110 protein-coding genes and 3 tRNA genes (2 of these 113 only partly in view) are annotated in these 113,814 nt (G+C 58.2%); 93 read left to right on the forward strand and 20 right to left on the reverse strand.

Features of this window, described 5'->3' with window-relative positions; all coding sequences use genetic code 11:
* The 9 genes in view from priA to J3352_RS01395 are tightly spaced (at most 39 nt apart) and all read left to right on the forward strand, a layout consistent with a single transcriptional unit that may run on beyond the window.
* Positions 1-1,413: the 3' portion of a primosomal protein N' gene (gene priA, locus J3352_RS01355; protein ID WP_154276289.1), read on the forward strand. The gene continues 849 nt to the left of window position 1, outside the view; the window shows 1,413 of its 2,262 coding nt (coding positions 850-2,262); its start codon lies beyond the left edge, outside the window; it ends in the stop codon at positions 1,411-1,413.
* A 30-nt stretch (positions 1,414-1,443) separates the two neighbouring features.
* Positions 1,444-1,980: a peptide deformylase gene (def, locus tag J3352_RS01360; protein ID WP_098922518.1), complete on the forward strand. Its 537-nt coding sequence runs from the start codon at positions 1,444-1,446 to the stop codon at positions 1,978-1,980.
* The gene (gene fmt, locus J3352_RS01365) at positions 1,980-2,900 is read left to right on the forward strand and encodes a methionyl-tRNA formyltransferase (protein WP_156066123.1); all 921 of its coding nucleotides are present in this window, start codon (positions 1,980-1,982) and stop codon (positions 2,898-2,900) included. The genes def and fmt overlap by 1 nt, the downstream gene beginning before the upstream one ends.
* Complete coding sequence (gene rsmB, locus J3352_RS01370) at positions 2,900-4,222, forward strand: 16S rRNA (cytosine(967)-C(5))-methyltransferase RsmB (protein ID WP_156068724.1); 1,323 nt, start codon at positions 2,900-2,902, stop codon at positions 4,220-4,222. The genes fmt and rsmB overlap by 1 nt, the downstream gene beginning before the upstream one ends.
* A gap of 39 nt (positions 4,223-4,261) precedes the next feature.
* A complete protein-coding gene (gene rlmN, locus J3352_RS01375; RefSeq protein WP_097772229.1) occupies positions 4,262-5,302 on the forward strand; it encodes a 23S rRNA (adenine(2503)-C(2))-methyltransferase RlmN in 1,041 nt (346 codons plus the stop codon).
* Positions 5,303-5,321: 19 nt separating this feature from the next.
* Positions 5,322-6,071 (forward strand): Stp1/IreP family PP2C-type Ser/Thr phosphatase, encoded by a 750-nt coding sequence (locus tag J3352_RS01380; protein WP_156066119.1) that lies wholly within the window; start codon positions 5,322-5,324, stop codon positions 6,069-6,071.
* A complete protein-coding gene (pknB, locus tag J3352_RS01385) occupies positions 6,064-7,920 on the forward strand; it encodes a Stk1 family PASTA domain-containing Ser/Thr kinase (protein ID WP_156066117.1) in 1,857 nt (618 codons plus the stop codon). Before J3352_RS01380 ends, pknB begins: the two co-directional genes overlap by 8 nt.
* A gap of 11 nt (positions 7,921-7,931) precedes the next feature.
* A complete protein-coding gene (gene rsgA / locus J3352_RS01390) occupies positions 7,932-8,810 on the forward strand; it encodes a ribosome small subunit-dependent GTPase A (RefSeq protein ID WP_098922511.1) in 879 nt (292 codons plus the stop codon).
* A complete protein-coding gene (locus J3352_RS01395; protein WP_005932705.1) occupies positions 8,810-9,469 on the forward strand; it encodes a thiamine diphosphokinase in 660 nt (219 codons plus the stop codon). Before rsgA ends, J3352_RS01395 begins: the two co-directional genes overlap by 1 nt.
* Before the next feature lie 187 nt (positions 9,470-9,656).
* Here J3352_RS01395 and J3352_RS01400 read toward each other — a convergent pair whose 3' ends face one another.
* On the reverse strand, positions 9,657-11,219 hold the full coding sequence (locus J3352_RS01400) for an ABC transporter substrate-binding protein (protein WP_242699834.1): 1,563 nt from the start codon (positions 11,217-11,219) through the stop codon (positions 9,657-9,659).
* 204 nt (positions 11,220-11,423) lie between these two features.
* On the opposite strand from J3352_RS01400, the gene murD reads away from it, so the two are divergent.
* The 4 genes from murD to J3352_RS01420 all read left to right on the forward strand — a co-directional run bounded on the left by murD (position 11,424) and on the right by J3352_RS01420 (position 16,352).
* Positions 11,424-12,827, forward strand: coding sequence for a UDP-N-acetylmuramoyl-L-alanine--D-glutamate ligase (gene murD, locus J3352_RS01405; protein WP_097772224.1), 1,404 nt, complete (start codon positions 11,424-11,426; stop codon positions 12,825-12,827).
* Positions 12,824-13,585 carry a GNAT family N-acetyltransferase gene (locus tag J3352_RS01410; RefSeq protein ID WP_156066113.1) on the forward strand — a complete coding sequence of 254 codons (762 nt, stop codon included), beginning with the start codon at positions 12,824-12,826 and terminating at the stop codon, positions 13,583-13,585. Before murD ends, J3352_RS01410 begins: the two co-directional genes overlap by 4 nt.
* Before the next feature lie 160 nt (positions 13,586-13,745).
* The gene (locus tag J3352_RS01415; RefSeq protein ID WP_156066277.1) at positions 13,746-15,008 is read left to right on the forward strand and encodes a methionine gamma-lyase family protein; all 1,263 of its coding nucleotides are present in this window, start codon (positions 13,746-13,748) and stop codon (positions 15,006-15,008) included.
* A gap of 27 nt (positions 15,009-15,035) precedes the next feature.
* Entirely contained in the window at positions 15,036-16,352 is a 1,317-nt protein-coding gene (locus tag J3352_RS01420) for an aminopeptidase C (RefSeq protein WP_156066111.1), read from the forward strand.
* A gap of 57 nt (positions 16,353-16,409) precedes the next feature.
* Here J3352_RS01420 and J3352_RS01425 read toward each other — a convergent pair whose 3' ends face one another.
* A complete protein-coding gene (locus tag J3352_RS01425) occupies positions 16,410-17,948 on the reverse strand; it encodes a sensor histidine kinase KdpD (RefSeq protein WP_156066109.1) in 1,539 nt (512 codons plus the stop codon).
* Between the two features lie 112 nt (positions 17,949-18,060).
* Here J3352_RS01425 and J3352_RS01430 point away from each other — a divergent pair, with 112 nt between their 5' ends.
* The gene (locus tag J3352_RS01430) at positions 18,061-18,762 is read left to right on the forward strand and encodes a response regulator transcription factor (protein ID WP_097772219.1); all 702 of its coding nucleotides are present in this window, start codon (positions 18,061-18,063) and stop codon (positions 18,760-18,762) included.
* Between the two features lie 298 nt (positions 18,763-19,060).
* Positions 19,061-21,079 carry an FAD-binding protein gene (locus J3352_RS01435; RefSeq protein WP_097772218.1) on the forward strand — a complete coding sequence of 673 codons (2,019 nt, stop codon included), beginning with the start codon at positions 19,061-19,063 and terminating at the stop codon, positions 21,077-21,079.
* Positions 21,080-21,199: 120 nt separating this feature from the next.
* On the opposite strand, the gene J3352_RS01440 is transcribed toward J3352_RS01435, so the two are convergent.
* The 4 genes from J3352_RS01440 to proC form a co-directional block, all read right to left on the reverse strand.
* Positions 21,200-21,640, reverse strand: a complete 441-nt coding sequence (locus J3352_RS01440) for a methylglyoxal synthase (protein WP_005932722.1) — start codon at positions 21,638-21,640, stop codon at positions 21,200-21,202.
* A gap of 398 nt (positions 21,641-22,038) precedes the next feature.
* Positions 22,039-23,301 carry a glutamate-5-semialdehyde dehydrogenase gene (locus tag J3352_RS01445; RefSeq protein ID WP_156066107.1) on the reverse strand — a complete coding sequence of 421 codons (1,263 nt, stop codon included), beginning with the start codon at positions 23,299-23,301 and terminating at the stop codon, positions 22,039-22,041.
* 3 nt (positions 23,302-23,304) lie between these two features.
* Positions 23,305-24,081 (reverse strand): glutamate 5-kinase, encoded by a 777-nt coding sequence (gene proB / locus J3352_RS01450; protein WP_156068726.1) that lies wholly within the window; start codon positions 24,079-24,081, stop codon positions 23,305-23,307.
* A gap of 4 nt (positions 24,082-24,085) precedes the next feature.
* Positions 24,086-24,892, reverse strand: a complete 807-nt coding sequence (gene proC / locus J3352_RS01455; protein ID WP_156065679.1) for a pyrroline-5-carboxylate reductase — start codon at positions 24,890-24,892, stop codon at positions 24,086-24,088.
* A 299-nt stretch (positions 24,893-25,191) separates the two neighbouring features.
* Between proC and J3352_RS01460 the strand changes: the two genes are divergently transcribed.
* The 3 genes from J3352_RS01460 (at position 25,192) to J3352_RS01470 (ending at position 29,203) form a co-directional block, all read left to right on the forward strand.
* Positions 25,192-25,782 (forward strand): TetR-like C-terminal domain-containing protein, encoded by a 591-nt coding sequence (locus J3352_RS01460; protein WP_242699835.1) that lies wholly within the window; start codon positions 25,192-25,194, stop codon positions 25,780-25,782.
* Between the two features lie 148 nt (positions 25,783-25,930).
* Entirely contained in the window at positions 25,931-27,706 is a 1,776-nt protein-coding gene (locus J3352_RS01465; RefSeq protein ID WP_156065683.1) for an oleate hydratase, read from the forward strand.
* A 72-nt stretch (positions 27,707-27,778) separates the two neighbouring features.
* Complete coding sequence (locus J3352_RS01470; protein ID WP_156065685.1) at positions 27,779-29,203, forward strand: radical SAM protein; 1,425 nt, start codon at positions 27,779-27,781, stop codon at positions 29,201-29,203.
* Positions 29,204-29,414: 211 nt separating this feature from the next.
* On the opposite strand, the gene J3352_RS01475 is transcribed toward J3352_RS01470, so the two are convergent.
* Both J3352_RS01475 and J3352_RS01480 read right to left on the reverse strand, forming a co-directional pair.
* On the reverse strand, positions 29,415-30,626 hold the full coding sequence (locus J3352_RS01475) for an AI-2E family transporter (RefSeq protein WP_156057923.1): 1,212 nt from the start codon (positions 30,624-30,626) through the stop codon (positions 29,415-29,417).
* A 51-nt stretch (positions 30,627-30,677) separates the two neighbouring features.
* Positions 30,678-32,024 carry a butyryl-CoA:acetate CoA-transferase gene (locus J3352_RS01480; RefSeq protein WP_154276266.1) on the reverse strand — a complete coding sequence of 449 codons (1,347 nt, stop codon included), beginning with the start codon at positions 32,022-32,024 and terminating at the stop codon, positions 30,678-30,680.
* Positions 32,025-32,398: 374 nt separating this feature from the next.
* Between J3352_RS01480 and coaD the strand changes: the two genes are divergently transcribed.
* The 9 genes from coaD (at position 32,399) to J3352_RS01525 (ending at position 42,481) form a co-directional block, all read left to right on the forward strand.
* A complete protein-coding gene (coaD, locus tag J3352_RS01485) occupies positions 32,399-32,902 on the forward strand; it encodes a pantetheine-phosphate adenylyltransferase (RefSeq protein WP_005932740.1) in 504 nt (167 codons plus the stop codon).
* Positions 32,903-32,989: 87 nt separating this feature from the next.
* Complete coding sequence (locus J3352_RS01490; RefSeq protein WP_005932742.1) at positions 32,990-34,204, forward strand: acetyl-CoA C-acetyltransferase; 1,215 nt, start codon at positions 32,990-32,992, stop codon at positions 34,202-34,204.
* Between the two features lie 116 nt (positions 34,205-34,320).
* Positions 34,321-35,106 (forward strand): enoyl-CoA hydratase-related protein, encoded by a 786-nt coding sequence (locus tag J3352_RS01495; protein ID WP_156065687.1) that lies wholly within the window; start codon positions 34,321-34,323, stop codon positions 35,104-35,106.
* Positions 35,107-35,145: 39 nt separating this feature from the next.
* A complete protein-coding gene (locus J3352_RS01500; protein ID WP_156065689.1) occupies positions 35,146-36,018 on the forward strand; it encodes a 3-hydroxyacyl-CoA dehydrogenase family protein in 873 nt (290 codons plus the stop codon).
* Positions 36,019-36,137: 119 nt separating this feature from the next.
* The gene (locus J3352_RS01505; protein ID WP_005932748.1) at positions 36,138-37,307 is read left to right on the forward strand and encodes an acyl-CoA dehydrogenase; all 1,170 of its coding nucleotides are present in this window, start codon (positions 36,138-36,140) and stop codon (positions 37,305-37,307) included.
* Between the two features lie 17 nt (positions 37,308-37,324).
* Positions 37,325-38,119, forward strand: coding sequence for an acryloyl-CoA reductase electron transfer subunit gamma (gene acrB, locus J3352_RS01510; protein ID WP_005932750.1), 795 nt, complete (start codon positions 37,325-37,327; stop codon positions 38,117-38,119).
* 21 nt (positions 38,120-38,140) lie between these two features.
* Positions 38,141-39,235 (forward strand): acryloyl-CoA reductase electron transfer subunit beta, encoded by a 1,095-nt coding sequence (gene acrA, locus J3352_RS01515; protein ID WP_005932752.1) that lies wholly within the window; start codon positions 38,141-38,143, stop codon positions 39,233-39,235.
* Between the two features lie 157 nt (positions 39,236-39,392).
* On the forward strand, positions 39,393-40,919 hold the full coding sequence (locus tag J3352_RS01520; protein ID WP_099357194.1) for an SPOCS domain-containing protein: 1,527 nt from the start codon (positions 39,393-39,395) through the stop codon (positions 40,917-40,919).
* A gap of 161 nt (positions 40,920-41,080) precedes the next feature.
* Positions 41,081-42,481 (forward strand): uracil-xanthine permease family protein, encoded by a 1,401-nt coding sequence (locus J3352_RS01525; RefSeq protein ID WP_156065691.1) that lies wholly within the window; start codon positions 41,081-41,083, stop codon positions 42,479-42,481.
* A gap of 67 nt (positions 42,482-42,548) precedes the next feature.
* On the opposite strand, the gene J3352_RS01530 is transcribed toward J3352_RS01525, so the two are convergent.
* A complete protein-coding gene (locus J3352_RS01530; RefSeq protein WP_035394055.1) occupies positions 42,549-43,211 on the reverse strand; it encodes an NTP transferase domain-containing protein in 663 nt (220 codons plus the stop codon).
* Between the two features lie 109 nt (positions 43,212-43,320).
* Between J3352_RS01530 and J3352_RS01535 the strand changes: the two genes are divergently transcribed.
* The 10 genes from J3352_RS01535 to yqeB are packed head-to-tail and all read left to right on the forward strand — an operon-like array spanning position 43,321 to position 52,494.
* Positions 43,321-44,106: a xanthine dehydrogenase family protein subunit M gene (locus tag J3352_RS01535; RefSeq protein ID WP_099357193.1), complete on the forward strand. Its 786-nt coding sequence runs from the start codon at positions 43,321-43,323 to the stop codon at positions 44,104-44,106.
* Between the two features lie 6 nt (positions 44,107-44,112).
* Complete coding sequence (locus tag J3352_RS01540) at positions 44,113-44,586, forward strand: (2Fe-2S)-binding protein (protein WP_097771056.1); 474 nt, start codon at positions 44,113-44,115, stop codon at positions 44,584-44,586.
* Positions 44,583-46,871: a xanthine dehydrogenase family protein molybdopterin-binding subunit gene (locus J3352_RS01545; RefSeq protein WP_156065693.1), complete on the forward strand. Its 2,289-nt coding sequence runs from the start codon at positions 44,583-44,585 to the stop codon at positions 46,869-46,871. The genes J3352_RS01540 and J3352_RS01545 overlap by 4 nt, the downstream gene beginning before the upstream one ends.
* On the forward strand, positions 46,871-47,575 hold the full coding sequence (yqeC, locus tag J3352_RS01550; protein WP_156065695.1) for a selenium cofactor biosynthesis protein YqeC: 705 nt from the start codon (positions 46,871-46,873) through the stop codon (positions 47,573-47,575). The genes J3352_RS01545 and yqeC overlap by 1 nt, the downstream gene beginning before the upstream one ends.
* A 1-nt stretch (position 47,576) precedes the next feature.
* Complete coding sequence (gene selD, locus J3352_RS01555) at positions 47,577-48,614, forward strand: selenide, water dikinase SelD (RefSeq protein WP_156065697.1); 1,038 nt, start codon at positions 47,577-47,579, stop codon at positions 48,612-48,614.
* 14 nt (positions 48,615-48,628) lie between these two features.
* The gene (gene yedF / locus J3352_RS01560) at positions 48,629-49,261 is read left to right on the forward strand and encodes a sulfurtransferase-like selenium metabolism protein YedF (RefSeq protein ID WP_035394061.1); all 633 of its coding nucleotides are present in this window, start codon (positions 48,629-48,631) and stop codon (positions 49,259-49,261) included.
* Positions 49,258-50,391 (forward strand): aminotransferase class V-fold PLP-dependent enzyme, encoded by a 1,134-nt coding sequence (locus tag J3352_RS01565; protein ID WP_099357192.1) that lies wholly within the window; start codon positions 49,258-49,260, stop codon positions 50,389-50,391. Before yedF ends, J3352_RS01565 begins: the two co-directional genes overlap by 4 nt.
* A 3-nt stretch (positions 50,392-50,394) precedes the next feature.
* On the forward strand, positions 50,395-50,625 hold the full coding sequence (locus J3352_RS01570) for a DUF3343 domain-containing protein (RefSeq protein WP_005932773.1): 231 nt from the start codon (positions 50,395-50,397) through the stop codon (positions 50,623-50,625).
* A gap of 18 nt (positions 50,626-50,643) precedes the next feature.
* Positions 50,644-51,675 carry an XdhC family protein gene (locus J3352_RS01575; protein WP_156065699.1) on the forward strand — a complete coding sequence of 344 codons (1,032 nt, stop codon included), beginning with the start codon at positions 50,644-50,646 and terminating at the stop codon, positions 51,673-51,675.
* A 3-nt stretch (positions 51,676-51,678) separates the two neighbouring features.
* Positions 51,679-52,494, forward strand: coding sequence for a selenium-dependent molybdenum cofactor biosynthesis protein YqeB (gene yqeB / locus J3352_RS01580; protein ID WP_005932776.1), 816 nt, complete (start codon positions 51,679-51,681; stop codon positions 52,492-52,494).
* Between the two features lie 39 nt (positions 52,495-52,533).
* On the opposite strand, the gene J3352_RS01585 is transcribed toward yqeB, so the two are convergent.
* Positions 52,534-53,088, reverse strand: a complete 555-nt coding sequence (locus J3352_RS01585; protein WP_242651572.1) for a DUF4364 family protein — start codon at positions 53,086-53,088, stop codon at positions 52,534-52,536.
* A gap of 80 nt (positions 53,089-53,168) precedes the next feature.
* Positions 53,169-54,104, reverse strand: coding sequence for a S1 RNA-binding domain-containing protein (locus tag J3352_RS01590; RefSeq protein WP_005932778.1), 936 nt, complete (start codon positions 54,102-54,104; stop codon positions 53,169-53,171).
* A 196-nt stretch (positions 54,105-54,300) separates the two neighbouring features.
* Between J3352_RS01590 and J3352_RS01595 the strand changes: the two genes are divergently transcribed.
* From J3352_RS01595 to J3352_RS01625, 7 genes are all read left to right on the forward strand, one after another.
* Entirely contained in the window at positions 54,301-54,492 is a 192-nt protein-coding gene (locus J3352_RS01595; protein WP_005932779.1) for a DUF951 domain-containing protein, read from the forward strand.
* 31 nt (positions 54,493-54,523) lie between these two features.
* Positions 54,524-55,615: a peptide chain release factor 1 gene (prfA, locus tag J3352_RS01600; protein WP_035394063.1), complete on the forward strand. Its 1,092-nt coding sequence runs from the start codon at positions 54,524-54,526 to the stop codon at positions 55,613-55,615.
* 85 nt (positions 55,616-55,700) lie between these two features.
* Complete coding sequence (locus J3352_RS01605) at positions 55,701-56,726, forward strand: L-threonylcarbamoyladenylate synthase (protein ID WP_223454101.1); 1,026 nt, start codon at positions 55,701-55,703, stop codon at positions 56,724-56,726.
* Positions 56,723-57,352 carry a dephospho-CoA kinase gene (gene coaE, locus J3352_RS01610; protein WP_005932782.1) on the forward strand — a complete coding sequence of 210 codons (630 nt, stop codon included), beginning with the start codon at positions 56,723-56,725 and terminating at the stop codon, positions 57,350-57,352. The genes J3352_RS01605 and coaE overlap by 4 nt, the downstream gene beginning before the upstream one ends.
* Positions 57,349-57,912 (forward strand): lytic transglycosylase domain-containing protein, encoded by a 564-nt coding sequence (locus J3352_RS01615; RefSeq protein WP_005932783.1) that lies wholly within the window; start codon positions 57,349-57,351, stop codon positions 57,910-57,912. Before coaE ends, J3352_RS01615 begins: the two co-directional genes overlap by 4 nt.
* An 82-nt stretch (positions 57,913-57,994) precedes the next feature.
* Positions 57,995-59,395: an aminopeptidase gene (locus tag J3352_RS01620; protein WP_005932785.1), complete on the forward strand. Its 1,401-nt coding sequence runs from the start codon at positions 57,995-57,997 to the stop codon at positions 59,393-59,395.
* A gap of 124 nt (positions 59,396-59,519) precedes the next feature.
* Positions 59,520-60,290: a MerR family transcriptional regulator gene (locus tag J3352_RS01625; RefSeq protein WP_242699836.1), complete on the forward strand. Its 771-nt coding sequence runs from the start codon at positions 59,520-59,522 to the stop codon at positions 60,288-60,290.
* Here J3352_RS01625 and J3352_RS01630 read toward each other — a convergent pair.
* Positions 60,250-61,098 (reverse strand): polysaccharide deacetylase family protein, encoded by an 849-nt coding sequence (locus J3352_RS01630; RefSeq protein WP_156065701.1) that lies wholly within the window; start codon positions 61,096-61,098, stop codon positions 60,250-60,252. The genes J3352_RS01625 and J3352_RS01630 overlap by 41 nt on opposite strands.
* Positions 61,099-61,239: 141 nt before the next feature.
* Here J3352_RS01630 and J3352_RS01635 point away from each other — a divergent pair.
* Positions 61,240-61,319 (forward strand) — tRNA-Leu (locus J3352_RS01635).
* Between the two features lie 115 nt (positions 61,320-61,434).
* Here the strand turns inward: J3352_RS01635 and J3352_RS01640 are convergent.
* Positions 61,435-61,515 (reverse strand) — tRNA-Leu (locus tag J3352_RS01640).
* Positions 61,516-61,696: 181 nt separating this feature from the next.
* On the opposite strand from J3352_RS01640, the gene spoIVB reads away from it, so the two are divergent.
* From spoIVB to J3352_RS01675, 7 genes are all read left to right on the forward strand, one after another.
* A complete protein-coding gene (gene spoIVB / locus J3352_RS01645; protein WP_035394068.1) occupies positions 61,697-62,920 on the forward strand; it encodes a SpoIVB peptidase in 1,224 nt (407 codons plus the stop codon).
* Between the two features lie 135 nt (positions 62,921-63,055).
* The gene (gene spo0A / locus J3352_RS01650; RefSeq protein ID WP_005932794.1) at positions 63,056-63,814 is read left to right on the forward strand and encodes a sporulation transcription factor Spo0A; all 759 of its coding nucleotides are present in this window, start codon (positions 63,056-63,058) and stop codon (positions 63,812-63,814) included.
* Between the two features lie 178 nt (positions 63,815-63,992).
* Positions 63,993-64,175: a site-specific integrase gene (locus tag J3352_RS01655; protein ID WP_035394070.1), complete on the forward strand. Its 183-nt coding sequence runs from the start codon at positions 63,993-63,995 to the stop codon at positions 64,173-64,175.
* Between the two features lie 175 nt (positions 64,176-64,350).
* Entirely contained in the window at positions 64,351-64,866 is a 516-nt protein-coding gene (locus J3352_RS01660) for a hypothetical protein (RefSeq protein ID WP_335341486.1), read from the forward strand.
* Positions 64,867-64,883: 17 nt separating this feature from the next.
* A complete protein-coding gene (locus J3352_RS01665) occupies positions 64,884-65,036 on the forward strand; it encodes a hypothetical protein (protein WP_156065703.1) in 153 nt (50 codons plus the stop codon).
* A 146-nt stretch (positions 65,037-65,182) separates the two neighbouring features.
* Complete coding sequence (locus J3352_RS01670; protein WP_035394072.1) at positions 65,183-65,662, forward strand: NUDIX hydrolase; 480 nt, start codon at positions 65,183-65,185, stop codon at positions 65,660-65,662.
* A 112-nt stretch (positions 65,663-65,774) separates the two neighbouring features.
* Positions 65,775-66,947, forward strand: coding sequence for a sugar MFS transporter (locus J3352_RS01675; protein ID WP_156065705.1), 1,173 nt, complete (start codon positions 65,775-65,777; stop codon positions 66,945-66,947).
* Between the two features lie 149 nt (positions 66,948-67,096).
* Here J3352_RS01675 and J3352_RS01680 read toward each other — a convergent pair whose 3' ends face one another.
* Positions 67,097-68,236 carry an AI-2E family transporter gene (locus tag J3352_RS01680; RefSeq protein ID WP_156065707.1) on the reverse strand — a complete coding sequence of 380 codons (1,140 nt, stop codon included), beginning with the start codon at positions 68,234-68,236 and terminating at the stop codon, positions 67,097-67,099.
* A 467-nt stretch (positions 68,237-68,703) separates the two neighbouring features.
* Here J3352_RS01680 and rpmE point away from each other — a divergent pair, with 467 nt between their 5' ends.
* The 13 genes from rpmE to J3352_RS01745 all read left to right on the forward strand — a co-directional run bounded on the left by rpmE (position 68,704) and on the right by J3352_RS01745 (position 82,207).
* Positions 68,704-68,904 (forward strand): 50S ribosomal protein L31, encoded by a 201-nt coding sequence (rpmE, locus tag J3352_RS01685; RefSeq protein ID WP_005926533.1) that lies wholly within the window; start codon positions 68,704-68,706, stop codon positions 68,902-68,904.
* A gap of 180 nt (positions 68,905-69,084) precedes the next feature.
* Positions 69,085-69,828 carry an ABC transporter ATP-binding protein gene (locus J3352_RS01690; RefSeq protein WP_370569097.1) on the forward strand — a complete coding sequence of 248 codons (744 nt, stop codon included), beginning with the start codon at positions 69,085-69,087 and terminating at the stop codon, positions 69,826-69,828.
* Positions 69,825-70,697, forward strand: a complete 873-nt coding sequence (locus tag J3352_RS01695) for an ABC transporter permease (protein WP_097771997.1) — start codon at positions 69,825-69,827, stop codon at positions 70,695-70,697. The genes J3352_RS01690 and J3352_RS01695 overlap by 4 nt, the downstream gene beginning before the upstream one ends.
* 15 nt (positions 70,698-70,712) lie before the next feature.
* The gene (locus tag J3352_RS01700; protein ID WP_097771996.1) at positions 70,713-72,158 is read left to right on the forward strand and encodes a GldG family protein; all 1,446 of its coding nucleotides are present in this window, start codon (positions 70,713-70,715) and stop codon (positions 72,156-72,158) included.
* A gap of 10 nt (positions 72,159-72,168) precedes the next feature.
* Positions 72,169-73,131 (forward strand): DUF4340 domain-containing protein, encoded by a 963-nt coding sequence (locus tag J3352_RS01705; protein WP_097771995.1) that lies wholly within the window; start codon positions 72,169-72,171, stop codon positions 73,129-73,131.
* Between the two features lie 258 nt (positions 73,132-73,389).
* Positions 73,390-74,436, forward strand: a complete 1,047-nt coding sequence (gene potA / locus J3352_RS01710) for a spermidine/putrescine ABC transporter ATP-binding protein (RefSeq protein WP_097771994.1) — start codon at positions 73,390-73,392, stop codon at positions 74,434-74,436.
* Between the two features lie 10 nt (positions 74,437-74,446).
* Positions 74,447-75,262, forward strand: coding sequence for an ABC transporter permease (locus J3352_RS01715; protein ID WP_097772322.1), 816 nt, complete (start codon positions 74,447-74,449; stop codon positions 75,260-75,262).
* Positions 75,262-76,110 (forward strand): ABC transporter permease, encoded by an 849-nt coding sequence (locus J3352_RS01720; protein ID WP_097771993.1) that lies wholly within the window; start codon positions 75,262-75,264, stop codon positions 76,108-76,110. The genes J3352_RS01715 and J3352_RS01720 overlap by 1 nt, the downstream gene beginning before the upstream one ends.
* A complete protein-coding gene (locus J3352_RS01725) occupies positions 76,107-77,339 on the forward strand; it encodes a PotD/PotF family extracellular solute-binding protein (RefSeq protein WP_156065708.1) in 1,233 nt (410 codons plus the stop codon). Before J3352_RS01720 ends, J3352_RS01725 begins: the two co-directional genes overlap by 4 nt.
* Positions 77,340-77,418: 79 nt before the next feature.
* Positions 77,419-78,138 (forward strand): acyl-[acyl-carrier-protein] thioesterase, encoded by a 720-nt coding sequence (locus tag J3352_RS01730; protein WP_242699247.1) that lies wholly within the window; start codon positions 77,419-77,421, stop codon positions 78,136-78,138.
* Positions 78,139-78,641: 503 nt separating this feature from the next.
* Positions 78,642-80,156, forward strand: a complete 1,515-nt coding sequence (locus J3352_RS01735) for an IMP dehydrogenase (RefSeq protein WP_156065713.1) — start codon at positions 78,642-78,644, stop codon at positions 80,154-80,156.
* A 269-nt stretch (positions 80,157-80,425) separates the two neighbouring features.
* Positions 80,426-81,943 carry a nicotinate phosphoribosyltransferase gene (locus J3352_RS01740; protein WP_156065715.1) on the forward strand — a complete coding sequence of 506 codons (1,518 nt, stop codon included), beginning with the start codon at positions 80,426-80,428 and terminating at the stop codon, positions 81,941-81,943.
* Positions 81,944-82,123: 180 nt separating this feature from the next.
* Positions 82,124-82,207, forward strand: a tRNA-Leu gene (locus J3352_RS01745).
* 94 nt (positions 82,208-82,301) lie between these two features.
* Here the strand turns inward: J3352_RS01745 and J3352_RS01750 are convergent.
* Positions 82,302-83,156, reverse strand: a complete 855-nt coding sequence (locus tag J3352_RS01750; protein WP_156058009.1) for an ATP-binding protein — start codon at positions 83,154-83,156, stop codon at positions 82,302-82,304.
* Between the two features lie 18 nt (positions 83,157-83,174).
* Positions 83,175-84,302, reverse strand: coding sequence for a cysteine desulfurase family protein (locus J3352_RS01755; RefSeq protein WP_156065717.1), 1,128 nt, complete (start codon positions 84,300-84,302; stop codon positions 83,175-83,177).
* 306 nt (positions 84,303-84,608) lie between these two features.
* Here J3352_RS01755 and J3352_RS01760 point away from each other — a divergent pair, with 306 nt between their 5' ends.
* The 6 genes from J3352_RS01760 to J3352_RS01785 all read left to right on the forward strand — a co-directional run bounded on the left by J3352_RS01760 (position 84,609) and on the right by J3352_RS01785 (position 88,997).
* Positions 84,609-85,970, forward strand: a complete 1,362-nt coding sequence (locus tag J3352_RS01760; protein WP_097771088.1) for a uracil-xanthine permease family protein — start codon at positions 84,609-84,611, stop codon at positions 85,968-85,970.
* Between the two features lie 134 nt (positions 85,971-86,104).
* Positions 86,105-86,656 (forward strand): ferritin family protein, encoded by a 552-nt coding sequence (locus J3352_RS01765; RefSeq protein WP_035394078.1) that lies wholly within the window; start codon positions 86,105-86,107, stop codon positions 86,654-86,656.
* Between the two features lie 132 nt (positions 86,657-86,788).
* On the forward strand, positions 86,789-87,559 hold the full coding sequence (locus J3352_RS01770; RefSeq protein WP_242699837.1) for a heparan-alpha-glucosaminide N-acetyltransferase domain-containing protein: 771 nt from the start codon (positions 86,789-86,791) through the stop codon (positions 87,557-87,559).
* A 161-nt stretch (positions 87,560-87,720) separates the two neighbouring features.
* A complete protein-coding gene (locus J3352_RS01775) occupies positions 87,721-88,137 on the forward strand; it encodes a flavodoxin (protein WP_097771090.1) in 417 nt (138 codons plus the stop codon).
* Between the two features lie 284 nt (positions 88,138-88,421).
* Complete coding sequence (locus J3352_RS01780; RefSeq protein WP_097771985.1) at positions 88,422-88,781, forward strand: nitrous oxide-stimulated promoter family protein; 360 nt, start codon at positions 88,422-88,424, stop codon at positions 88,779-88,781.
* 57 nt (positions 88,782-88,838) lie between these two features.
* The gene (locus tag J3352_RS01785; protein WP_097771984.1) at positions 88,839-88,997 is read left to right on the forward strand and encodes a DUF1540 domain-containing protein; all 159 of its coding nucleotides are present in this window, start codon (positions 88,839-88,841) and stop codon (positions 88,995-88,997) included.
* A 70-nt stretch (positions 88,998-89,067) separates the two neighbouring features.
* On the opposite strand, the gene J3352_RS01790 is transcribed toward J3352_RS01785, so the two are convergent.
* On the reverse strand, positions 89,068-89,682 hold the full coding sequence (locus J3352_RS01790; RefSeq protein WP_097771983.1) for an HAD family phosphatase: 615 nt from the start codon (positions 89,680-89,682) through the stop codon (positions 89,068-89,070).
* A gap of 135 nt (positions 89,683-89,817) precedes the next feature.
* On the opposite strand from J3352_RS01790, the gene J3352_RS01795 reads away from it, so the two are divergent.
* The 6 genes from J3352_RS01795 (at position 89,818) to J3352_RS01820 (ending at position 95,547) form a co-directional block, all read left to right on the forward strand.
* Positions 89,818-90,111: a PRC-barrel domain-containing protein gene (locus tag J3352_RS01795; protein WP_035394085.1), complete on the forward strand. Its 294-nt coding sequence runs from the start codon at positions 89,818-89,820 to the stop codon at positions 90,109-90,111.
* A 134-nt stretch (positions 90,112-90,245) separates the two neighbouring features.
* Positions 90,246-92,198, forward strand: coding sequence for an LTA synthase family protein (locus J3352_RS01800; RefSeq protein WP_005932847.1), 1,953 nt, complete (start codon positions 90,246-90,248; stop codon positions 92,196-92,198).
* A gap of 202 nt (positions 92,199-92,400) precedes the next feature.
* Positions 92,401-93,120 carry a 30S ribosomal protein S2 gene (rpsB, locus tag J3352_RS01805; protein ID WP_035394088.1) on the forward strand — a complete coding sequence of 240 codons (720 nt, stop codon included), beginning with the start codon at positions 92,401-92,403 and terminating at the stop codon, positions 93,118-93,120.
* 54 nt (positions 93,121-93,174) lie between these two features.
* Positions 93,175-94,098 carry a translation elongation factor Ts gene (gene tsf / locus J3352_RS01810; RefSeq protein ID WP_005932850.1) on the forward strand — a complete coding sequence of 308 codons (924 nt, stop codon included), beginning with the start codon at positions 93,175-93,177 and terminating at the stop codon, positions 94,096-94,098.
* A gap of 191 nt (positions 94,099-94,289) precedes the next feature.
* Positions 94,290-94,982 carry a carboxylesterase gene (locus J3352_RS01815; RefSeq protein WP_035394239.1) on the forward strand — a complete coding sequence of 231 codons (693 nt, stop codon included), beginning with the start codon at positions 94,290-94,292 and terminating at the stop codon, positions 94,980-94,982.
* Positions 94,983-95,001: 19 nt separating this feature from the next.
* The gene (locus tag J3352_RS01820) at positions 95,002-95,547 is read left to right on the forward strand and encodes a GNAT family N-acetyltransferase (RefSeq protein WP_005932854.1); all 546 of its coding nucleotides are present in this window, start codon (positions 95,002-95,004) and stop codon (positions 95,545-95,547) included.
* A 91-nt stretch (positions 95,548-95,638) separates the two neighbouring features.
* Here J3352_RS01820 and J3352_RS01825 read toward each other — a convergent pair whose 3' ends face one another.
* Positions 95,639-97,366, reverse strand: coding sequence for a carbon starvation protein A (locus J3352_RS01825; protein ID WP_005932856.1), 1,728 nt, complete (start codon positions 97,364-97,366; stop codon positions 95,639-95,641).
* A 328-nt stretch (positions 97,367-97,694) separates the two neighbouring features.
* On the opposite strand from J3352_RS01825, the gene J3352_RS01830 reads away from it, so the two are divergent.
* The 12 genes from J3352_RS01830 to hslO all read left to right on the forward strand — a co-directional run bounded on the left by J3352_RS01830 (position 97,695) and on the right by hslO (position 109,583).
* Positions 97,695-98,003, forward strand: coding sequence for a YerC/YecD family TrpR-related protein (locus tag J3352_RS01830; protein WP_097771978.1), 309 nt, complete (start codon positions 97,695-97,697; stop codon positions 98,001-98,003).
* A 60-nt stretch (positions 98,004-98,063) separates the two neighbouring features.
* Positions 98,064-98,387, forward strand: coding sequence for a hypothetical protein (locus J3352_RS01835; protein ID WP_035394090.1), 324 nt, complete (start codon positions 98,064-98,066; stop codon positions 98,385-98,387).
* A 172-nt stretch (positions 98,388-98,559) separates the two neighbouring features.
* Positions 98,560-99,219, forward strand: a complete 660-nt coding sequence (locus J3352_RS01840) for an HAD hydrolase-like protein (RefSeq protein WP_035394092.1) — start codon at positions 98,560-98,562, stop codon at positions 99,217-99,219.
* A 59-nt stretch (positions 99,220-99,278) separates the two neighbouring features.
* The gene (locus J3352_RS01845; protein WP_242699838.1) at positions 99,279-101,075 is read left to right on the forward strand and encodes an SGNH/GDSL hydrolase family protein; all 1,797 of its coding nucleotides are present in this window, start codon (positions 99,279-99,281) and stop codon (positions 101,073-101,075) included.
* Positions 101,076-101,123: 48 nt separating this feature from the next.
* Positions 101,124-101,345, forward strand: coding sequence for a hypothetical protein (locus J3352_RS01850; RefSeq protein WP_156065723.1), 222 nt, complete (start codon positions 101,124-101,126; stop codon positions 101,343-101,345).
* Between the two features lie 126 nt (positions 101,346-101,471).
* Complete coding sequence (locus J3352_RS01855; protein ID WP_097771976.1) at positions 101,472-102,212, forward strand: YjjG family noncanonical pyrimidine nucleotidase; 741 nt, start codon at positions 101,472-101,474, stop codon at positions 102,210-102,212.
* Positions 102,213-102,249: 37 nt separating this feature from the next.
* Positions 102,250-104,145 carry an ABC-F family ATP-binding cassette domain-containing protein gene (locus tag J3352_RS01860; RefSeq protein ID WP_156065724.1) on the forward strand — a complete coding sequence of 632 codons (1,896 nt, stop codon included), beginning with the start codon at positions 102,250-102,252 and terminating at the stop codon, positions 104,143-104,145.
* Between the two features lie 19 nt (positions 104,146-104,164).
* A complete protein-coding gene (locus J3352_RS01865) occupies positions 104,165-104,713 on the forward strand; it encodes a Gx transporter family protein (RefSeq protein ID WP_242699839.1) in 549 nt (182 codons plus the stop codon).
* 123 nt (positions 104,714-104,836) lie between these two features.
* On the forward strand, positions 104,837-107,287 hold the full coding sequence (gene lon, locus J3352_RS01870) for an endopeptidase La (protein ID WP_005932871.1): 2,451 nt from the start codon (positions 104,837-104,839) through the stop codon (positions 107,285-107,287).
* Between the two features lie 15 nt (positions 107,288-107,302).
* Positions 107,303-107,914, forward strand: coding sequence for a ribosome biogenesis GTP-binding protein YihA/YsxC (yihA, locus tag J3352_RS01875; RefSeq protein WP_005932873.1), 612 nt, complete (start codon positions 107,303-107,305; stop codon positions 107,912-107,914).
* Positions 107,915-107,917: 3 nt separating this feature from the next.
* Complete coding sequence (locus J3352_RS01880) at positions 107,918-108,679, forward strand: class I SAM-dependent methyltransferase (protein ID WP_156065729.1); 762 nt, start codon at positions 107,918-107,920, stop codon at positions 108,677-108,679.
* Entirely contained in the window at positions 108,672-109,583 is a 912-nt protein-coding gene (hslO, locus tag J3352_RS01885; protein ID WP_156065731.1) for an Hsp33 family molecular chaperone HslO, read from the forward strand. Before J3352_RS01880 ends, hslO begins: the two co-directional genes overlap by 8 nt.
* Positions 109,584-109,628: 45 nt before the next feature.
* Here the strand turns inward: hslO and J3352_RS01890 are convergent, their stop codons facing one another.
* Together J3352_RS01890 and J3352_RS01895 are read right to left on the reverse strand one after the other, a co-directional pair.
* A complete protein-coding gene (locus tag J3352_RS01890; RefSeq protein ID WP_156065732.1) occupies positions 109,629-110,867 on the reverse strand; it encodes a sporulation protein YqfD in 1,239 nt (412 codons plus the stop codon).
* The gene (locus tag J3352_RS01895) at positions 110,779-111,066 is read right to left on the reverse strand and encodes a YabP/YqfC family sporulation protein (protein WP_242651575.1); all 288 of its coding nucleotides are present in this window, start codon (positions 111,064-111,066) and stop codon (positions 110,779-110,781) included. The genes J3352_RS01890 and J3352_RS01895 overlap by 89 nt, the downstream gene beginning before the upstream one ends.
* A gap of 69 nt (positions 111,067-111,135) precedes the next feature.
* On the opposite strand from J3352_RS01895, the gene J3352_RS01900 reads away from it, so the two are divergent.
* The 4 genes from J3352_RS01900 to J3352_RS01915 all read left to right on the forward strand — a co-directional run.
* On the forward strand, positions 111,136-112,245 hold the full coding sequence (locus J3352_RS01900) for a hypothetical protein (RefSeq protein ID WP_156065734.1): 1,110 nt from the start codon (positions 111,136-111,138) through the stop codon (positions 112,243-112,245).
* A gap of 78 nt (positions 112,246-112,323) precedes the next feature.
* Positions 112,324-112,704, forward strand: a complete 381-nt coding sequence (locus tag J3352_RS01905; protein ID WP_005933700.1) for an Asp23/Gls24 family envelope stress response protein — start codon at positions 112,324-112,326, stop codon at positions 112,702-112,704.
* Positions 112,705-112,723: 19 nt separating this feature from the next.
* Positions 112,724-113,167: a transcription antitermination factor NusB gene (nusB, locus tag J3352_RS01910; RefSeq protein WP_005933702.1), complete on the forward strand. Its 444-nt coding sequence runs from the start codon at positions 112,724-112,726 to the stop codon at positions 113,165-113,167.
* On the forward strand, positions 113,164-113,814 hold the 5' portion of the coding sequence (locus tag J3352_RS01915) for a glycoprotease (RefSeq protein WP_005933703.1). 288 nt of this gene lie beyond the right edge of the window; only the first 651 of its 939 coding nucleotides appear in the window; its start codon is at positions 113,164-113,166; its stop codon lies beyond the right edge, outside the window. Before nusB ends, J3352_RS01915 begins: the two co-directional genes overlap by 4 nt.

The following is a 113,814-nucleotide window of genomic DNA, read 5'->3' on the forward strand; positions in this document are numbered from 1 at the left end:
TTTGGCAAGCGGGTGGCCGTGCAGCATTCCGCCCTCAACCACACCGAGCGCCTGCTCCAATGGCAGATGATCCAGGACGGCGGCGCGGATATCGTGGTGGGCACCCGCAGCGCGATCTTCTCCCCGCTGGAAAACATCGGCCTTGTCATCATTGATGAGGAGCAGGAGCACACCTACCGCTCCGAATCTGCGCCCCGCTACTCGGCCCACGAGGTGGCCCGGCAGCGTGCGGCGGAGAACGGGGCCCTGCTCCTGCTGGCCAGCGCCACCCCCAGCACCGAGAGCTATTATGCCGCCCAGCATGGCCGCACTCAGCTGGTGCGCCTGACCAAACGCTATGGCGGCAACCCGCTGCCCAAAGTCCAGATCGTGGATATGCGGGCCGAGCTTGCCTCCGGCAACCCCCGGGAGATCAGCCTTGCCATGGAGGATGCCATCCGGCACAACCTTGAGGCAGGCAAGCAGACCATCCTGCTGCTCAACCGCCGGGGTTACCAGACCGTGGCCCAGTGCGAGGATTGCCGCGAGGTGCTCAAATGCCAGAAGTGCAGCGTGCCCATGGTCTACCACAAATCGGCCCACAAGCTGCTCTGCCATTACTGCGGCAGCCAGCTGGACCCGCCCCCTGCCAGGTGCCCCGCCTGCGGCGGAAAACTGCAGTACCGGGGCTTTGGCACCCAGAAGGCCGAGGAGGAGCTGGCAAAGCTCTTTCCGGAGGCCCGCATCCTGCGGATGGATCAGGATACCACCGCCGCCAAGGATGCCCATGAAAAGCTGCTGGCAAAGTTTGCCCGGCATGAATATGACATTATGGTGGGCACCCAGATGGTGGCAAAGGGGCTGGATTTCGAGGATGTGACGCTGGTGGGCGTGCTGGGCATCGATTCGCTCCTGTTCGCCCAGGGCTTCCGGGCTTATGAGACCGTGTTCAGCCTCGTCACGCAGGTGGTGGGCCGGAGCGGCCGGGCAAAAGACCCCGGCTTTGCCATCATCCAGACCACCGACCCGGACAACCCGGTGCTCAACCTTGCCGCCGCGCAGGACTACGACGCGTTCTTCGAGCAGGAGATCGCCTACCGGAAGCTGGGGCTTTATCCGCCCTTCTGCGGGCTCTGCGTTGTGGGCTTTGCCGGGCCAAAGGAGAGCGAGGTGGCCCGGGCTTCCGCCCGCTTTGCGGCCCTGCTGGGCCGGCAGGCGGCCAAACAGCCCGACCTGCCCCTGCGGGTGCTGGGTCCCACCCCCGGCAGCATTGAAAAGATCAACGATTCCTACCGCTATAAACTTACCGTCAAGTGCCGCAACGACCGCCGTTTCCGGGACCTTATCCGGGAAACGCTGACCCTCTACGAGCAGGAAAAACTGCCCGGCAAGGCCACCGTTGTGGTCGATCTGCACTCGGACGGGGATATCTGATACAACACAACAAATTTTGGAGGTACCACTATGGCTATCCGCAATATCGTAAAAGAGGGCGACCCCATCCTGAACAAGGTCTGCCGCCCCGTGACCAACTTTGACGACCGTCTTGCCACCCTGCTGGATGACATGCGGGAGACGATGATCGCCGCCGACGGCGTTGGTCTGGCAGGCCCTCAGGTGGGCATGCTGCGCCGCGTGTTCGTGGTGTGGGACACCACCGATGCCCCCGAGGAGATCCCCGAGGATTATGAGTACAAGTTCATCGATTTCGTCAACCCCGAGATCCTGGCTGTTTCTGAGGATGAGGAGACCGCCTACGAGGGCTGCCTGTCCTTCCCCGGCCACAACGGTGCCGTGACCCGTCCCGTTGCCGTCAAGGTGCGTGCACAGGACCGCAACGGCAACTGGTTCGAGCTGGAGGCTGAGAACCTGCTGGCCCGCTGCATCCAGCACGAGAATGACCATCTGGACGGCATTACCATCATGGAGTCCAGCGAGTATTTCTACGAGGACACCGAGGAGGGCAAAAAGGCTGCCCGTGAAGCGAAAGGAAACAACTGATGCGCATTCTGTTCATGGGAACCCCGGATATCGCCGCGGAGTGCCTGAAGGCCCTGTATGCCGCCGGTCACGAGATCTGCGGCGTGTACACCCGGCGGGATAAGCCGGTGGGCCGCAAGCAGGTGCTCACCGCGCCCCCGGTCAAGGAAGTTGCTCTGGAGCATGGGACCCCCGTGTTCCAGCCCCGCACCCTGCGGGATGGCAGCGAGGATGCCAACATCCGGGCGCTGGCCCCTGACCTCATCGTGGTGGTGGCCTACGGCTGCATCCTGCCCAAATCCGTGCTGGAAGCTCCGAAGTATGGCTGCATCAACCTGCATGTGTCCCTGCTGCCCAAGTACCGCGGCAGCGCCCCTGTGCAGTGGGCTGTTCTGAACGGCGACACCGAGACCGGCGTTTCCATCATGCAGATGGACGAGGGGCTGGACACCGGCGATGTGCTGGTCTGCGAGAAGATCGCCATCGGCCCGGAGGAGACCAGCGGCGAGCTGTTCGACCGGGTCACCGCCGTAGGTGCCCGCGTCCTCTGTGAGGCGGTGCCCGCCATGGAAGCTGGCACCCTCCAGCCCCAGCCCCAGCAGCATGAGAACGCCACCCTGGCCCCCATGCTGGACAAGGAGCTGGCGGAGTTCAGGTTGACCGATACTGCCGCGCACATCCACAACTGGGTGCGCGGCATGAACCCCTGGCCCATGGCCTGGTTCGTGACCGCAGGCGGCAAAAAGGTCAAGGTGACCGAGTGCCGCGTGGCTGTCTCCAACGGTGAGGCTCCCGGCACGGTGCTTTCCACAAAGCCCCTGACGGTGGCCTGTGCCGATGGCGCGGTCCAGCTGCTTCATGTGGTGCCTGAGGGCAAAAAGCCGATGGATGGCACCTCCTTTGCGGCCGGTCTGCGCCTCAAAGCGGGGGATACCCTCTGATGGCGGCCAATCCACGGGCAGCGGCAGTGGCTGCACTGGTCCGGCAGGAGCAGGACGGCTTCTCAAACCTTGTGCTGGATGCCGAACTCCGCCGCCAGAAACTGGAGGGCCGGGATAAGGCCTTTTCCGGTGCCATCTTCTACACCGTGCTGGAACATCAGGGCACGCTGGATTTCATTCTGGAACAGTTCCTGCCCAAGGGCCTTGCCAGGCTGGACCCGCAGGTGCGCGAGATTCTGCGGGCCGCGCTGGCGCAGGCCCGCTATATGCAGGTGCCGGTGTCGGCGGCGGTGAACGAAGCTGTCAAGCTGACCCGCACCTTCAAAAAGGCAAGTGCGTCCGGGCTGGTCAATGCCGTCCTGCGCAAGGCCTGCAATTATGATCTGGAAACTGCCCGCTTCCGGAACGAGACCCAGCGCCTCATGGTGCTGGGCTCTGCGGGGCAGGATGTGGCAGAGTTTCTGCGCACCCATTACCCTGAGGAAGCGCTGGGCATCCTGACACACACCGCCGACGGCGGCTGCACCAGCCTGCGGGCCAACTGCCTGAAAATGGATGCCGCGGCCCTCTGTGAAAAACTGCTGGAAAGCGGCGTGAAGAGCGCACAGCCCGGCCTTGTGCCCGGCAGTGTGCTGGCAAAGTTCGAGGGCAGCCCGGCGGAGCACCCGCTCTTCAAGGAGGGCTGTTTCCATGTGGAGGGGCAGGCCAGCCAGCTGGCAGCCCTCTGTGTGGAGGCAAAGCCCGGCGATACCGTGATCGACCTCTGCGCGGCACCCGGCGGTAAAACGCTGCTGCTGGCCGAGGAGATGCAGGGGCAGGGCGCACTGTACAGCTGCGATGTGGCAGAGCACCGGGTCGGGCTCATTCGGAGCGCTGTGGAACGGATGGGCTTTGCCCATGTCACTGCCCTCTGCAATGATGCCACCCGCCCCAACCCAAAGCTGCCCGCCGCAGACCGCATTCTGGTGGATGCCCCCTGCAGCGGCCTGGGTATTCTGGCAAAAAAGCCGGATATCCGCTATAAGACGCTGGAAAAAGCACGCCACGATGAATTATTGGCCACCCAGTCGTCCATTCTGGACACAGCAGCCGCTCTGCTGAAAGCGGGCGGGCGGCTGGTCTACTCTACCTGTACCATCGACCCCGCCGAGAACGAGGAGCAGGTGGCGGCGTTCCTTGCCCGCCACCCGGAATTCCGGGTGGTCCGGCCCGCTGTGGCGTTCCCTGACGGAATGACAGTGGGGGAGCACGGGGCGCTCTCGGTGCCCACCCGCACCGGGATGGACGGCTTTTTCCTCTGCGCCATGCAGAAAACGCAATGAACCCGTCGTCCGGTTCGTATTGATTCATAGGAGAATACCATGGAACAAAAACGCTGTATCTCTTCCCTGACGCTGGCCGAGCTGACCGCTGTGCTGAAAGCCATGGGTCAGCCGGGCTTCCGGGCAAAGCAGATCTTCCACTGGGTGCACCAGAAGCTGGTCACCGAGTTTTCTGCCATGACCGACCAGCCCAAGACCCTGCTGGCAAAGCTGGAAGAGCAGTTTTACATTGCTGCCCCCAAGATCGAGCGCCGACAGGAAGCCAAGGACGGCACCGTGAAATATCTGCTGCGGATGGCCGATGGCAACTGCATCGAGACCGTTGTCATGCGCTACCACTACGGCAACACGGTCTGCGTCTCCACGCAGGTGGGCTGCCGGATGGGCTGCCGCTTCTGCGCCTCCACCCAGGCAGGCCGGGTGCGTAACCTGGAAGCCGGTGAGATCTGCTCTGAGATCTATACCGCCCAGAAGGACATCGGGGAGCGCATCTCCCACATCGTCCTCATGGGCATCGGGGAACCGCTGGATAATTTTGACGAGGTCATGCGCTTCCTTGAGAACATCTCCTCCCCGGAGGGCGTGAACATCGGAATGCGCAACATCAGCCTTTCCACCTGCGGTCTGGTGCCCAAGATCGACCAGCTGGCTGAGAAAAAGCTGCAGCTGACCCTTTCGGTCTCCCTGCACGCCCCCAACAACGAGATCCGCAGCGGCATGATGCCGGTCAATGATGCCTACCCCGTGGAGGTGCTGATGCCCGCCGTCCGCCGCTATCAGGAGACCACGGGCCGCCGTGTCAGCTTTGAGTATTCGATGGTGCGCGGTGTCAATGATTCCGATGCCTGTGCCAGACAGCTGGCCGACCTCATCCGGGGCATGGGTGCTCATGTGAACCTCATTCCCATCAACCCGGTGGACGGCAGCCCCTACTCAGCTACCGATGCCGCCAATGTTCAGCGCTTCCAGAAAAAGCTGGAGAGCCTGGGGGTCAACGCCACGGTACGCCGCCGTCTTGGCAGCGAGATCAGCGCCGCCTGCGGCCAGCTGCGCCGGGACGAAATGAATGGTAAGGCGTAAATCGCAAGAGGAGAAGCCTATGAAACTAGCAGGAAAAACGGATGTGGGCCGCGTCCGGCAGGAAAATCAGGATGATTACCGTGCCGGGGAGCTGCCCGGCGGTGCTGTCTGGGCACTGGTGTGTGATGGCATGGGCGGTGCCAAAGGCGGCCGCGAGGCCTCACAGGGGGCCTGCAATGTCATCGAGCAGGTGTTTCAGGAGCAGTACGCCCAGTGCGGAGCAGGGCAGGAGGGAGCTTTTTTGAAAAAGGCCCTCATCAGCGCCAACCGTTATGTGTTCAACAAAGCCGCTCACGAGGAAGCGCTGGCCGGTATGGGCACTACGGCGGTCTGCGCGCTGGTGCGGGGTGGAGAAGCCACCCTCTGCCACGCGGGCGATTCCCGCGCCTACCTCTGCCGGGGCGGTAAACTGACCCAGCTCACCCACGACCACTCCTATGTGCAGGAGCTGGTGGACTGCGGCACCATCACGGAGGAGGAGGCCGAGCACCATCCCCAGAAGAACATCATCACCAGGGCGCTGGGCGTGGATTACCGGCTGGAGCCGGAGGTCACTTCGGTGCAGCTGCAGGCAAAGGATCTGCTGCTGCTCTGCTCGGACGGTCTGACCAACATGGTGCCGGTGGAGCAGATGGAGCAGCTGCTGGCACAGGGCCCATTCTACGACCTGCCCGACAGGCTGGTGGATGCCGCCAACAAGAACGGCGGCTCCGACAACATCACCGCCCTGCTGCTGGCTGTGGAGCCTACGGAGGTGCATCATGGATAACCTGATCGGCAAAACGCTGGACGGTCTGTACACGGTGCGGGAGCTCATCGGCACCGGCGGCATGGCCAATGTCTACAAGGCCGTTGTGGGGCCGGGCGGCCCGGTGCCGGAGGGCACGGTCGTGGCCGTTAAGGTGCTGCGGCAGGAGCTCATGCACGACCCCGACCTTGTGCGCCGTTTCAAGAACGAGTCCAAGGCCATCTCGCTGCTCAACCACCCCAACATCGTCAAGGTGTATGATGTCTCGGTGAGCGACCATCTGCAGTATATCGTCATGGAATATGTGGACGGCATGACCCTGCGCGAGTATCTGAACGAGCGGGGCGGCAAGCTGACCTGCCGGGAGACCGTCCACTTTATCTCCCAGATCCTGAAAGCGCTGGACCATGCCCACCGCAACGGCGTGGTGCACCGGGACATCAAGCCCCAGAACATCATGCTGCTGGACAACGGCCAGCTGCGGATGATGGATTTCGGCATTGCCCGCATCTCCCGGGCCGAGAACCAGCTCTCGGGCGGCAAGGCCATGGGCAGCGTCCACTATATCAGCCCGGAGCAGGCCAAGGGCGATGAGACCGACTTCACCAGTGACCTCTATTCGGTGGGCGTGATGATGTACGAGATGCTCTCGGGTCATCTGCCCTTCGATGCCGATGACGTGGTGGAGGTGGCCATCAAGCAGATCTCGGATCAGCCCAGGAGCCTGCGGGAACTGGCTCCCTGGGTGCCAGTGGGGCTGGTGGAGATCACCGAGCGCGCCATGGCAAAGCGGCCCGAAAACCGCTATAAAAGCGCCGCTGAGATGCTGGAAGCCCTCAACGCCTATGTAGAGAACCCGGCCATCGTGTTCAACTACACCTATCTCCCCGATGAAATTCCTGAAAAGGTGGTGGAACCCCCTATGCCCAGAAAAGAATCCCGTCCGGAGCGCGGCAGTGCCCCGGCAAAAGGCAGAAAAAAGAAAAAGCGCACCGTGTTCCTGCCGGTGCTGTTTGGCATCACCGTGGCCTTTGCACTGGCCTGCGCGGCCCTGTGCTGGATGATCCTGAATGATTCCAGCTCCCTGATGGGGGAAAAGGCCGATGTGGTGCTGGCAGATTACAGCGGCATGACCCAGGATGAGGTCAACGCTTCCCAGCAGGTGGCATCCGGCCAGATCGTTATCAACTGGGAGCAGGCCTACAGCAACGATTACGCTGCCGGTTACGTCTACCGGCAGTCCCCGGTGGCGGGCCGCACCGTCCGCGAGGGCCAGAGCGTGACCCTGACCGTTAGCCTGGGCATCCAGTATGTCACCGTGCCGGATGTCTCCAATTATGTGCAGGCAGATGGTGAGCAGCAGCTCAAGGATCTGGGGGTCTCTGTTTTGATCACCCAGGCGGTGGAACCCAGCGTGGCCGCAGGCTCCATCATCCGCACCGAACCTGCTGCGGGCAGTCAGGTGGCTGCAGGCTCCACAGTGGTGGTCTATGTCAGCCGCCCGCAGGTCAACACCACGGCCAAGGTGCCTGCCCTGACCGGTCTCAAGAGCGTGAACGATGCCCGCTCCGTGCTGGTGCAGAACAAGCTGGGCCTTGGCAGCACCACCGAGCAGTACAGCGACCAGCCCGCCGGTACCATCATCGGCCAGAGCCCGGCGGCAGGCTCTACCGTCAAGGTGAACAGCCGTGTCAGCGTTACCGTGAGCGCAGGCCCCGAGCCGGTGCCTGAGACCCCGGCTGAACAGCCGGGCAGCTCCTCCAGCGATTGGTGGAGCGGCCTGATCGGGGGCAGCTCTTCCAGCAGCGGCGATTCTTCCAGCAGTGAGGGCACCGGCCTGGGCGACTGGTGGAGCGCGCTGCTGTCCTGAGGGAGGAACGGATGAAGGGATATATCGTAAAAGGAATTGGCGGATTTTACTACGTCAAGACCGAAGAGGGTGTGATCGAGTGCAAGCCCCGGGGCATCTTCCGCAAACAGAAGATCACCCCCGTGGCGGGCGATGAGGTGACGCTGGAGACCGAGAACGGCGCGGCAGTCATTGCCGAGATCGCACCCCGCAAAAACGTATTTGTCCGGCCGCCTGTGGCCAATCTGGATGTGCTGTTCCTTGTGGCCAGCACCACCCAGCCCACCCCCAGCACACTGGTGCTGGACAAGCTCTCGGCCATTGCCGTGGACAAGGGGGTGCAGCCCGTCATCGTCTGCACCAAGGCTGACCTTGGTGAGGTGGAGTTCCTGCGCAGCGCCTATGAAAGATCCACTCTGCCCTTCATTGCCATCCGCTACGACAGCGGGGAAGGGCTGGACGAGGTCAGGCAGTGGATCAGCGGGCGGCTCTGCGCCTTCTGCGGCAACTCCGGTGTAGGTAAATCGACCCTGCTCAACACCCTGCTGCCTCAGGCCGAGCGGGAGACCAGTGCCATCAGCCAGAAGCTGGGGCGCGGCCGCCATACCACCCGCGAGGTGACCATCTTTGAGGCCTTTGGAGGCCGTATTGCGGATACCCCCGGCTTTGCCAGCCTGGAAGCCAACCGCGCCGGGTTCATCCCCAAGGAGAATCTGGAGCACGCCTTCCCGGAGTTCGGGCCCTACCTTGGGCAGTGCCAGTTCACCGGCTGCTCCCACCGCACGGAAAAGGGCTGTGCCATCCGTGCCGCTTTGGCCGAGGGAAAGCTCTCCCGGACCCGGTACGATAGCTACTGTGCCATGTATGAGGAAGTCAAGGATGTCAAGGACTGGCAGAGGAGGGGAATGTGATGCGCTGCGTGATCCTCTCGGCCTGCCCGGTCTCGCCGGAGCTGAAGCGTCTGCTCCGCCCCGATGACTTCATCATCGCCTGTGATGCTGGCTACCGCAACTGTGCGCCGCTGGGCTGCAAGCCCAATATCATCCTGGGAGACTTCGATACCGCGCCCTGTCCGGTACAGCAGAACGACGATATCATCGTCCTGCCTCACGTCAAAGACGACACCGACACCGAATATGCCGCCAAGCTTGCCAGTGAGAAGGGCTTTACCGAGGTGCTTCTTCTGGGGGCGCTGGGCGGCAGGCGGATCGAGCATACCCTCTCGAATCTTGCCACCGGCCTTGGGCTGGAAGAACGGGGGGTGCGGGCAACGCTTCAGGATGAGCGCAGCCGCATCACCTTTGTCCGCTCCGGCGAGACCCGTGCCTACCCGAAGGAGGAGTTCTTCTACTTCTCCGCTTTCCCCATGGAGGGCAGGGCAGAGGGCGTGTGTGAGCGCGGTTCCTATTATGAGCTCACCGATGATGTGCTGGTGGCCGGTTATCCGCTGGGGGTCAGCAATGAGTATGCCGAAGGCTCAGACTGCATCACCATCTCCACCCGCAAGGGGGCGCTGGTGGTCGTGGAAACGGTGCCGGATACACCGATCCTGACCGGGAACAAGGCCTGAGCCGCACACTTTGCCGTCCTGCCGCTTATATTGTGGTATCACACCACGAAAGGCGGGAGAGCGATGCAGGTGGTCGTTATCAAAAGCCCGAAGTGTCTGCGCGGCGTTCTGCGCAGGCTGTTCGGCATCAAAAAAGGATAAGAAAAATACCGGGGCAGGCGGCTGCTCCGGTATTTTTTGTGGCACATCATTCTTTTGTGGTATAAGTCAGATCCAGCACCGGGCCAAAGGGGTCAAAGATGAGGTTCTGGATGCCGGGTGCGATCAGCAGGCGCTTCTGCTGGGCAAACAGAGGGACCGACACGGCATCGCTGAGCAGCTGGCGCTCACAATCGCCCAGCAGGCGGCAGCGGGAGCTTCCGGTGGCCTGGGCGCTGGCCTGCAGCTGGGTGGCATACAGGGAATCTGCATAGCCGGTCAGGCCGCCGCCCGCTGCGGTGAACTGGTTCAGCATGTTGTACACACTGCCGCCCTCGGCGCTGATGGGGGCCAAGGCAATGGTGTAGTCCCCCTCGGACAGCCGTTTCGCAAAGGTCTCCTCGTCCACTTCCTCTACGGAGAAGAAGAGGGAAAACTCCTTTTGCCACACGCCATTGATCTCCTCGGCGGCGCTGGTCACGCCGGAACCGGCAGGCACCATCAGGCTGACCTTGTTGAAGTCGGAGGTGGTCAGCGTCTGCCGCGCCGTGAGGTAGAGCGCCCGGGCATCCACCGCGGCGGGAGTCACATCCCCGGCGGTATCCCGGTAGTTCATGCCGTCCACAGTCAGGCCGTCCGGTACCAGACCGTTGGCGGCGGCATAGAGCCCGCCGTCCGGCACCTCGGCTGCACCCCGCGCGGCGAAGGCCAGTGCCTGCCGCAGCTCGGTGGAAGCAAACACGCTGCTGCAGTTGAACAGCAGGCTCCATGTGGTATCGGAGTAGGAGAGGGAAGTCAGGGTGGTGGGCGCGGCGGTGTCGTCCGGGGCGGCAGAGCACTTCTCGTTGGCAATCAGCTCTGCGGCGGACTGCCCGGCGCTGTTGGTGTTCTGCACCAGCCGCAGGCTGTCGATGAGGCTGTCCGAGGGGGCACGCCGCAGGAACAGGCCGCTGGCTGTCCAGTTGTAGATGTAAAAGCTGCCGCTGGAAAGGGTGGACGAAGCATTCAGACCGTAGGTGCCCCGGGTGGAATTGAAAAATTCCTCATCGCAGGGCATGGCACCGGGCAGGGTGAGCTTCTCGAGGAAGTTGTCGTCGGCACTGCTCAGGTGGAACACCAGCGTCAGCGGCCCGGAAGCCGTGACCCCCAGCGCGCTCTCGGGCATCTGCCCGGCCAGTACGGCGGCGCTGTTTTCAAGGGCCGCAAATTCAACCGCGTAGGGGGAGTTGGTCTCCGCCCGGAACAAGCGCCGGAAAGCGAACACAAAATCCTCGGCGGTGATGGCGTAGTCGGTGGCGTTGCCCTTGGCGGCGGTGTAAGTCAGGCCGTCCTTGAGGTAGAAGGTGTAGGTGCAGCCATCGGAGGACTTCTCCCACCGTTCGCAGAGGGCAGGCTCATATTTGCCGCTGGGATCTTTGCGGACAAGGCCGCTGTACAGGTTCTCGCAGGCGATGACATCCGCAGAAGCCGAGGCCACCTGCGGGTCAAGGTTGGCCGGGATGCTGTCCACGAACCAGGTGAAGCTGTTGGAGCCCGAACCACAGCCGGTCAGGGCAAAAACAAACGCAATGGTCAGCACCACTGCGGAAAAGCGGATCAGGGAATGTTTCAAGAAAATGCGCTCCTTGTAAAATGATACAATTAAAGTATAGCGGAAACGGTCGGAAAAGACAATCGACATTTTGTGAATTCAGATAGGATTTCGGTGCATCCGGGGCCAGAATAAGGTTTGGCGTTGCCAATTGGCTGGAAAAGGTGTAAAATGGAGCAGTGAATCAATTTCAGCCTGAATTTTCATAGAGGAGGTTCTTTCTTTATGCAGAAAGATCAGCAGAAGCTTGCAGAACTCATCCGGGGCAAAAAGGTGGCGTTCATCGGTGCCGGTGTCAGCCACAAGACCCTTATCAAGGAGTTTGTGAAACTGGGGGCCCATGTGACCCTGTGCGACCAGAAAAAAAGCGTGGAGGAGTTTGGCGATTATGCCGCTACCATCCGGGAACTGGGCATTGACCTGAGCCTGGGCGAACACTATCTGGACGGCTTCAAGGGTCAGGATATCATCATGCGCACCCCCGGCTTTGTGGGCTACTTTGAAAAGCCCCTGCAGGATGCCATGGCGGCGGGCACCATGGTCACCAGCGAGGTCGAGCTCTTCTTCGATTTCTGCCCCTGCGAGATCGTGGCCGTGACCGGCTCTGACGGTAAGACCACCACCACCACCCTCATCTCCAAGTTCTATGAGGCCGCAGGCCGCAAGGTGCATCTGGGCGGCAACATCGGTGCGGCCCTGCTGCCCATGCTGCCTGAGGTCCGGCCGGAGGATGTGGCTGTGGTGGAGCTGTCCAGCTTCCAGCTCATCAGCATGCACCAGAGCCCGAAGATCGCGGTGGTGACCAACGTCACCCCCAACCACCTCGATCACCATAAGGATATGCAGGAGTACATCGACGCAAAACGCAACATCCTGCTCTACCAGAACCCGCCCTGCCGTGCCGTGCTGGGCTACGAGAATGAGATCAGCCGCTCCATGCAGAAGGACTGCAAGGGCAGGCAGGTCTGGTTTACACGCCTGCGCGATACCGACAACGGTGCATTCCTGCGCAAAGAGGACAACATGCTCTGCATGGCCGAGGACGGCGTGGTAACGCCCTTCCTGGCCCAGAAGGACATCAAGCTGCGGGGCCTGCACAATATCGAGAATCTGCTGGCCGCTGCCGCCGCCGTCTGGGGAGAGGTGCCCGTAGAGGCCATCCAGAAGGTGGGCAGCACCTTTACCGGCGTGGAGCACCGCATTGAGCCGGTGCGCACGCTGGACGGTGTGCTCTACTACAACGATTCCATCGGCACCAGCCCCACCCGCACCATTGCGGGCCTGCGCAGCTTTGACCAGAAGGTCATCCTCATTGCGGGCGGCTACGATAAGCACATCCCCTATGAGCCGCTGGCCCCCGAGATCGTGGCTCACGTCAAGGATCTGGTGCTGATGGGTGCCACCGGCCCCCGCATTGAAAAGGCCCTGCGGGAAGACCCCGGCTTCAACGAGGCCGCACTGCCCATCCAGCACGCGGACAATATGCAGCACGCCGTGGAGCTGGCCCGTGCCGCCGCAAAGCCCGGCGATATCATCATCCTGTCTCCCGCCAGCGCCTCCTTCGACCTCTACCCCAACTTTGAGGTGCGCGGCCGCGAGTTCAAGAACATCGTCAACGCACTGAAATGATCACGCAGGTCAGAACGCCCCGCCAGAGGCAGCGGTTCCGCAGCGCCTGCCGTGGAAAGCTCTGCCTTGGGGTTACGATGCCGCAGGCGCTGGAGCTCTTCGGCAAAAGCCAGCCGGGCCGGTTCTTCGCCGGGCCAACGCTGGCGCTGGATGTGGGCGGCAGCACCGCCTGGCTGGCGGGCCACGCCAACCCGGACGAACTGGCCAGCTTCCTGCATTTCTGCGGCTGTAAGGCGGTCGTCCTGGACGAAGCCGAGTGCCCGCCGCCCATCGGCTGGGTCCGGGTAAAGTCCCTTTTTGTCTTTGGCCTGGCACCCGGAAAGCAGCTGCCGGAACCCGCTGTGGAAGAAACGCTCTGGGCTTCCCTGCATTTTGACCCGGAGCCCCCGGCGGGCCCCGTTGCACAGATGCTGTTTCCGGACCGCCCCACGCGGCAGGATGACTTTTACTCTGAGCTCTGCTCAAAGCGCGCCCGCGGCAGGGCTGTGGTCTGGGCTCTGGAGCAGGGAGGGGAGCTTGCCTGCACCGTGGGCGCTTACGCCATTGGAACGGAGCAGGCTTACATGGCCTGCGGCGAGACTGCGGAGCCATTGCGGGGGCGCGGCATCGGCGGGCGGCTTATCGTCCGGCTGGCCAACACCCTCTCGGCGCAGGGCCTGCAGCCCCTTTTCCTCTGCTCCCCGGAACGAGTGCACTTTTATACCCGCCTCGGCTTTGAAAAGCTGGGAGAGTATGCCCGGTACGAAGCCACAGTCTGACACGGCGGGAGTTTCTCTGAGGACCGTCCGCTGGGGTGGGACCCTGTTGCCGCAGGCAATAGGGCGGGCGATGGAATGGCCCGTTTCGTGTCCGAGGAGAAAGCTGCCGACGGGTCATCATAGCATAAACTTACAAAAAGATTAAGGAACCAAAATGTCAATGCTGAACCACTTTTTTGATTACAAACCCGAAGTCCTGGCGCTGGACGAAAAAGTCATGGAGCTCTGTCAGCCCTATTTCCGTCACATGGAGGAGATCCGGGACTACAACCAGCTGAAAATGCTCAAGGCCTTTGCCGATACCCAGATGTCCTCCACCGATATGCTGGGCACCACCGGCTATGGCCTGTGGGATACCGGCCGCGCCAAGCTCGAGCAGATCTTTGCCGAGGTGATGGGCGCGGAGGATGCCCTTGTGCGCAGTCAGTTCCAGAGCGGCACCCATACGCTGGCGGTGGCCCTGTTCGGCCTGCTGCGGGCAGGGGATACCCTGCTGGCTGCTACCGGCCGCCCCTACGATACGCTGGAGGGCGTGATCGGTCTGGACGGCAAGGGCAAGGGCACCGGCACCCTGATGGACTACGGTATCCGGTACGACGAAGCCCCCCTCAAAGCCGATTTCACCCCGGATTACGCGCTGATCGCTCAAAAGGCCCCGGGGGCAAAGGTCTGCCATATCCAGCGCAGCCGCGGCTACCTGCAGCGCAATGCCTTTGATCTGGATACCATTCAGAAGATCGCCGACACGGCCCGTGCCGCCAACCCCGAGATCATCATCTTTGTGGACAACTGCTATGGTGAGTTCACCCAGATGAAGGAGCCCTGCCAGGCAGGTGCGGACCTTGTGGTGGGCAGCCTCATCAAGAACCCGGGCGGCGGCATCGCCCCCACCGGTGGCTATATCGCTGGCCGGAAGGATCTGGTGGAGCTGTGTGCCTACCGCCTGAACGCCCCCGGGCTGGGCAAGGAGCTGGGCTGTACGCTGGAAACGCCCCGTGATATGTACCTTGGCTTCTACTATGCCCCCGGCGTGGTGTGTGAGGCCATCAAGACCGCCATCTATGCCCAGTGCCTGCTGGAGCTGGTGGGCAAAAAGCCCATCCCGCGCTACTGCGAGGACCACAACGATATCGTGACCTGCTTTGATGCCGATACTGCCGATGCCCTCATCGGCTTCTGCCGCGGCATTCAGGCCGCCAGCCCCGTGGACAGCTATGCCGCACCGGAACCCTCTCCGGAGCCGGGCTATACCGATGAGGTCGTCATGGCAAGCGGCAGCTTTACTCAGGGCAGCACCATTGAGCTCTCCTGCGACGGCCCCCTGCGTGAGCCTTACACCTGCTACCTGCAGGGCGGCCTGAACTTTGCCGCAAGCCGTGCCGGTGTCCTGCTGGCCGTGCAGAATGCTTATTTCAAGGATTGAACTTTTCAGAAAGAAAGCGTGAATCAAATGAATCGTGTTACTTCCATTGATGCCCGGATGCTGGAACGCTTTGAGCAGGGCTATGCTGCCCGCCCGGAGCTGAATGTGATGTCCAATGCGGTTTCCCGCACGGCTCTGCCGGACGCGGCCTTTGTGCCCGCCGCCGCTGCCAAGCTGCGGATGGACTTCTCTGTGCTGGTCAAGACCAATAACATCACCAACCAGAAGCAGAGCGGCCGCTGCTGGATGTTCTCTACCCTGAACGTCCTGCGCCAGCGGGTGATCGCCAAGTGTGATCTGGAGGATTTCTCCTTCTCTCCCACCTATCTGGCGTTCTACGATAAGCTGGAAAAGGCAAATCTCTTCCTTGAGAACATCCTCCACTTTGCGGATCAGGATCTGACCGACCGTGAGACCTACACCCTGCTGGGCAGCCCGCTGCCCGACGGCGGCCAGTGGGATATGGCCATCAGCCTGATCAAAAAGTACGGCGTGGTGCCCTCCTGGGTCATGCCGGAGACCGTCCACTCCACCGGCACGGCCAAGTATCTACCCATCCTGAACCGCAAGCTGCGGGAGGATGCGCTGGAACTGCGGGCCATGGCAAAAGAGGGAAAGGACACGGCCACCCGCCGCGAGGAGATGCTGGCGGAGATCTACAACGCCCTGTGCATCCTCTACGGCCAGCCTCCCAGGAGCTTTGACTTTGAGTATACCGACAAGGATGAGCACTACCACTGCGAACGGAACCTGACCCCGCACACCTTCCTTGAGAAATATGTGGGCAATGATCTGGATGATTACGTCGTCATCATCTCCTCGCCCATCCATGCGCTGAACCGCACTTACTGCCAGCCCTTTATGGGTGACGTGGTGGAGGAGAATATGTTCTGGCTGAACCTCTCGCAGGAGGAGCTGGAGGATCTGACCATCCGCCAGCTGCAGGCAGGGGAGGGGGTCATGTTCAGTTGCGACTGCCACCCCGACGGCGACCGCGCCAACGGCTATTGGGACCCCGACTGCTTCCAGTACGGCGAGGTGCTGGGCGGCCTGACCTTTGGCATGACCAAGGCCGAGCGGCTGCTCACCCGTGAAAGTACCATGAACCATTGCATGATGTTCTGCGGTGTCAATCTGGACGAGAATGGCAAGGCTGACCGCTGGAAGATCGAGAACAGCTGGGGCGATGCCTCCGGCCAGAAGGGCTACTACATCGGCAGCGAGAAGTGGTTCAAGGCCAATGTCTACCAGATCACCGTCCGCAAGAGCCTGCTGAGCGATGCCCAGCGCGCCCTGCTGGATCAGGAGCCCCTGCCCATGAAGCTGTGGGACCCGCTGGCTTGAATTTAAATAAGATGCTATAAAGAAATCCCCCCGCCTATGGCGGAGGGGATTTCTCTGTTAAGCGGATAATAGGGGAAGCTTCAACGTGAAGCAGCTGCCTTTGCCCACTTCGCTTTCCAATAGGATTTCTCCGTGGTGCAAGTGGGCAAGCTCCTGCGCAATGGTCAGTCCCAGACCTGTGGAGTCGTGCTTGGAAGAGGTGGTGGTGTGGAAATACCGGTCAAATACGGCGGCCTGATCCTCCGGCGCAATGCCGCAGCCCGTGTCCCGGACGCTCACCAGAGCAGCACCGGCCTCCACCCGGCTGTTGACGGTGATGCTCCCTCCTGCAGGGGTGTAGTGAATGGCATTGGTCAACAGGTTCTGCAGGATCTGCTGCAGCCGGATCTGGTCGCCCCACACCGGCAGCTCCGAAGCCGGGGGAGCCTGAAGCACCACGCCCTTCTTCTCAGCCTCCTCCCGGCAGCTGTCACAGACCGCAGTGATGACCTCCCCCAGAGATACCCGGTCCTCGTTGAGCATCACCTGTTTCTGCTCCAGCTTTGCAGCCAGAAACAGATCCTCCGTCAGGCGGCGGAGAAAGGCCGTCCGCTGCTGTAAGGCGGGCAGCAGGGCCGGCAGGGCCTCCGGTGCAGCCTCCAGCGTGTCCAGTCCACTGCTGACCGCAAACAGGGGGCTGCGCAGGTCGTGGAAAATGTTCAGCATCATGCTTTTCCGGGCCTCGGTCTCCTCCGTCAGGGCCTTTGTCCGCTGAATGACCCGAGCATCCAGCTCCCGGGCCAGCTGCTCCGCCCGGTCAAATTGCAGGGCATACCGGCGGCAGACGTAGGCCATGCAGCCCAGAGTAAAAGGCGCGTCGTAGATCCGGGCACACCGGAACAGGTAGAAAAACACGCTCTCCTGAAAAAACGGCACGTGCATGCCCGGCAGGACCACCCATACCCGGAAGCCAATGGTGATGGCACAGGGAAACAGCATCAGCAGGGCAGCGTCGGAGCCCCGGGCATACATCGCCATCAGTATGCCCAGACAGTAGCCCATGCCCAAAAGCAGCCCTACCGCCCGTACACGGCTGGGGGGAATCAGCGTCAGAACAAGATACCCCAGCGTCAGAAGCAGGGAATGGAGCCGCTGCCCGTGAGACACCGGCACAGCCCCTGTCAGGGCGGTACACAGCAGGATACCTGCCAGAACCGTGACGGTAAAGAATCCCCGGCGGAAAAAGACGCTCCAGCCGGAACTCCCCACCGGAGCCAGAATGATCACCAGAGCCCAGAGGGTCAGCACCGTCAGATACAGCAGAAAATACCCCAGTTCCTTCTGAGGCTTGTATCGGTACAGGGCCAGCACCACCGCCCCCAGAGTGCAGAATACCGCAATGGCCATCCACTGCAGCACCGTGCGGAAGGTCAGGGCAGCCACTCCTTTTTCCGGGAACAGGGCAGCCCATGCCACCAATTGGGCTTCGGAGTCCATGCCGGGGACTCCAAAATCCGCCAGCGCCGGCAGTCGCTGGTTGAACCAGATCCCTGCCAACCCAATGGCCAGTGCCAGTGCCCCGGCAGCAGCCGGAAGCAGAAATCGCTTTTTTATCATAAAAAGACCCCCTGCAAAACTTTGGAGAACCGGTTGAGAACAGCCCGGAAATACGGTATACTAGATAAAGATATTATAGCAAATTCACGCCGAAAAGGGGAGGGCAAACCGCATGATCCGCATTCTTCTGGTGGAAGATGATCCGGTGATCCGGGACACTACCAGCTATTTCTTGAAATGTCAGCAGAATTTTGAGGTGGTCTGTGCTGACACCGGCGGCGAAGCGCTGAGCCACGCCCGGGAAAAGTTCGATGTGATCCTGATGGATATCCTTCTGCCGGACACCAACGGCATGGATCTGTGCCAGCGCCTGCGCAGCTGGCACCACTGCCCCATCATTTTTACTTCCTGTCTGGACGATACAGACACAGTGGTACGAGCACTGGAATTGGGCGGCGATGATTTCCTGACCAAGCCCTACAACCACAAAGTCCTGCTGGCCCGCATCATGGCAAACATCCGCCGTGTCCAGATGGATGCCGCAGAGCCCAGCGTCAGCGGCTACCACTGTGCGGCCTTTACGCTGGATTCCAACAGCCATTGCGTGGAAAAGGATGGCCGGAGCATCCATCTGGCCGACATGGAGTACCGCATCCTGACCCTCTTCATCCGGCATCCCAACACCTTCTTTACCGCAAACGAGCTTTACCGGAAGATCTGGGGGAAGGAGAGCCTGGGGGATGTCCGCACTGTGCAGGTGCATATCCATAACCTCCGCAGTAAGATCGAGCCCGACCCCGCAAAGCCCATCTACCTCAAAAATGTCTGGGGCAAAGGCTATATTTTCCGCCCGGAAGGGGAGACGGAAGCCTGAAATGGTTTTGCTGTCTTAAATATCGTTAATCCTCAAAGCACCCGCTTCTTAAGGAAACTTAAGCCGTGGGTGCTTTTTTCTGCTCTGATTTGACCGTTATTTATCAAACAAAGTGGAAAACAGGAATTTCCCAGCGAAGAAACGGAAAAGATGTTTAAGAATTCTTAAAAGACAACAGGCGGACTTTGTGTTAATTTATTATCGAACGAAGTTTGCGCCGTATTGTGGCGGTGCGTTTCGGATAAGAAGGAAAATCGAAGAATAAGAACAGAAAAAGAGAAGAAAGGATCATCCAAGCATGAACAAGATCTCGCGTAAAGGCTTTCTGAAGATCGCCGCTGCCGCTGCCATGTCCGGTGTCACCGCCGGTGCACTGGCTGCCTGCAACGCTGCAAGCTCCTCCACCGCCGCTTCCGCCGGTGCAGCAGGCAGCTACACCCCCGGTACCTACACCGGCACTGCTGAGGGCATTTCCTCTACCGTCAAGGTCACCATGACCTTCTCTGACAGTGCTGTGACCGACGTTGTGGTCGATACCTCCGGCGAGACCGCTTCCTACGGCGCTGCTGCTGCCGAGGAGTTGAAGAACCAGCTGCTGAACGCCGGCTCTGACGAGATCGACGGCGTGTCCGGCTCCACCATCACCTCCGATGCCGTGAAGAAGGCCGCCAAGAGCTGCTTTGCACAGGCAAAGGGAGAGGCAACTGTAACTTCCGTTCAGCTGCCCACCGGCGACGAGACCGATTGGCTGGGCAAGGAGCCTGACATTGACGAGGCTGCCATCACCGAGACCGTGGACACCGATATCCTCATCGTGGGTGCCGGCAACGGTGGTATGTTCGCTGCTGCTTATGCCGCTGCCAAGGGCCTGAACTTCCGTGTCATCGAGCAGAACGGCAATGTGCAGGATACCCGTCACTGGGTGGGTGCCGTGGACGGCTTTGGCGCTCAGGAACAGGGCATCAAGATGGATCGTGCCAAGCTGCTGAGCGAGGTCTCCCGTTACGCTTCCGGCAAGTGTGATCAGCGCGTGGTCAAGACCTGGATCAACGAGTCTGCCGAGATGATCGAATTTGTCCGCTCCATCATGGAGGACAAGTACGGCGTGAAGATGATCTACACCTACGGTGACGAGGCCAAATGGCCTGCAGAAAACGCCGAGCACAACACCGATTATATGTACCCCGAGATCGAGTATACCTATGATCGCTCCAGTGGTGCCGCCCGGAACGAGCTGCTGCTTCAGTACATTCAGGAGCTGGGCTACGATGTGGACTTCAAGACCAGTCTGGCCAAGCTGGAAAAGAACAGCGATGGCCGCATTACCGGCATCATCGCCCAGAGCACCGAGGATGACCACTTCATCCGCTACAACGCCAACAAGGGCGTGCTGCTGGCCTGTGGCGGCTTCCCCGGCAACCCCTACATGATGGAGCAGCTGGATCCCCTGGGCACTTCCGTCACCACCGCATGCTCCTACTCTCCCTCCGATAAGGGCTACGGCATCCGGGCTGCAATGTGGGCCGGTGCCAATCTGGACAAGGAGGCCGCTCCCATGCTGTTTGACCGCGGCATCGTGGCCCCCGGTGTGGATGGCGGCTATGTGGACAGCGACACTGCCTTTGGCGGCAAGGCTTTCCCTGGTACCATCCGTCAGTACAACCCCGGCACCCAGCCCTTCCTGAAGGTGAACCGCAACGGCGAGCGCTTTGCCAACGAGAGCAGCCCCTACAATGACATCGTCTACGCTGCTGCTCACCAGCCGGGCCGTGTCTACGCACAGATCTGCGATGCCAACATTCTGGAGGACGCAAAGCGTTTCCACACCATCGGCTGCTCTGCCCAGACCCGTAACGGCGGTGAGAAGTACATTCAGGGTAAGATGGACGAGGCGATCGAGGCCGGTGCATTGTTCAAGTGCGATACGCTGGACGAGCTGGCTGACAAGATGGGCTTTACTGGCGCTGCCAAGGACACCTTCCTTGCCACTGTGGAGCGCTACAACGAGCTCTACGACAAGCAGAACGATGAGGACTTCGGCAAGCCGGCTTACCGCCTCAGCGCCATCCGTACCGCGCCCTTCTACGGCTGCTGGCTGGGTGCCTCTCTGCTGACCACTGAGCAGGGCATTGCCATCAACGAAAAGGGTCAGGCTCTGGACAACGATAACAAGCCCATGCCCGGCCTGTATATCACCGGCGATATGTCCGGCAGCTTCTTTGCCAACAACTATCCCTGCCTCATGGCTGGTGTTGCCATGGGCCGCACCCTGACCTTCGCCATGAAGGCCGTCAAGCAGATGGCCGGTCTGGAATGATGCCACTCCCCGGAAAATGAACTGAAAACCGCATAAAAATGCAGCGCCGCTGAAGCCCTGAAAAGCTTCGGCGGCGCTGTTTTACGTTTCCCTCTATACACAAAAAATGTCAGGCAGTCCTCAGCACACGGCGCGGCGGGGAGCGGCCAGAGGCTCGATCACCGGCGGGTGCATCCCTTCCCGGTAGTCCAGATCCCCCTGATCCATGCCGCGGAGCAGTACCTCGGCGGTGGCAATGTTGGTGGCAATGGGTACGCTGTGCATATCGCACAGGCGGAGCAGATTCTGCTCGTTGGAGCTGCCGCTGTCGGCCCGGAGCGGGTCGCGGAAGAACAGCACCAGATCCACTTCATCACAGGCAACACGGGCGGTGATCTGCTGAATGCCGCCCAGCTTTCCGGAGAGGTAACAGTGAACTGGCAAGCCGGTGGCCTGGTTCAACATCCGGCCGGTGGTACCGGTGGCAATGACAGTGTTCCGGGACAGGATACCACTGTAGGCGGTGCAGAACTGAAGTGCAAGTTCTTTGCGGGAATCATGTGCAAGGATGGCAATTGTCATAATTCGCTCTCTCCTTTGTACTAGTGTCGTCATGCGGACATCTGTTTGAAATGGATTGCAGTTGTGGGAAGGACAGTTCCGGGCGCACTTCAGAGCGCCCCGCCGAACTTGTTCCCATACTTTCCAATATAGTTTTACCGCGTCGAAATATGGGTTGTCAAGGGGAAAATGAGAATTTTTACCCTAATTTCCGATAAAAGTACGACTTTATTTTTGTACAGAATGGAGAAATGAAAAATACATCGTGATACGAACAGAAAAATAATTTTCGAAATTTTGGGGCGAAAGTGTTTCTATAACAAAAACAGTCCATCCCTGCAAAACAAAAATACAGGCCGCTGTCCTTCCACGGCGGCCTGTAAGAAAAAAACGGAAAAATGTTTTCGCAATTGAACGGTTCAGCGGATCTGGCCGCTGCCGTGAATGATGTACTTGTAGCTGCACAGCTCTTCCAGCCCCATGGGGCCCCGGGCGTGGAGCTTCTGGGTGGAAATGCCCATCTCGCACCCCAGCCCGAACTCCCCGCCATCGGTAAAGCGGGTGGAGCAGTTGACGTAGACCGCCGCGCTGTCCACCGCCGCCGTAAAGAGGGCGGCATGGGCCTCGTCCCGGGTCAGGATGGCTTCGCTGTGGCCGGTGGAGTGCGAGGCGATGTGGCCGACGGCCTCCCCCACGCTGTCCACGACCTTGACGGCCAGGATGTAGTCCAGGAACTCGGTGTCAAAATCGGCAGGGCCTGCAGGTGTGCCGGGGATGATGGCGGCGGCACGCGGGTCCAGCCGCAGCTCCACTGGGTGCAGCCCCTTTGCGGTGCGGTCAGGGCCCAGCCGCCGGGCCAGTTTGGGCAGGAATTCTGCCGCAATGTTACGGTGCACTAGGCACACCTCCTCCGCGTTGCAGACGCTGGGGCGGCTGGCCTTGGCGTTTTCGATAATGTCCAGCGCCTTATCCTGCTCGGCAGAAGCATCCACGAAGATGTGGCAGATGCCGGTACCGGTCTGGATGCAGGGGACTTTTGCATTTTCCACACAGGCGTGGATGAGCCCGGCCCCGCCGCGCGGGATGAGCAGATCCACATAGCCCACCGCCGTCATCAGGGCGTTGGCCGAGGCGTGGGTGGTGTCCTCGATCAGGCAGACCGCTGTTTCGGGCAGGCCGTTTGTCCGCAGACCCTCCCGCAGAGCCGTTACAATGGCGTTGGCACTGCGCCATGCCTCCCTGCCGCACCGCAGGATGCAGGCATTGCCGCTCTTGATGGCAAGGGCGGCGGCATCGCTGGTCACGTTGGGGCGGCTCTCGTAGATGATGGCAATCACGCCCATGGGCACGGCGGTCTTTTCGATGACCAGCCCGTTGGGGCGCTCCACCCGGCGCAGAACTTTGCCCACCGGGTCGGGCAGGTCAGCCACTTCCCGGATGCCCTTTGCCATGGCGCTGATGCGCTCCGGTGTCAGGGCCAACCGGTCCAGCATGACCTCCGAGATGTGCCCTCTGGCGGCTTCCAGATCGGCGGCATTGGCATCCAGAATGGCCTGCTGGCGGGCAGGGGAACAGAGCGCCTCTGCCATGCCCAGCAGGGCGGCGCGGCGCACCTCGCCCGAAGAAAGGCCCAGCGCGCTTCTTGCCGCGCGGGCGGCTTCCAGGATCTCCTGTGTCGTCATGGATCAGCCCTCCTTTCTGCCCGCAAAGCGGGTGCCTGCGGGTCTGCCGTCTGCAATGTCGTAGAGCAGCTCCGGGTGGGAGCCGTTGGCGATCACCATGTCCGCGCCCTCTGCCGTTACCATCTGGGCGGCACGGAGCTTGGTGGACATGCCGCCAGTGCCCAATGCGGAGCCTGCCCCGTCTGCCAGCGCCAGCACCTCCGGAGTGATGCGCTCTACCAGCGGGATGAGCTTTGCGTCCGGGTGGGTGTGGGGGTTGGCGGTGTACAGGCCGTCGATGTCGCTCAGCAGCACCAGCAGATCCGCATGGATGCAGCAGGTGACGATGGCGGCCAGCGTGTCATTGTCGCCGATGGAGGTGATCTCATCAGTGGCAACGGTGTCGTTCTCGTTGATGATGGGCAGCGCACCCAGCTCCAGCAGCCGGGTCAGGGTGTTCTGGAAATTCAACCGCCGTCCCTCGTGCTCCACATCCACGCCGGTGAGCAGGATCTGCGCCACGTTGTGGTTGTAGGCGGTGAACAGGCGGTCGTAGGTGTACATCAGCTCACACTGGCCCACAGCGGCGCAGGCCTGCTTGGTGGCCATATCACCGGGGCGGGAGGGCAGGGACAGCTTGCCCACTCCCATGCCGATGGCACCGGACGAGACGAGAATGACCTGGTGCCCTGCGTTCTTCAGGTCGCTCAGCACCTTGACCAGATCCTCTGTGTGGCGGATGTTCAGCCGCCCGGTGGAGTGTGCCAGCGTGGAGGTGCCCACTTTGACGACGATGCGCATAAACTTAACCCTTTCCCATTTCCTTTGTCTTGTCGTAGGCAGCAATCACCGCATCGGTCACCGCGCCGCGGAAGCCGTGCTCTTCCAGCACGCGCACGCCCTGAATGGTGCTGCCGCCGGGGCTGCACACCGCATCCTTGAGCTCACCGGGGTGTTTTCCGCTTTCCAGCACCAGCTTGGCGCTGCCCAATACCATCTGGGCAGCATATTCCTGTGCCTTGGCCCGGGGCAGGCCGCAGGCCACGCCGCCATCGGCCAGCGCTTCAATGAACTGGTACACCCAGGCCGGGCCGCAGCCGGAAACGCTGCTTGCCGCGTCGATCAGGGCCTCGGGCACAGCGTCCAGCCGCCCGGCGGGTGCCATCAGCTTCAGAAACTCCTGCTCCTCCTCCGCTGTCACATTGGCGGAGCAATATTGGATCATGCCTGCCCCCACCGAAGCCGGGGTGTTGGGCATGATGCGGATCACGGGGTAATCTTCCCCCGCCATCTCCTGGATGCGCGCGATGGAAAGCCCAGCTGCCATGCTGCAAAGGATGAAGCGGCTCGGACGCTCGTTCAGGGTAAACCGGAGCGGGGCCAGCAGAGCCTCCATCATCTGGGGCTTGACCGCCAGAAAGATCAGGTCGGAGCGGCCCGCCACTTCGGCGTTCGTGGTGGTGTTGCAGCCCAGCTCTGCGGCCAGCGCCTCTGCCTTGGCAGTAGTGCGGTTGGCAAGATAAACGTTCTGTGGGTCGGCAGCCTTGCAGACGGCCCGCGCAATGGCACCGCCCATGTTCCCACAGCCTAAAAATCCGATGGTCTTGATCATACTTACTTTCCCTTCCTTTCTCACTCGGAAAGAAATAAATGGAACGCACATTCGTTCCACTCCATCCATTGTAAGCATCCGGAGCCAGAAAATCAAGAGGAACCTCCCGGAAACCCGGCAAAAAGGCGGCGGGACGGCTGCAAAATGGAGAAGAACGTGAAAAAAATATCAAAATGAGAGATTTTGAACTTGCAAAACGGGGGGCATTTGCGTTATAGTATAGAGGAAGTATTCTTACTTCTCTGGCCCCATAGGGCGGCCACCACGGTCAGCGGCACAGTGTGTGCCGCTGGGAAAGGATGGATCTCGTGTCGCAAACTACAAAAAGGGCGCTGGAAGCATCGCTGAAAAAGCTGCTGCTTCAAAAGCCGCTGAATAAGATCACCATCAATGATATCACAGAGGACTGCGGCGTGAACCGTATGACCTTCTACTACCACTTCAAGGACATCTACGACCTCGTGGATTGGATCATGGTCGAAGATGCCGCCAAGGCGCTGGAGGGCAGACAGAGCTTTGAGAACTGGACAGATGCCTTTCTGGACATCCTGCATCAGGTGCAGGACAACAAGGTTCTGGTGATGAATGTTTACCGCTCCGTGAGCCGTGAGCAGGTGGAACAGTACTTATATAAACTGCTGGACCCCATGCTGCGGGACTTTGTGGACCGCAGTGCGCAGGGCTTTACCGTGCAGGATTCCGACAAGCAGTTCATCATCGACTTTTACAAATACGCGCTGGTGGGCATGGCGCTGGAATGGATCCGCAAGGACATGAAGGAGGACCCCGTCCGGATGACCGAGCGGCTGAATGTTCTGCTTCATGGCGAGCTTGAGCGGGCGCTCCGCCGCTTCCGCACCGACCGCAGCCCCGCAGTTTTTGACGACTGACAATATTTTATCAATCCGGGCACCGTGATGGGTTTTCCATCACGGTGCTTTTTCTGTTTATGGCTTTCCGTTTGACAAAATGTTACAGTATGATCAGCGCAAAATGAAAGGTGAAAACCTGGAAACCACAGCAAACGGAGGGAATAAAATGTATTATTCCAGCGGGAACTATGAGGCATTTGCGCGCCCGAAAAAGCCTGCGGGAGTGGATCGGAAATCGGCCTATCTCGTGGGCACCGGTCTGGCGGCGCTGACAGCTGCCTGCTACCTGGTCCGCGACGGTCAGATGAAAGGGGAACACATCCATCTCTTTGAAAAGGGATCCATCCCCGGCGGTGCCTGTGATGGCTGCCAGTACCCCGGCATCGGCTATGTGATGCGAGGCGGCCGGGAGATGGATGACCATTTCGAAGTCATGTGGGATCTGTTCCGTTCCATCCCGTCGCTTGAGACCGAGGGCGCAAGCGTGCTGGATGAATACTACTGGCTGAACAAGGCAGACCCCAACTACTCGCTCTGCCGCGCCACGGAAAACCGGGGGCAGAACGCCCACACCGATGGGAAGTTCGGCCTTTCGGATCAGGGCTGCATGGAACTCATCAAGCTCTTTTTTACCCCGGATGAGCAGCTCTATGATAAGCGCATCACCGATGTCTTTGACGCGGAGGTGTTCTCTTCCAACTTCTGGCTTTACTGGCGCACCATGTTCGCCTTTGAGAACTGGCACAGCGCACTGGAAATGAAGCTCTATCTGAAGCGCTACATCCACCATGTGGGCGGTCTGCCTGATCTGCGGGCACTGCGCTTTACCCGGTACAACCAGTACGAGAGCATGATCCTGCCCATGATCCGCTATCTGGAAGGGCACGGCGTGCGCTTCCACTACAACACCAAGGTCACCAACATTGAGTTTGAGCTGACCGGGGGCAAAAAGCAGGCCAGGACCATCTGCCTGCTGGTGGACGATGAAGCGGAACGGGTGGACCTGACCGAGAATGATCTGGTGTTCATCACCAACGGCGGCTGCGTGGAAAGCACCTCCATCGGCTCCCAGGATCAGCCTGCAGTGTTCAACCCCACGCTCCGGCCCGGCAACGGTTGGGATCTGTGGAAGAAGATCGCCGCGCAGGATGAGGCCTTTGGCCGCCCGGAGAAGTTCTGCTCCGATCCGGAACAGACCAACTGGATGAGTGCCACGGTCACCACGCTGGACGAACGCATCGTGCCCTACATCCAGAACATCTGCCAGCGTGACCCGTTCAGCGGCAGGACTGTCACGGGCGGCATCGTCACGGCGCGGGATTCCGGCTGGCTGCTCAGCTGGACATTCAACCGTCAGCCCCAGTTCCGGGATCAGCCCAAGGGCCAGCTCGTGGGCTGGATCTATGGCCTGTTCAGCAACACGCCCGGCGACTACATCAAAAAGCCCATGCGGGATTGCACCGGTAAGGAGATCTGCATGGAGTGGCTGTATCATCTGGGGGTCCCCGAAAACCAGATTGAGGACCTGGCGGAGCACAGTGCCAATACGGTGCCCGTAATGATGCCCTATATCACAGCCTTTTTCATGCCCCGCGCGGCAGGCGACCGTCCGGCGGTGGTGCCGGAGGGCGCGGTGAACTTTGCCTTCATCGGCCAATTTGCCGAGACGAAGCGGGATACCATCTTCACCACCGAGTATTCCATGCGCACCGGCATGGAAGCTGTGTACACCCTGCTGGATATCGACCGGGGCGTGCCGGAGGTTTGGGGCAGCACCTACGATGTCCGCGACCTGCTGAACGCCGCTGTTCAGCTGCGGGATGGCAAACCCCTGAGTGATCTGAAAATGAACTGGATCAAAAAATTCGCACTGGGAAAAGCGGCAGAAAAGGTACAGGACACCGACCTGGGCCGTCTGCTGCTGGAGTATAAGATCATCTGAGCGCCGGGAATTCAGCCCGGCAGGCAGGGAAGAGAGCCCTGTAAAATTCTATTGAATCTGGAGGAAATAAAAATGAATACCGCATTTGATTCTCTGACGCACAAAATGCAGCGTGCTGCACTGGGCAAGACTGTGGATCTCGTGCTTTCTCATGCCGAGAAGGACCCCGCTAAGACGGTTGGACAGATCGTAGATCTTTCAAAGCAGTTCTACGGCAATTCCTTCAGCGAGGAGACCTATGCACATGCCAAGCAGACCCTGACCGACCCCAACAGCAAGTGGTCGAAGCTCATCAACTGTATGCTGAACCAGCTGGACCCCAACGTGGCCCGCACAACGGCCCTGAACCTGGGCTATGAGGCCTTCTTCCGCGGTACCAAGACCATCCGCGAGAATCGTGTCAAGTATCAGTGCAATATTCCCTGGTTGATCCTGTTTGACCCCACCTCTGCCTGCAATATGCACTGCGTGGGCTGCTGGGCCGGTGAGTACGGCCACAAGAACAACCTGAGCTTCGATGATATGGATAAGATCGTCACCGAGGGCAAGGAGCTGGGCGTTTATCTGTACATGCTCACCGGCGGTGAGCCGCTGGTGCGCAAGGCTGATATCCTCAAGCTGGCCGAGAAGCACAACGATGTGCAGTTTGCCATCTACACCAATTCCACCCTGATCGATGAGCCGTTCTGCAAAGAAGTGGTCCGTCTGGGCAATATTGCGTTTATGCTGTCCATTGAGGGCACCCCGGAGACCAACGATGCCCGCCGCGGCGAGGGCCACTATGCTGCCGTTATGCGCGCGATGGATCTGCTCAAGGAGCACGGCATCCTGTTCGGCACCTCCATCTGCTACACCCGCGACAACATCGAAGCCGTTACCAGCGATGAGTTCATGCGTTTCCTCTGCGATAAGGGTGCACACTTCGGCTTCTACTTCCACTACATGCCCGTGGGCAACGAGGCAGCGCCTGAACTGATGCCTTCTCCCGAGCAGCGCAAGTACATGATCCAGCGCATCCGCTATCTGCGCAGTGAAGCCTGCGATATCCCGTTCTACCCCATGGACTTCCAGAACGACGGCGAGTTTGTGGGCGGCTGCATTGCCGGCGGCCGCAACTACTTCCACATCAACTCGGCCGGTGACGCAGAGCCCTGCGTGTTCATCCACTACTCCAATGCCAACATCCATGACAGCAGCATCCTGGAGATCCTGCAGAGTCCGCTGTTCATGGCCTACCACAACGGCCAGCCCTTCAACAAGAACCATCTGCGCCCCTGCCCCATGCTGGAAAACCCCGAGCTGCTGGAAAAAATGGTGCACGAGACCGGTGCCCACAGCACCGACCTGCAGAGCCCGGAAAGCGTGGATCATCTGTGCGAGAAGTGCAAGTCCTATGCCGCCAACTGGCAGCCGACCGCCGACGAGATTTGGTCCCATACCAAGATCCGCGAGAGCCGCTACGAGAACTATAAGGATTGGAAGCCCAATCAGCAGTAATTGCAGGTACTCCCCCCTGAAATCTCCCTTTTTGGTTTATCCGCCCTGAAAGCTGAAGCTCCCCCTTCCCCAAGCGCCGAGACAGCGCTGGGAAGGGGGAGCTTTGCGTTTCTCGGCTGCTCTGAGAAAATCATGCGGTAGGAATACAAAAACCGGCCCCGCCTCCCATGCAGGAGACAGAGCCGGTTTTGCGATTCTATTGTGTTTGGGATCACTCGTCGTCGGGGTCACCGAAGGCATCGTGGTAGAGGTTTACCATGCCGGATTCGTCGTTGCGATTCAGGCCGTGGAACACCAGCTTTTTGATGACATCATAGATGACAGCAAACAGCGGCACACCGATAATCATGCCCACAAAGCCCCACAGGCCGCCGAACAGCAGGATGGCGAACAGCACCCAGAAGCTGGAAAGGCCGGTGGTGTTGCCCAGGATCTTGGGTCCGATGATGTTGCCGTCCACCTGCTGCAGCACCAGAACGAACAGCACGAACCAGAGCGCCTTGATGGGGTTCTGGATCAGGATGAGCAGGGTGGCGGGAATGGCACCGATGAAGGGGCCGAAGAAGGGGATAACATTGGTCACGCCGATGATGACCGACACCAGCAGGGCACTGGGGAACTTGAAGATCAGGCAGGCAATATAGCACAGCACGCCGATGATGGCGGAATCCAGGATCTTGCCGTTGATGAAGCCGCCGAACATCCGGTCAGCGTAACGGACTTCCTCCATGATGAGGTCGGCCCAGCGGGGCTTGACCAAACTATAAAGGATGAGCTTGCCCTGCTGCCCGAATTTCTTCCGGCTGGCCAGCAGATACACCGAAACGATGAGGCCGATGACGAAATTCTTGATCCAGGTCACCACGTTCACCACGCCCACAGCGGCACCGCTGAGGATGTTCTGCATGGAGGGGAGCAGGGTGTTCTTGATCCAGGCATCCAGGTTGGCATCCAGGCTGTCGTAAGAGTTCTCGATGAAGTCCAGCAGCTTTTTGTTGTTGGCAATGAACTCCTGCTTGGAGATCCACTCCACAAAGTCGCCGATGTTGTCCCGCGCCGTGAAGTACAGGGCGGTCACACTGTTGATGAGCTGCGGCACGATCATCATGATCAGCGCGTAGATCAGCAGCAGACCGAACAGGATGGTCAGAGCAACGGCCAGCATGTTGGCAAAGCGGTGCATCCTTTCCGGGAACAGCTTGTGGAGAAATGCTTCAATCCAGTTGCACACCGGCTTGAGCAGATAGGCAATGACACTGCCGTAGATAAAGGGCATCAGGATGCCGGTCAGGGTCGAAACGGCGTTGCCGAAGCCCTGAAAGCGGTAGATCAGGAAAAAGAAGAGGATGCTCAGGCTGATCGCGCCAAAGCCCGCGAACATTCCGTAGAGATAGGGTTTGATATGCGGTTTTTTGTCCATCATGTCATAGAAACTCCATTCCTGCCGCAGACAGCAGGATTCCCTGCGGCAATGTCAGCGCTTATTGCTCCTGCGCCAGATGTGCAGTTTTTCGGCTTCGGCGATCAGCTCGTCCCGGAAATCGGGGTGTGCCACACTGATCAGTGCTTCTGCCTTTTCCCAGCTGGTCAGTCCCTTCAGGTTCACACAGCCGTACTCGGTGCACAGGTAGTGCACGTTTGCGCGGGTGTCGGTGACGATGCTGCCGTTTTCCAGGGTAGGACGGATGCGGCTCTCCAGCTTGCCGGTCTTTTTATTCATAAAGGTAGAGGACAGGCAGATGAAGCTCTTGCCGCCGTTGGAAAGGTATGCGCCCAGAACAAAGTCCAGCTGACCGCCTGCACCGGAAATGTGCTTGATGCCTGCACTCTCCGCGTTCACCTGACCGAACAGGTCAATATCCACCGCATTGTTGATGGAGATGAAGTTGTCGATGGCGGAGATGCTGCGGATGTCGTTGGTGTACTCCACGGGAGCGGCCATGCACTCCGGGTTGTTGTTCAGGTAATCGTACATCTTCTGGGTGCCTGCACCAAAGGCATAGACCTGACGGCCCTTGTCCAGATTCTTGTGGCGGCCGGTGATCTTGCCTGCCTTTGCAATATCCACAAAGGCATCCACATACATCTCGGTGTGCACACCCAGATCCTTCAGGTCGCTCTGCGCGATCAGGTTGCCGATGGCGTTGGGCATACCGCCGATGCCCAGCTGCAGGCAGGCACCGTCGGGGATCTGCGGGACGATGAGGTTTGCCACCTTCAGATCGACCTCGGTGGCGGCACCAGCAGCGGCCATCTGGCCGATGGGCGGGTTGCTGCCCTCCACAACACCGGCAACCTGGGAGATGTGCACCCAGTTCTCGGTGCCGCCCAGGCATTTGGGCATGTTCCGGTTGACCTCAACGATGATCTTTTTGGCCTTATCGCAGACGGCACCCAGGTGGGAAGCACAGGGACCAAAGTTGAAATAGCCATGCTCGTCCATGGGAGTCACCTGGAACACCGCCACATCCACGGGGTCAGAGCTGTCGCGGTAGTAGCGGGGCAGTTCAGAGTAGCGGATGGGGGAGTAGAAGGAAAAGCCCTGGGCAATGGCCTTGCGCTCAATGCCGCCCATGTGCCAGCTGTTCCAGGTCATGTGGGCAGCAGGATCTTCGATCTGGAAGATGGCGGGCACCCACATCAGGATGCCGCCGCGGAAGTTGACATCCTCCAGCTCAGGCAGACGCTTTGCAATGGCAGCGTCCACTGCAACGGGGGTGTTCACGGCCCAGCCGTAATCCACCCAGTCGCCGCTTTTGACCAACGCGGCAGCCTGGTCAGCTGTCATTTTCTTCTGCGCATACAATTCCGTAAAATCCATTATAAACCATCCTCTCTTACAATAACATAAAGGAATTGTAAATTCCAACTTAGTTATATCATTAACAAACGAGAGAATCAATACTTTCCCGGCAAAAAACAGGGCTGGATGCAATATGACTAAAAATCTTAGCTTTTTGTAGAGATTCTTTGGTGCACAAAAAATAAATTTTACACAAAAAATACTTGATAAAATTTTGACGATGTGCTTTACTTATAGCGTAGCAGGATGCAGCGTGGCACTGCGGGTGGGATTGTTTAAAAATTAACGATACACCGTAGCAGAAGAGAAGAACATCTTGCACAGCAAACTGGAAAGTGCTATCATGTCAGAACCAATGCGCTTTTCAAAGGCGCGCAAGGAGGACAAAACCGATGGCAACTGCAGTTTACCCCGGGTCGTTCGATCCGGTCACACGAGGTCATCTCGATATCATCAAGCGCGCGGCAAAGATCAACGATCACCTGATCGTGGCCGTGCTCATCAACAGTGCAAAGCACCCATTGTTCACCGTGGAGGAGCGGGTGGCCCTGCTGCAGGAATGCTGCAAGGGTATCCCCAATGTCACGGTGGAGAGCTTCGACGGCCTGACCGTGGAGTTCGCCAAGAAGCGCCACGCTTCGGTCATGGTGCGGGGCCTGCGGGCGGTAACGGATTTTGAAAACGAGATCCAGTTGGCGCAGACCAATCATGCGCTGATGCCCGGCATCGAGACCATGTTCCTTGCAACCAGCATCAAGTGGAGCTATCTTTCCTCTACCATTGTAAAGGAAGCCGCTCGCTACGGCAGCAGCATCTCCAAGTTCGTTACCCCGAATGTGGAAGCCGCCGTGGAGCAGAAGATGGCCGAGCTGCGCAGCAGGGGAGAGAACGTCTGACCCCATTCCTTATGCAAGAAACGCTTCGGCGTTTTGATAAAACAGTCTTTCTTAAATCACAACATACACAATCAGGAGGCTATTCACATGAAAAAGATCGTTATCGCATCTGCATGCCGTACCGCCATTGGTAAGTTCGGTGGCACCCTTGCCAACGTCCCCGCTGCTGAGCTGGGCTCCATCGTCATCAAGGAGGCTCTGAACCGCGCAAACGTCAAGCCTGAGCAGGTCGATCATGTTTACATGGGCTGCGTGATCCAGGCTGGTCTGGGCCAGAACGTTGCCCGTCAGGCTTCCCTGAAGGCTGGCCTGCCCATCGAGACCCCCGCTGTCACCGTCAACGTGGTCTGCGGTTCCGGTCTGAACTGCGTGAACATGGCTGCTCAGATGATCGAGGCAGGCGATGCTGATATCGTGGTCGCAGGCGGCATGGAGAACATGGACATGGCTCCCTTTGCAATGATGAAGGGCCGTTACGGCTACCGCATGGGCGCACCCATGGGCAAGAGCGAGCTGGTCGATACCATGGTCAACGATGCTCTGTGGGATGCCACCGGCTTCAACAAGCACATGGGCATGACCGCTGAGAATGTCTGCACCAACGAGACCTTCCAGAAGAAGTACGGCTACAGCCCCATCACCCGCGAGATGCTGGATGAGTTCTCCTACAACAGCCAGGTCAAGGCCGACAAGGCCATCAAGGACGGCGCTTTCAAGGATGAGATCGTTCCTGTTGTCATCAAGGGCAAGAAGGGCGACACCGTGTTCGATACCGATGAAGGCCCCCGTCTGACCCCGGTCGAGAAGCTGGCAACTCTGAAGCCCGCTTTCACCAAGGACGGCATTGTGACCGCAGGCAACTCTTCCGCCATCAACGATGGCGCTGCTGCTCTGGTCATTATGAGCGAGGAAAAGGCCAAGGAGCTGGGCGTTGAGCCTCTGGCAACCTGGGTCGCTGGCGCTCTGGCCGGTGTTGAGCCTGAGGTCATGGGTCTGGGCCCCATCGCAGCAACCAAGAAGGTCATGGCAAAGACTGGCCTGACTGTTGCTGATATGGACCTGATCGAGGCCAACGAGGCATTTGCTGCACAGTCTGTGGCTGTCAGCCAGGCTCTGAACTTCGATATGAGCAAGGTGAACGTCAACGGCGGCGCCATCGCTCTGGGCCACCCGGTCGGCGCTTCCGGCGCTCGTATCCTGGTCACCCTGCTGTACGCTATGAAGCACCGTGGTGCTCACAAGGGTCTGGCTACTCTGTGCATCGGCGGCGGCATGGGCTGCGCTACCATCGTTGAGATGTAAGCTCCCCCTTTGGAATTGAATTGAATGACAGCCCGCGCCTCGGCTCAGACCGGAGACTCTGCCGGGGCGCGGGAGCTGTTTTGAAACACTGAGAATCTGAATTGGAGGTTTTCACAATGGCTTTTGTAAAAACCGAGGTGCAGGGCGCTGTCGAGATCATCACCATCGACCGTCCCAAGGCACTGAATGCCCTGAACCCCGAGGTTCTGGCAGACCTGAAGGCAGCTTTTGAGGCTGTCGATCAGGAGACCATCCGCTGCATCGTCCTGACCGGCGAAGGCGACAAGAGCTTCGTTGCAGGCGCTGATATCGGCTCCATGAGCACCATGACCAAGGCAGAGGGCGAGGCTTTCGGCAAGCTGGGCAATGACGTGTTCCTGATGATCGAGAGCTTCCCCATCCCCGTCATTGCAGCCGTCAATGGCTTTGCACTGGGCGGCGGCAATGAGCTGGCCATGAGCTGCGACATCCGCATCTGCTCTGACAACGCTGTGTTTGGTCAGCCCGAAGTTGGTCTGGGCATCACCCCGGGCTTCGGCGGCACCCAGCGTCTGGCACGTCTGGTCGGCATGGGCATGGCAAAGCAGCTGGTCTACTCTGCCCTGAACATCAAGGCAGACGAGGCTTACCGCATTGGTCTGGTCAACGCCGTATATCCGCAGGCTGAACTGATGGAGAACGTGCTGAAGCTGGCCGGCAAGATCGCCAAAAACGCTCCCATTGCAGTGCGCAACTGCAAGAAGGCCATCAACGGTGGCATCAGCCTGCCCATTGAGAAGGCTGTGGAAGTTGAGGAGAAGCTGTTCGGCGATTGCTTCGAGACCCACGATCAGCAGGAGGGCATGGCCTGCTTCCTGAGCCGTGAGAAACCGAAGCCCAAGGCAGTGTTTACCAACAACTAATCCATTACATAATTTTTAATATTAAAGGAGAGATTTCCTATGAAGATCGGTGTTATCGGCGCTGGCACTATGGGCCAGGGCATCGCAAAGGCATTTGCACAGGTTGAGGGCAACACCGTTGCTCTGTGCGACATCAAGCAGGAGTGGGCTGAGAACGGCCTGGCAAAGATCAAGAAGGGCTACGAGAAGCTGGTTGCTAAGGGCAAGATTCCCCAGGAAAAGGCTGACGCAATCGTTGCAGCCATCACCCCGGGCCTGAAGGAAAATCTGTGCGCAGACTGCGACCTGGTCGTTGAGGCTGCTTTTGAGGATATGAAGGTCAAGCAGACCACTTTCGGCGAGCTGGATAAGATCTGCAAGCCCGAGTGCATCTTCGCTTCCAACACTTCCTCCCTGTCCATCACCGAGATCGGCAAGGGCCTGAGCCGTCCTCTGGTCGGTATGCACTTCTTCAACCCCGCTGACCGCATGAAGCTGATCGAGGTCATCGCCGGCTGCAACACCCCCGCAGAGACTGTTGAGAAGATCAAGGAGATCTCCGTTGCCATCGGCAAGAACCCTGTTCAGGTCAACGAGGCTGCAGGCTTTGTGGTCAACCGCATCCTGATCCCCATGATCAATGAGGCTGCCTTCATCAAGATGGAGGGCGTTTCCGATATCGCAGGCATCGACACCGCTATGAAGCTGGGTGCCAACCACCCCATGGGACCCCTGGAGCTGGGCGACTTCATCGGCCTGGATATCTGCCTGGCCATCATGGATGTCCTGTACCATGAGACCGGCGACAGCAAGTATCGCGCCTGCCCGCTGATCCGCAAGATGGTCCGCGGCGGCAACCTGGGTTGCAAGACCGGCAAGGGCTTCTACGTTTACAACGCAGACCGCACCAAGACCCCTGTTGACCAGCTGTAATTTCTGATAAACATTTCTCCCGGCCGTGGGGAAAGCGGTCGGGAGGAATTTGTTTGCAACCGGGAAGGGGAGAACCCCGGCCCCGGGAGATAAAAAACACCCGTTAGGAGGATATAGCGATGGATTTTACTCTGTCCAAGCAGCAGCAGATGGTGCAGAAGATGTACCGCGAGTTTGCTGAAAACGAAGTCAAGCCCCTGGCTAAGAAGGTTGATGCAGAAGAGTACTTCCCCAAAGAGACCGTCGAGAAGATGGGCAAGCTGGGCATGATGGGCATTTACTTCCCCACCTCTGTCGGCGGTGCAGGCGGCGATGTGCTGTCCTACGTCATGGCAGTGGAGGAGCTGAGCAAGGTCTGTGGCACCACCGGTGTCATCGTCTCCGCTCACACCAGCCTGTGTGCTGCTCCTATTTATGAGAACGGCACCCCCGAGCAGAAGGCAAAGTACCTGCCCAAGCTGTGCAGCGGCGAGTGGCTGGGCGCTTTCGGCCTGACCGAGCCGGGCGCTGGTACCGATGCACAGGGTCAGCAGACTATTGCCAAGGAAGAGGATGACTGCTGGGTTCTGAATGGCTCCAAGATCTTCATCACCAACGCCGGTTTTGCTGATGTCTTTATCGTCATCGCTGTCACCGACCGCGTTCTGGATAAGAAGGGCCGTCCCACCAAGCTGTGCTCTGCCTTCATCGTTGAGCGCACCGATCCGGGCTTCTCCGTCGGCAAGGCTGAGGATAAGATGGGTATCCGTGGTTCTTCCACCTGCGAGCTGATCTTCGAGGATTGCCGTATCCCGAAGGATCGTATGCTGGGCGTGCGCGGCAAGGGCTTCCAGCTGGCCATGGCTACCCTGGACGGCGGCCGTATCGGCATCGCTTCTCAGGCTCTGGGCATTGCCGAGGGCGCTCTGGAGGAGACCGTTGCCTACGTCAAGGAGCGCAAGCAGTTTGGCCGCAGCATCTCCGCATTCCAGAACACCCAGTTCGAGCTGGCTGAGATGAAGGCCCGCGTTGAGGCTGCCAAGTATCTGGTCTACGCTGCCGCTCTGAAGAAGCAGCAGGCCATGGATGGCGCAAAGGTCCGTTACAGCGTGGAGGCTGCTCAGGCTAAGCTGATCGCAGCCCGCACCGCAAGCGATGTGACCCGCCGTTGCCTGCAGCTGTTCGGCGGTTACGGCTACACTCGTGACTACCCCATCGAGCGCATGATGCGTGATGCCAAGATCACTGAGATCTACGAGGGCACCAGCGAAGTGCAGATGATGGTCATTTCCGGCGCTCTGCTGAAGTAAGGGAGGTAAGATTTACAATGAAAGCAATTGTTTGTGTAAAGCAGGTTCCTGATACCTCCGGCAAAGTCGCCGTCAAGGCAGACGGTACTCTGGATCGTGCCTCTATGGCCACCATCACCAACCCCGATGACCTGAACGCTCTGGAGGCAGCTCTGAAGCTCAAGGACGCTACCGGCTGCGAAGTCGTTGTCATCACCATGGGTCCTCCTCCGGCCGAGGGAATGCTGCGTGAGCTGCTGGCCCGCGGCGCGGACAAGGCTGTTCTGGTCTCCGGTCGTGAGTTCGGCGGTTCCGATACCTTTGCAACCAGCCAGATCCTGGCTGCTGCTGTCAATAAGATCGGCGTTGGCCCCGAGGACGTTGTGTTCTGCGGCCGTCAGGCAATCGATGGCGATACCGCACAGGTCGGCCCCCAGATCGCTGAAAAGCTGCATCTGCCCCAGGTCACCTATGTGGCTGACATCCAGAAGGATGGCAACACCCTGACCGTGAAGCGTATGCTGGAAGACGGCTACATGATGGTCAAGGTGCAGACTCCCTGCCTGCTGACCTGCATCAAGGAGCTGAACCAGCCCCGTTACATGAGCGTCAATGGCATCTTTACCTGCTACGACAAGCCCATGGAAGTGTTCGATTACAACGCTCTGAAGGATGATCCGCTGATCGAGGTCGATACCATCGGTCTGAAGGGTTCTCCGACGAACGTCTTTAAGTCCTTCACTCCTCCGCAGAAGGGCGCAGGCACCATGCTGACTGGCGACGACACCGCCGCACAGCTGGCAGGTATCCTGGCCAAGAAGCACCTGATCTGATGAAAGGAGCATAGGATTACAATGGCTGATTTTAACGAGTACAAGGGCGTTTGGGTCTTTTGTGAGCAGCGCCAGGGCAAACTGATGCCCACCGATTTCGAGCTGGTCAGCGAGGCCCGCAAGCTGGCCGATGAGCTGAACTGCGAAGTCACCGGCCTGCTGCTGGGCGATAACGTGGACGGCATTGCCAAGGAGCTGGGTGGCTATGGCGCTGATAAGGTCATGGTCTGCGACAGCCCCCTGCTGAAGGATTACACCACGGACGCATACGCCAAGGTCGTCTGCGACATGGTCAACGAGTACAAGCCCGAGGTCCTGCTGATCGGTGCCACCAACATTGGCCGCGATCTGGGCCCCCGCTGCGCAGCCCGCCTGCACACCGGCCTGACCGCTGATGCTACCCATCTGGATATCGACACTGCAAAGTACATCGACTTCCTGAAGGAGAGCTCCACCATTGACCTGTCCAAGCAGAAGTTCGATATGGAAGACCGCAACCTGAAGATGACCCGTCCCGCATTCGGCGGCCATCTGATGGCTACCATCATCTGCCCCCGCTTCCGTCCTCAGATGTCCACCGTGCGCCCCGGCGTTATGAAGAAGGCTCCCTTCGATCAGGCCAAGGCAGATGCCTGCCAGATCGTGAAGCCCGCTTTCGAGCTGTCCGCTGCCGACATCAAGACCGAGGTCCTGAGCGTCGAGAAGGCTGCTGAGAAGCTGGTCGATCTGATCGGTGCCGATGTCATCGTCTCCGTTGGCCGCGGCATCAGCAAGGATGTCAACAAGGGCATCGAGCTGGCTGAGCAGCTGGCTGCTGCACTGGGCGGCGGCGTTGTGGGTGCTTCCCGTGCCGTTACCGATGCAGGCTGGATGACCGCTGACCATCAGGTCGGTCAGACCGGTAAGACGGTCCACCCCAAGATCTATGTTGCTCTGGGCATTTCCGGTGCCATCCAGCACACCGCTGGTATGCAGGATTCCGAGTGCATCATCGCTGTCAACAAGAACGAGAGCGCACCCATCTTCGGTGTTGCTGACTACGGCATCGTGGGCGATCTGTTCAAGGTCGTTCCCGAGCTGATCAAGCAGATCGAGGCTGCCAAGGCTGCTGAATAAGCACCTGATTTTCCCTGAACCCTGATTGTGATAAGGCCGCCGCGCAGTGGAAACGCTGTGCGGCGGCTTTTTGCATCCCCGGAAAATCGCTTCGTTCTATCCTGCCTGTTCCCGGAATAAAATGACACCAAGAGCGGACAGGAAAGGAGCGCGTACCATGGAGTTGAAGATCTTTCGGGATGCCCTGCCGGCGGCGGGGACAAACTGTACCCTCAAGGCAGAGCTGCCGCTGGAAACAGAGATCCTGATCTCTGATTATCTGCCACCGGTGTTCAAGCTGGTCAAGTGCTTTGTCAGGCCGGTGGTGCTGCAAAAGCGGCTGCAGCCCGGCAAGCTGCAATTGGAGGGATATCTGCGCTGTGTGGTCTATTATCAGGGCGAGGACGGGGCGGGTCTGTGCCAGACCGAGCAGAAGCTCCCCTTTACCAAGCTGCTGGATCTGCCGGAGTTCGTCTTCACGGCATGGGCCGTACAGGTGGAAGGCCAGACCGAATATCTGAACTGCCGCACCGTCAACCCACGCCGCATCGAGGTGCGGGGGGCGTATGGGCTGGTGGTATCGGTGCATACGCAGGTCAAAACCGATGTCATCACGGCCCTTTCGGATGGCGGGGTAGAGCAGAAACTGGTCACCCTTTCCGGGGTGCGGCGCGCCGCTGTGCTGGAAAAGCTGGTCACGGTCGAGGGCGAGATCCGCTTTCCCACGCCGCCCGCCGCCGTTTTGGATCTCAGCGGAAATGCCTCTGTCGGAGACCTCAAGCTCCTGAACGGGAAAGCCGTTGCCAAGGGCGTGCTGGTCGTTTCCTGTGCCTGGCGTGCCGAGGGCGATCCGGCACTGCAAGGCCAGAGCGTGAACCTGAACTTCAATCAGGTGCTGGATGTGGACGGCCTGAGCGAGGACTGCCGCTGCCTCTGCGTGGCCGAGCCGGTGGGCTTTACGCTCACGGAGGGAGAAGGGGAGGAACCCAGCCGCCTGACTGCCAACCTGATGCTGCGCCTGCGGGCATGGAGGCCCTACCAGCTGCAGTGCGTGGCGGATGCCTTCTCCACGAAATTCGAGACAGAACAGACCCCGCAGACGGTACAGACGGAATCGCTGGCCTGCACCCTGGATAAGACCGTGACCCTGACCGGCTCCGGCCCTCTGCCGGACGCTGGAGCTAAAATTCTGGCCTGCTTTGCCTCCTTTGGCCCGGCCCTGCTGGCATACAGGGAAAATAACTGGGATCTGACCAGCCGGGTGACTGTGACTTCCTTTGGGGAGAACAGCCTTTCGGAGCTGGAAAGCTACGAAAAGGTGTTGGAGCTTGCCCTGCCGCTGGAGCGGGAGCTGCCCTCGGACGCGGAGCTGATCCCGGAGTGCTGGCTCCGTGCCGAGGATCTGCGCTGTGTCTGCGCAAACGGCACACTGGAGGTCACCCTTTCCGTCAAGGCAGAAGGGGCCATCCTACAGCGGAGCGGAAACACCTGTGTGGGCTCCATCGCGCTGGGGGAGCCGCTGACCCCGGCAGACCCGGAGATCAGCCTGCGCATCTATTATGCACAGGCGGGGGAGGAGCTGTTTGCCATCGCCAGACGATTCCATGTCTCCCCGGCCCAGATGCTTGCTGCCAACGACCTTGCAGAGGGAATTACTGCCATCGACGCGCCTCAAAGGCTTCTGGTGCCGGGAGCAGGGGGCTGATCTATCTGATTTTGTGCTTCACAGAAGAACAATTTAAGGTTAAAGTATGACTTATGAACTAAAAATGAACAAAAAACCTCCCGGACCTCTCCCAATTTGAGAAAGGCTCTGCTATAATAATTTTTGTCGTGTAAAAAAGCCTTTTGGATAAAGGAGAAGTTATGATCAAAAATATCGAGTTGGAGAAGGGTGCATACCAGTTTGATGCCAAGATGCCCCTTCGCCAGGCCATCCCGCTGGGCCTGCAGCATGTATTTGCCATGTTCGTGGGCAACCTGACCCCGCTTCTTATCATCACCAGTGCCTGCGGCATTGCAGGCGGTGAGTTTGCTGACCTGCAGGTCAGCCTGCTGCAGAACGCCATGTTCGTGGCCGGTGTGGTCACGCTGGTGCAGCTGTTCTCCATCGGCCCTGTGGGCGGCCAGGTCCCCATCATCATGGGAACCAGCTCCGGCTTCCTGGGCGTGTTCAACAGTGTGGCTGCTTCCATGGGCGGCGGCGTGCTGGCCTACGGTGCCATCATGGGCGCTTCCATCCTGGGCGGCCTGTTTGAGACTGTGCTGGGCTTCTTCCTCAAGCCCCTGCGCAAGTTCTTCCCCTCGGTGGTCACCGGCACGGTGGTGCTGTCCATCGGTCTATCCCTGATCTCCGTGGGTGTCAACTCCTTCGGCGGCGGCAACGCAGCCAAGGACTTCGGTTCCGCGGAAAACCTGCTGCTGGCCGTGTTCGTGCTGGTGGTGATCCTGTTCTTCAAGCATTGGACCACGGGCTTTCTGAGCTCCTCCTCCATCCTCATCGGCATTGTGGCGGGCTATCTGGCAGCCTTTATCATGGGCTTTGTCCTGCCCACCACCGGTGTCACTGCCGAGGGTGTGGAGTTCACCAAGGCATGGGTGCTGAACTGGAGCAAGGTGGCACAGGCCGACTGGTTTGCCATCCCCAAGCTGGTTCCCGTCAAGATCGTTTTTGATATGCGCGCCATCCTGCCCGTGCTGATCATGTTCATCGTCACCGCTGTGGAGACCGTGGGCGATATCTCCGGCGTGATGGAGGGCGGCATGAGCCGTGAGGCCACCGATAAGGAGCTGTCCGGCGGTGTTATCTGCGACGGCCTGGGCTCTTCCTTTGCCGCCTGCTTCGGCGTTCTGCCCAACACCTCCTTCAGCCAGAACGTGGGTCTGGTCTCCATGACCAAGGTCGTCAACCGCGGTGCACTGGCTACCGGTGCCATCTTCCTGATCCTCTGCGGCCTGATCCCCAAGCTGGGCGCACTGGTCTCCATCATGCCGCAGGCCGTTCTGGGCGGTGCTGCCGTGATGATGTTCTCTTCCATCGTGGTGTCCGGCATCCAGCTCATTACCAAGGAAAAGATGACCCCGCGCACCCTGACCATCGTTTCCGTTGCACTGGGCGTGGGCTACGGCATGGGTGCCAATGCCAGCATCCTGGCACACACCCCCCAGTTCTTCCAGCTGATCTGCGGCGAGAGCGGCATCGTGCCCGCAGCCTTTGTGGCCATTGTGCTGAACGTGCTGCTGCCCAAGGACGATAAGGCCGTATAAACCTCTCAGTCACCTTCGGTGACAGCTCCCCTGACAGGGGAGCCAAGAAGTGCCCTTGCCTCTCCTGTCAGGTGACGCACCATTGCGCTGCAATGGCGGAGAGCTCCTCCAGAACTTCCGGCGTATCTGCATCCAGCAGTTCTTCCCGCCGCTGGGCGTAAACGATCTGTACCTGCTCAGGGTGAGCCTTGAGCACAACACTGCCGCCCTTGCCCTCGGGCAGGGTGCGCAGAGCGGGAAAATATCCGCATCCAAACAGAACGGGACTTCCGACAACAGTGTCCGGGCCATCTGCGGCCCGGGCTCCCAGCCGGAAGATCGCCCGCTCTGTTTCTTTTTGTGTCTGGGCAAAAGCAGTGATCAGGGCTTCCAGCGTCTCCCGCTGCAGCAGGGGCTGATCTCCGGGCAGGAAGATGCAGCCTGCAAGATTGGGGCATTGCTCCAGCAGCGCCTCCAGCCCCAGCCGAACAGTGTCGTTCCGGCCCGGCAGGCTGTGGAGCAGGCAGGGAACGGCCTGTGCATCACACAGGGCCTTTACCTTGGCAGAGCGGGTCACGACCACCCGGGCGGCAAGGGCAGGGGTGGCGGTGACCTCCAGCGCCCGGAAGAGCAGGGGGCGGCCCCCGAAATCGGCCAGCAGCTTGTTGGAGCCGAACCGCCGGGCCAGCCCCGATGCCATGATGACGCATCCCACCGAAGGGAGGGCGTTTTTTCTGCACAACTCTGCCATAAAATCTTTCCTCCTGAACCTGCCGGATCTGCGGCAGTCTTTCCAGTGGCATTATAAGGGATTTTGTGATAAAATAAAAGTAGCAATCGAAAAAAGAGAGGTACTGCGTATGATGACGATCCGGGAATACAAACGGGCCGAAAGCCTCGAGGAAGCCTGGCAGCTCAACCAGAAGCGAAACAATCGGGTCATCGGCGGCATGATCTGGCTCAAGATGGAGAATATCAATGTCGGCACCGCCATCGACCTGTCGGGCCTTGGGCTGGACAAAATTGAGGAAACGGCCGAGGGCTTTTCCATCGGGGCCATGGTGCCCCTGCGGCAGATCGAGCTCCACGAGGGGCTCAATGCCTACACGGAGGGCGCTGTGCGGGAATCTGTGCGCCACATTGTGGGCGTGCAGCTGCGCAACCTTGCCACCGTGGGCGGCAGCATTTACAGCCGTTTTGGCTTTTCCGATGTTCTGACCATGTTCCTGGCCCTGAACGCTTCGGTGGAGCTCTACAAGGGCGGCATCGTACCGCTTTCGGAGTATGCTCAGCGCCCGTACGACAGGGATATCCTGGTACGGGTCATCGTGCCGAAAGAGCAGGCAGCGTTCTGCTATCAGTCGGTGCGCAACAGCCAGACGGATTTTCCGGTGCTGACCTGTGCCGCCGCGAAAACGGCCGGGGGCTTCCGGCTTGCCATTGGTGCCCGGCCCGGCAAGGCAGTGCTGTATACCCTGCAGCCCAATGCCGCCGAAACGCCGGAGTTGACCGCTGCCCGCTTTGCCGCTGAAGTACGGGCAAACATCCGGACGGAGAGCAACATGCGCGGCAGTGCGGAATACCGCAATCATCTGGCCGGGGTGCTGGTCAAGCGCGCTGTGCTGAAATTGGAAGGGAACAGGTGAGACAAGATGCAGGTGAATATTATTCTGAACGGAACCAAGATCACGGCAGAGGCCGCACCGGACACCCTGCTCATCGATTTTGTCCGCGCACACGGCTGTTACAGTGTCAAGCGCGGCTGCGAGACCTCCAACTGCGGCCTGTGCACCGTCTTTCTGGACGATGTGCCGGTGCTGTCCTGCTCTGTGCTGGCAGCCCGTGCCGACGGCCACAGGGTGACCACGCTGGAGGGCCTGCAGGAGGAGGCTGCTGAGTTCGGTGCTTTTATCGCCGATCAGGGTGCGGAGCAGTGCGGCTTCTGCAACCCAGGCTTTATTATGAACGCCCTCGCCCTCTTCCGGGAAAAGGAATACCCCACTGAGGAGGAGATCAAGGAATATCTCGCGGGCAACCTCTGCCGCTGCTCCGGCTACGAGGGCCAGCTGCGGGGCATCCAGAATTTCCTCGCCTGGAAAAAAGCAAAACAGGAGGGTGCCGAATGAAAAACGTCAACAAAGCATTCCGCAAAAAGGATGCCATGCAGCTTGTGACCGGCAAGCCCGTTTACATGGATGATCTGGCCCCGGCAGACTGCCTGATCGTCAAGCTGTACCGTTCGCCCCATGCCAACGCCATGGTGGAGCGCATCGACACGTCCGTGGCCAAAAAGGTGCCCGGCATCGAGGCCATCTTCACCTGGGAGGATGTGGATCAGAACGCCCGCCGCTACACGCAGGCCGGCCAGACTTACCCCGAAGCCAGCCCCTACGACCGCCTGGTCATTGACCGCCACGTCCGCTTTGTGGGGGACGTTGTGGCCATTGTGGTGGGCAAGGATGAGAAATGTGTCGAAAAGGCCATGAAGCTCATCAAGGTGGAGTATCAGGTGCTGGAGCCGGTGCTGGATTTCCACACTGCGAAGGACAACCCCATCCTTGTCCACCCGGAGGACAACTGGGAGAGCCTGAGTCCCGTGGGTGCCGACAACAAGCGCAACCTCTGTGCCCACGATGCGTGCGGCGACGGCGACATCGATGCCGTGCTGGCAAAGTGCGATGTTGTCATCGACCGCGTCTACCACACCAAGGCCTGCCAGCAGGCCATGATGGAGACCTTCCGCACCTGCTGCTGGATGGACCTGTACGGGCGGCTGAACATCCTCAGCTCGACCCAGATCGTGTTCCATACCCGCCGTAATGTGGCAAACGCCCTGCACATCCCCAAATCCATGATCCGCGTCATCAAGCCCCGCATCGGCGGCGGCTTTGGTGCCAAGCAGACGGCGGTCTCGGCCATCTATCCGGCCTTTGTTACCTGGAAGACCAAGAAGCCCTGCAAGCTGATCTTCACCCGCGAAGAGAGCCAGACCGCATCTTCGCCCCGCCACGAGATGGAGATGCACGTCCGTCTGGGTGCCACCAAGGACGGCATCGTGAAGGGCATCGACCTCTACACCCTGTCCAACACCGGTGCTTATGGTGAGCACGGCCCCACAACGGTGGGCCTTTCCGGGCACAAGTCCATCCCGCTGTACGGCAAGGCCGAAGCCTTCCGTTTTGTCAGCGACGTGGTCTACACCAACCACATGTCTGCCGGTGCGTACCGCGGCTATGGTGCGACCCAGGGCCTGTTTGCAGTGGAATCTGCCGTCAATGAGCTGGCCGCCAGACTCCACATGGACCCCTTCAAGATCCGTGAAATGAACATCGTCAAAGAGGGCGATGTAATGCCCGCCTATTACGGCGCTGTGAACACCAGCTGCGCGCTGGATCGCTGCCTGAAAAAAGTCCACGAGATGATCGACTGGGACAACAAGTACCCTGTGCGCGACCTTGGCAATGGCAAGGTGCGCGCCGTGGGCATGGGCATGGCCATGCAGGGCTCCGGCATTTCCGGCATGGATGTGGGCAGTGCCACCCTCAAGGTAAACGATGACGGATTCTACTCCCTCATCATCGGCGCTGCCGATATGGGTACCGGCTGTGACACCACGCTGGCTCAGATCGCCGCCGAGGTGCTGGACTGTGACCTGGACAATATCACCGTCTTTGGCGCGGATACCGATACCTCGCCCTATGACTCCGGCTCCTACGCTTCCTCTACCACCTATGTCACCGGCAAGGCAGTGGAGAAGTGCGCCCTCCGGCTGCGCGGCCAGATCTGCAAGCTGGGCGCGGAGCTGCTCCAGACGACCGAAGATGCCGTGGATTTTGACGGCAAGTTCATTTCCCTGAACGCAGACCCGGAGAAGAGGGTCTCTCTCTCTGAGGTGGCATTCGCCTCCCAGTTCGGCCACATGGTGCCGCTGGAGATCACCGAGACCCACACCTCGCCCCTTTCGCCCCCGCCCTACATGGTCGGCGCGGCTGAAATTGAGCTGGACAAGGAGACCGGTGAAGTCAAGGTGGTGGATTATGCCGCCTGCGTGGACTGCGGCACCCCCATCAACCCCAACCTGACCCGTGTGCAGGCTGAGGGCGGCATCCTGCAGGGCATCGGCATGGCCCTGACCGAGAACATCACCTACGATGCCAAGGGTTGGCCGATGGAGAACTCCTTTATGCAGTATAAGATCCCCGCCCGTGTGGACATCGGCCACATCCGGGTGGAGTTTGAGAGCAGCTACGAGCCCAACGGCCCGTTTGGTGCAAAATCCATCGGTGAGGTGGTCATCAACACCCCGCTGCCCGCCATCGCGGATGCCATCTACAATGCCATCGGCACCCGCTTCTACGAGCTGCCCATCACCCCGGAGCAGGTCGCCATGGCGGTGGAAGAAAACCGCTGATGCTTCCGGAAAAACAATTTCCGTTTCTGGCTGAAAAGGGCCATGTAGTCTCGCTGGTGGGCGGCGGCGGAAAAACCACCCTGCTCTATGCCTTTGCCCGGCATTGTGCCGCCAAAGGCTGGCGGGTGCTGGTGAGCACCACCACCCACATCCGGCAGCCCGGGGAGAATTATGCCGCAGATGAAGCCGCTCTTGCGTCCCTCTGGGCGGCAGGGCGATATGCCGTGGCCGGTGTCCCGGCAGAGCAGGGCAAGCTGACCGCCCTGCCGCCGGAGCAGCTGACCTGCTGGATGGCACAGGCAGATATGGTTCTTCTGGAAGCGGACGGTGCAAAACGGATGCCCTGCAAAGTTCCGTCGGCCCATGAACCGGTGCTGCTGCCGGAAAGCGATATCGTGCTGGCCGTGGCAGGGTTGTCCGCGCTGGGCAGACCTCTGCTGGAGGTCTGCTTCCGGCTGGAGCAGGCCTGCGCCCTGCTGGGCGCTGCCCCCGAAACGCTTCTGACCCCGGAGCTGCTGGCAAGGCTGCTGGCCAGCGAGCAGGGGGGACGAAAACTGGTAGGGAACCGCCGTTTTTCTGTGGTGCTCAATCAGGCGGATGCCCCCGCCCGCATTGCTGCCGGAGAACAGACCCTCGCGCTCCTGCGCAAAAAATATGAGGTGCAGGGCGTGTTGACTTATTTTGATGAAAGGGAGCGTGCATGAAATGGCAGAACAAGGCCCCATTGTCTTCTGCACCGGCGGCGGATGCACCGCCAAGCTGGGTGCCGGGGTACTGAGCCGCATTCTGGAAAAGCTGCCCCGGGGCGAAAAAGACCCCGACCTTCTGGTTGGCTACGACAGCCGGGACGATGCTGCCGTCTACCGCATCACCGAGGACATTGCTCTGGTGCAGACGGTGGATTTCTTCCCGCCGATGGTCGATGACCCCTATACCTTCGGGCAGATCGCCGCGACCAATGCCCTGAGCGATGTCTACGCCATGGGCGGTGAGGTCAAAACGGCACTGAATCTTGTCTGCTTCCCCGAGAGCATGGATCTGAATGTGTTGGGGGAGATCCTGCGCGGCGGTGCCGAAAAGGTGGCCGAAGCCGGGGGTACGCTGGCGGGTGGGCACTCCATTGCCGATACCGGCGTGAAGTACGGCCTGTCGGTGACCGGTCTTGTAGACCCGCACCGCCTGACGGCCAACGATACCGGCCGCCCGGGCGACAAGCTTCTTCTGACCAAGGCGCTTGGCGTGGGGCTGATCTGCACCGCCAACCGGGTGGGCGAAGCCGCTCCGGAGCAGATGGAAGCCGCCGTCCGTTCCATGACCACCCTGAACAAAACGGCGGCAGAGATCGCACGCAGGTACGAGGTGCACGCCGCCACGGATGTGACCGGGTTCAGCTTCCTGGGCCATCTGCACGAGATGATGGGGGAGAAGCTCTCCTGCGTCATTGATGCCCATGCGGTGCCGGTGCTGCCCGGTGCGTGGGAGGCCGCAGATGCCTGCCTGTACACCGCCGCCGGTCAGCGCAACCGCAACCACACCGGGCCCTTTGTCCGGTTTGAGAAAGTGCCCTTCCCGATGGAAGAGATCCTGTTTGATCCCCAGACCTCCGGCGGCCTGCTGTTTGCCGTGGCCCCGCAGGATGCCGCTGCCCTGGAAGCAGAGCTGCAGGCGGCGGGTCTGCCCGCAAAAATCGTGGGCACCATTGGGGAAAAGCAGACACCGGAGATTACAGTAACATACGAATGAGGGAGGAACAACCGATGATCAAGATCGATGCCCGTGGAGATGCCTGTCCGCTGCCCGTGGTCAAGGCCAAAAAGGCCATTGCAGAGCTGCACGGCCCCGGCGAGGTGGAAGTGCTGGTGGACAATGAGATCGCTGTCCAGAACCTGACCAAGATGGCCCAGCAGAAGGGCTATCTGTCCAGCTCCGAAAAACTGGCCGAGCAGGAATACCGTGTCCGCTTTACCATCAAGGACACGCCTGCTGCGGAAACCGCTGTGCCGGGCAAGGTGAAACAGCAGGCAGAAGCGGAAACCTGCATCCCGGATGCCCGCACCGATACAGTGGTGGTCATCGCGTCCGACAAGATGGGGGAGGGGGCCGAGGAGCTGGGCAAGACCCTGCTCAAGGCCTTCGTGTTTTCCCTGACCCAGCAGGACAAGCTGCCCAAGACGATCCTCTTCTATAACGGCGGCGCGTCCCTGACCTGTGAGGGTTCGCCCATGCTGGAAGACCTGAAGGCACTGGAAGCTGAGGGCGTGGAGATCCTGACCTGCGGCACCTGCCTGAACTACTACGGCATAACGGAGAAGCTGGCCGTGGGCGGCGTGACCAATATGTATGTCATCGCTGAAAAGATGCTGAACGCCGGGAACGTGGTCAAGCCGTGATCTACCTTGACAACGCCGCAACCACCTTGTACAAGCCCCCGGAGGTGGGGCAGGCAATGCTGGATGCGTTGCAGACAGCGGGCAACCCGGGCCGTGGAGCCCATGCGCCCACCCTGCACGCCTCCCGCATCGTCTACGAGACCCGGGAAGCGCTGGCCCAGCTCTTCCACGCCGAAGGCCCGGCCTGCATCGCCTTTGCATCCAATGCGACCCAGGCGCTGAACACGGCCATCAACGGGCTCTTTGGCCCGGGGGATCATGTCATCACTACGGTCTGTGAGCACAATTCCGTCCTGCGGCCCCTCTACCGCCTCCAAAGGCAGGGGGGTGAGGTGAGTTTTGTGGATGTGGACGCAAACGGTGTGCTCTGCTATGCGCAGTTTGAGCAGCTGCTCCGTCCAAACACCAGGGGAGTGGTTGTGACCGGTGCTTCCAATGTCACCGGAAACCGCACGGACCTGGCGTTCGTATCCGCTTTTGCAAAAAAGCACGGCCTGTTGTTTCTCGTGGATGCCGCCCAGACAGCGGGTGCCATGCCGGTGGATGTGCAGGCCCTGGGGATCGATGTGCTCTGCTTTACCGGGCACAAGGCGCTGCTGGGCCCGCAGGGCACCGGCGGGCTGTATGTCCGGCCCGGGCTGCAGGTTGCCCCCCTTGTGGTGGGCGGCAGCGGAGTCCACAGCTTTGATGAACGCCACCCCGTCGAAATGCCCACTGCTTTGGAAGCCGGAACGCTGAATGTGCCGGGGATCGCCGGGCTGGGGGCCGGGGTGCGCTGGCTCCTGACACAGGGCGTGGAAGCGTTGGAAACAAAAGAAAATGCGCTTGCACGCCTGTTTTACGAAACTGTCCGGGAAATTCCCGGTGTGCGGCTTTATGGTGACTTCACTGCGCCGCGTGCGCCCATCGTCTCACTGAACCTGGCGGGCGAGGATTCCGCCCGGGTGGCGGATGCGCTCTGGGAAGAGTACGGCATCTGTGTGCGGGCCGGTGCGCACTGTGCTCCGCTGATGCACAAGGCGCTGGGCACCGTGGAGCAGGGTGTGGTGCGGTTCAGCTTCTCCCACACCAACACCCGGGAGGAGGCGCTTGCCGCTGCCCGTGCGGTGCGCAGCCTGGCGGAGGAATAAATAATGCGTGCAAAGAGACCCTATATCGTGTTATCCTTCCGCACCACAGTGGAAGCGATGGCATGGGAAAAACACTGCGAAGCGGAACGCATCCCCGGGCGGCTCATTCCGCTGCCCCGGGAGCTCTCTGCCGGGTGCGGCCTTGCGTGGCGGATGCCGCCCGAGGACTGGCAGCTGTGGCAGAGCCGCATCGACCCCGCTGCCTATGATGCCGCAGCGGTGGTAGAACAATAACAAATAAAGGAGAATTGGATGGGAAACCGTTCTTTTTTCAATGCACTCCATGACCGGGAGGGGGATTTTCTGCTGGCCACGGTGCTGGAAGGCCCGTCGCAGGGGGAACGTGTCCTGCTGCGGAACACAGCACCGGTCTGGCCGGAGAAACTGCCTGCGTTCTGGGGGGAGCATCTGCCTGCCCTGGCGGCTGTGACCTCCAGTGGAATGCTGAAATCAGCCGGACAGCGCATCTTTGTGGAGCGCTTTGGCGCAGCCCCGCAGCTTGTGGTCTGCGGCGGCGGCCATGTGGGCGCGTCGGTGGTGCGGCTGGCAAAACTGCTGGGCCTACCGGTCACAGCGCTGGAGGACCGCCCCGAGTTTGCGGAGGAGCTGCGTCAGGCCGGGGCCGATGCCGTGCTCTGTCTGCCCTTTGCAGAGGGCCTTGCGCAGATCCCCGGCGGGCAGGAGACATACTTTGTGGTCGTGACCCGTGCCCACAGCTGTGATATTGCCTGCCTGCGTTCTATTCTGCAAAAGCCCGCCGCCTATGTGGGCATGATGGGCAGCCGGAAGCGTGCGGCTCTGGTGCACACACAACTGGCCGAGCTGGGGCTGCCGCAAGAGCGCATTGATGCCCTGCACGCGCCCATTGGGCTTTCCATTGGCGCAAAAACCGCACAGGAGATTGCACTTTCTATTCTTGCGGAGATCGTCTCCGTTAAAAACAGCCGCCAGCAGACCGAGGGCTTTTCCCCGGCGCTGCTGGCCGCGCTGGAACAGCAGACCGCCCCGGCGGTGCTGGCGACCATCGTAGGCCGCCATGGCTCCACGCCACGGGAGGAAGGCTCCAAGATGTTGGTCCTGCCCGATGGCTCTGCCGTGGGCAGCGTGGGCGGCGGCATCATGGAGTACCGCACCCAGCAGCTGGCGCGGGAATTGCTGGAGCCGGGGGCTGCCCCGTGCAGGCTGGCTGCCTTTACCACAGAGGGGGCCAGCGATGCCGCCGCCATTGCGGCCTGCGGCGGCTCCATGGAAGTCTTTTTGCAGCGTCTGGAACCGGAGGGATGAGCCATGAAGCGTGATGACCTGATCGTTGTCCGGGGCGGGGGAGACCTTGCCACCGGTGTTGTGCATCGGCTCTGGTCGGCTGGCCTGCGGGTGCTGGTGCTGGAGACGGCCCACCCCGCCGCCATCCGTCGGCAGGTGTCTCTCTGCGAGGCTGTTTACGAAGGCGAGACCGCTGTGGAAGGAATGCGGGGCATCCGGGTGGAGACGCTGGCGGATGCCGATGCCGTCTGGGCACAGAACGCAGTGCCGGTCCTGATAGACCCAACGGGTGCTTGCCTGCCGCAGGCAAGGCCAGCTGTTCTGGTGGATGCCATCATCGCAAAGAAAAATCTGGGCACCACCCGGGAGATGGCTCCGCTGACCATTGCCCTTGGCCCCGGCTTTGCGGCGGGGCAGGATGTGGACGTGGTGGTGGAGACCAAGCGCGGCCACAAGCTGGGCCGCATCATCCGGGAGGGATCTGCCGCACCCAACTCCGGCGTGCCGGGCATCATCGGTGGCTATGGTGCCGAGCGTGTGCTTCATGCACAGGCCGCGGGTATCTTCCGCAACCTGCATTCTATCGCTGATTTTGTGGAGGTGGGCGAGGCTGTGGCCGAGATCGAAACGCCGGACGGTCAGCGTCTGCCGGTGGTCACACAGATCTCCGGCATCCTGCGGGGGCTGCTGCGGGATGGCTACCCGGTGACCAAAGGGTTCAAGGTAGCTGATGTGGACCCCCGCCGCGCAGAGCTGGAAAACTGCTTCCTCATCTCGGATAAGGCCCGCTGCATTGCGGGCAGTGTGCTGGAACTGATTGCCGCAGAGTGCTGGAACTAAAAGAAACGGGACTGTTTTTGCAACAGCCCCGTTTCTTTGTTACTCTGTCAGTTTGGTGATGAGCATCTGATAGATCTCGTTGCCCTTGAGGATGAACTGCTTCTTGACCAGATCGGCACTCAGCCGGTCAGGCGTGCCGATGTCCAGACAAAACAGCTCCTGATCCAGTGCCTTGATGGTGCAGCGGATGGAGCAGTGGCCGTCCGGCTTTTCGGTGATGCGGGCGCTGTACTCGGCTTCCTTGCGGGTCCAGGTCTGGCTGCGCAGAACCGCCGCCACCGCGCGCTCCCGCACACTGCGGGGTAGGTCATAGGCAAGCTCCTGCGCGACCTTGCGTCCTTTTTCGGTGATGGAATAGCGATCTTCCTTCAGCGTGACCAGCTGCTGGCGGGTGATATCATCCAGACAGGAGCCGATCTCAAAATAGTTGACCAGCTGTTCTTCCATCAGCGCGTTCTCGATCTCCGTCCGGGTGATCGGCCCGGCATTCTTTACCAGATAACACAACAGCAACCGGATCTCCGTGCTGTCGGTCAGCCCGCCGGGACGAACACCGGCGGTAAAAGCATCGTTGGCGGCCATCGTTCTGCACATCCCCCTGTCATTTCAAATTGCTGCCCGGCACTGCCTCAGGGCAGGCCGTAAAGAATCACTTTCTTATAGTATAAAGGGTTTCAGACAGGATTGCAAGCCGCAACCGCAAAATCTGTTTCAATGCGCTTGCGGCTTTCGGGGGTGGAATACAGCCAGTGGTCGATATGCCCCTCGGTGATGAAATAGCGCAGGTCGAACCGGTGGCTCTGGCCCAGGCTGTGGTTGACGATGACCAGCTTGATCTTCATTTTATCGGGCAGGATGTTTTTGATGTAGACGCTCACCGCCTGCCCGGGGTGCAGGTCGGGGCAGGTCTCGGCAAGGCCGGCCAGATTGGGGGCGATCTCCACAAAGGTGCCGTATTCCTCCACGCTCCGCACAATGCCCACCACGGTCTCGCCCACGGTGAACCCGGCGGCGTTCTCCTCCCAGGTGCCCAGCAGCTCACGGATGGTCAGCACGAATCGCCCCTGCACATCCCGGCTTTTGATGGCGCACAGGATCTGCTGGCCCACACTCACCCGGTCGGCAGGGGAGGAGATGCGGCTGACCGACATGCAGTCGATGGGCAGCAGGGCGCTGATGCCGCACCCAACGTCACAAAAGGCACCAAACGGCTCGATGTGGGTCACAGTGCAGGGCAGGATGTCCCCGGGCTGTAAGGTGTCCAGATACTCTGCCTTGCACATCCGCTGTGCCTCAGCCCGGGAAAGCAGGTAGCAGGGCTGGCCGTTTTCCCCGGTCTCCATCCCTTCAATCACAAAGCAGGTGGGGCGGCCCACCCGCGTCAGCACCGCAATGTCCCGCACGGTGCCGCTCTCGGCCCCATCGGCACACTGACCAAAGGGCATCACGGCCTTTACCCCGCCCAGGTCGAACCGGAGCTGGCGCTGGGTGTCAAAGGCAAGGGCAGTGCTCTGTAAAATTTCGCGGCTGGCGATGGCGGCGCGCAGTTCTGCGGGGCTGAGCCGGTCTGCGGAACGGTAATTGCCTTCAGTACGAAATGTCTGCATCATGGTTTGTTCCTCTTTCTGTGTTATTTTAGCGTTTTCCGCTGCACGTCGGCACACAAAGCAGGTGTCGGCATTAAAACTCTATGCGCGGACAATTGCATTTTATACGAGTTTGGTTTATACTATATCTGTATGTGCGGCATGGAAACCTGCTGCACAGGGTACTGCCCCGCAAAGGGGCGGCAGGAGGGAAAGAAATATGGATATCGCAGTGGGAGATACCATCCAGACCCGCAAAAAACACCCGTGCGGAGCTTCCAGCTTCGAGGTGCTCCGGGTCGGTATGGATTTCAAGATCCGCTGCACGGGCTGCGGCCGTGAGGTCATGCTGCCCCGCGCGAAAATTGAAAAAAACATCAAGAAAGTGCTCAAGCCCGGCGCTGCCGAGTAACCATTGGGTCATGTAAGGAGAACTGCACAGTATGTCAAGACTGCTTTCCCAAATGGAGGCTGTCAGCCACCGGTTTGAAGAACTTTCCATCCGCCTGAACCAGCCGGAAACAGCGGCAGATCCCGCACTGTTCCGCCGCTTGATGCAGGAGTATCACGAGGCGGAACCTGTGGTGCAGGCCTATCAGGCCCTGACCACGGCGCAGGATCATCTTGCTCAGGCCAAAGCCCTGCTCGAGGGCGAGACCCTTGATCCGGACTTTAAGGAAATGGTACAGCAGGAGATCGGCGAAAAAAGTCAGGAAGTGGCGCAGCTGGAAAATAATCTTAAAATTTTGCTGCTGCCCAAGGATGTCAACGATGATAAAAGTGTCATCATGGAGCTGCGCGGCGGTGCGGGCGGCGAAGAAGCCGCGCTGTTTGCCCACAGCCTGATGCGGATGTACACCATGTACGTCCAGAGCAGGGGCTGGGAGCTGGAGGTGCTGAACCTCAACGAGACGGAGCTGGGCGGTGTCAAGGAAGCCATCCTTGCCGTGAACGGCGCAGGGGCCTATAACCGGCTCAAGTATGAGAGCGGGGTGCACCGTGTCCAACGTGTGCCCGAGACCGAAACGCAGGGCCGCATCCACACCTCCACGGCAACCGTGGCGGTGATGCCGCAGGCCGAAGAGGTGGATCTTGTCATCGACCCCAAGGATCTGCGCATCGATACCTTCCGCTCCTCGGGTGCGGGCGGCCAGCACATCAACAAAACGTCCAGCGCCATCCGGGTCACGCACATCCCAACCGGAATGGTGGTGGAGTGCCAGAACGAGCGCAGCCAGTTCCAGAATAAGGATAAGGCACTGGAGGTCCTGCGCAGCCGCCTGCTGGCCCAGAAGCAGAAGGAACAGCAGGATGCCATCAATGCCAACCGCGCGGGGCAGGTGGGAACCGGTGACCGCAGCGAGAAGATCCGGACTTACAACTTCCCGCAGGATCGCTGCACTGACCACCGCATTGGCCTGACGGTCCACAATCTGGATAAGATCATGGACGGCAATCTGGACGAGATCATTGATGCACTGGCAACCCATGAACAGGCTGAAAAACTGCGTCAGCTCAACGCACAGGCTGAATGATACTGCAGTGAAAAATAACATGCTTGCGTTGATTTGATGATTGAAAAGTATTTTTACTTTACAGATAGAAAGAACGATGAATCGCATGAAAATGAAAACTGAAATTTTACCTGCTGAGGGCGAAGCAATCGCCAAAGCGGCTGATCTGCTGCGCAGAGGGGAGCTGGTGGCCCTGCCCACCGAGACGGTCTACGGCATTGCCGCCGATGCACGCAACGGCGCGGCAGTCGCAAAGATCTTTGTGGCCAAGGGCCGCCCGCAGGACAACCCCCTGATCGTCCATGTCACCGGCCCGGAGATGCTGCCCGGCCTTGTCAGCGAGGTGCCTGAGCGTGCCCAGCTGCTGATGGCCGCGTTCTGCCCCGGCCCTCTGACCATCATCATGCCCCGCGGCCCGGAGGTGGCCGCGGAGTGCTGTGCCGGTCTGGACACGGTGGGCATCCGGATGCCCAGCCACCCGGTGGCACGGGCTGTCATTGCGCAGAGCGGCTGTGCCTTTGCGGCCCCCAGCGCGAACCTTTCCGGCAAGCCCAGCCCCACCAACGCACAGGATGTGTTCACCGATATGGATGGCCGTCTGCCCCTGATCCTGGATGGCGGCGAGTGCGATGTGGGTGTGGAGAGTACCGTGATCTCTGTGGTAGGCGAAAAGCCCACCTTGTTCCGCCCCGGCCATATCACGCTGGAAGATCTGGAGCGCGCTCTGGGTGAGGAGGTCGAGGTCTCCAAAGCCATCCTCGAAAAGCTGCCCGAGGGTGCTGTTGTCCGCAGCCCCGGCATGAAGTATAAGCATTACGCCCCTAAGGCAGATGTCACCCTGCTGGACGGCACCTTTGAGCAGTTCAAGGCCTATGTGGATGCCCATGCCGACCAGAACCCCAGCTGCCTCTGCTTTACCGGCGAGGCCGAAAAGCTCGGCTGGCCCTGCGTGGAGTATGGCAGGGAGGGCGATGGTGCCGATCAGGCAAAGCATATCTTCCGCAGCCTGCGCGCCCTGGATGAGCAGGGGGACGGGGTGGTCTATGCCCGCTGCCCCAAAAAGGACGGCCTGTCCATGGCGGTGTACAACCGCCTGATCCGTGCAGCAGCGTTCCGGGTGATCCAGCTATGATCACGCTTGGGATCACCGGCCGCAGCGGCTGCGGCAAATCGACCGTGACGGCGGTGTTTGCCGCCCATGGTGTCCCGCTGGTGGATGCTGACCAGATCTCCCGCGAGATCCTGCTGCCCGGTTCTCCGCTGCTGCCAGTGTTGGCCCAGCGGTTCGGGGCAGATATCCTGTATGCCGACGGCAGCCTGAATCGCCGCCTGCTGGCAGACCGCGCCTTTGCTGCGCCGGAAGGAAAGGCCGCTCTGGATTCTCTCGTGCTTCCGGAGATCATCCGGCGGGTCTGCAGATTGAAGCAGGCCGCCCGGGAAGCCGGAGCACCGCTTTTTGTGATAGACGGAGCCGTGATCGTGGGCACTGATGCGGAAAAAGAGTGCGACCACCTCTGCGTGGTCACTGCGCCCTTTGCCACCAGTGTGGCCCGCATTGCGGCCCGGGACGGTATCGCCCCGGAGATGGCGGCACGGCGGCTCAACGCCCAGACCCCGGAAGAGGTCCTGCTTGCCAGGGCCGATCTTGTCCTGCGCAACGATGCTGACCTTGCTTCGCTGGAAGCGGCGGCAGCGGCGCTCTGTGAGCAGCTGCAGGCTGAGGGTGCACGGAAAGGGGGCGCGGACACGTCGCTTTGAAAAAGTTTTTGAAAACGCTGGTGCTGCTCTTTCTGCTCTGTGTGGTCCTGCTGGCGCTGCCGCCGGTGCGCCGTCAGGTGGAACAGCGGCTCTACCCGCGGAAATACAACGACCTTGTGGAGCAGTACGCCGCCGAGTATGACCTTGACCCGCTGCTGGTCTATTCCTTCATCCGCACCGAGAGCGGCTTTGACCCGGGCGCAACTTCCAGTGTCGATGCGCGCGGCCTGATGCAGATGACAGAGGAGACCTTCCTCTGGCTCCGCAGTAAGCTGGGCCTGGGGGAGGAGGTTTCCTTTGGCAACCTGTACGACCCTGATGTGAGCATCCGCTTTGGATGCTATTACCTCCACCTCTGCCTGGTGCGTTACAACGGCGATATCTCCACGGCCGCCGCAGCCTACCACAGCGGGTGGGGCACTGTGGATGCCCTGCTTCAGAAGGAGGAACATTCAGAGGACGGGTTGACCCTGTCGGGTTTCCCCTATAACCAGATGCACCACTATGTGGAAAAGATCACCGCCTGCTATGCCAAGTACACCGAGCTGTACGGAGCCTGAGCAGGCTGCAAACCCGCTTGAACCGGCTTGCGCCGGTTTGAAATATTTAGGAATACCGAAAGAGAAAGGCAGGAGAAATTCTATGGCAGAAAAAACTCCGAACCAGCAGCTGGCTGAAAAGCTGCTCTATAAGCCTGCTTACGTCGCCGATAAGGACGCTGACGTGAAGCAGAAGGCCCACGACTTTGCCGAGGGCTACAAGAAGTTCCTGGATGCAGGCAAGACCGAGCGCGAGGTCGCCGCCGAGAGCGAGCAGATGCTCAAGGATGCAGGCTACCAGCAGTTCGACCCGAAAAAAACCTACAAGCCCGGCGACAAGATCTACTTTGTCCAGTGCAACAAGGCTGTGGTGGCTTCCACCATCGGTACCAAGAGCTTTGAGGATGGCTTCCATCTGGTCATTGCCCACACCGACAGCCCCCGTCTGGACCTGCGTCCCACCCCGCTGTATGAGTCTGACCACCTGAGCTACTTCAAGACCCATTACTACGGTGGTATCCGCAAGTATCAGTGGGGCACTATCCCTCTGTCCATCCACGGCGTGTTCACCCGTGAGGATGGCTCCACCGTCACCGTCCGTGTGGGCGAGGATGAGAACGATCCCGTCTTCTGCATCACCGACCTGTTGCCCCATCTGGGTGCCGAGCAGAACGCCCGTCCCCTGAAGGACGGCATCAAGGCTGAGGAGCTGAACATCCTCATCGGCTCCGATGCTGTTGATGACGAGAACGTCAAGGAAGCTGTCAAGCTGAACACCATGATCCTGCTCAACGAGAAGTACGGCATCACTGAGAAGGAGTTCATGCGCGCTGAGATCGAGATCACCCCGGCTTACAAGAGCCGCGACGTTGGCTTCGACCGCTCCATGGTGGGCGGCTATGGCCACGATGACCGTGTGGACGCTTATCCCGCACTGATGGCCGAGATCGAGACCAAGAACCCCGCTTACACCACTGTCTGCGTCCTGACCGATAAGGAAGAGATCGGCTCCGACGGCGTGACCGGTATGCAGAGCATGTACGCCTTCCACTTCATGCAGGAGCTCTGCCGTACCGCCGGTCAGGATGATATCCTGGCCTTCCGTCACAGCGTCTGCCTGTCCGCTGACGTGACCGCTGCCTACGATCCCACCTGGGCAAGTGCATTCGAGCCTATGAACGGCACTTATGCAGGCCGCGGCGTTGCCATCTTCAAGTACACCGGCGGCGGCAGCAAGGGCTCCGCAAGCGATGCCTGCGCTGAGCTGGTCAGTGATATTACCCGGATGCTGGACAACGGTAACGTTGCATGGCAGATCGGTGAGCTGGGCCGTCTGGATCTGGGCGGCGGCGGTACCATCGCCAAGTATGTCGCAAACCGCGGCATCCCCGTGCTGGATATCGGTGTGCCTGTGCTGTCCATGCACGCTCCCTTCGAGGTCATCCATAAGAACGACCTGTACATGGCTTACCGTGCCTTCTCCCTGTTCAACAACGCACAGTAAGCGCGATCCAGAATGAATGCCCCGGCAGGTTTTGCGCCCGCCGGGGCATTTTTGCGCTATTTTTTGAAAAATGCTTGACCTTCAACCGACTTTATGGTGTAGTGTAAGGGCGGAGGTGAAGCAAATGAACATCAAACAGGCTGCGGAACAGAGTGGAGTTTCCAGCCCCAACATCCGCTTCTACGAAAAAGAAGGGCTGATGACCCCTGCCCGTAACCGGGGCAATGCCTACCGGGATTACACCGCCGGGGATATCCGGACCCTGAAACTGATCCGGATGCTTCGGATGCTGGATATGCCGCTGCCCGTAATACAGAGGGTCCTCAACGGGGAACAGCCGCTGAGCGAAGCACTTCAGGCACAGCAGGCGGTACTGGAGCAGCAGGCGGCACAGCTGGCGGGTGCGATCCGCTTTTGCGCAGAGCTGACCCAACAGACTCCTCAGGTGGATCAGCTGGATGTGGACGACTGCCTGAAACGGATGCAGGACCCGCAGGAGCCGGGCAGATTTTTCTCCGGCTGGCTCAGGGATTACCGTACCGTGGCAGAAAACGAACAGAAAAAACGCTTTTTCATCGTATCGGAACAGTCCATCAATACCCCGGAGGATTTTGCAGCCGTGCTGCTGCGCTATGGGGAAGCTCAAGGGAGCCCCGTCTGCATCACAAAAGGGGGAATGTACCCGGAGTTTGAGTGGCACGGTATCCGGTATAAGGCATGGCGCGGGCAGGGCCGCTATTGCGATTCTATCTGCTGCGAAGCACTCTTCCCGGAATCTCTCAAAACGGGACTGCCGCTCAGGCGGGAACGCCTGCTGCGCTGGCTACAGCGGCTGCTCCCTGTGGCAGTGGCCGCTATGGTGCTGGGAGCACTTGCTCTACGCGGCAGAATGTGAACCCCTGATCCCGATACCACTGGATGATGTCCGGCAGCGCCTCGGCGGTGGTGCGGGTGGTGGCAGAATCATGCATCAGAACGATGCACTGGGTCTGCTCGCCGGTCTCACGCACCACATTCCGGTAGATGGTTCCGGCACTGGGCTTGCCGCCCACGGCATCCTCAGCGCAGACATTCCAGTCTACATAGGCATATCCCTTCTCGGCACACTGCTGTTTCAGCTCGGCCATCACACCGCGCCCGCCGTAGCGGCGGCTGACCGTGTTGGTGCTGCCGCCCGGAAAGCGCAGGTAATGCAGAGAAGCTGTGTTGACATAGGGCGAGATGCGCTTTTTCAACAGCTCGATATCCTGCCAGTAAGCATCTGCACTCTGGTAGATGTCACTGTATTCATGGGAAGCGGAATGCAGCGCGATCTGGTGGCCTGCCGCCGCTGCATCCGCAATGAGCGGCAGGTACTTTTCATTGTAGCCCGTGGCCACCACAAAAAAGGTGGCCTTGACCCCGGCGGCGTTCAGCACATCCAGAACCGCCGGGGTCGTTTTGCTGGGGCCGTCATCGAAGGTCAGGCAGACCCATTTCTCCGGCATCGGCTCTTCCTGCGGCAATGAGCTTGCAGGGGCGGCCTCCGGAGCAGGGGAGGCAAAGCCGGTATCCGGTACCGGGGTCAGGTCGCTTTCCTGGCAGCCGGGCCCCGCCGGCACAGCAAAGAACAGCCCCAGCCCAAAGCCTGCCGCTGCGCCCGCCAGAAGCAGAGCTGCCCCGCGAAATAAAATCTTCCCGTTTGCTCTCAGCCATGAAACCATCTCCCAAACCTCCTTGACAAATCGCATTGGATCTGCAGTATCTCTTATAGGATATGACCCGCTGAAAATTTGTAGAATACAAAAGCAGGCAGAGGAATTGACATTTCCCGCAAAAATTGATAAACTAAATAAGTTCTCCGTGCAGGAGTGGCGGAATGGCAGACGCGCTGGTTTTAGGCACCAGTTCCCAGTGAGTGAGGGTTCAAGTCCCTTCTCCTGCATACACAAAACGGCAGGCCCTTGGATAGAATCCGGGCCTGCCGTTTTGTTTGTGGCTTTGGTTGGAAAGCATAAGAAAAGCCCACGATCTATCGCTAGACCGTGGGATTTCTTTTATGCGAGGGAGGGGACTCGAACCCCCAAGGATAAACCACACGCACCTCAAACGTGCGCGTCTGCCAGTTCCGCCACCCTCGCACAACTATAAAATTGTTGCAATCCTGGATTTCTGAGGCTTGAAACCGTTGTTGCGGACTGCTTGAATATACTACCACATTACCCCGGGAAAGTCAAGCGATTTTGATAGAAATTTCCTCGTTTCATATTCGATCGTGTCCCGGTGCATACTAGAACAAATTATCACCGGGGAGGCAGGACCGTGAAACGACGCAACAGAGCACAGCGATTGCTGAGACTGACAGCAGTGTATCTTCTCCTGCTGCCGTTTCTGCTGCTGGGTTGGCTGTACAGCCGCCTGCCGGATCGTGTTTATCTGGAACCCGGGCAGGCCTTGCTTTTGCCCCGCTTTGGCTGGGTGGAACCTATGGGGTTTCACGGCAGCCAGAATGCGGCCAGTACCCAGGTCGTGGGCAGTTACCAGACCACTCTGTCACTGGGCGGCTGGCTTCCCATCAAGAATATCCGCACGGTGGTCACGGAGCGCACGCAGGTCACGGTCTGCGGTACGCCGTTCGGGGTCAAAATGTTCTCCGAGGGGGCACTGATCGTTGGCTTTTCCGATATCGACAGCCCCGGCGGGAGCACAGTGAACCCGGCAAAGGCAGCGGGACTGCGTCTGGGAGACCGCGTGATCCGCATTGGACAGATCAGAACGGAAAACAATGACGCTGTGAAGGAAGCGCTGGAAGCCGCCCGGGGAAGCGCTGCAGAGGTCATCTATGTCCGCAGCGGGGAACAGCGCAGCACCACCCTGACCCCTGTCTGGGATGCCGCTGCCGCCCAGTGGCGGGCAGGCATGTGGGTGCGGGATTCCTCCGCCGGTGTGGGCACTCTGACCTTTGTGGACCCGGAAAAGGGTGTCTTTGCGGGGCTGGGGCATCCCATCAGCGACGGCGACACCGGCGAAAGCATCGCTCTGCGCAGCGGGGAGATCGTGCCATGTGAGATCACCGGGTGCAGCATGGGCACTGTGGGCAGCCCAGGGGAGCTGAAGGGGAAGTTCCTGAGCGCCCACGCCATTGGCAGCATCCGGATCAATGGAGAAAACGGCGTTTATGGCACAACACGGACAGGCTTTTCCGGGCAAACCATGCCGGTGGCGTTTGCGCAGGAGGTCGAGACGGGGGATGCACAGATCCTGGCTACCGTCGCCGGGGAAACGCCCCGTACCTACCATGTCCGCATCGAGAAGATCAGCGATGCCGACCCGCGCCGCAATATGGTCGTCCGGGTGGTGGACAAAGCCCTGCTTTCCCGGACCGGCGGCATTGTGCAGGGGATGAGCGGCAGTCCCATTTTGCAGAATGGGCGGCTGGTCGGCGCAGTGACCCATGTTCTCGTCAACGATCCGACACGGGGCTATGGAATTTTCGCGCAGACCATGCTGGAGCAGGCTGAACAGGTTGCAACGGCGGAAAAATGAGCAGATTTGGTAAAACAAAACAGGCTGATTCGACTGAAGATTCCATAATATGGCAAAAATAACAGTTGAAATCCATGGGAATTTATGGTAAAATCAGAAACGTAAGGAAAACCGCACACATTGGAGGAATGAACGATGGACAAGATCAAATTTTTGATGTCGGATACTGGCGCAGAGATCACGGCAGCCTGTCGTGAAGCTTTGGAGCAGAAGGGCGTAGAGGTGACCGTGGTGGAAAAAGACGGCCTGAAGGTCCTGCAGAAAATGCTTGCAGTGCGGCCCCAGGTGGTGTTGCTGGATGCCTTTATGCCCGGGCTGGATGCGCTGGCTGTGAAACAGAAGTACAATGCAGCCGGTGAACGTCACACCTCTTTCTTTGTGACGGGGGCGTTCCAGAGCGAGGAAATGGTGCAGGAGCTGCTGGACGAGGGCTTTGCTTACTACTTCGTCAAGCCCTTTGACGAGACGGTTCTGGCAAACCGCGTGCTGAAGGTGGCTGCCGGGCAGGAAAAGCGCATCCTGCACACCAGCGTGGACAGCGATGAACTGACAGTCACTGAGATCCTGCACCAGATCGGTGTTCCCGCTCATATCAAGGGCTATCAGTTCCTGCGGGATGCCATCCTGCTCACCATGAACGAGCCGGAGTACATCAACGCTGTGACCAAACGCCTCTACCCGGAAATCGCCAAGAAAAACGGTACCACTGCCAGCCGCGTGGAGCGCGCCATCCGCCATGCCATCGAGGTGGCGTGGGACCGGGGCGATGTGGATACCCTCAACAGCTACTTCGGCTATACCATCCACAACCTGCGGGGAAAACCCACCAACAGCGAATTCATTGCGATGATCGCTGACAAGATGCGGCTGGATAAGCGGCAGAGGGCAGTGTGATGGATGCACATGCCGACGTGATATTTTGTGCGCAAAGCTGGTAATTCTGGGATGGTGAAAAATGTTTATCGCTATGGAATTATAGAATTATGGATTCCGTAGTGATAAACAGAAACCTTCCGTAGCGATAAACCTTCTGGATTCATTGGGGTGGCAGATGATCCAGGAGGTTGTTTTTATGTTGGAACGTGATGTGGAGCTGTTCATAGAGCACTGTGAATTGAAGGGGTTGAGCCAAAAGACGATTGGAAGCTACGAACAGACGATGCGATTATTTATTAGATTTTCCAACGAACAGGGAATTGTGCAGACGGAGAAGGTGACGCACATGATGGTACAGAACTATATTAGCGTCAACTAATGCGGTTGAACGATGGTTGATAAAATGACTGCTCTATGATAAAATAAACAATAGAAACAGGAGGTGAGGGAAGTTGCAGGAAACCGAAGCACAGAAGCGTGAACGGCATCATCAGGAAGACCTTCAGCGCTCTGACAATGGAGCTGACCCGCACTAGGCAAGATATCATTCCAGCGTGATGGATGTGGAAAATCTGGACAAGGATCAGGATTACCGAGAACTGCCGGATACCTATGTCATTTTCATTACGGAAAAAGATTACTATAAGGCCGGAAAACCTGTATATGTCATTCAGAACATAAACTTGACACTGGGCTTGCCGTTTGAAGATGGAACTCATATTCTGTATGTCAATGGCGAGTACCGTGGCGATTCTGACATTGGAAAACTGATGCACGATTTCAATTGCACCAGTGCAGAGGAGATGAACTTTGACCTGATGGCAGAACGAACGCGCTACTTGAAAGAAAACCCAAAAGGAGTGGGCAGTATGTGCAAGGCTATGGAAGAATTGAGAGTTGAAAGCTATGCCGAGGGAAAAGCTGAAGGCGTAGAAATCGGTAAAATGGAACAGGCAAAAAAGACTGCCTTGAAACTCAGTCGGAAGGGAAATTCCGTAGAAGAAATCGCAGACCTTCTTGGCTATGATGTTGATACTGTAAGCAGTTGGATCGCCCCGAAAGCATGTTGAGCGAAATGTGCAAGGCTATGGAAGAGCTGAGAGTAGAAAGCCGAAAAGAAATGGCAGTTGAGATGGCACAGAGCCTTTATGAACAGGGTGTATCGATTGAGCAGATTGCAAAAGCAAGCAAGGTCGATGCGGACACTGTAAAAGGATGGCTCACACCGAAGGCTGGGTAACAGCAGAACAATAAGACACCAGCGTATCGTGTTGCGAAAACATGGTACGCTGGCGTTTTTGCTTGAAGAAATTGCTGTGTTCTCTTATTGCTGGTAAAATAGGGGCGGATGTACGAATGAGAATGAGTGAAGGAGCGTGATGGAAAGTGGATATCTCTTTTAAGATGGGCGATGAAAAGTTTAATTACAGAGTGAGTGCAATCATAATTTCTAACGGAAGAATTTTGGCAATGTCCCATGACAAACCGTCAGAGTACTACTCTCTGCCCGGGGGTAGAGTGATGATGGAGGAAACGGCCGAACAAGCGATGATACGGGAAGTTCGGGAAGAGCTTGGTGTTTCACTGAAGATATCCCGGCCATTATGGTTGAATCAATCTTTTTTCACAAAAGATACAGATGGTCTCCGATATCACGAGATATGTATTTATTTTTTGATGGATACCGCAGATGCTGGCCTGCTGGAAAGGCAAAACACGTTCACTCGAACAGAGGGAACCGATACGCATATATTTAAATGGTTAGAGATTGCTCAATTAAAGGATGAAACTTTTTATCCATTGTTCCTGAAAAAAGAAATTTCCAACCTTCCGGATGGGTTCACGATCCGAACGGAAGTGCGATGATGAATCTGTGCTTTCGATGTTGACGCTTTTGTTGTACAAAATTGAGGAATTTATCCTAATAGCATTTCTTCTGTTGTGATATAATTGTATCGATCAAAAGGAGGAATGCAAGATGATCCATCTGCTGTTAGCGGTGATCTATGTTTCTTTTATCAGTCTGGGCCTGCCGGATTCTCTGTTGGGGGCAGCGTGGCCTTCGATCTATCAGGGATTTGGGGTTCCGGTCTCCTATTCCGGTGTGATCTTCTGCATTATATCGGTGGGAACAGTGCTCTCCAGCCTGCAAAGTGACCGGATGACCCGCCGGTTTGGAGCGGGCGGCGTTACGGCCATCAGCGTTGCCATGACCGCCGCAGCACTGTTCGGGTTCTCTGTCAGCAGCTCATTCTGGGCCATGTGCCTGTGGGCGATCCCTTATGGACTTGGAGCTGGAAGCGTGGATGCTGCACTCAACAACTATGTGGCGCTCCATTTTGCCAGCCGCCACATGAGCTGGCTCCATTGTATGTGGGGGATCGGAGCCTCGGTCGGGCCCTACATCATGGGCGCGGCGCTTTCCTCCCGTGCCGGGTGGCAGACGGGGTATCGGGTCATCAGTGTGATGCAGATGGTGCTGACGATCATTATTCTGCTGAGCCTCCCGCTCTGGAAAACGAAATCGGGTGCGAATGCCGAGGAGCGGGAAGCAGCCCCGGCAGAAGCGCTGACCCTGAAACAGATTTTCCGGATCTCCGGCGTAAAAGAGGTTCTGGTCACATTTTTCTGCTATTGTTCTCTGGAGCAGACCACCAGTCTGTGGGCCAGCAGTTATCTGGTGCTGAACAGGGGAATCGCGCCGGAGACCGCCGCCGGCTTTGCCAGTCTTTTCTTTGTCGGCATCACCGTGGGGCGGGCGTTGTGCGGCTTCCTGACCTTAAAATTCGATGATACCCAGATGGTTCGTATGGGGCAGGGGATCATCGCGATTGGGATAGCGGCGTTTCTTCTGCCGCTTGGGGAAGCGGTAACACTGACAGGGCTGCTGCTGGTTGGTCTTGGCTGTGCTCCGATCTATCCCAGCATCATTCATGCAACGCCGGGCCGCTTCGGTGCGGACAGGTCGCAGGCGATCATTGGGGTTCAGATGGCCAGCGCCTATATTGGCAACTGCCTGATGCCGCCGCTGTTCGGTGTGATCGCAAACCATACCACGATCTCGATTTTTCCGTATTATCTGCTGGTGATCCTGATTTTGATGGGATATATGCACGAAGCGCTGCAAAAGAAAACAAAAGCGGCGCAATAAAATACCGCTGCTCTTGCGTTTGGAGAATGCACAAGAGCAGCGGTATTTTTGTATGCATATCAATCCCGCACCTGCACAGGAACAGTCAGCAGGTCTCGCAATCGGATGCGGCACACCACGATTCTGGATGTGGCACTGGGGTGAAGAATTTATTGCTCAGACGGCCCAGATCGCTGGGGTTCTCTTGCCTGTATGCGTCGGCAGGCATCCTCTTTCACAAGCTCAATGATCACCGCCGTCAGGGGGATAAAGAAGATGATACCGATGATGCCAAAGAGTTCTCCGCCGATCATAGCAGCCACAAGGGTGTACAGCGGAGAAAGTCCCACGGATTTTCCCACCACCCGGGGGTAGATGAACTGGTTCTCAATAAACTGTACGGCAAGGTAAACAATGAGACAGCGCACGGCCAGAACGGGATCCACCAACAGCACGAGGAACACGCTGACCACGCAGGAGATCAGCGCTCCGACGTAGGGGATAATGGCGCAGATGGCGGTCAGCATTCCCACCAGGCTGCCGTAGGGAATCTTGAAAACGGAAAACGCAAGAGCCATGAGAACGCCAAGGATCACGGCCTCACTGCATTGCCCTGTCAAAAAGTTTGCAAAGGATTGCCGGAATAGTCGGCAGAACTTCAGCAGCCAAGCGGAGTGGCTGGGCTTCAGGTAGGCACAGACCAATGTGCGGGCGTGGTGGCAGAGACTCTCTGAGCCAACGGACATATAAACAGAGATGATAAAGGCAAAGGATGCGGTCACCACGATATTTACCGTGGCAGATACGGCACCTACCGCATTGACCAGCACGGTATCGATGGTGTCAGTGACCCTGTGAAGCAGCTGCTCCCAGTCGATGCCCTCCAGCCAGCTCATCAGCCACCCCATGTCGGCATCCTGTGCGCTGAGATAGGCGGTCCAGCGGGGGATGTTTGCTTCGATCTGTACATAGAGGCTGTGAAAAGACTGCACCAGCTCCGGGATCAGCAACGTCAGCGCCAGCACCAACACCAGCACAACACCCAGCAGGGTGATGAAGAAGCTCAGGAGATGGAGTACTTTATCCGAGGGCTGTTTTTTGGTCTTGCAGAACAGGCGTTTCAGCCGTTTTTCCAGCCCGGTCATAGGCACATTGATAAATAGTGCCAGAATGCCGCCTGCCAGAATGGGCAATACCAGGTCTACCAACTGTGCAGCAAATGCCAGAACGGAAGAAAGCCGCAGCAGCGCCACAAAAAGCGTGACTCCTACAACAGTTATGAGCAGATATTGTTTTGTTTTTGGTTCCATGAAAAAATCCTTTCCCGGAGCTGATGGCTGAACTATGCAAAGAGAACGTCTGCGAACTCTTTTTTCGTATTGTAATCAGAAGCAGCTGGCTTGTCAAGAAGTCGGGAACTGCGGGGTTTTCTTTTTGGGCTGGGCGTGATATAATATGTAGGTCGCAATTCCGTGAAAAAAATCAAAATAAACGGGAATGCGTGGAAAAGCAAAGAGATATAACAGGGAGTATCTTTGCCGCTTGCATAAAGTTGAATGAAAATCAACTTGAGATAAAACTCCATAGTACAGTCTGTATAAAAACGACACGAAAAAAGCTGAAATTTCCTCTTGCTTTTTCTGAGATCTGTGCTATAATATTAAGGCAATCGTTTCCAAGGCCGCTCGCGGGGGTAGCCGATATTGAAGGTTGTGATGGGCACATACATTTATAATATGGCCCCAATAAGTCAGAACCAGAAATGAGGTGAAAAAGAATGAAACAGGGTATCCATCCGAACTACGTTGACTGCACTATCACTTGCGCTTGCGGCAACGTCATTAAGACTCGTTCTACCAAGCCCGAGATCCACGTCGAAGTTTGCTCCAAGTGCCACCCCTTCTACACTGGTAAGCAGAAGCTGGTTGACACCGGCGGACGTGTTGAGCGCTTCAACAAGCGTTTCGGCCGTAAGTAATTACTGGTCTTTTTAGCGCCGTCTCCTTTGGGAGGCGGCGTTTTTTGTTGTTATGCCGCACAAAAGCTCTCTTTCTGTAATTTACACGCCGTTCCCTTATTTTGAACACATTTCCGGACTAAAATAAACCAGTATCTTCAAAAAGCGCTTTGCGCTGCCTTAGAAAGGAGCGTTGTGAACGTGATCGAAGTTTCTCATCTCACCAAACAGTATGGCAATCATCTTGCCGTGGACGATGTCTCGTTTACCGTGGCAGATGGCCAGATCTGTGGTCTGCTGGGGCCCAACGGCGCGGGCAAATCCACCATTATGAACATCCTCACCGGCTATCTCTCTGCCACCAGTGGGCAGGTGACGGTGGCAGGGCACCCTCTGCCCGAGGAGGCCGATGCCGCCAAAGCCTGTGTGGGCTATCTGCCCGAACAGCCGCCCCTTTACCCGGAGATGACGGTGCAGGAGTACCTGACCTTTGCCGCCGAGCTGAAGGGTGTGAAAAAGGCGGAACGGAAGGAGCAGGTGTGCAGGGCTGCCCGCCGTACCGGGCTGGAAGCCGTTCTGCCCCGGCTCATCCGCAGCCTTTCCAAGGGCTACAAGCAGCGGGTGGGCATTGCACAGGCATTACTGGGCAGTCCCAGGCTCATCATTCTGGACGAGCCGATGGTCGGCCTGGACCCGGCACAGGTCATCGAGATCCGCAAGCTCATCCGGGAGCTGGGCCGGGCGCATACAGTTATCCTGTCCAGCCATATCCTCAGTGAGGTGCAGGCAGTCTGCCAGCAGATCCTGATCCTTTCCAAAGGACATCTAGCGGCAGCAGGCAGTCTGGAGGAGCTGACCGCCGATGGCAAGAGCCTGGAAGCGGTGTTTCTGGAACTGACCGACGGTGAACCGGAAGAAGCAACCGGAGAGGAGGAAGCAGAATGACAGCTATTTTCAAGCGGGAATTCCGCAGCTTCTTTCACGGGATGCTGGGGTACGTCCTCACGGCGTTTCTGGTGGCGAGTTCCGGCCTGTATTTTCTGGCCAGGTGCCTGATCTACGGCCTGACGGATTTCAGTTACTACACCCTCTACCAGACCATTTTCATGCTGCTGCTCTATATCCCGGTGCTGGCGATGCGCTCACTGGCCGAGGAGCGCCACAGCCGCACCGACCAGCTGCTGCTCACCAGCCCGGTCTCAGTGTGGGGCATCGTGCTGGGCAAGTTCTTTGCCATAGCGGCTGTGTTCGCTCTGCCCTGCGCTGTGGATGCGGTGATGATCTTCATCCTCTGGGCGCTGGGCGGCACCGTGTCTGCTCTGCTCGCAAACCTTGCGGGGCTGCTCTGCTACTTTTTGCTGGGCTGTGCGGCCATTGCATTGTGTGAGTTTCTCTCCGGCCTGACCGAGAACCAGATCATTGCCGCCGTGGCGGGCTTTTCAGCCTTGCTGCTGGCCTACCTGATGCCCAGCCTGCGCAGTATGTTCAATGCGGGCAGCGCCGTGGCGCTGGCAGTGTTCACCGGGATCGCAGGCGCGGCTTCTCTGGCGGCCGGTCTGCGCACCCGCAGCTTTGTGCTGGGGTGCCTGACCTTTGCGGCGCTCTGCCTGGGCCTGACAGGGCTGTTTCTGCTCCGCAGTGCATGGCTTACCGAGGCTTTCAGCGCCGTGCTGAGTGCCCTGTGCCTGTTTACACCCTTTGAGGATTTTGTCAACAACAGCTTCTCCATCCCTGCCGTGGTCTATTATCTGACCGTGACGGCGGTGTTCCTGTTCTTTACGGCGCAGGACATTGAGAAGCGCCGCTGGAACTGAGAGGAGGGGACACAGATGAAGCTTTTTGCAAAGCAGAGCTCCTCGGGTGACGGGCGGGTGTTCCGCAGCGGGGTGTGGTCGGCAGCCATTGCCGCGGCTGTGATCGTGCTGGCCGTGCTGGTCAATCTCATTGTCCGGGCCATTCCTTCCAGATATACCGAGTTCGATCTCTCCGAGGCTGGGCTCTACACCCTGAGCGAGAGCTCCAGACAGGTAGCCGACGACCTGACGCAGGATGTGACCATTTATTATCTGGCCCAGACCGGCAATGAGGACCAGATCATCTCCAAGCTGCTGGACAAATACGCCGCCCAGAGCAGCCATATCACCTGGGAGCTGAAAGATCCGGCAGTCTACCCGACCTTTGCGGCCCAGTACGGCGCACAGGATCTGACCTCCGGCGGGCTGATCCTGGTCTGCGGGGAACAAAGCAAGGTGCTGGATGCCGCAGAGCTTTACGACTACGATTACAGCGATTATGCCGCCACCGGCGCGGCCAACGTGACCTTTGACGGTGAAAGCAAGATCACCTCTGCCATCTACCAGCTGACCAGCGGAGAGAGCCGCCATGTGTACTACACCACCAACCACGGCGAGCAGGCGCTGACTTCCACTCTGACCGATGCGCTGGAAAGCCAGAACCTGACCGTTTCGGCACTTGACCTGCTCTCCCAGACCATCCCCGAGGACTGTGACCTGCTTGTCATCAACGATCCGGCGCAGGACTTTTCCGGCGCAGGCAGTCTGGTGGATGAGCTGGGTCAGCTGCGCAGCTATCTGAGCAACGGAGGCCGCGTGCTGCTGCTGACGGATTCCTATTATAGTACCCCCAATCTGGATGCTGTGATGGCTGAGTTCGGCCTGACCCGTACCGAGGGCCTTGTGGTGGAGGGCGATACCAACCACTACCTCAATGGCTACCCGGCCCTTTACCTGCTGCCGGATTATGCCAGTACAGAGGAATCCACCGCGCTGGACGGTGTGAACACCAGCCGCAGAGTTTTGCTGCAGATGGCACAGGGCATCACCCTGACCGAGACAGAGCATGTGGTCTCGGATGCCCTTCTGGTCAGCTCGGACAGTGCTTACAGCAAACCGGAAGGCTACGAGATGACCACTACCGAGAAAGCGGACGGCGACATTGCCGGTCCCTTCACGCTGGCAGCATACGCCCGCAATGAGGACACGGGTGCCCAGGTCATCTGGGTCAACTGCGGCAATATGGACAATGAGGGCATCTATCAGGTCATCCCGGGCAATGTGACCTTCCTGCAGGGGTGTGCGGCTTCGCTGGCCGGGCAGGAGAACGCTGTCCTCATCGACAGCAAGGCGCTGGAAGCAGCTCCGTTGGAAGTGCCCAGCATTGCCGCCTCTACGCTGGGCCTGCTCTTTGTCATCGTTCTGCCTGCGGCCCTGCTGGCTGTGGGTGCCGTGGTGGTCGTGCTGCGGCGTAGAAAGTGAGGACCTGTCCATGAAAGCAAAACAGCGTACCCTCGGGGTGCTGCTTTTCCTCATCCTGCTGGCAGGCGGCGTGTTTGCCCTGCTGACGCTGCGGAATGCCCGGGAAGAACAGGCTGCCAGTGCGGCCGCAGATGGAACCATTCCGCTGGCGGCAGTTTCGGGCAATGACCTGACGCAGATCGTGCTCCACTATCAGGGCGAGACGAACACCCTGCTCTATACCGCCAACGGCTGGACGCTGGCTGAAGATCCAGCTTACCATCTGGACACCTCTGCCTGCAACACGATGCTCACCGCGCTTTCCTCTTTGAACGCAAAGCGGGAGCTGAGCCTGCAGGCAGGGGAGGACTACGGCTTTGCGGAGCCTGCGCTGACCATAGAGGTGACGGCAGCGGGCGAAACGGACACCTATACCTTCGGGGCCAGCAATACCATGACAGGAGATCTCTATGTCCGCAAGAATAACAGCGATGTCATTTATACGGTATCGGGGACCAAAGCCGCCTGCTTTGAGTTGACCAGGGCGGAGCTATTCGGTGCCTTCAACCCGGCGGGGCTGACGGCCTCGGAGATCGAAGCCGTCTCCTATACGCTGGCCGATGGCGAGACCGTGACCCTGAAAGCAAACTCGGAGCCTGCGGCAGAGAGTGACAGCAACGCCTACCAGACTGTCTGGCGGCTGGCGGGGGATACCGCCGCAGACCTCGACGAGACGAAGGTGGATGCCATCCTCTCGGCTCTCTGCACCTATGTCTCGGCACAGGCAACAGATGCCGACCCGGCGGTGTATGGTTTTGAGGCTCCGCTGGTCACAGCAGAGGTCACAACAGCCGATGGCACAATAAATCTGACCTATGCCATGGGGACAGACGGCTGTTACCTGATGGTGGAAGGCGACAGCTCCGTTTATACGGTGGATGCCAGTGTGGTGAGTGCGCTTTTGTACCCCGCAGATCAGCTGAAAGCAGAATAAAACGTTTCACTCCCGCGCTGTGCGAATTCTTGGTACAGCGCGGGATTTTTTTGTGCCGGATGCAAAGTTTCGGCAAACCTCGACAGAGTGATTGACATTTCAGTTCGGATTGTTTATGATAGGCGATGACAGGGCAGAATAACTGCACAATATTACGGATGTCATGGATGTTGTGCAGGGCTGGGTCGCCCTGGTACGAAGGATGGGGTGGATGCCCTGTCTTTTTTCGTATCTGAGTTTAAGGAGGAAAAGTAAAAAATGGACAACTCGGTGATCGTTTCACTGCGCGATATCGTGGTGGAATTTGACGGTCAGCGCATTCTGGATGGGCTGAACCTGGACATCCATGACAAAGAGTTCGTAACGCTGCTGGGTTCTTCCGGCTGCGGCAAGACCACCACCCTGCGCCTGATCGCAGGCTTCCTGGAACCAAACGCGGGTCAGGTGCTGCTGAAGGGCCAGGATATTACCGGTGTGCCGCCCTATAAGCGTCCGGTGAATACCGTGTTCCAGAAGTACGCGCTGTTCCCGCACCTGAACGTGTTTGAGAATGTGGCCTTTGGCCTGCGCCTGAAGAAGATGGACGAAGAGACCATCCGCCGCAAGGTGCGCGATATGCTGGAGGTGGTCGGCCTGAAAGGCTTTGAGCGCCGCAGCATCGGCCAGATGTCCGGCGGCCAGCAGCAGCGTGTTGCCATTGCCCGCAGTCTGGTCAACGAGCCTGAGATCCTGCTGCTGGACGAGCCTCTGGGTGCACTGGACCTTAAGCTCCGCAAGGAGATGCAGCTGGAGCTCAAGCGCCTGCAGCGTGAGATGAACATCACCTTTATTTATGTTACCCACGATCAGGAAGAGGCCCTGACCATGTCCGATACCGTCGTTGTGATGAACGGCGGCAAGGTGCAGCAGATCGGTACCCCCGAGGATATCTACAACGAGCCTAAAAATGCCTTTGTGGCGGACTTTATCGGCGATTCCAACATTGTGGACGGCGTGATGCACCGCGACTTCCTGGTCTCCTTCTCGGGTGTGCAGTTCCCCTGCGTGGACCGCGGCTTTGCCCGGGAACAGAGTGTACAGGTGGTGGTCCGCCCCGAGGACATTGAAGTGGTCAGCCCCGTGGAGGGTCAGCTGGTGGGCGTAGTCAATGATGTCATCTTCAAGGGCGTTCACTTTGAGATGCACGTTGAGTGCGAGGGCCGTGAGTGGCTGATCCACTCCACCCGCGCCTGCACCCCCGGTGAGACCATTGGTATGCGCATCGGCCCCAACGAGATCCATATCATGGCACGTTCGGAGGGCTGAATGGGAAATGATGAAAATTTACGATAAGAAGCTGGCCTATCCTTATTTTATCTGGATGGTGCTGTTCACGGTGGTTCCGCTGATCATCGTGGTTTATTATGCCCTGACCGATGGCAGCGGCAATTTTACCATTGCCAACCTGACCAGCGTCAGCGGCTACGGCTCGGTGTTTGCCCGCAGTCTGCTGCTGGCCCTTGTGGCTACCGTGATCTGCCTGATCATTGCATTTCCGGTGGGCTATTTCCTGTCCCGCCTGCGGGTGAACAAGCAGCATATCATGCTGATGCTGGTCATGCTGCCCATGTGGATGAACTTCCTGCTCCGCACCTATGCCTGGATGGGCCTGCTGAGCATCAACGGCCCTGTGAACGCGGTACTGGGCTTTTTTGGCCTGGGCCCCTATACCATGCTGAACACCTCCGGCGCGGTGGTGCTGGGCATGGTGTATAACTATGTGCCCTACATGATCCTGCCCCTCTACACCAGTATGACCAAGATCGATCAGAGCCTGGTGGAAGCGGCACAGGATCTGGGAGCCTCCACCATCCAGACCCTTTTCCGGGTGCTCATCCCCATGAGCGTGCCCGGCATCAGCACCGGCATCACCATGGTGTTCGTTCCGGCGGTGTCTACCTTTGTCATCAGCCGTATGCTGGGCGGCGGCTCCAACCTGATGATCGGCGACCTGATCGAGATGCAGTTCCTGGGCAACAGCTACAACCTGAACGTCGGTTCGGCCATGAGCCTTGTGCTGATGATCATCGTCCTGCTCTGCATGAGCTTCACATCCAGCTTTGATGAAGATGAAATGGAGGGCGTGTCCTGATGAAAACGAAACATCTGCGCCTGATGCAGCGGGCCTACGTCATCTTCTTCTTCTGCTTCATGTACCTGCCCATTGCCTATATGATCGTGTTCAGCTTCAACCAGAGCAAGGGCTACGCACTGTTCACAGGCTTTACCCTCAAGTGGTACACCAGCCTGCTCCATAATTCTGCCATCCTGAGCGCTTTGCGCGTCTCGCTGGAGGTGGCCCTCATCTCTGCGGTCATTGCAACGGTTCTTGGCACGGCGGCCTCGCTGGGCATTGCGTCCATGAGCCGCAAGAGCCGCCTGGTGATCACCAACATCACCTATATCCCGGTGGTCAACCCGGAGATCATCACCGGCATCTCCCTGATGCTGCTGTTCGTGGCTTACCAGCGCTTTGCCGAGGGAGTCTCCTGGCTGCCCGATACCATCATGGGAATGCCCACGCTGCTGATCGCGCATATCGCCTTCAATGTGCCTTATGTCATCTTCAACGTGACCCCCAAGCTCAAGCAGCTGGACATCAAACTGTATGAGGCAGCTCTGGATCTGGGCTGTGACCCCAGGCAGGCGTTCTTCAAAGTCATCCTGCCTGAGATCAGCCCGGCCATCCTGTCGGCCTTCCTCATCTGCCTGACCTACTCCATCGATGATTTTATGATCTCCTATTTCAACTGCGGCACGGTGGAGACCCTGCCCATTGCCATCTATTCTATGACCCGGAAAAAGGTCAGCCCGGAGATCTATGCCCTGTCCACCATCATGTTTGTGGTGATCCTGACCATCATCCTCATCTCCAATGCCATGGAGAGCCGGGAGTACCGCCGGGATCAGAAGGCACTGAGAGGGGAGGACGTAAAATGAAACGTTTTGCTGTTCTGCTGCTGACGCTGGCCATGGTATTCTGCTGTTCTGCGCCCGCCTTTGCCGCCGGAACCATTGAGGTGACCGAGGACGTTTCGGTCTCGGACGATTACGACTGGACCCGCTTTCAGGGCCAGAATCTCACCCTTAACGTTTACAACTGGGGCGAATACATCTCCAACGGTTCTGATGACAGCGTGGATGTGGTGGCCGCCTTCGAGAAGCTTACCGGCATCAAGGTCAACTACACCACCTTTGATTCCAACGAGTCCATGTACGCCAAACTGAAATCCGGTGCGGCCAACTACGATGTGGTCATCCCTTCGGATTACATGGTGGCAAAGATGATCGCCGAGGGGATGCTTGCACCGCTGGATTACAGCAACATCCCCAACTCCCAGAACATCGATGCGGTCTACCGTGATCCGGATTATGACCCCACCAACGCCTATACCGTGCCCTATATGCTCTGTACCACCGGTATCATCTACAACACCACCATGGTGGAGAATGCCCCCACCAAATGGGCTGACCTGTGGGATGAGCAGTACGCGGGCAACATCCTGATGTTCAATAACAGCCGTGATGCCTACGCCATTGCAGCGTTCAAGAACGGCACCAGCATCAACCCCGAGACCCCGGAAGAGGTGGACGAGGTGGTGGAGACTCTGAAAGCGCAAAAACCGCTGGTGCAGGCCTACGTCATGGATGAGATCTTTGATAAGATGATCGGCGGCGAGGCGGCCATCGGCGTGTACTACTCCGGCGATGCCATTACCATGATCGATGATAACCCGGATCTGGCCTGGGTGTTCCCGGAGGAGGGCAGTGTGCTGTCGGTGGACTGCATGGCGGTGCCTGTCACCAGTGAGCACAAGGAAGCTGCGGAGATGTTCATCAACTTCATGTGCGAGCCGGACATCGGAAAAGCCAATGCGGAGTATATCGGCTACACCACCCCCATGCAGAAGGTGTGGGATATCCTGGACGAGGATCTGAAGTACAGCGAGATCGCATACCCCTCTGAGGAAGTGGAAGCCAAGGAAAAGGTGTTCACCGCCCTGAGCGATGAGGTCAACAACGAGCTCGATGTAAAGTGGAGCGAGATGAAGAGCTACAATGAGGGCGGCAGCGGCGTTGTGTTCCTGATGCTGCTGCTTGCCATGGTAGCGCTGGCCTGCTTCAACATCTGGCGCAAGCTGCGCAAAAAGACCCGGAATCAGTATTGAGAAGAAAGGGCCTTCTCCGTCAAAGCCTCTGGCAATGCGAAGCAATGACGGAGAGGGTCCTCTTTTGGAAAGGAAACGTATGAATCAATATACCTATCATACAACTGTCCTGAACGCAGACGGCGACTTCCGCCGGATGATCAAGCCCAGCGCCCTGTTCCGCTATGTGGAGCAGGCTGCGGCAGACCACGCCCGCGCCTACGGCATGGACGATGCTTTTTTCAAGGCGCACCACACGGCGTTTCTGGTGGGCAAGCAGGCGGCGCAGATCACCCGGATGCCCCTGCGTGCCGAAAAGCTGACCTTTCTTACTGCCTGTGAGCCGTGCAAGAAGGGTTCGATGAAGCGGCTGACCCGCATTCTGGACGAAGCAGGGAAGGAGTGTGCCCTGATCGACAGCCGGTGGATCATGGTGGATACCGATCGCGAGTGCATCCTACGCCAGCCCTCCTGGTATACGCCCGGTTACTGGAACGAGAATCTGGACGGGGAGCTGCCCCAGCTGGTGCACAAAGCAAAGGAACTGACCTGTGCAGGCAGCCGGACAGCCAGTTACTCCTTGTGCGACCTGAATGGCCATGTGAATAACGCCTGCTATCTGGACATCGCCTGTGATGCCCTGCCGCTGGAGGTGGTCAAGGCCGGGCCGCTGAAATTCGTCTCCGTCAAGTACCACCGGGAGATCCCGCTGGGCAGTCAGGTCGAGGTGTTTTATGCGCCCTCGGCCGATGGCTGGTATGTGGTGGGCCGCCGCGAAGAGCACGCTGCGTTTGAATGCTACTTGGAATTTACAAAATAAATCCGGGGAAATTACAATTATGTTACAAAATCTGCGAAAAAGGTCTTGCAAAACGGAAACAAAAGAGTTACAATATGGTTACAGAAAGCGATGAGCGCTTTTTGAGACTGAAATCTTTTTCTTCTTGTTGAATAAGAGATATCGGGTGCAGGGCCTTCTCCTCCTCCGGCTGTTCTCCTTCACAGCTGTCGGCACTGTACCGCACAGGCGGTATCTCGCTTCGTGTGCAAAAAAGTCCGTCCGGTTTTCCGGTGCGGACTTTTTTGCACTCCAATTTGTGTCAGAAAACCGGCCTGTCAGGCCGAAAAGTATGACCTTGCACGTTTTTGGTGGTCAATTTTACTGTTTTTCCGCAAAGGACAGTTCTAAAGTTTGTTGCCACTGGGGTTTGTATTCTGACGGGGTTTGTGGTAAAGTATAGTCAATCAATTTATAAGCAGCAAACATGAATTATTTTGATGCTGGCCCGTTGTTGATGCGTTAAGAAAAAAGGAGTTTAGAGTATGGCTTATTTCTATGAAGAACCTTCCCGCACCTTTGGCGAGTACCTGCTGGTTCCGGGCTATTCCTCTGCAGAGAATGTCCCCACGGCAGTCAGCCTGAAGACCCCGCTGGTCAAGTACCGCAAGGGGGAAGAGGCCTGCCCGCTGGAAATGAACATCCCCATGATCAGTGCCATCATGCAGTCGGTCTCCGGCGATAAGCTGGCCATTGCACTGGCACGTGAGGGCGGTGTGTCCTTCATCTACGGCTCCCAGAGCATTGAGAACGAGGCTGCCATGGTGCGCCGCGTCAAGAGCTATAAGGCCGGTTATGTGGTCTCCGATTCTAACCTGGCTCCTACCGCCACCCTGCACGATGTGCTGGAGCTCAAGGCCCACACCGGCCACTCCACCATTGCAATTACTGCCGACGGCACTCCTCACGGCAAGCTGATGGGCATTGTGGCCTCCCGTGATTACCGTGTCAACCACACCCCCGATGATGCTTCCGTTACCACCTTTATGACTCCCATCGAGAAGCTGGTCACCGCACCGGAGAACACCTCCCTGCACGACTGCAACAACATCATCTGGGACAACAAGATCAACACGCTGCCGCTGGTGGATGCTGAGGGCAACCTGAAATACTTCGTGTTCCGCAAGGACTACGATTCCCACAAGAAGAACGTCAACGAGCTGCTGGATGCCAACAAGAGCTATGTGGTCGGTGCCGGCATCAACACCCGCGACTATGCCCAGCGCGTTCCCGCACTGGTCGAGGCTGGCGTGGATGTGCTCTGCATCGACTCCTCCGAGGGCTACTCCGAGTGGCAGAGCCGTACCATCGCCTGGATCCGTGAGCACTACGGCGACACCGTGAAGGTGGGCGCAGGCAACGTTGTGGATGCCGAGGGCTTCCGTTTTCTGGCAAAGGCCGGCGCAGACTTTGTTAAGATCGGCATTGGCGGCGGTTCCATCTGCATTACCCGTGAGACCAAGGGCATCGGCCGTGGTCAGGCCACCGCTGTCATCGAGGTCGCAAAGGCCCGTGACGAGTACTACAAGGAGACCGGCATCTATGTGCCCATCTGCTCCGATGGCGGCATCGTCCACGATTATCATATCACTCTGGCTCTGGCCATGGGTGCTGACTTTGTCATGCTGGGCCGCTACTTCGCACGTTTTGACGAGAGCCCCACGAACAAGGTGCGCATCAATGGCCAGTATATGAAGGAGTACTGGGGTGAGGGCTCCAACCGTGCCCGCAACTGGCAGCGTTACGACCTGGGCGGTTCCACCAAGCTGAGCTTTGAGGAAGGCGTGGACAGCTATGTTCCTTACGCCGGTCCTCTGGCCGATGGTGTCCAGACCACCCTGTACAAGGTCAAGAGCACCATGTGCAACTGCGGCGCACTCTCCATCCCCGAGCTGCAGCAGAAGGCCAAGCTGACTGTGGTTTCCTCCACCTCCATCGTGGAGGGCGGCAGCCATGACGTTGTGCTGAAAAATGCGACCCCCAATATTATAAACGGCTGAGCCTGAACAGGCTTGCAGGGCCGCTCCCGGAGCTTTCGGGGGCGGCCCTTTTGACAGTACCGGAAAAAAGATTTTTCTTTCTGCACGCAGGAAATTTACAAAAGCCCTTGCACCCGGGCGGCAAAGATGCTATCATGGTACAAACGTCCTGTCAAGACAGGGTGCAGGCCCACGCACTGCCGGAACAAAGGCAGGGGGAGAAGGGGCTGTTTTTTCAGCAGTGGCAAGGTTTTTTCGCTGCTGCGAAGTACAAGGAGAGGAAACTTTTCATGGACGAGATCAAAGTTGTTCCGTACATTCCGGACGAAGATTATGATAACCCTGCCATGGTGGTGGATTTCTACGAATTCACGATGGCAAACTGCCTGTTCCTGCACGGCTTTAAGAACACCACCCTTGTGTTCGATATGTTCTTCCGTAAGAACCCGGACAACATGGGTTACTCCATCAGCGCAGGCCAACGCAAGCTGACCCGGTTCCTGCTGAATTATCACTTCAACGAGCAGGATATCCGCTGGCTGCGCACCAAGGGTATGAGCGAGGAATTCTGCGAGTATCTGCGCACCTACAAGTGGAAGGGTGATATGTACGCTCTGCCCGAGGGCACGGTTTGCTACCCCCATGTGCAGATGGTCCGCATTGAGTGCGACCTGGTGGGTGCGATCCTGATCGAGACCTACCTGCTGCAGACGATGAACTTCCACAGCCTGATCACCACCAAGGCGACCCGTGTGACCGGCCTGAACACCCATACGCCCCGCAGCGTCATGGAGTTTGGCACCCGCCGCGCACAGGGCGAGAGCGCAGGCAATGATGGCGCGTATGCCGCTGTTCTGGGCGGCTGCATCGGCACTGCCAACTGCCTGGCTGAGATGAAGTATGGCTCTGAGGTCAAGGCGGTTGGCACCGTGGCACACAGCTTCATCGAGTTCTTCCCGACGGAGTTTGATGCCTTCAAGGCCTTTGCGGATACCTACCCGGATTCCGTCAGCCTGCTGCTGGATACCTACAACATCATGGAGAGCGGCCTGCCCAACCTCATCAAGCTGGACGACTACCTGATCGAGAAGTACCCCAATGACCCCAACCGCCGCGTCAAGAGTGCCCGTATCGATTCCGGCGATCTGGCCCGTGGCTCCAAGCGCCTGCGCAAGGCACTGGATGCCGCAGGCAAGCCCTATATCAAGCTGGTGGCCTCCAATGGTCTGGACGAGCGGAAGATCGCCAACATGGAGCTCTATGAGCACGCTCATTTTGATTCCTACGGCGTGGGCGAGAATCTCATTACCTCCGCTTCTGACCCCGTGTTCGGCGGCGTGTATAAACTGGTGGCGGTCAAGCTGCCGGATGGCACCTATCAGCCCAAGATGAAGTGCTCGGATTCTGCCAGCAAGGCCATCATCCCGGGCAAGAAAATGCCCTGGCGGCTCTACGATGAAAATGGTCAGGCCCAGTGCGATCTGATCGCCATGGATGGCGAGGTCATCGAGGCAGGCAAGCCGGTAAAAATGATCAACCTTGACCCGGATGCCATCGAGCGCACCATTACCATCACCCCCACCAGGGTCAAGCGGCTGCTGGTGCCCCATATCCTGAACGGTGAGCTGGCCATCGAACTGCCCGGGATTGCCGAGAAAAAGGCCTATATCGCAAAGCAGCTGACCGAAGAGACCTGGGAGACTGAGCTGCGCATCGAGATGCCGCATAAGCACTATGTCAATATGACCCCCGCTGTGGCCGAGTGCCGTGCCAAGATGTATTCGGAACTGCATGGCGGAAAGGTGTAACTTGACAAAGCAGGGTTTCTATTGTATTATAATAGCCGTTGTGTGAATCTTACATGTTTTGATACATGTTTGCAACTCCGTAACGACGGACTTGTGATAAATGTTTACCTCATCACCTGTTATTCCCGGCTCTCTGTGAATGTCCAGAGCAGCAGGGCTTTGTAAGCCGGGTTTCTATGCGCCACTGTGGTGAAATTGGCAGACACGAGGGACTTAAAATCCCTTTCTGGAGACAGAGTGCGGGTTCAAGCCCCGCCGGTGGCATGAAAAATCCCCTTCAGCGTAAGCTGAGGGGGATTTTTTACTGTTGGATCGCGTACAAAGCGTGATTCGGCGCAGGCAGAAATGCGGATGCAGCTCAGTGGTTTTCCATAGCATGGAATCGTTCCAGGAAGCTGTGATCCACACCCTCGGATCGATAGCCCGGCATGGTATCAATGGCAACATTGTGGATGCTGCGGAAGATGCTGTTTTCGATATTGGGATTGTCGCGCTTCAGGCGGCGGAGCAGGATCTTGATCTCCTGCCGCTTGGAACCACCGCCGCCGTTGTCGCACATGGTGCAGTTCTCGGTAAAGCGGCAGGCGCACTGGATGAATTCCAGATCATTGTAGCGCTTCCAGGCCAGGATATCTTCTTCCCGGATGCAGTACATGGGGCGGATCAGGGTCATGCCGGGGAAGCTGGTGCTGTGGAGCTTGGGCGGCATGGCCTGCATCTGGGAGCCGTAGAACATACTCATCACGGTCGTCTCAATCACATCGTTGAAGTGGTGGCCCAGCGCGATCTTGTTGCATCCCAGCTCCTTGGCCTTGCTGTACAGGTGACCGCGCCGCATCCGGGCACAGAGATAGCAGGGGTTCTTTTCGGTGTTGTTGGCAACGGAAAAGATGTTGCTCTCGAAGATGGTCACCGGAATGTGCAGCAGCTCGGCATTGGACTCGATCTTCTGGCGGTTGATCTCATTGTAGCCGGGGTCCATCACCAGAAAGACCAGCTCAAAGGGAACATCGCTGTGCTTCTGCAGCTCCTGCATCAGCTTTGCCATCAGCATGGAGTCTTTGCCGCCCGAGATGCAAACGGCGATCTTGTCTCCCTCCTGTACCAGCTCGTAGCGCTTTACCGCCACGATAAAGGGGGTCCACAGCTCCTTTCGGTATTTCTTGATGATACTGCGTTCGATCATCTGATAAGGTTCAAGCTCACGTTTCATGTTGGTTCCTCTTTTTATTTAATGTAGGGCGGTCAGCTCACGGCAGCAGACATCGAACGCCTGCAAAAAGGCTTTGATCTCGTCCTCGGTGGTCAGGTGGCTCAGGCTGATGCGCCAGGAGGACAGTGCGTTGCGACGGTCGCGGCTGACCGCAAACACCGCACGCGAAGGCAGACCGTCCGAAGAGCAGGCTGACTTGACCGAGACGCAGACCCCTTTGGCATCCAGCTCCCGCTGGAACACGGTGCCCTTGACATTACGGACGCTCAGATTCAGCACATGAGGGACGGCGTGTTCCGGGCTGTTGATGCGCACCAGCGGATATGTGCTGAGGGCGGCGCGGAGCTCTGCATTCAGTTTTGCCACATGGTCAACGCGTCCGGGCAGGTCAGTGACGGCGAGATCAAGCGCACAGGCCAATGAGGAGGCCAGCGCCACAGTGGGGGTGCCGCTGCGGTAGATGGTGGTACTCTCGCCGCCATGGATGAGAGGCTCCAGCGCCAGATTCCGCCGCTTGATCAGCAGGCCGATGCCGTTCAGCCCGTAGAATTTGTGGGCCGTCAGGCTCATGGTGTCCACGCCCTCAAAAGAAACGGGGATCTTGCCCACAGCCTGGGTCGCATCCACATGCAGGTGACAGTGAGGGTATGCTTTCAGGATGGCGGCGATCTCCTGTACAGGCTGCACCACACCCAGCTCACTGTCCACCAGCGTTACGGCAACGCAGATGGTATCCGGGCGAAGCAGATCCTTCAGGTGCTCAAGATCTACAGTACCGTCCTGCTTCACGTCCAGCAGGTCGATCTCATACCCCTGCTCCTGTAATGCCGTCAGGGTGCCGCTGACCGAAGAATGTTCCAGTGGAGTGGAGATGATGTGCCTGCCCGCATGGCGGGAGAGACGGGCCAGCCCCTTTAAAGCAAAGTTATTGGCCTCGCTGGCACCGGAGGTATAGATGATCTCTGCGGGCTGAACGCCCAGCAGGGAGGCGATTTTGATGGTGGCGGCATCGATCTCTGCCTTGGCGGCAGAGCCTGCCTGGTGGTGAGAGTTGGCGTTGCCGATGCAGCGGCGCTCCACGGCACAGAACTGCTCCAACACCCGCGCATCCACCGGGGTGTTTGCAGAATAATCCAGATAGATCATAACATTCCTCTTGAAATACAAATCAATTCAATAGGTTATATTATAGTGCGGACAGGGGCATATTTCAAGATGTCCGGCCAAAAAGCTGAGGGAAACTGCGGCAAACGGATTGCATCCGGGCATGGTTTCTGGTATACTTTATAAAGTCAGACAGGGAAGGGGAGAGCAAAATGTTTCGTTCGACTTTGCGGAGCGCGTGTTTTGCCTTCCGGTCCCGTTTTTTGAATCTGCTCCAGAAGATTGAGGCACTGCCGTTGCTGCGGCAATGCCTCTTTTTTTGGGCAGCGATGAAAGGAGAACTTCTCTATGAGTGAAAAGATCGATTACTCCAAGGGCATTTACGATGCCCGGCAGCTCGGCACCGGACGGATGCTGATCCTGGGCTTGCAGCACATGTTTGCCATGTTCGGCGCAACTGTGCTGGTGCCCCTGCTCACCGGCCTGAGCGTTTCCACCACTCTGCTCTGTGCCGGTCTGGGCACCCTGCTGTTCCACCTTGTCACCAAGGGCAAGGTCCCGGCCTTCCTTGGCTCCTCGTTTGCCTACCTGGGCGGTTTTTCCATTGTAGCCCCCATGCTGGCTGACGCAGACGGCAACCTGACCGTTGCCAATACCAAAATGCTGCCCTACGCCTGCGCGGGCGTGGCACTGTCCGGCATTCTGTACCTGCTGGTCAGCCTGCTCATCTCCACCTTTGGCATCCGCCGCATTATGAAATTCTTCCCGCCGGTGGTCACAGGCCCCATCATCATCTCTATTGGTTTGATCCTGGCCCCCTCCGCCATCACCAACTGCGAGTCCAACTGGCTGCTGGCTTTTGTGGCCCTGGGCACCGTTATTGTCTGCAACATCTGGGGCAAGGGCATGGTCAAGATCCTGCCCATCCTGATCGGTGTGCTGGTCTCCTATGCTGTGGCTCTGGTCACTGGTGCAGTCAACTTTGAGGCCATTGCTGCTGCCGACTGGTTCGGCATCCCCCTGCACAAGAGCGCCATGGGTCTGTTTGCCATCGACGGCAGCCCTGAGTTCATCAGCGCAATGTTCACCATCATCCCCATTGCGCTGGCAACCATGATGGAGCATGTGGGCGATATCGCTGCCATCAGCGCTACGGTCGGCCACAACTATATCAATGATCCCGGCCTGAACCGCACCCTGATGGGCGACGGCCTTGCCACTGCCATGGCCGGTCTGCTGGGCGGCCCCGCCAATACTACCTACGGTGAGAACACCGGTGTTCTGGCCCTGAGCCGCATCTACGACCCGCTGGTCATCCGCATTGCCGCTGTGATGGCTGTGATCCTGAGCTTCAGCCCCAAGTTTGAGGCCGTCATCAACACCATCCCCACCGGCATCATTGGCGGCATCAGCTTTGTGCTGTACGGCATGATCTCCGCGATCGGTGTCCGCAATGTGGTCGAGAACCGTGTGGACTTTACCAACAGCCGCAACCTGATCGTTGCCGCTGTCATCCTGGTCTGCGCACTGGGCTTCAACTCTGTGGGCGGTCTGACCTTCGCTGTGGGCGGTGTCTCCATCAACCTGTCCGGCCTGGCCATTGCTGCTATCGTGGGCATCCTGCTCAACGCCATCCTCCCCGGCAATGATTACGAGTTTGATGCTGCCAACGGTTCCGATGCTCCGAGCAGCGGCAACCTGCAGGTCTGAAAAATAAATAGGAATACTTCTTAAAATTAGCCTTGACTAATCTGGGAATCGTTGCTATAATAGGCTCAGAAGCAAGGCCCCCTGTACCAGAGGAGAGGCCAAGATCATAATGAAAAACAATGGAGGATATTCCTATGAAAAAGTATGTCTGCACCGTCTGTGGTTATATCGCTGAAGGCTCTATCCCTGAGCAGTGCCCCGTCTGCAAGGCTCCTGCATCCGCATTTGTTGAAAAGACCGGCAACACCTATGTGACCGAGCATGTGGTCGGCATCGGCAAGGCTGAGGGTGTGCCTCAGGAGATCGTTGACGGTCTGCGCGCAAACTTTGAGGGTGAGTGCAGCGAGGTCGGTATGTACCTGGCCATGGCCCGTGTGGCAGAGCGCGAGGGCTACCCCGAGATCGCTGAGGCTTACAAGCGCTATGCCTACGAAGAGGCTGACCACGCATCCCGTTTCGCTGAGCTGCTGGGTGAGGTCGTGACCGACAGCACCAAGAAGAACCTGATGATGCGTGCTGAGGCTGAGTGCGGCGCATGCTCCGGCAAGATGGACCTGGCCAAGAAGGCAAAGGCCCTGAACCTGGATGCGATCCACGATACCGTCCATGAGATGGCAAAGGACGAAGCCCGCCATGGCCGCGGCTTCGAGGGCCTGCTGAAGCGCTACTTCAACGTGGAGCTGTAATTCCTGCATTCTTCTGAACCTGATATCATAAAGCTGCCGTGCGGTGCCAAAGCTGCACGGCAGCTTTTTTGCTTGACGGGATCCATGGCAGGGCGTACAATGAAAAAAACATTCCGAAAAAGGGGAAGTCTTATGAAATCAACTTCCACACGCTGTGCGCTGCTGGACGAGCTGCGCGGACTGGACCTGATCAGCATGATGCTTTACCATGGCATGTGGGATCTGGTTTATCTGTTTGGTGTGCGTGCACCGTGGTATGGCAGCTGGCAGGGAGAACTGTGGCAGCAATCCATCTGCTGGGTGTTCATCCTGCTGTCCGGTTTCTGTCTGCCGCTGGGTCGCCACCCGGTCAAACGAGGCGCGGTGGTGTTTGGGTGCGGCGCACTTGTCACGGCGGTCACGCTGATCTTCATGCCTGCGGATGCTGTCTGGTTCGGTGTGTTGACCCTGCTGGGCTCGGCTATGATCATCACAGGACTGCTGGAAAAGTGGATGGAAAAGGTGCCCCCGGTGGTCGGCCTTGCAGGGAGCATGTTTCTGTTTTACTTCACCCGCTATGCAGCCGATGGCTATTTGCAGCTGGGTCATTGGCTCATCACACTGCCGGGTTTTCTCTACGCCAACTACTTCACGGCCTATCTGGGGTTTTATCCCTTTGGCTTCTTCTCTACGGATTACTTCCCACTGACCCCGTGGCTCTTCCTGTTCTGGGCTGGTTTTTACCTGCATCATCTGGCAGAGCGAACAGCGCAGAGTCTCCGTCCGCTGCGTCGTTCGGTTTGCCCGCCGCTGGGGTGGCTGGGGCGGAACTCGCTGATGCTATATCTACTCCACCAGCCGGTGATCTACGGCGTGCTGACGGTGGTGTTCCTGTTGCTGCGCCGGGGTGGAGGAGCGTTCTGAAAAATTCTGCAAAAGGTTCTTGACAAGGAGCCCGCCCTGTGGTATTCTTTTGGTGGTTAGAAAAGCCTAACCAAATTGCTCTGTCTTATGTCAGGCAGAGCAATTTCTTGAAGATAAAAGTTAGAATATACTAACCAAAATTGAAAGAGAGGTTCTTCTTTATGAGCAAAGTAGCAGTTGTATTCTGGAGTGCAACCGGCAACACGGAGACCATGGCAAACTGCGTGGCAGAGGGTGCAAACGGCACCATCGTTCCCTGTGGCGAAATGAACGCCGCAAAGCTGGCAGAGTTTGATGCAGTTGCATTTGGCTGCCCCGCAATGGGCGCAGAGCAGCTGGAAGAGAGCGAGTTTGAGCCGATGTTCTCCGATCTGGAAGGTTCCCTGAACGGCAAGAAGATCGCTCTGTTCGGCTCTTATGGCTGGGGCGACGGCCAGTGGATGCGCGACTGGGTCGAGCGTGCACAGGGTGATGGCGCACAGGTGCTCAACGGTGAGGGTCTGATCTGCAACGAGGCACCGGATGAGGATGTTCAGGCTGCCTGCCGCAAGCTGGGTGCAGATCTGGCAGCGTGGTGATCGGATTAGAAGCACATTGCAAAATTTGACAAATGGGGTTTGCTGTGTTAAACTCTAAAAGTTGCGCAACAGCCCATTTGCCGGACAAACGAACCTGAGAGCAGCAGGGGAACAACAGGGGCTGAACCCGGTCTACTGCTGCTTTGCTTTTTAGGAAAGGTGGTGTGTATGGAAATGGCTGTTGCTGTTGGAATTACGGCCTGTTTCGCAGTTTTGCGTCACACGGTGCGTTGCGCGGCTCTGCGGATGGCCCGCAAGGAAAAAATGCAGGAGGAACAGTCCCAATGTCCAAAACCACCCCGGAAGACCTGGCAAAGAAGCGTTCCGACGAAAAAATGCTTGTCAGTGAGATGATCGCGCTCTACTGCCGCAAGCAGCATCACACCCTCAGAGGCAGTCTCTGCCCGGAATGCCAGCAGCTGCATGATTATGCGCTGGCCCGCATTGAGCACTGCCCCTTTATGGAGACCAAGACCTTTTGCTCGGCCTGCAAGGTGCATTGCTATCAGCCGGAGATGCGGGAAAAGATCCGCACTGTCATGCGCTGGGCCGGGCCCAGAATGCTGCCGGTGCATCCCGTTCTCTCCATCAAGCATGTGATCGTGACAATGAAGGCAAGGCGTGAAGCAAACGCAGGAAAATAAGCAGCCATGTATAATCGCCTGAAGCCGGGGCAACCTAGAGCCAAGGAGGCGATAGAAATGGAAAACACAGGTGTGACCTGCGATGTCTGCGAGTGCCGTCACAATGTGCAGAACTGCAAGTGTGATCTGCCCCAGATCAAAGTGACAGAGCACTGCTCCTGCACCACCCAGCAGGTGGAGACCCCGCACTTCTGCCAGAATTACGAAAAGAAATAATCTGTAATGGCAGAAAACTCCCCGCCCAGCGCCCCAGACAGGGCATGAGCGGGGAGTTTTTGTGTGTTGTTCAGTGGATTGCCACACTGCAGGTAGCAAGGCTGCGCACCAGTGTGCCGACGCTGTCCTTCATCTGGATGCCGGCAAAGCCCAGACGGAAAGCGGCCTGTACATTCTCCAGCCGGTCATCAATGAAAACACTTTCCCCGGCCTTGAGCTGGTATTTGGCCAGCAGGGCCTTATAGATGCGAGGGTCGGGCTTGTTGATGTGCACCTCGCAGGAGGCCACGCCGCCGTCGAACAGGCCCTTGAGGTCGCGCTCGGTCAGAAAATCCAGCACATCCTCGGGGATATTGCTCAGGTAATAGACGCAGTAGCCACGGCTCTTGAGCTTCCGCACCAGCTCCTGCATCCGGCGGCGGGGGCGGAGGATATGCATCCAATCGTCCAGCACGCCTTGCACCTCAAACGCGCGGCCATATTCTTTTGCGCGGGCCAGCATCCGCAGGTTGGCCTCGGAGCGGGTGATAAGCCCTGCATCCAGCAGCTTCCACTCCTCGCTTTCAAAAGTCAGCTGGGAGACCTGTTCCTCTACCTCGGCATTGCAGAAGCGGTCTACCAGATAGGTCTTGGGGTCGAAATCTACCATGACACCGCCCAGATCAAAGATGATATTTTTATACATCGCTGTTTCCTCAATTCTGTATGGATGTTTCTGCCAGAAAGATTCTGCCCACAGTATAGCACAACTGCCCGCCCTGCATCAAGCACTGTGCCGCCGCATAGGATGAAACAGGCAAACTGCGGGGAGGGGATCACGATGAAATTCCGGGAGCTGTGCGCAAAGGAGATCGTTCAGCTGAGCAACGGGGCCTGCCTTGGCCGCGCCGATGATCTGGAGCTCGATCCGGCAACGGCGCAGGTCAAAAGCCTGCTGCTGCTCGGGCAGCCTCATCTGTTTGGGCTGCTGGGCCGGGACGAGACTCTGGTCATCCCCTGGACGGACATCGAAACACTGGGAGTGGACGCGATCCTGGTCCGCACGGAGCTGCCGGAGCCGGAAGCCAAAAAGCAGGGTTTCTGGCAAAAAATGCGGCACTGGCTGGACGGCTGAAATTTTTCGTGAATTTTTCCTGCATCAGGGTTTGATTTTACAAAAAATCGGATTATAATAGAGAACCGTGAGCGGCAGAGCCTTGCCGCTCCGGCTTGAAATCTGATTTCCGGAAGTGAAAGGAACTTCTCTCTATGAACGCAAAAAAACATACGCCGCTTTCCCTGCATGGGCTGCGGCTGCTCTTCCCGCCGCTGGCAACGCTGGGCATCCTGTTCCTGACGGAGTGGATCGCCCGCGGCAGCCTGACAGGGGAGACCTTTACCCAATACATTTTCCCCCATGCCGAAGCCTATCTGCTGGCGTGGGCCATGCTGTTTCTCAGCTGGCTGGCAGTGGACTGGCTGACCCGGTTTGCACCGTTGGCGACCCTGCTGGCGGCGGTGCTGGGCTGTGCCCCGGCGGCAGTCAATTTCTACACACTGCAGCTGCGCGGCGAGCCCTTCCTGCCCTGGGATCTGATGCAGGTGTCAGAGGCTGCGGGCGTGGCAGCTGCGGCCGGTATCCACATCCAGACCAGCATGGTGGTATCCATTGTTATTATCGTGCTGCTGGTCGCGGTGTCTTTCTTCCTTTATAGAGGGCGGCAGAAGCTGAACTGGAAGCCCCGGGTGGCAGGCTTTCTTGCCAGTGCGGCAGCTACCTGCGGCCTGCTCTTTGGCGTGTTCCTGCAGCCTGCCGTGACACAGGCCATTGGCATTGTGCCGGATGCCTGGATGCAGGATCGCTACTACCGCTATTATGGTGTCATCACCAGCTTTCTGACCAATCTGACCAATCTGGAGATCTCCAAGCCGGAGGGGTATTCAGAGGAGGCTGTCAACGAGATTTTGGATGATACCGAAGCTGCACAGAAATATTCCACTGCTCCGCTCTACCCGGGATCTTACGGTGCCACCACCTCTGCGGACGAGACCGCGAAAAAGCCCACCATCATCTATGTGATGGACGAGTCCTACTGGGATGTGTCGGAACTGGAGCAGTACGGTTTCCAGTTTGATACCGATGTCTCTGCCAACCTCCACGCCCTGCAGCAGACCAGTGCTTCTGGCCGGGCGTACAGCCCCAGTTTCGGCGGCGGAACCTGCGATGTGGAGTTTGAAGCGCTGACAGGCTATTCGGCTTCCTTTCTGCCCAACGGCAGCAAGCCCTACCAGCAGCATGTGACCAAGCCCATGTTCTCGCTGCCCAATTACCTCAAGCTGACGCAGGGATATCAGACGGCGGCAGTTCACTGCTTCTGGGCCAAGTATTGGAGCCGGGACACGGCATACCCCAACCTGGGCTTTGACACCTTCCTGAGCCTGGAACAGATGACCCATGTCAACAAGGTGCGCAGACACTACTGGACCAGCGGTCTGGTCACGGATGACTCCATGGCAGACCAGATCATCCAGCAGTATGAGAAGATGAAGACATCCTCGGATGCACCGGTTTTTCTGCACGCGGTCACGATGCAGAACCATACCAATTATAATAAAGACAACTACCCGGACGATGTGCGGGTGAAGGTGACAGAGCACCCGGCGGGCCTCAAGGCCAGCACCATCGGCGCACTGGAAGATTTTGCGACCGGCATCCGGGATGCCGATGCCATGCTGGGCAAGCTGACCCAATACTTCTCGCAGGTGGACGAGCCGGTGATCCTGGTGTTCTGGGGCGACCATTACAACCCCATTGATTCCAATTATGATGTCTTTACCAGCAGCGGCTATGCCAGCGATTCCAGTGCGGACCCGCGCCTGCACCAGACCACCCTGCTGATGTGGTCGAACTACACCGACAAGCCCGTGGATCTGGGCACCATTGCCGCTTACGATATCTCGCCGGTGATGATGAACCTCTACGGTCTGGAACAGCCGCTCTATTTCCAGCTGCTGAACCGCCAGCTGCAGGTGGCCGACCGCGCCAATACCCGGGGCACGGTGATGAATCTGGACGGCACCACCACCCAGACCCCGAGCTCCCTGCAGGAAAGCTGGAGCCAGAAGCACTGGCTGCTGCAATATGACCTGATGTTCGGCAAGGGCTATGCCCTCAGCCGGATGGGCATGGAAAGCCTGAACAGCACTCAGACGGGCGAATAAACAAAAAATACGCGATTTTCTTGTAAAAAACAGAGAAAACCCCTTGCATCACACGCCTGTTTGTGCTATTATTATTTGGCATTACACACGCATCACTATGCCCTTTTGTGCTCTTTCGGGAGTGGAGGGCAGTCCAAAGCCATCCGATATGGCCGCGGATCACGGTGTGCGGAGGCAAAACAATATTGGAGGTATTTTTACTATGGCAGTCGTTTCTATGAAGCAGCTTCTCGAGGCAGGTGTGCACTTCGGTCACCAGACCCGCCGCTGGAACCCCAAGATGAAGAAGTATATCTTCACCGAGCGCAACGGCATCTATATCATCGATCTGCAGAAGACCGTGAAGAAGCTGGACGAGGCTTACAACTACGTGAAGGAAGTTGCAGCTGAGGGCGGCGACATCCTGTTCGTCGGCACCAAGAAGCAGGCTCAGGAGTCCATCCGTGACGAGGCTCTGCGCTGCGGCATGCACTATGTCAACGCTCGCTGGCTGGGCGGTATGCTGACCAACTTCCGCACCATCCGTAAGCGCATCGACCGTATGGATCAGCTGGCTAAGATGAAGGAGAACGGCACCTTCGAGCTGCTGCCCAAGAAGGAAGTTGCTAAGCTCGAGCTGGAGATGGAGAAGCTGGACAAGTACCTGGGCGGTGTCAAGAACATGAAGACCCTGCCGAAGGCTATGTTCATTGTTGATCCTCACAAGGAGCGCATCGCTGTTGCTGAGGCTCGTAAGCTGAACATCCCCATCGTGGCTATCGTTGATACCAACTGCAACCCCGACGAGATCGATTACGTCATCCCCGGCAACGACGACGCTATCCGCGCTGTCAAGCTGATCGCTGGCGCTATGGCTGACGCTGTTCTGGAAGGCAAGCAGGGCAACCAGGAGGCTCCCGCTGAGGAAGCTGCCAACGCCTGATTTTTGGCTGTACAGAACAAACCCGTGAAATAACGTGTAAGGGAGACTACAAAAATGGCTATTTCTGCAAAGGACGTTATGGAACTGCGCAAGCAGACCGACTGCGGCATGATGGAGTGCAAGAAGGCTCTGACTGAGGCTGACGGCAACTTCGAGAAGGCTATTGAGATCCTGCGCGAGCGTGGTCTGGCTACTGCTGCCAAGAAGGCAAGCCGCGTTGCTGCCGAGGGTATGGTCTACGCTGACTACTGCCCCAAGTGCAAGGTCGGTGTTGTCATCGAAGTCAACGCTGAGACTGACTTTGTTGCCAAGAACGACAAGTTCGTTGATTTCGTCAAGGAAGCAACCAAGGTCGTCATGCTGCAGAATCCTGCTGATGTTGAGGCTCTGATGGCTTGCAAGACCGAGGCTGGTGAGACCGTTGACGAGGCTCTGAAGAACCTGATCCTGGTCATCAAGGAGAACATTAAGATTCGTCGTTTTGTCCGTTACGAGGGCGTTTGCTCTGCTTACGTCCACGGCGGCGGCACTCACGGCATCCTGGTCAACTTCGAGACCACCAACGACATCGACAGCAAGGACGAGTTCACTGCTTACGGCAAGGACATCGCCATGCAGGTCGCAGCTGCTAACCCCAGCTACGTCGATGAGGCTTCTGTCCCCGCTGAGGTCGTTGCCAAGGAGAAGGAGATCATGCTGGCTCAGATGGCTGGCGATCCCAAGAACGCCAACAAGCCTGATGCTGTGAAGCAGAAGATGATCGAGGGCAAGATCAAGAAGTTCTTCAAGGAGAACTGCCTGGTCGATCAGGAGTTCGTCAAGGACGGCGATCTGTCTGTTGCTCAGTACACCGCTAAGGTCGCTAAGGATCTGGGCGGCGAGATCAAGATCGTCAAGTTCACCCGTTTCGTGAAGGGCGAGGGCCTGGAGAAGCGTGCTGATGACTTCGCTGCTGAAGTTGCAAGCATGGTGAAGTAATTCAGTCTGACTGAATGAATTTAAGAGCTGTGGTACCTGTAACAGGGTGTCACAGCTCTTTTTGTTTGTGTTTGAACGGGAAGTGTGTTATCATAGGAACAATTACAATGAAGAGAAAGCTGGAAGTGAAGAATCTCAACCAGCCGCTGTACCGGAAAGAAGGAAGGCGGCATCTGACAGGAGATGTTACGATGAAAACACAGAAACTGGAGATCAGCGGTATTCCTGCTTTGCTGTACGGGAAAGAAAGCCGAAAAGTATATCTCTATGTCCATGGCAAAATGGGTTGCAAAGAAGAAGCTCTGCCGTTTGCAGAGCTTGCCTGCCCAGCAGGGTATCAGGTTCTTGCTGTTGATTTGCCCGAACATGGAGAGCGCAAGGGCAGCTCCGAGAAGCTGCTGCCGTGGGTGGCGGTTCCAGAGTTGGAAGCGGTCTATTCCTATGCTGCAGAGCGTTGGAAGAATGTTTCGCTGCGGGCTACAAGTATTGGAGCCTGGTTTTCCATGTTGGCCTTACAGGCAAAGCCTTTACGGAGTACTCTTTTGCTCTCACCAGTGGTAGATATGGAAGATCTTATCACCAATATGATGCAGTGGGCAAATGTGAGTGAGGCCCAGTTGAAAGAAGCAGGGGAGATTTCCACGGATTTCGATGAGACGTTGTCGTGGCAGTATCTCTGCTGGGTGAGGGAGCATTCCTACCGCTGGAAAGTGCCCACGCAAGTGCTCTATGGCGCAAAAGATAACCTGACTTCCAGGGCAGTGCTTGAGCAGTTCAAACAACGGACAGGTGCACATCTGACCATCATGGTAGAAGGAGAGCACTGGTTCCATACCGAGCTGCAATTGGCTGTTCTGCAGGAATGGGAGCGAGCACATATCTGAAAGAAGAGGAGAGAGAAACATGAAGATCGAACCCAGAACGTTCACACTGCCCAACGGGGAAGTGCTGACGGTGCGCAGCTTATGCGCCGATGATGCGGAGGCATTGAGTGCATTCCGCAATGCAATCTACAGCGAAACACATTTTATGGCCCGATACCCGGAGGAAGGAGCGAGTCTGGAAGCGATGCGGAACTGGCTCGCAGGCTTCGTGGAAAGCCCTGTGAACTTTGAGGTGGGCGCTTTTGCCGGAGAAAAGCTGGTGGGGGAGTTTGGTGTTGCACAGGTGCGGCCGCATATCAAATACCGCCATCGTGCCGTAGTAGGCATCTCCGTACGGAAAGATCACTGGGGCTGCGGTCTGGGCAGCTATCTGATGCAGTTGGCCATTGACCAGACCCGTACCAACGGCTTCGAACAGCTGGAGCTGGGGGTGTACAGCGATAACGCCCGTGCCATCCATCTCTATGAGAAGGTTGGGTTTGAGCGCTATGGCATCCAGCCCCGGGCTTTTAAGCTGAAGGACGGCACCTACCGGGATGAGATCATCATGGCGAAGATGCTGTGACCTGAAAAAGACAAAATAAAATCTCCCACTGACGGGGTTCGATGTCGTCAGTGGGAGATTTTTATCGTTTTACGGTCAAACCGTGAAAACCTCAGATTTTGGCCTCGCTGTTGTGCTCAGCCTTTTTGTAAGCAGAGAAGGAGTGGAACACAATGTTCAGACCCAGAACGATCAGCAGGACAGCCAGGATCAGCTGCAGGCCATTGGCAATGAACACGGCACCCCAGGTGGTCTCGCCCGCAGGAATGCTGACAGAAGCGGCAGTGCTGATGGCCTTGACCATGGCGATCAGGCGCTGCACCAGAGCGGTGAAGGTGACGCACAGCATGATGATCAGCGGGGGGAACAGCATCTTGTTGCTGCGGCCGGTGACCTTCAGGAAAACGCACAGGGTAGCCAGAACCAGAGCGCTCAGCAGCTGGTTGGCGGAACCGAACAGAGGCCAGATGTTTGCGTAGCCGATCTTGGTCAGCAGGAAGCCGAAGGCCAGAGTGAGGAAGGTGGAGAAGTAGACGTTGCAGAACAGCTTGCGCCAGCCCTCAGCGTGCTCCATGTCGTCCACACTGAACAGCTCCTGGAAGCTCATGCGGCCGATACGGGCCACAGCATCCAGACTGGTCAGGGCCAGAGCGGAAACACACATCGTCATAAAGACCGTTGCTGCATAAGCAGGAACGCCGAACATCTCAAAGAAACCGGCAACACCACGGCTGAAGATCTGGAACGGGGTACCTGCAGCGGGGGTGCCGTCTGCAGCAGCGGCAGCACCGGCAACGCACAGGGCCAGAACAGCCAGCAGGCTCTCCAGGATCATTGCGCCATAGCCGACCTTCAGCATATCCTTCTCGTTCTCAACGGTCTTGGAGGAAGTACCGGAGGAGACCAGGCTGTGGAAGCCGGAAACAGCACCACAGGCAACGGTGACGAACAGGATGGGGAACATGGTGCCCAGCTTCTCGTTGGTGAAGCCGGTGTAAACGGGCAGATTCATGGTAGGGTGTGCAACGACCAGACCAACCACAGCGCCTGCGATCATGGCAACAAACATGAAGGTGGTCATGTGGTCCCGGGGCTGCTTCAGCAGCCACATGGGAAGCACGGCGGCAAAGAAGATATAAACGAAGGTGATATAGCTCCATGCGGCCTTGCCCAGGATGATGGGCAGATTTGCGCCAATGACAAAGGACAGCACGATGAAAACGATGCTGATGACGCTCTCCTTCCAACCGGAGAAGTTGAACTTCTTCTGGATCAGGCCAAAGACCACAGCGAAGACCATGAACATGATGGAGACCATGCCGGCAGCGCCGTTGGTCTGAGCAGCGTCCACCAGAGCGCCGTCCGCGCCATAGGCATTGAAGGTGCCAGCGACCATGTCAGCAAACGCTGCAATAACGATGCCGCAGAACAGCCAGCAGAACAGCAGGAACAGCTTGCGGCCCGTCTTGCCGATATACTTTTCGATCAGCATACCCATGGACTTGCCGTCATTCTTTACAGAAGCATACAGCGCGCCGAAGTCGGTAACAGCACCAAAGAAGATGCCGCCCAGCAGGACCCACAGCAGAACGGGCAGCCAGCCAAAGGCAGCAGCCTGAATGGCACCAGTAACAGGGCCGGCACCTGCAATGGAGCTGAACTGATGTGCAAAAACGGTCCAGCCGTTGGTGGGAACGTAATCCCGGCCGTCCTCATGGACGACCGCAGGGGTCTTGGCGGTGGGATCGATGCCCCACTTGTTTGCCAGCCAGCGTCCGTAGAGGGTGTAAGCTCCAAACAGACACACGGCTGCGATCAAAACGATGACCAGCGTGTTCATTTCTTTTACCTCTTTCCTTTGCTTTTCATGCGGCAAAGAGGTCACGCTGTGGCTCCTTTGCCTGAAAATTGTGTATACTTTATCCCCATTTTCATAATTTGTCAATATTTTTCGGAGCAGTTCAGAGGATGTGCTAATTCGACAGAAAATCTGGCAAAAAATTTTAGGTGATTTTATTTCACTTGTGAAGAGAAGAAAACTGTGGACACGCTGAATTGAAAACGATTCACGCAAAAGACTTGACTTTCACACTTTCGTGTGCTAAAGTGATAACATGATATGATTCTTTCTGTCAGAAGTTCCGGCGTTTGCCGCAGAGGAGACCGCAATGACTGAGAAAAATTCCAGAAAAAACGAGACCGTAGATGCGTTGTTCGATGCCATCCTGAGCCTTGAGAGCCGGGAGGAGTGCTATGCTTTTTTTGAGGATCTGTGCACAGTAAAGGAGATCTCCGATATGGCACAACGGCTGGAAGCGGCAAAGTTGCTGCTTGGCGGCCGCACCTATGACCAGATCGTGAAAGAGGTAGAGATCAGCACGGCGACCATCAGCCGTATCAATCGCTGTATCCAATACGGAACCGGCGGTTACCAGAGCGTAATTGAAAAGATCTCTGCACAGGAGAAAAAGCAGTAACGGCTGCACGGCAGGGGACATAGGATGGGGTACACCTTATATAGAAAGGATGAGTCCCCTATGGCAACGATCAATTGTCCCACCACGCTGGAATGTCCGGCCCTGCCCCGTGTTACCCTGAGTCAGGCTGTGATCGATCTGATGGAAAGTATCGCACTGCAGGAAAGTGCTCTGAGCCACATCCTCTGCGCCGAGAGCCAGAAGATGAAAACCGCACTCGCCATGAACGAGATCGACCTGTGCAAGCTGCTGGAAGTGAACGATTCGGCCACCAACATGGTGCACGCCGTGGCAAATCTGGAGCTGGTGCTGAAGGAAAAGCTGGAGTTTATCTCCAATAACCTCTATTATCCCTCCGCTGATAACGGCGCTGCAGCCCAATAAGCCTGCATGACCCCCTGCCTGTCCGCATTCTGGCGGGCAGGCATTTTGCGTTTTAAGGCCAGATTGTGACCGATTTGTATAAAAAGTGCAAAAACGATTTGTTGGAATTGCTGAAAGCGCAATTCTGTGCTATACTATACCGTGTATATGTGTGAAAGAGAGGGAAACGAACTTGCAGCACTATGACGTGATCTTATTTGACGTGGACGGAACCCTGATCGATTCCGCCCCCGGCATCCTGAATACACTGGAAGAAGTTTTTACCAAGATGGGCGTGGATGTCACCCATGTGAACCTGCGGCGCTATCTGGGACCGCCGCTCCGCAAGAGCTTTGGAGAGCATTTTTCTGACCCTGCAAAAATCGAGGAAGCCACCGAGCTCTATCGGGAGAGTTACCGCGAAAAGGGCAGCCATGAGGGTACGGCCTACCCCGGTGCGGCAGAGATGCTGCGCCGCCTGAAGGAGGCAGGATTTGTGCTCTGCACCGCAACCTCCAAGCCGACTGTGGTCGTGACCCCCATTCTGGAAGAACAGGGGCTGGCCCCTTACTTTGATTTTATCGGCGGCGCGTCCATGGATGAGAGCCGGGATACCAAAACGGAAGTGGTGCGCTATGTTCTCACCCAGCCCTGTGTACAGGGCAAGCGGGTGCTGATGGTGGGCGACCGCAACGATGATATGCGCGGTGCTGCTGATTGCGGGCTGGATGCCGCCGGTGCCCTGTATGGCTACGGCAGCAGGGAAGAACTGGAGCCCTTTGGCCCGGTGCTGCTGGCGGAAAGTTGTGAAGAACTGACGGACAAGCTCCTGGCCTGCCGTGCAAACGGTTGAACGATAGGATAAGTGGTGAATATAACATGAATCATAAGAATCAATCGGACAAACAGTCTATGACATCGCTGCAGCGGCAGGCCGTTCTGGTCTGTGTGGTCTGCGCACTGGCGGCTTTGCTGACCGTAGGCATCACCCTGACCCTGCTCAAACGGGGAAAACCGGAAACGCCCGGCACACCCGCAGACTCCGTGCCGACGGACACCACCGGGGACGGTGAAAGCACAGATCTTGCCAATCACTACCAGATCGACAACACCTCCAGCGCTCTGCTGACTGAAACAGCGGATGCGGGCACGGAATATCTGGACAACACCCTGTTTCTGGGAGACTCCAACACCGTGCGTCTGTATAACAACGGTCTGATCTCCTTGCAGCAGTTCTGCGCCAAGGAGGGCATTGGCACCCAGGTGGCCCTGAACGAAGGAATCATCACCTTTAAGAATGACACCACCCACTACACCATCGCACAGGCGGTGGCAAAAATGAAGCCCCGCCGTGTCGTGATGACCTTTGGTACCAACGACACCGGCATGGAGGTGGCTGATTTTATCAGTAACTATACCGCGCTGGTGCAGGCCATTCAGGAGGCTTACCCCTACACCGATATCATCGTGAACACGGTGCCTCCTATCCCGGAGAATCACTCCAATTACCCCCACATGGATCAGGCCAAGATCGATGATTTTAATATGGCACTGCTCAACATGTGTGAACAGCTGGGGGTCAGATTTCTGAATACGGCGGAGGTCCTCAAGGGAGAAAATGGCTACGGCCAGCCGGATTACTACACGGACGGTGATATCCACCTCAAAAGCGCCGGTCTCAAGGCTGCGCTGAGCTATCTGCGCACCCACGCTTACCAGACCGAGGATCGCCGCCCGGACACCAATAATATCCCCACCCGCACGTTGGAATATGTATCCAACCCCAGCTCGGCGGTGCAGGCTCCCAGCTCGGAAGAACCCGCTTCTTCCAGCGAGAGTGAAAGCGTCAGCAGCTCTGAGACTGCCAGCGTTAAGTTTGAGGCCCGTTATCAGGTGGAAAAGAGCGGCGGCGGCACCCTGAGCTGTGGGAACGAGAGCGGCAAGACCAGTCTGACATACGGCATCACAGATGCATCCCAGTCGCTGACTGTCACGGCCACCCCTGCGGAGGGCCATGTGTTCGTCAAGTGGAGCGACGGCGTGACCAGCAAGACCCGTACCGATACCGGCTTCAAGCAGAATCTGGACGTTACAGCCGTGTTTGCAGCTGCTTCCGTTCACATCTCGGAAGGCAAGGCTTCCGCCGGCTCCTATGTCTTTAAGGCTGCGCTGGAGGGCAAATATGCCAAGAGTGAAAACCTGCATTGGTTCGCCAACGGTCAGGAAGTGAAGGAGGCCGCAGGCCAGACAACGGTCACCGTGTCCGCTTCGGCCATCACCAGCGGCAGCTATAAGATCTATGCGGTGGTCGTGTACAACGACTGCGCCGTGGTCAGCAATGCGCTGACCATTAAGGTCAGCCCGGAGCCCGCCTCCAGCTCAAATTCCGGCAGCTCTTCTACTTCTTCCGGCAGTACATCCGCGTCCTCTTCGGAGAGTGGCAAGTCTGAGAGCTCGAGCAGCAGTTCTTCCCACAGCACGGCGGAAAGTGAGAGTAAGAGCGAATCCAAGAGCGAGAGCACCTCTTCTTCTCACAGCAGCTCAGAGAGCAAGGCAGAGAGCACTTCATCCTCCAGCAGCACTGCTTCTGAGAGCAAAACGGAATCCAAAGAGCAGACCAACAGTGAATCGGTCTCCGCTTCGGTTGAAAACGATATTGAGCCCGCAGAGGGGGCTTCCGCTTCCACCGAAGCAGAAGCCAGCCGGTAAACCTTTTTCTGTCTGCCCGCATAGGCTGGGCAGAAGGGAGGGAGCCGGATGTTCTGTGAAGAGATCAAGATCCCCGGGCTGCCCGGTGAGGGAACTGTGACCGATGGCAGTGTGGATTGGTATGAAATGGACTGGGAGAATGTGGACAACGGCGTGACCGAGGAGCAGATGCCCAGAAATGTTGACAAACCCTGCACCGCGCAAGATCCGTGCGCGGACAATTCCCCGGTGCAGACCGATGATGAAACCTATGAGATAGTTCAGGAATAACCGGAAGCCAGCTCTGCCGGGGCGGGGCTGGCTTCTCGCTGTTCTTTTGATCTGGGAAAAATTCCCCGGTGATCGGGGACAAGCGTTCCGGAAAATGACACAAGTATGAAAGAGGGGTAACGAACCATGGCAAAATACTATTGTGTTCTGTTTGATGCTGATAATACGCTGCTGGATTTTGATGCAGCGGAAAACAAGGCGCTGGCTGACACCCTGCGGGAGTACGGCATTGAGCCGGATGCCGAGACGGTGCAGACCTACCGCACCATCAACGAAGAGCTCTGGCGGCAGCTGGAAAAGGGTCAGATCCGCCGGGACAAGCTGATGGGGGAGCGGTTCACCCGCTTTCTGAAGGCAGTGAATGCCGCAGGCAACGGTGTGGAGATGAACAAATTCTATCTGGATCAGCTCTCTACCCACCCTGACCTGACATCTCCCAACGTGCTGGACGTGCTCCGGGAGCTTTCCGAAGTGGCAACACTGGCTGTGGTGACCAATGGCTTTGACCGGGTGCAGAGCCGCCGTGTGCGGGAATCCGGCATTCTGGATTTTGTGGAGGATGTGTTCGTTTCTGAAAAAATGGACAGCGAAAAGCCCAACCGCAAGATTTTTGATGCCGCGCTCCGTGCGCTGGGCGTGGAGAACCGTGAGCATGTGCTGATGGTGGGCGACAGCCTGAGCAGTGATGTGCAGGGCGGTGTGAACGCCGGGCTGGATACCTGCTGGTATAACCCCAACCACGCCGAGAATCCCGGCAAGGTCGTTCCTACCTATGAGATCAGCAGCCTGGAAGAGCTTTACCCGCTGGTGATGGAGCCGGAGGAACTGGCCAATGTGGGCCTGAAGAATCGCCGCCACCAGCTGTAATGCTGTGCGGCCTGTGTGAGAGATTGGAAAACGAACAATGTTGATACATTTGGAAAAGCTGGGCAAGAGCTTTGGCGAGAAGATCGTCCTGCATGATGTCACGGCCAGTGTCGAACGGGAGGACCGCATCGGCATCGTGGGCCAGAACGGCGCAGGCAAAACGACCCTGCTGAAGATCCTGACCGGCGAGTATACGGACTACGAGGGTGAGTTCAGTGTGACCCATGGTGTGACGCTGGGTTATCTGGAGCAGAATGCAAAGCTCGACCCCACGTTGGATATCTACGGCGAGATGCGCTCCTGCTTTGCCCATGTGCTGGATGCCATGGCCCAGATGCAGATCCTAGAGCGCAGAATGGCCGCCAGCCCGGAGGATGCCTCTCTGCTGGAACAGCACGATGCCTTGCAGAACATCATTGATGCCGCTGACGGCTACAATATGGACGTCAACATCAAAAAGGTGCTGTCCGGTATGGGCTTTGCACAGGATACCTGGACGAAGAATATCGCTGTGCTTTCGGGCGGTGAGCTGACGCGCCTTCGTCTGGCAAAGCTGCTGTTGGAAAAGCCGGATGTCCTGATTCTGGACGAGCCCACCAACCACTTGGATTTTGCCACCATGGAATGGCTGGAGAATTACCTCAAGGGCTATTCCGGTGCCGTGCTGGTCGTCAGCCATGACCGCTATTTCCTGGACAATATCTGCACCAGGATCTGGGAGGTCTCCTTCCAGACCATGACCACTTATAAGGGCAACTTCTCCGCCTATCTGCCCCAGAAGGAAGCTGCGGATGCCCTGCGCCAGAAGCAGCACGATGCAGATGTAGCACTGGCTGAAAAGCTACAGGATTATGTAGACCGCAATCTTGTGCGCGCTTCCACCACCAAGATGGCCCAGAGCCGCCGCAAACAGCTGGAAAAGCTGGAGATCACGGAAGCGCCAAAGGATGAAACAAACCAGCTCAAATTCCGCTTTGAGTATGATGTGGAGCCGTGGAACGAGTTGGTGCTGATGAAGAACCTGACCATCAGGATCGGGGAGCGTACCCTGCTGGAACCCTTTACCTACACGGTCTGCCGGGGTCAGCGGCTGGTGATCGCAGGCCCCAACGGTGCGGGCAAATCCACCCTGATGCAGGTGCTGGATGGTAAGCGCCGCCCCTCCGGCGGCATGGTACGGCTGGGTACGGGAGCCCGGCCCAGCATTTTTGCCCAGCAGCAGAACCGTTTGGGACAGGGCCGGGTGATCGATGTCATCTGGAACAAGTATCCCCGGATGACGGAGCTGGAAGTGCGCAGCCATCTGGCAAAGCTGGGTTTCCGGGGCGAGACAGTGTTCAAGCCCTGTGAGGCACTTTCGGGCGGCGAGCTGGCCCGCCTGCGCTTTGCTGAGATCGTGCTGGAGCGGCCCAATCTGCTGTTTCTGGACGAGCCCACCAACCACCTGGACATCTACACCCGCGAGAACCTGACCGAAGCCCTGATGGCATACACTGGGACCCTGCTCATGGTCACCCATGACCGCCATCTGATGAACAGTCTGGGCTGTCCCATCCTCTATCTGGAAGATGGCAAGGCCACCCTGTATCCGAGCTACGATGCCCTGATGGGCCGTGCCGCTCCTGCTGCCGCTCCGGAAAAAGCCGGGGATCAGCCCGCCAAGGCCGGTTACGGCAAAGAGCAGCGCCGCCGCCGCGCGGAGCTGCGGGCCAAGATCAAGGCTTGCGAGGATGAAATGGAAGCCTGCGGGGCAAGGGAAGTGGAGCTTGACAATGAGATCAACTCCCCGGAGGTCTACAATGACCCCGATCTGCTCCGCCAAAAGAGCGATGAGCTCAGTGATCTGCGCTTCCATCAGGAGGAGCTGTTTGCTGCCTGGGAAAAGGCAATGGAAGAGCAGGAGCAGTACGAACAGGCTGCTGGTGAAGAATAATCCGCTGCAAAGGAGAACAATGATGCCCTATAACCGCCGCAATTACAACAAAACGCACAGCATCGCCCTTTCAGGTCTGCTGTTTGCTCTGGCGATGGCGCTTTCCTTCATCGAGGGCACATTGGTCATCCCTGGGCTTTTGCCAGGCATGAAGCTGGGTCTGGCGAATATTGTGGTGATGTATGCCCTGTTCTTCATGGGGCCAAAACAGGCCCTTGTGCTGGATGTGCTGAAGGCGTTCTTCGTCTTTCTGGTCTCCGGCTGGACGGCAGGTTTTCTTTCCCTCTGCGGCGGCCTGCTCTCACTGCTGGTGATGTGGCTGCTCTACTATCATTGCCCGCTGCGGCCCACCTGGTTCATCCTGTCGGTCTGCGGCGCGCTGGCCCACAACATCGGCCAGCTGCTGGGAGCCAGTGTCATCCTTTCCACAGCAGTGTCCCTTTACTATGCACCGGTCATGCTGGTGCTGGGCCTTGTGATGGGAATGCTCACCAGTGTCACCCTGCGGGCCGTGCTGCCTGCGCTGGGACGGCTGGGTTATAATATCCAGGAAAACCGCAAAGGATGAGCTGCCCGGTTGCAACCGGGGCCGGAATCCGATATAATAAATCAAATCTGAATTTTTACCCAACAAAAAAACTGCCCATGGGATAGCGCATTTTGGCGCGGGGCAGCTGGGAGGTATGAGTTTATGTCTGAAAAAGTGACTGTCAAGGTGGAGCGCAATATCCTCCATCTTCCCGCCATTGCCCTGCGTGGGCTGGTGGTGTTCCCCAACAACCTGCTGCATTTTGAGGTAGGTCGTGACAAGAGCATTGCCGCTGTGGAATGGGCCGTGCGGAATAAATCCGAGGTGTTCCTCATTGCGCAGAAGGATATGAAGGCTGAGGACCCCAAGGCAGAGGAGATGTACCAGTACGGCGTTGTGGCCGAGATCAAGCAGGTCATGCGTGTTTCGGATGATCTGGTGCGCATTCTGGTAGAGGGCAAGTTCCGCGCCAAGCGCACCGAGCTGGATACCGAAGGCAGCTTCCTGCTGGCATCGGTGCGGCCGGCTCCTGTGCGCCCCATCAAGGCAGAGGAAGAGACCGAGGCGGAAGCCCTGCTCCGCAACGTGAAAACGAGCTTCGACGCGGTGCTTTCCATGAATCCCCGCATCAGCAAGGACGTGGTGTTTGCTGTTACCTCGAATAACGACCCCGCCTTCCTGTGCGAGTACATCCCCGCCAATCTGCTCTTCCGCTTTGAGGATAAGCAGGCTGTGATGGAGGAAAGCACCCTCATCGGCCGTCTGCGCCTGCTGGTGGAACGCCTGCATCGGGAGCGCCGGATGCTGGAGATCGACAAGGAGATCGCCCAGAAAGTGGACGAGGCCATGGATAAGAACCAGCGTGATTACTACCTGCATGAGCAGATGCACATGATCAGCCAGGAGCTGGGCGAGGACGATGATACCACGGCAGAGGCCGAGGAGTACCGCCGCAGGATCCAGGAGCTGCATCTGGACGAGGAGCGGGAGAAGAAACTGCTCAAGGAAGTGGACCGTCTTGCCAAGATGCAGAGCAGCAATCAGGAGGGAACGGTCATCCGCACCTATCTGGACACCTGCCTGGATCTGCCCTGGAACAGCTTTACCGAGGACGACCTCGATATTGCCAAGGCACAGCGCATCCTTGACCGCGACCACTACGGCCTGAAGAAGGTCAAGGACCGTATTCTTGAGGTGTTGGCTGTCCGCAAGCTGGCTCCGGATGTCAAGGGCCAGATCATCTGCCTGGTCGGCCCTCCGGGTGTCGGCAAGACCAGCATTGCCCGCTCCATTGCCGAGAGCCTGAACCGCAAGTATGTGCGCATCAGTCTGGGCGGCGTGCGGGATGAGGCAGAGATTCGCGGCCACCGCCGCACCTATATTGGGGCCATGCCCGGCAAGATCATCAACGCCATGATCTCCGCCAAGAGCTCCAACCCCCTGATGCTGCTGGACGAGATCGACAAGCTGGCGGGCGATTTCCGGGGTGACCCGGCCGCCGCCCTGCTGGAAGCTCTTGATCCCGAGCAGAACACCACCTTTAATGATCACTTTATCGATATGCCGTTTGATCTGAGCCATGTGCTTTTTATCACCACAGCAAATGATCTGAGCGCCATTCCCGGCCCTCTGCGTGACCGCATGGATGTCATTGAGCTGCCCAGCTATACCCGGGTGGAGAAATACAACATTGCCCGCAAGCATCTGGTACCCAAGCAGCTCAAGGCCTGCGGTCTGGCCGGGAAGGTCACCTTCTCCCAGAACGCGCTCTACGGCATCATTGACGGCTACACCCGTGAGGCCGGTGTCCGCACCCTGGAGCGTACCATCACCAGTGTCCTGCGCAAGTGCGCCCGCAAGATCGCGTCCGGTGAAGCAGAAAACGTTTCTGTGACCGGCAGCAGCCTGGAAGAGCTGCTGGGGCCCCGCTTCGTCAAGCCCGATTTCCTCAACCGGACCAACGCCATCGGCATTGCCAACGGTCTGGCCTGGACCAGCATCGGCGGCGAGACCCTGCCCATCGAAGTGCAGGTCATGGATAATGGCAGCGGCAAGATCACCGTCACAGGTTCGCTGGGCGACGTGATGAAGGAAAGTGCCCAGCTGGCCATCACCTATGTCCGTGTCCACGCCGAGGAATACGGCATCGACCCTGAGCGGCTGAAAAAGTGCGATCTGCACATCCATGCCCCCGAGGGTGCCGTGCCCAAGGACGGCCCCAGCGCCGGTGTTACTCTGACCACGGCTCTGGTGTCCTGTCTGTCCGGCATCCCGGTGCGCGGTGATGTTGCCATGACCGGCGAGATCACCCTGCACGGCAATGTGCTGCCCATCGGCGGTCTGCGCGAAAAGAGCATGGCTGCCTACCGTGAGGGAATGAAAACTGTGCTCATCCCCAAGGATAACGTTCCGGACCTGTACGAGGTGGATGACGAGGTGAAGAAGAATCTGACCTTCCTGCCCATGTCTGACCTCGCGCAGGTGCTCAATGCCGCTCTGCTCAAGCCCAAGAGCGTTTCTGCCCGTCATCCGCACCCCGCCAAAAAGGCAAAGCCGGTGGAAGCGGCCATCCCGCCCGCACCGGAAAAACCGAAGCCGGGGGCTGTCTGCTAATCAAAGGAGCAAACGATGAACTACAACAAAGCGGATTTTATTGCAAGCTACGGCATTTCCAGCCAGCTGCCCGAAAGTGACCGTCCGGAACTCAGCTTCTCAGGCCGTTCCAACGTGGGTAAGTCCAGCCTCATCAACAAGCTGTGCAACCGCAAGAACCTTGCCCGTGTATCCAGTACACCGGGCAAAACGGCCACCATCAACTTCTATGAGGTGGACAACTGCTATTTTGTGGATCTGCCCGGCTATGGCTATGCCAAGGTCAGCAATGCAGACCGCGAGCGCTGGGATGACCTCATCAACAGCTATTTTGAGGCTCCCCGGCATCATACCCTGCTGGTGCAGCTCATCGACTGCCGCCATGCCCCCAGCGCAGATGACCTGCAGATGCTGAAGTATCTACACTATCATCAGATTCCCTTTGTTGTGGCATTGACCAAAGCCGATAAGCTCAAAAAGAGCCAGCTGGCCAAGACACAGGAGGATTTTGAAAAGGTCTGCCTGCCCTATGGCTGCCAGAAGGTGGTGCTGACCAGCGGCGAGAACGGCTACGGCATCCCGGAGCTGCAGGCGGTGTTGAACGAGGCTGTGGCGGCTGAGTTCACCGATGACGAGGAAGCGGAGTAAACCATGGCCTACAATGAATTTGCCTATTTCTATGATGAATTCAACGGCGAAGCCGACTATGATGCTCTTTATGAGCAGATCCGGCAGGAACTGAATGCCCACGATATCCGGGATGGCATTCTGGCCGATCTGGGTTGTGGAACAGGGGAGCTGACCCTGATGCTGACCCAGGCGGGCTATGATATGATCGGCATCGATCAGTCCGAGGAGATGCTCTGTGTCGTGCGGGATAAGGCGGAACAGCTGGGCCTTTCCGGCAAGCTGCTGCTTTTGCAGCAGGATCTGCTCAAGCTCGACCTCTACGGTACCATCCGGGGTGCGGTGTCTACGTTCGATACCTTCAACCACATCCCGGACCTGGATACCGCCATTGCCAACGCGGCTTTTTTCATGGAAGAGGGCGGCGTGTTCCTCTTTGATATGAACACTCCCTACAAGCACCAGAAGGTGCTGGGGGAGAATGTATTTACCTTTGAGGAAGAGGATGCTGCCTGCGTCTGGCGCAACCACTATCACCCTGCGGACCGCCGGGTGGAGATCACGGTGGACATCGACTACCGCAAGACCGGCGAACACTTCCATGAACAGTTCTATGAATATACCTACGACCTGGATACCATCCGAGCTGCGTTGGAAAAGCACGGCTTTGTGCTGGAAAAGGTCTGCGACGGTGAGAGCTTCGGCCCCCTGACCGAAGAGAGCGAGCGCTATTTCTTCTGTGCCGTCAAGCAGTATACCCAATTGGAGGAAAAAGAAAATGTCTAATCTGATCCGCGGTATTTCTGAAAACGGCGGTGTTGTGTTCTGCGGTGTGGACTCCACTGAGATCGTCCGCACGGCCGAGCAACTGCACCACACCAGTGCGACCTGTAGCGCAGCTCTGGGCCGCCTGCTCACCGGTGCGTCCCTGATGGGCTCCATGCTCAAGGACGATGGCGATTCCATCACGCTGCGTGTGGCGGGCGGCGGCCCCACCGGCACGGTTGTTGCCTGTACCGATGGCACCGGCAATGTCAAGGGCTGCATCGACCACCCGCTGGTAGAGCTGCCTCTGAAAGCAAACGGCCATCTGGATGTGGGCGGTGCTGTGGGCAAAAACGGCGTGCTGACTGTCATCCGTGACAACCGCCTGCAGAAAGAACCCACTGTGGGCCAGGTGCCGCTGGTCTCCGGCGAGATCGCCGAGGACCTGACCAGCTACTATGCTTACAGCGAGCAGGTGCCCACCGTCTGCGCTCTGGGGGTGCTGGTGGATACTGACCTGACCATTGCCTGCGCGGGCGGCTTCCTGCTGCAGCTGCTGCCCGGTGCCACCGATGCCGAGATCACCCAGCTGGAGCAGAACATCGCCGCAATGCCTTCCGTCACTGAACTGCTTCGGGAAGGCAAGACCCCCGAGGATATGATGAACCTTGCTCTGGCAGGCTTCAACCCCAATGTTCTGGATGAGCGCGAGGTGCAGTACAAGTGTGACTGCAGTGAAGAGCGTACCGAGGAAATGCTGCTGAGCCTGGGCCGCAAGGAGCTGGAAAAGCTCCGGGATGAGGATCCTGACTGCGAGGTCGTCTGTCATTTCTGCCACACCAAATACCATTTTGACCTGAATCAGTTGGTGGAGAAGGCTGCTTATAAAAAAGAAGCGGCCGAAGAGCCCGCCGAAAATTCATAAGATGTAACCCCAAAACGGCCCGGAGTTTCTCGCTCCGGGCCGTTTTCAGGTGCAGATATCAGCAATGATGGTGTAGACTACCCGGTAATGCAGCATATTGTTCTCGGTTGTGACATCCACTTTCTGCGCCACAAATTCTGCGTCCGGATAATCATTTTGTAAGGCCTGTAAGCCATGCAGACGGGCCAGTGCTCTGGCTTCATCCTCTGAGAAATGAACTTCATTTTCTTTCTGTTCGTAATAGGTGGTTTCCTCGACGGAAAGCGGGAGCGTCAGCCCCAGGAGCTCCGGCTGAAGATGCCGTGTGACCGCCGTGGAATCGTCCGCAGGGGAGAAAAGGGAAGGCAATGGGAACACCCGCCCGGCAAGGAAAAGCCTTCGCTGAACGACAGTGTTTCCGGTCAGCTGGTATGTGGCAGCCATCAGCGGAAGCTCTTCCGCAAACTCCCACTCGAACTGCGCCCGGACGCTTCCGGCGGCAGGCTGAAAGATCAGCGTGCCGTCCCGTTCAGCCCGGTCAGTGCCGATGAGTCCCTGGCCTTTTTCCACTGCCTGCCCGGAAACCACCAGCATCGTCCCGCTGACAAGATTTGTGCTGACCACCGTACCTGCAGCCTTTGCCCGCAGGCCATGGAGCGTTCCGGCGGCGATCTCCGGCACCGGTTTGGCTTCTGCCGCTTCCAGTACCAGCCGCCCGTCCTGAAAATTCAGGCTGACCCACGAGAATTCACCGCTTTGCAGCAGAGCATATTCCCCGGCGGCAAGTTTTTCCTGCGTGACGATACTGCCCGGCATCAAGGAAACGGTTTCCCGCAGCACGGAAGCTGCCCGCGCCTGCTGGCCGGTCGTCAGGCCGGAAGCATCCACAGCCCAGACAAGGCCCTGGGACCAAAGCAAAAGCGGCACAAACAGCAAAAGCCCGGCCCACAGCCCCCGCCGCCGGAGGTAGGGCCGCAGGAGAAAAAACAGTCCTGTCTTTTTGCGGATGCGCAGATGTACCCGCCGCTTGCGGGCAAGTTTTGCCAGCCGGAGGTAACGCCATGCCGCGCACCGGGCCGTAAAGCCGCCGGGAGCAGGGAAGATGTCAGTGAGATGCAGGCCTGTCCGTGCAGCTTCGGAGAGTAGGCCCTCGGTATCACCGTTCCGGGCAGAAAATGCTGCCCCGGCCCAAAGCTGTAAGATGCTGCATCCCTCCCTAATTGCTGGAAAATTCTGTGCGTAAAAACCGCCCCCGCAGGGTAATTCGGTGAGCGGCCAGCGTTTCGATTCTAAGCCCGTCCCCATACACGGTGAACAACCCGCCCGCGAATTCCAGGCAGAGCCTGCCCTCCTCATAGGTGCGTACCCTGCGGAAGTGCTCGATCTCCATCACACCGCCGCTCAGATAGACAGAGGGCTGGCCGTAAAAGCCCCGGGGAGGCTGGCGCAGCATCCGGCCAAACCAGCCGCGCAGGGAGAGCCGCCCGGTTTTCTGCTGTTTCACACCCGCTCCCTCCCCGCCGGGCAAAACTGCGCCCCGTATCACATATATATGGAACCGGAGGGCGTGAGTATGAATCAGCTTTTCAGATGGAATCAGATGGGTTTGTTTTTGCTGGCACTGGCGGCAGGCATTCTGCCGTTTGCAGTGCCGGAGGTTTGTGCCGCTGCTCTGCGGGAAGGGCTGGCCCTTTGCTGCGGGCCGCTGCTGCTCTCGCTGTTTCCGTTTCTCGTGGTATCGCGCCTGCTCGTCCAATGCCCGGAAAGCGACCTGCTGGCCCTGCCGTTCCGTCTGGCGGCGTGGGGCATCGGCATCCGCACACCCTGTGCGGCACGGGTGCTCTGCATCGGGTTCCTGGGTGGCTTTGCACCAGCGGCCAGTGCTGCGGCGCAGGCAGTCAGGACCGGTCAGCTTACGGCTGAGGAAGCGGATGCTTTGCTGCCTGCCTGTATCTGTTCCGGGCCATCCTTTGTGGTTCTGACGGTGGGGCAGAGTCTGCTGGGCAGTGCAGAGCTTGGCGTGCTGCTGTTTGCGTCACAGATCACCGCAAACTATCTGACCGCCGCCCTGCTGAACCGGTTTGCAGGAGTGCGTTCGGTCAAACCGGGATCTGCAGCGCCAGCATCCCCTGCACCGCCGCGGCTGGATGAGATCCTGGCCGATGCCGCCATAACGTACTGCAAGCTTTGTGGGTTTATCCTCTTTTTCCGGATGCTGGCCGCTGGGGCAGGGGCGCTTTTGCCTGCCGGTGCGGGCACACTCTGTTCCATTCTGCTGGAAGTCTGCTCCGGCTGTGACCTGGCCTCCCGCACCGGACGATGGGGGAGCCTGCTCTGCTGTGCAGCACTGAGCGTGCAGGGTCTTTCCGTGTTGCTGCAGGTGCGCACCATCTGCCCGCCGGAAATGACCCTGCGCCCGCTCTACCGGTCCAGGATGCTCCATCTGCCGCTTTCATTGGCCCTGTTCTATCTGCTGCTGCCGGGCGGGGAGGCGGATGTGTTCAGCACTCTGCCTGCCCGGGTCCTTTTGATGCGGCGGGTGCCGCCGGATTGTGCCCTGCTCGTTTTTGCAGTGTGTTGTATGGCAGTCTGCACTTTGCGCAGTGGAATCCGTCAAGTTGAACAGAAACAGATGGCAAGAAATGCAGGTGGGTGTTGTATAAATTCCAAAACTTTGCTATAATAAGACGTAAGCATTCAATGACAGGGAAGCTTCCCTGAACAGATGGAAATAAAATAAATGAGCACACGCTTATTTTAGATGGAGGACCATAGAATGGATTTACAGAATATGGATCTTAAGGGCGGGAGCCTGCAAATTTCCACCGAGGTCATCGGCAAGATCGCACGCTGTGCTGCACTGGAAGTGGACGGTGTGTCCGAGGTCTCCTGCGGTAAGCAGAACAAAAAGGTCAAGGAGCTGCTGGCTGCTGCCAGTATCCAGCCCCCTGTTACCGTGGAGATGCGGGACGGCACCGCTGAACTGACCCTGAATCTGGTGGTCAAGTTTGGTGCAAAGATCCCTGCTGTGGCCGAAAAGGTACAGGAGAATGTCAAGTCTGCTGTTCAGAACATGACCAATGTCACGGTAAGCCGTGTGAACCTTGTCATTGCCGGCCTTGCGGCTGAGGAACAGGAATAAAAAGTAGAAGAGGAAGATTATGGAAAATATTTTGCCCCGTCGTGAAGCCCGTGAGAATGCGTTCCTGCTGGCTTTTTCCCAGACCTTTGGTGATGTGCCCCTGCAGGAAGCACTGGATACGAACAACGAGTGTGGCGAAGAGCGTCCTGTGGATGTGTTCGGCCAGCGCCTGCTGAGTGCCTATTACAGCCACTCTGCAGAGGTGGATGACCTCATCCGTGACCATCTGCGCAACTGGACCATGGAGCGCCTGCCCCGCGTCAGCCTGACTGTCCTGCGTCTGGCTCTGGCTGAGATGCTGTATGGCGACGAGCGTAAGCCCGGTGTTGTCATCAATGAGGCTGTGGAGCTGACCAAGAAATACGGCGCAGATGAGGACTATCAGTTCGTGAATGGTCTGCTGGGTGCTGTTGCCCGTGAGCAGGGTCTGGATACGGAGCCGGTGGAGTCGGAAGAACAGTGAGCCACTATACGCTGGGCATCGACACAAGCAACTATGCAACCTCTCTGGCGGTTTTTCACACAGCCGGAGAGGTTGTTTGCGCAAAGAAACGTTTTCTGCCGGTCAAGGAGGGCCAACTGGGCCTGCGGCAGAGTGATGCGCTCTTCCACCATACCGCGGCTCTGCCCGAGATGCTGGAGGAGCTTGGCCGGGAGTTTGATCTGACCCAAATCTCGGCAGTGGGTGTTTCCCAGAAACCGCGCCCCGTGGAGGGAAGCTACATGCCCTGCTTCCTGGCGGGTGTCAGCGCGGCCACAGCCTTTGCGCAGGCCCGGGGCATCCCGCTCATCCATACCACCCATCAGCAGGGACACGCGGCGGCAGCGCTGTTTGCAGCAAAAGGGGAAGAACTCTTCCGCCAGAAAGTGCTGCTCTTCCACATCTCAGGCGGTACAACGGATCTTCTGCTCTGCAATGAGGTAAAAGAAATCACCACACTGGGCACCAGCACCGACCTATACGCCGGGCAGGCAGTGGATCGTGTGGGGGTCAAGCTGGGGTTTGGCTTCCCGGCAGGTGTGGAAGTTTCCCGTCTGGCTGCCTTGTGTGAGGAACCCATTAAGCCCAGATCCAGCGTGAAGGGGATGCAGTGCAGTCTTTCGGGGCTG

The organism is Faecalibacterium sp. Marseille-Q4164, from assembly GCF_017377545.1.
In the GTDB taxonomy this organism is placed as follows: domain Bacteria; phylum Bacillota; class Clostridia; order Oscillospirales; family Ruminococcaceae; genus Faecalibacterium; species Faecalibacterium duncaniae.

Bases quoted from the DNA above. Each gene is read 5' to 3' on its own strand.
- def (WP_098922518.1), top strand. From the start codon at position 1,444: ATGGCTATCCGCAATATCGTAAAAGAGGGCGACCCCATCCTGAACAAG.
- fmt (WP_156066123.1), top strand. From the start codon at position 1,980: ATGCGCATTCTGTTCATGGGAACCCCGGATATCGCCGCGGAGTGCCTG.
- rsmB (WP_156068724.1), top strand. From the start codon at position 2,900: ATGGCGGCCAATCCACGGGCAGCGGCAGTGGCTGCACTGGTCCGGCAG.
- rlmN (WP_097772229.1), top strand. From the start codon at position 4,262: ATGGAACAAAAACGCTGTATCTCTTCCCTGACGCTGGCCGAGCTGACC.
- J3352_RS01380 (WP_156066119.1), top strand. From the start codon at position 5,322: ATGAAACTAGCAGGAAAAACGGATGTGGGCCGCGTCCGGCAGGAAAAT.
- pknB (WP_156066117.1), top strand. From the start codon at position 6,064: ATGGATAACCTGATCGGCAAAACGCTGGACGGTCTGTACACGGTGCGG.
- rsgA (WP_098922511.1), top strand. From the start codon at position 7,932: ATGAAGGGATATATCGTAAAAGGAATTGGCGGATTTTACTACGTCAAG.
- J3352_RS01395 (WP_005932705.1), top strand. From the start codon at position 8,810: ATGCGCTGCGTGATCCTCTCGGCCTGCCCGGTCTCGCCGGAGCTGAAG.
- murD (WP_097772224.1), top strand. From the start codon at position 11,424: ATGCAGAAAGATCAGCAGAAGCTTGCAGAACTCATCCGGGGCAAAAAG.
- J3352_RS01410 (WP_156066113.1), top strand. From the start codon at position 12,824: ATGATCACGCAGGTCAGAACGCCCCGCCAGAGGCAGCGGTTCCGCAGC.
- J3352_RS01415 (WP_156066277.1), top strand. From the start codon at position 13,746: ATGCTGAACCACTTTTTTGATTACAAACCCGAAGTCCTGGCGCTGGAC.
- J3352_RS01420 (WP_156066111.1), top strand. From the start codon at position 15,036: ATGAATCGTGTTACTTCCATTGATGCCCGGATGCTGGAACGCTTTGAG.
- J3352_RS01425 (WP_156066109.1), bottom strand. From the start codon at position 17,948: ATGATAAAAAAGCGATTTCTGCTTCCGGCTGCTGCCGGGGCACTGGCA.
- J3352_RS01430 (WP_097772219.1), top strand. From the start codon at position 18,061: ATGATCCGCATTCTTCTGGTGGAAGATGATCCGGTGATCCGGGACACT.
- J3352_RS01435 (WP_097772218.1), top strand. From the start codon at position 19,061: ATGAACAAGATCTCGCGTAAAGGCTTTCTGAAGATCGCCGCTGCCGCT.
- J3352_RS01440 (WP_005932722.1), bottom strand. From the start codon at position 21,640: ATGACAATTGCCATCCTTGCACATGATTCCCGCAAAGAACTTGCACTT.
- J3352_RS01445 (WP_156066107.1), bottom strand. From the start codon at position 23,301: ATGACGACACAGGAGATCCTGGAAGCCGCCCGCGCGGCAAGAAGCGCG.
- proB (WP_156068726.1), bottom strand. From the start codon at position 24,081: ATGCGCATCGTCGTCAAAGTGGGCACCTCCACGCTGGCACACTCCACC.
- proC (WP_156065679.1), bottom strand. From the start codon at position 24,892: ATGATCAAGACCATCGGATTTTTAGGCTGTGGGAACATGGGCGGTGCC.
- J3352_RS01460 (WP_242699835.1), top strand. From the start codon at position 25,192: ATGGATCTCGTGTCGCAAACTACAAAAAGGGCGCTGGAAGCATCGCTG.
- J3352_RS01465 (WP_156065683.1), top strand. From the start codon at position 25,931: ATGTATTATTCCAGCGGGAACTATGAGGCATTTGCGCGCCCGAAAAAG.
- J3352_RS01470 (WP_156065685.1), top strand. From the start codon at position 27,779: ATGAATACCGCATTTGATTCTCTGACGCACAAAATGCAGCGTGCTGCA.
- J3352_RS01475 (WP_156057923.1), bottom strand. From the start codon at position 30,626: ATGATGGACAAAAAACCGCATATCAAACCCTATCTCTACGGAATGTTC.
- J3352_RS01480 (WP_154276266.1), bottom strand. From the start codon at position 32,024: ATGGATTTTACGGAATTGTATGCGCAGAAGAAAATGACAGCTGACCAG.
- coaD (WP_005932740.1), top strand. From the start codon at position 32,399: ATGGCAACTGCAGTTTACCCCGGGTCGTTCGATCCGGTCACACGAGGT.
- J3352_RS01490 (WP_005932742.1), top strand. From the start codon at position 32,990: ATGAAAAAGATCGTTATCGCATCTGCATGCCGTACCGCCATTGGTAAG.
- J3352_RS01495 (WP_156065687.1), top strand. From the start codon at position 34,321: ATGGCTTTTGTAAAAACCGAGGTGCAGGGCGCTGTCGAGATCATCACC.
- J3352_RS01500 (WP_156065689.1), top strand. From the start codon at position 35,146: ATGAAGATCGGTGTTATCGGCGCTGGCACTATGGGCCAGGGCATCGCA.
- J3352_RS01505 (WP_005932748.1), top strand. From the start codon at position 36,138: ATGGATTTTACTCTGTCCAAGCAGCAGCAGATGGTGCAGAAGATGTAC.
- acrB (WP_005932750.1), top strand. From the start codon at position 37,325: ATGAAAGCAATTGTTTGTGTAAAGCAGGTTCCTGATACCTCCGGCAAA.
- acrA (WP_005932752.1), top strand. From the start codon at position 38,141: ATGGCTGATTTTAACGAGTACAAGGGCGTTTGGGTCTTTTGTGAGCAG.
- J3352_RS01520 (WP_099357194.1), top strand. From the start codon at position 39,393: ATGGAGTTGAAGATCTTTCGGGATGCCCTGCCGGCGGCGGGGACAAAC.
- J3352_RS01525 (WP_156065691.1), top strand. From the start codon at position 41,081: ATGATCAAAAATATCGAGTTGGAGAAGGGTGCATACCAGTTTGATGCC.
- J3352_RS01530 (WP_035394055.1), bottom strand. From the start codon at position 43,211: ATGGCAGAGTTGTGCAGAAAAAACGCCCTCCCTTCGGTGGGATGCGTC.
- J3352_RS01535 (WP_099357193.1), top strand. From the start codon at position 43,321: ATGATGACGATCCGGGAATACAAACGGGCCGAAAGCCTCGAGGAAGCC.
- J3352_RS01540 (WP_097771056.1), top strand. From the start codon at position 44,113: ATGCAGGTGAATATTATTCTGAACGGAACCAAGATCACGGCAGAGGCC.
- J3352_RS01545 (WP_156065693.1), top strand. From the start codon at position 44,583: ATGAAAAACGTCAACAAAGCATTCCGCAAAAAGGATGCCATGCAGCTT.
- yqeC (WP_156065695.1), top strand. From the start codon at position 46,871: ATGCTTCCGGAAAAACAATTTCCGTTTCTGGCTGAAAAGGGCCATGTA.
- selD (WP_156065697.1), top strand. From the start codon at position 47,577: ATGGCAGAACAAGGCCCCATTGTCTTCTGCACCGGCGGCGGATGCACC.
- yedF (WP_035394061.1), top strand. From the start codon at position 48,629: ATGATCAAGATCGATGCCCGTGGAGATGCCTGTCCGCTGCCCGTGGTC.
- J3352_RS01570 (WP_005932773.1), top strand. From the start codon at position 50,395: ATGCGTGCAAAGAGACCCTATATCGTGTTATCCTTCCGCACCACAGTG.
- J3352_RS01575 (WP_156065699.1), top strand. From the start codon at position 50,644: ATGGGAAACCGTTCTTTTTTCAATGCACTCCATGACCGGGAGGGGGAT.
- yqeB (WP_005932776.1), top strand. From the start codon at position 51,679: ATGAAGCGTGATGACCTGATCGTTGTCCGGGGCGGGGGAGACCTTGCC.
- J3352_RS01585 (WP_242651572.1), bottom strand. From the start codon at position 53,088: ATGTGCAGAACGATGGCCGCCAACGATGCTTTTACCGCCGGTGTTCGT.
- J3352_RS01590 (WP_005932778.1), bottom strand. From the start codon at position 54,104: ATGATGCAGACATTTCGTACTGAAGGCAATTACCGTTCCGCAGACCGG.
- J3352_RS01595 (WP_005932779.1), top strand. From the start codon at position 54,301: ATGGATATCGCAGTGGGAGATACCATCCAGACCCGCAAAAAACACCCG.
- prfA (WP_035394063.1), top strand. From the start codon at position 54,524: ATGTCAAGACTGCTTTCCCAAATGGAGGCTGTCAGCCACCGGTTTGAA.
- J3352_RS01605 (WP_223454101.1), top strand. From the start codon at position 55,701: ATGAAAATGAAAACTGAAATTTTACCTGCTGAGGGCGAAGCAATCGCC.
- coaE (WP_005932782.1), top strand. From the start codon at position 56,723: ATGATCACGCTTGGGATCACCGGCCGCAGCGGCTGCGGCAAATCGACC.
- J3352_RS01620 (WP_005932785.1), top strand. From the start codon at position 57,995: ATGGCAGAAAAAACTCCGAACCAGCAGCTGGCTGAAAAGCTGCTCTAT.
- J3352_RS01625 (WP_242699836.1), top strand. From the start codon at position 59,520: ATGAACATCAAACAGGCTGCGGAACAGAGTGGAGTTTCCAGCCCCAAC.
- J3352_RS01630 (WP_156065701.1), bottom strand. From the start codon at position 61,098: ATGGTTTCATGGCTGAGAGCAAACGGGAAGATTTTATTTCGCGGGGCA.
- spo0A (WP_005932794.1), top strand. From the start codon at position 63,056: ATGGACAAGATCAAATTTTTGATGTCGGATACTGGCGCAGAGATCACG.
- J3352_RS01655 (WP_035394070.1), top strand. From the start codon at position 63,993: ATGTTGGAACGTGATGTGGAGCTGTTCATAGAGCACTGTGAATTGAAG.
- J3352_RS01665 (WP_156065703.1), top strand. From the start codon at position 64,884: ATGGAAGAGCTGAGAGTAGAAAGCCGAAAAGAAATGGCAGTTGAGATG.
- J3352_RS01675 (WP_156065705.1), top strand. From the start codon at position 65,775: ATGATCCATCTGCTGTTAGCGGTGATCTATGTTTCTTTTATCAGTCTG.
- J3352_RS01680 (WP_156065707.1), bottom strand. From the start codon at position 68,236: ATGGAACCAAAAACAAAACAATATCTGCTCATAACTGTTGTAGGAGTC.
- rpmE (WP_005926533.1), top strand. From the start codon at position 68,704: ATGAAACAGGGTATCCATCCGAACTACGTTGACTGCACTATCACTTGC.
- J3352_RS01695 (WP_097771997.1), top strand. From the start codon at position 69,825: ATGACAGCTATTTTCAAGCGGGAATTCCGCAGCTTCTTTCACGGGATG.
- J3352_RS01700 (WP_097771996.1), top strand. From the start codon at position 70,713: ATGAAGCTTTTTGCAAAGCAGAGCTCCTCGGGTGACGGGCGGGTGTTC.
- J3352_RS01705 (WP_097771995.1), top strand. From the start codon at position 72,169: ATGAAAGCAAAACAGCGTACCCTCGGGGTGCTGCTTTTCCTCATCCTG.
- potA (WP_097771994.1), top strand. From the start codon at position 73,390: ATGGACAACTCGGTGATCGTTTCACTGCGCGATATCGTGGTGGAATTT.
- J3352_RS01715 (WP_097772322.1), top strand. From the start codon at position 74,447: ATGAAAATTTACGATAAGAAGCTGGCCTATCCTTATTTTATCTGGATG.
- J3352_RS01720 (WP_097771993.1), top strand. From the start codon at position 75,262: ATGAAAACGAAACATCTGCGCCTGATGCAGCGGGCCTACGTCATCTTC.
- J3352_RS01725 (WP_156065708.1), top strand. From the start codon at position 76,107: ATGAAACGTTTTGCTGTTCTGCTGCTGACGCTGGCCATGGTATTCTGC.
- J3352_RS01730 (WP_242699247.1), top strand. From the start codon at position 77,419: ATGAATCAATATACCTATCATACAACTGTCCTGAACGCAGACGGCGAC.
- J3352_RS01735 (WP_156065713.1), top strand. From the start codon at position 78,642: ATGGCTTATTTCTATGAAGAACCTTCCCGCACCTTTGGCGAGTACCTG.
- J3352_RS01740 (WP_156065715.1), top strand. From the start codon at position 80,426: ATGGACGAGATCAAAGTTGTTCCGTACATTCCGGACGAAGATTATGAT.
- J3352_RS01750 (WP_156058009.1), bottom strand. From the start codon at position 83,156: ATGAAACGTGAGCTTGAACCTTATCAGATGATCGAACGCAGTATCATC.
- J3352_RS01755 (WP_156065717.1), bottom strand. From the start codon at position 84,302: ATGATCTATCTGGATTATTCTGCAAACACCCCGGTGGATGCGCGGGTG.
- J3352_RS01760 (WP_097771088.1), top strand. From the start codon at position 84,609: ATGAGTGAAAAGATCGATTACTCCAAGGGCATTTACGATGCCCGGCAG.
- J3352_RS01765 (WP_035394078.1), top strand. From the start codon at position 86,105: ATGAAAAAGTATGTCTGCACCGTCTGTGGTTATATCGCTGAAGGCTCT.
- J3352_RS01770 (WP_242699837.1), top strand. From the start codon at position 86,789: ATGAAATCAACTTCCACACGCTGTGCGCTGCTGGACGAGCTGCGCGGA.
- J3352_RS01775 (WP_097771090.1), top strand. From the start codon at position 87,721: ATGAGCAAAGTAGCAGTTGTATTCTGGAGTGCAACCGGCAACACGGAG.
- J3352_RS01780 (WP_097771985.1), top strand. From the start codon at position 88,422: ATGTCCAAAACCACCCCGGAAGACCTGGCAAAGAAGCGTTCCGACGAA.
- J3352_RS01785 (WP_097771984.1), top strand. From the start codon at position 88,839: ATGGAAAACACAGGTGTGACCTGCGATGTCTGCGAGTGCCGTCACAAT.
- J3352_RS01790 (WP_097771983.1), bottom strand. From the start codon at position 89,682: ATGTATAAAAATATCATCTTTGATCTGGGCGGTGTCATGGTAGATTTC.
- J3352_RS01795 (WP_035394085.1), top strand. From the start codon at position 89,818: ATGAAATTCCGGGAGCTGTGCGCAAAGGAGATCGTTCAGCTGAGCAAC.
- J3352_RS01800 (WP_005932847.1), top strand. From the start codon at position 90,246: ATGAACGCAAAAAAACATACGCCGCTTTCCCTGCATGGGCTGCGGCTG.
- rpsB (WP_035394088.1), top strand. From the start codon at position 92,401: ATGGCAGTCGTTTCTATGAAGCAGCTTCTCGAGGCAGGTGTGCACTTC.
- tsf (WP_005932850.1), top strand. From the start codon at position 93,175: ATGGCTATTTCTGCAAAGGACGTTATGGAACTGCGCAAGCAGACCGAC.
- J3352_RS01815 (WP_035394239.1), top strand. From the start codon at position 94,290: ATGAAAACACAGAAACTGGAGATCAGCGGTATTCCTGCTTTGCTGTAC.
- J3352_RS01820 (WP_005932854.1), top strand. From the start codon at position 95,002: ATGAAGATCGAACCCAGAACGTTCACACTGCCCAACGGGGAAGTGCTG.
- J3352_RS01825 (WP_005932856.1), bottom strand. From the start codon at position 97,366: ATGAACACGCTGGTCATCGTTTTGATCGCAGCCGTGTGTCTGTTTGGA.
- J3352_RS01830 (WP_097771978.1), top strand. From the start codon at position 97,695: ATGACTGAGAAAAATTCCAGAAAAAACGAGACCGTAGATGCGTTGTTC.
- J3352_RS01835 (WP_035394090.1), top strand. From the start codon at position 98,064: ATGGCAACGATCAATTGTCCCACCACGCTGGAATGTCCGGCCCTGCCC.
- J3352_RS01845 (WP_242699838.1), top strand. From the start codon at position 99,279: ATGACATCGCTGCAGCGGCAGGCCGTTCTGGTCTGTGTGGTCTGCGCA.
- J3352_RS01850 (WP_156065723.1), top strand. From the start codon at position 101,124: ATGTTCTGTGAAGAGATCAAGATCCCCGGGCTGCCCGGTGAGGGAACT.
- J3352_RS01855 (WP_097771976.1), top strand. From the start codon at position 101,472: ATGGCAAAATACTATTGTGTTCTGTTTGATGCTGATAATACGCTGCTG.
- J3352_RS01860 (WP_156065724.1), top strand. From the start codon at position 102,250: ATGTTGATACATTTGGAAAAGCTGGGCAAGAGCTTTGGCGAGAAGATC.
- J3352_RS01865 (WP_242699839.1), top strand. From the start codon at position 104,165: ATGATGCCCTATAACCGCCGCAATTACAACAAAACGCACAGCATCGCC.
- lon (WP_005932871.1), top strand. From the start codon at position 104,837: ATGTCTGAAAAAGTGACTGTCAAGGTGGAGCGCAATATCCTCCATCTT.
- yihA (WP_005932873.1), top strand. From the start codon at position 107,303: ATGAACTACAACAAAGCGGATTTTATTGCAAGCTACGGCATTTCCAGC.
- J3352_RS01880 (WP_156065729.1), top strand. From the start codon at position 107,918: ATGGCCTACAATGAATTTGCCTATTTCTATGATGAATTCAACGGCGAA.
- hslO (WP_156065731.1), top strand. From the start codon at position 108,672: ATGTCTAATCTGATCCGCGGTATTTCTGAAAACGGCGGTGTTGTGTTC.
- J3352_RS01890 (WP_156065732.1), bottom strand. From the start codon at position 110,867: ATGGGGACGGGCTTAGAATCGAAACGCTGGCCGCTCACCGAATTACCC.
- J3352_RS01900 (WP_156065734.1), top strand. From the start codon at position 111,136: ATGAATCAGCTTTTCAGATGGAATCAGATGGGTTTGTTTTTGCTGGCA.
- J3352_RS01905 (WP_005933700.1), top strand. From the start codon at position 112,324: ATGGAGGACCATAGAATGGATTTACAGAATATGGATCTTAAGGGCGGG.
- nusB (WP_005933702.1), top strand. From the start codon at position 112,724: ATGGAAAATATTTTGCCCCGTCGTGAAGCCCGTGAGAATGCGTTCCTG.